Raw genomic sequence first — 115,343 nt, 5'->3', positions numbered from 1 at the left:
AATCAAACCACTCAGTCCCACAACGTCTGCATGCTCACTGATAGCCTTCTTTACAATTTGATCTGCAGGCACCATTACGCCCAAGTCTATGACTTCATAGTTATTGCATCCCATCACCACACCAACAATATTCTTTCCTATATCATGCACATCGCCTTTCACAGTTGCCATAACCACGCACCCTGCTGTAGAGGCGGCGCCAGTCCTCTCTGCTTCGATATAAGGTTGTAGTATGGCCACAGCCTGCTTCATCGTGCGTGCGGTTTTGACAACCTGGGGCAAAAACATCTTCCCATCACCAAAAAGTTTGCCGACGATGTTCATGCCATCCATCAATGGGCCCTCTATAATATCTACAGCGTGTGGAAACTGGTTGAGAGCCTCATTCAGATCCTCCTGCAAATAGTCGCCAATGCCTTTTCTGAGTGCATATACAAGGCGATCATGAAGGGATTCTGTTCTCCATTCGTCAGCGATTGAGGCCTTGGGAGACACACCATTGTTGGCAGCTTTCTGAGCTTCTTTTTCCGCCAAGATATGTTCAGCCAGCTCTGTTAGTTTCTCAGCTGCACCCGAATAACGGTTGAGTATGGCATCCTCAATGATCTTCAAGTCGTTCTCTGGAATGTCCGAATAGGTAATTCTCGTTGACGGATTAACAATGCCAAAGTCCATTCCAGCCTTGATTGCATAATAGAGGAAAACAGCATGCATTGACTCGCGGATATAGTTGTTGCCACGGAAAGAGAAACTCAAATTGCTCACACCGCCACTTACATGCGCCCCTTTAAGATGAGTCCGTATCCATTTCGTAGCACGGATAAACTCTACTGCGTAGCTGTCATGCTCTTCAATGCCAGTGGCGATAGAGAGAATATTCGGGTCAAAGATGATGTCAAGCGGGTTCATGCCAACCTTTTCCGTTAAGAGCCTATATGCTCTCTCCGCGATCTCAATTCTCCGCTCATAAGTCGTAGCCTGCCCCTGTTCGTCGAAGCACATGACGACGACGGCAGAGCCAAAGCGCATAACATCACGTGCATGGGATAGAAACACCTCTTCTCCCTCTTTAAGCGAAATAGAATTGACAATGCATTTGCCTTGCAGACACTTCAAGCCGGCAGTAACCACCTCCCATTTCGACGAGTCTATCATTACTGGCACTCGGGATATGTCCGGCTCCGAAGCAATGAGGTTGAGGAAGTTTACCATCTCCTTACGTGCATCAAGCAGCGCGTCATCCATATTGACATCAATGACAAGTGCTCCGTCCTCAACTTGCTTGCGTGCAATGGAAAGAGCCTCATCGTAGTTTTTCTCTTTAATGAGACGCAGGAACTTTCTGCTCCCCGCGACATTGCAGCGTTCACCCACGTTAACGAATCTCACGTCAGAGTTGATGTCGAGAAGCTCAAGGCCGGAGAGCCATAGCGTTGTAGGTTTGGGCTGAGGCTTGTGTGGCTTCATCCCCTGAGAGAGGAGAAAATACTGATGAATGAAAGTCTCGTCAGTACCGCAACAGCCACCTATGATATTCACCAGACGATCTTCCATCCATTCCCTAATAAGCGGCGACATGCTCTCTGCTGTCTCATCGTATTGTCCCATGGCATTCGGCATGCCGGCATTAGGATAAGCTGAAATGTAGTATGAAGCCTTGCGTGCCAAGTCTTCAAGAAACGGGCGCATCTCGCGTGCACCAAATGAGCAATTGAGACCCACAGAGAAGATGGGATACGAACTGATGCTTCCCAAAAACGCGTCGAGCGTCTGTCCGCTCAGCGTGCGGCCAGCAAGGTCACTCACTGAAATGCTCACCATGATGGGCAGCTCCACGCCTCGTTCACGCATTACCTGCAGGGCGGCATCGATGGCGCACTTAGCATTAAGCGAATCGAAAATAGTCTCTATTAGGATGGCATCCACACCTCCTTCAACAAGTCCGTCGATCTGTTCCGAATAGGCTGCCCACAGCTCATCATAGGTAAGCTCACGAGAAGCGGGATCAGTGACATCGGCCGATAGTGACAATGTTTTGTTCGTAGGTCCTACTGAACCCGCTACGAAGCGTGGCCAGGCCTCCGTAGTAAACGTATCGGTCGCCTGACGCGCAAGGCGTGCGCCTGCTAAAGCCATGTCGCGTGCAGAACCTTCAAGATGATAATCAGCCTGTGAGATGCGTTGTGAAGAAAAAGTATTGGTCTCGATGATGTCGGCACCCGCTTGGAGATAACGGCGGTGAATACCAAGAATGACGTCCGGTCGCGTCAAATTAAGCATATCGTTGTTGCCTTTAGTCTGCCCTTCAATGTCTTTGAATCGTTCGCCGCGGAAGTCGGCCTCAGTCAGTCCAAGCCCTTGGATGACAGTACCTAATGCCCCATCCAGAATCAATACTTTCTCTTTGACAATATCTTGTAGCCTCTTCATCTCTTACAACTTGATAACTTATTACTTGCAAAATTACGCATTTTTCAAGACTTGCTCAACAAAAACGCGAAAAAGATATTTCTCCTTTTTTCCCCTAAGGAGATGTGGGGTGACTGGTTGAACATATATTTGAAAGGTATCAACCAGAGACAGAAATCCTGCTGCTATCGCTTCTGGACAGTCAGAAATCGACAACAGTGATGCCTGAGCCACCAAAACGCACATCCTCATCATGAAAGTTTGTCACCGTTGGCTCTGCGGAGAGATACTGCCTGATGAGTGACCGCAGTATTCCGTTGCCCTTTCCATGTAGGATGCGAACCCGCTGGACGCCCATCAATACTGCATCGTCAATAAAATAGCGCACAGCCTGCAAAGCCTCATCGCCTCGCATACCGCGGATGTCGAGATCCGGATGGAAATCCTTACGATGGTCATCGATGGTTGACTGCGTAACTGCTGACACGTGATATCCCTGCAATCCCTCTTTGATGCTGTCCATCTTGCTTTTGGGCTGGGCCGCATTACTGTCAGGATTGTGGTCAGCTGTCACCAGCTCAAGCCGTGAGAGAGGCACCTTGGTGCGCATGTCGCCAATGAGTACCAATGCGGTCTTACCTGACAACTGCTCCACCGTGCCCTGCGAGCGCAATCCTCTCAGGCGGACGCAGTCGCCTACAATGATTTGTCTCGAAGCAACAGCCGTTTTCAGTGGGGCATTGCGCAAAGCGGAAGCAGCCTTTTCCTCGTCACTCTTTTTTCTCTTCATTCTCTCCTCATGGCGCTGTTTCCGCGCTTTCAGCTGCTCTACCTTCTTCTGGAAGTCATCGTCAGAGATAAAGCCAGAGCTATTCTTTTGCTGGGACGCTCCTTTCCAATTGCCATCACCCACTTCTTGCTTGAAGGCGTCAAGCTCGGCTCTGATCTTTCGTGTCTCCTCCTTAGCTGCTTGTTGCTCACGGATTTCACGAATGGCATTCTCAATGCGCTTGTTGCTCTCACTGAGCAGTTCCTCAGCCTCCTGCTTCGCCTTGGCGAGCACAGTCTTTCGCTCCGCCTCTACATCGGTGATGCTCTTCTCATAATGGTCGATACGCTCCTGTAACTCCTTTTCTTTCTGATGTACTGTCTGCCGTTTTTGCTCCCAGTAGCGTTTATCGCGTACGATATCCTGAAGATATTTGTCGCTCTGAATGTAATCAGAGCCTACAATCTCTGATGCCTCACGAATGACCTGTTCGGGCAATCCTATCTTGCGTGCTATTTCAATGGCGAAGGAACTCCCCGGCCTGCCGATAGCTAATTGGAAAAGCGGGCGCATCTCATGGCGATCATAGAGCATGGCACCGTTGACCACGCCGTCGTGCGAGTCGGCAAAATGCTTGAGATTCTGGTAGTGAGTCGTAATGACGGCCCAGGCCCTACGGCTGCAGAACTGTCTGAGAACGCTCTCGGCAATGGCTCCTCCAATCTGCGGCTCAGTGCCGGTGCCGAACTCATCAATGAGGATGAGCGTTCGGTCAGAGGCCTGCCGCATCATATTTTTCATGTTCAACAGATGAGAGGAATAGGTGGATAGGTCATTCTCCAAGCTCTGCTCGTCGCCGATATCAATCATTATGTCATCAAAGATTCCGCATCGGCTCTTTCCGTCAACGGGGATGCTCAGTCCGCACTGCAGCATATACTGCAGCAGACCGGTTGTCTTAAGGCACACGGACTTACCTCCTGCGTTAGGGCCCGAGATGACAAGGATGTGCTTCTCGGGAGTAAGCATGATGTCGAGCGGCACCATTCCACCTTTGAGGTGAACTTCCAGTAAGGGATGCCTCGCACGGATCCAGTCGATATAAGGTGAGCTTTTCACCGCTGGTTCAAAAGCATCCATGTCTTTGGCCAACCGCGCTTTAGCTTGAATGAAGTCAATCTGCGCCAGAAAATCATAGGAATCGAGCATCTCTCTCACATGTGGTCTGATGCGCTCCGCCATCTTCATGAGAATACGGATGATTTCTTTACGCTCTTCCCCTTCCAACTCACGGATCTTATTGTTTGCCTCCACTACTTCGGTAGGCTCAATATAAACCGTGTGGCCAGTGGCACTTTCATCATGCACGATACCTGATATTTTTCGCTTTAGACCTGGTGCCACGGGGATAACAAGACGACCGTCACGCATGGCCGGTGCTGCGTCTTTGTCTACAATTCCTTCACTCTGAGCGGAATGGAGAATACTGTTGAGAATTCTCGACACCGAGCCCGCTGTGCGTGCCATCTCTTTGCGGATGTCGAGCAGAGCCGGCGAGGCGCTGTCGCGTATATGCCCGAACTTGTCGATGATCTGGTCAATCTGCTGGATGATGATGGGAAATGTAGCGACACCATCGGCAAGGTCATGCAATGCAGGATAATCCCATTTGCGCATCACCACGTCGCTGTCATCGCCTTCCTGATTGGGCAGCTCCTCACCTTGATAGAGAAACCTGACAAGGTCTTCGATGGTCTTGAGCGACCGGCGCAGGTCAAAGAGCTCACTCGCCTCAATCCACGTGTTCTGCAGCCGCACACGTTTAAGGCTCTCACGCACGTCGAAGAAATTGGTTAATGGAAACTCGTCACTCTCCTCTCCTATTCTTCGCATTTCACGAAGCTCTTCCATCCAGACATTCACTTGCTCCGCATCTTGGCTAAATGCCATTGTGGACACAAGGCTCTTACCCAATGTGGACAGGCAAAGAGAGGATAATTTGTCCTTGATTTCGTTGAAACCTATCTTAATCTCGAAGTTGTTGGGGTAAATCATAACGTATTTTCAGCCATTGCGTTTACACCGTAATGGCGATGCGATTCTTATTGAATCGCATCGCCATTACACCGTAGACGCCTTCCCTTTACACTGTAATGGGAAAGGCGTTTCATTTGTGACCGTTTATCATCCTTAGAAGGGCAGGTCATCCGTGTTGTCGCCACCACCTAAAGGATCAGCGGAAGGGGCTGGAGCTGATGCTGGTGCTGCGTTACCAGCAGGGGCGCCACCCAACTGGCTGTCTGGTTGTGCGGGCTGCACGCCCGTATTCACGGCATTGGGATCGATATGGTCACACTGGTAGCAGTTGATGTCGGTAAAATAACGATCCTGCCACGAGCGGGCGTTGATGTCAAGCCAAACATGAACTGTGTCGCCCTGATGAATATTAAACTGCTGAATGCGATCAGCGCCGAACACGCGGAAGACACAGGCGCGCGGATACTGATCCTTTGTCTGGATAACAAATTCCTGAGACTTCCATGCATTGCCTGAACGCTGGGATACGCCTTCTTTTGCAGGATATTCTTTGATGATAACTCCCTCAACTTCTATTCCTTGTAATGCCATTTCAGATGTGTTTTTTATTGTTTTGCATTGTTTAATGTGCGAAATTAGGCAAATTCTTGCTTCTAACAAAGCATTTTCCATTTAAAAAATGAAAAAACAAAAAAAACATGAAGCCATTTCCATGAAATAAGTAAATTATATGTATCTTTGTAAAATGAAAAGAATCAAACGGGTATTGAATTAATAGCCAACAATAATAATAAACTAAAGATACAATGAGATTTACACTTTCCAGTACGGCTCTCAACAGCCGTTTGCAGACCCTTGCTAAGGTCATCAGCAGCAAGAACTCGCTTGCTATCCTCGAAAGCTTTCTCTTTCAGGTTCACGATGGGCAGATGGACGTGACGGCTTCAGACAGCGAAAACGTCATGAAGACTACGCTTGCCCTCGACGAGTGTGATGCCAACGGAGAGTTTGCCATACCCAACCGGACCATTCTCGATGCTGTCAGGGAGTTGCCGGAGCAGCCTCTGACGTTTGAGGTCAACCCAGATACTTTTGAGGTAGCCGTTGAATATCAAAACGGTCGATACAACTTCACGGCGCAAAATGCGGAAGAATATCCACAAAAAGCCCCAATGGATAACGACGCACGCACATTGACGCTCAACTCTAAGGTGCTCTGCGAAAACATCAACCGTACCATCTTCGCCACCGACAACAACGAGATTCGCCCAGTCATGAACGGTATCTATTTTGACTTGCTGCCTGACTGTCTGGCTTTCGTGGCTTCTGACGGCCACAAGCTTGTACGTTGTCGCTATATGGGTGTGAAGAGTGAGGAGCATGCTTCTTTCATTTTGCCGAAGAAACCGGCGACGCTGTTGCGCTCCGTGCTCGACAAAAGCGAGGATGATGTCACCATTAAGTTCAACAGCAATGCCGCTGAATTCTATTTCCCCAATGGTCAGCTGACATGCACCCTCATTGAGGGTGTCTTCCCCAACTACAATGCCGCTATCCCTACAGACAATCCTAACGAGCTGACCATCGACCGTAAGGCTTTGCTCAGTGCGATACGAAGGGTGCTGCCCTTTGCCAGCATGAGCTCACAGCTCATTAGATTCCACATCGACAACGGTGGTCTTCAACTCTCGTCAGAGGATCTTGACTTCGCCACCAGTGCCAAGGAGAGCATTGTGTGCCAATACAATGGCCAGCCTTTAGAGATCGGCTTCCGTGGCGACTTCTTCTCAGAAATTCTCAACAGCATCACTACCGATGAGATCAAAATGTTGTTGGGTGACCCCAGTCGTGCGGGTATCATCCTGCCTACTGAGCAACCCAGCAACGAGGACATCCTAATGCTCATCATGCCATTGCTTTTAGGAGAGTAGACCATGCGACTAAACCTTACGAAGCCATTGGTGGTCTTCGATCTGGAGACCACAGGGCTTGATATGATCAATGACCGTATCATTCAGATTTCTTATGTCAAGGTACGTCCGGGCGACAAGGATGGTGAGGAAGTGCGCAAGAGCCTCTTTATCAACCCGGGAAGACCCATCCCTGCGTTCGTGCAGCAACTCACCGGCATATCGGAGGAAATGGTGAAAGATGCTCCTACCTTCAAGCAGTTGGCCAAGCAGCTGGCCGATGAGTTCACCGGTTGCGATTTCGCGGGCTTTAACAGCGATCGCTTTGATGTGCCCATGCTTGCCGAAGAGTTTCTCAGAGCCGGTGTGGATTTCGATTTCTCCAGATGCCGACTCATTGACGCACAAAACATTTTCCATAAACGGGAGCCACGCAATTTGGCAGCTGCTTACAAGTTCTATACCGGACACAAAATGGAGGACGACTTCCGTGCCCACCGTGCCGATCAAGATGCAGAGGCCACCTACCGTGTGCTTATGGGTGAGCTCGACCGCTACAATCCTGATACTGTGGAGGAACCGTCGCAGGCGTTGCCAAACGATATGGATGCACTGGCCGATGAATCACGCATGACCGATAACGTGGACTTTGCCGGACGAATGGTTTGGGAGAATGTAAAAGACAAGGACGATAAGCCTGTTCTTGATAAAAACGGCAAGCCGCAGCGGCATGAAGTCTTCAACTTTGGCAAGTATCGTGGAAGTGATGTCACCGAAGTACTGCATCGTGACCCCGGTTATTACAGCTGGATGTTAGCCGCTGATTTCCCTCTCAACACCAAGCAGGTACTGACACGTATTCGTTTGCGTGAGGCTAAACTCAACATGAATGCGTAGGACGCTCATGCTGCTGATCGCTGTCGTGACGGCATGCACCGTGCAGGGACAAGAGCTCTCTGCAAAGATCACGATCAACCACAACCAGATCAGTGGCGCGGATGTTGCTGTCTTCGATAATTTGCAGCAAACACTTACACAGTTTGTCAACGACAGGCAGTGGACCAGCCTGCAGTTCAGAAAGAATGAACGCATATCGTGCAGTTTCAATATTACTGTGACCAAATACGACCAGGCTACAGGAATGTTCACTTGCAAAGCGCTCATTCAGGCCAACAGACCGGTCTTCAACGCCTCCTACACAACGACATTATATAATAATACGGACAATGACTTCAACTTCATTTTCCGGCAATTTGACCAATTAGAGTTTAATGAGACCACCGTTGACAACCAGCTTACGGCACTCTTTGCTTACTATGCGTATCTTATCATCGGCATAGATCTCGACAGTTTTTCCCCGATGGGAGGTGGAGACGTACTCGAACGTTGCATGAATTTAGTGAACAACACCCAGAATCTCGAGTTTACAGGATGGAAATCGTTTGACGACGATCGTAATCGATTTGCTGTCATCAACGACTACCTTGATGGGGCCATGCAGCCTTTCCGGCAACTACAATACGATTATTACCGCAAAGGACTTGACCAGATGACCTCCAACGCTGACCGAGGAAGGGCAGAGATTACCAAAGCCATAGCAAACGACTTGAAAAAAAGTCACGATAACAGGCCGCAGAGCATGCTTCCTCAGATTTGGACTGACTATAAGCGCGACGAAATTGCCAATATCTACCAGGGGAAAGGCACTCCCAAAGAGAAAGAGTCAGTATATGATATCCTCTTTTCCATCAATGCCTCTCAGAATAATGCATGGGAGAGAATAAAGCAATGACGAGATGTTAAAACAATTATATATCAAGGATTTCACGCTCATTGATGAGTTGGACATTCCATTCAATCCTGGCTTCTCGGTCATTACGGGTGAGACGGGAGCCGGAAAAAGCATTATCTTAGGCGCATTACAATTGCTTTTAGGGCAGCGCGCCGATACAAAGCAAATTAAAAATGGGCGGAAGAAATGTGTCATCGAAGCTCATTTCGACTTGTCACACTACCCCATGGATGACTTCTTCAAGGATAACGAGATTGATAATGATCCTTCTGATTGCATTCTCCGGCGAGAAGTCAGCATTACTGGGAAGAGCCGCGCTTTCATCAATGATACACCTGTAGCACTGAATACCCTGCGGGAGCTCGGAGACCATCTCATTGACATCCACAGCCAACATCAGAATTTGCTATTGCAGAAGGAGGACTTTCAACTCAGTGTCGTGGATATACTCGCCGGTGATCAGAATCTCATCACCGACTACCGCAAGAGATACAATGAATGGCAGAATGCGAAAAAAGCCTTTACCGACTTTAAGCTGGCCTGTCAGAAAGGCAAAGAGAATGAAGATTTCCTGCGTTTTCAGTTTGCTGAATTGGACAAAGCTAAGCTTACGAATGGCGAAGAGCAGGAACTGGAGCAACGTGCACAGACCATGAGCCACACCGAAGAAATAAAGACGGCACTCTACAATGCCTCCGCAGCGCTTGCTGGAGAGGACAACGGCGGTATGACGCTGACGCGCAGAGCTGCCGAGAACTTGCACGACATTGAAGGAGTTCTCTCCGATGCTAAGGCTATCGCTGAACGTCTTGACTCCACTTATATTGAGCTAAAAGATATTTCACAGGAGATAGATGACCATTTGGAAAATGTAGATTTCGACCCTCAAGAGCTGCTGACCATAAACGAGAGGCTTGACCTTCTCTATTCTTTGGAGCAGAAATTCCATGTCTCTTCAACAGAAGAGCTCATTGTAGAAAGGGATAAAATAAAGGCTGAGCTCGACAATATTGATGGTGGAGAAGAAGAGCTGGAAAGACTTAAGACGGAGAGCGAGAAGGCACATTCAGCTTGCATGGAAGTTGCAAGACGCCTCAGTGAGACTCGAAAAACAGCTGCTGTTAAGGTGGAGGAAGAAATGAAGCAACGCCTCGTGCCTTTAGGCATACCCAAAGTAAGGTTTGCTGTCGATTTTAGACAGGGCGAACTGATGCCCACAGGCATTGACCGCGTCCAGTTCCTGTTTAGTGCCAACAGCAGCACTTCTCTGCAACCGGTTGCTCAAGTGGCCTCAGGTGGTGAGATAGCCCGTGTCATGCTCTCGCTCAAAGCCATGATTAGCGGTGCCGTTAAACTTCCAACCATTATCTTTGATGAGATAGACACCGGTGTCAGTGGACGTGTGGCAGAGAAAATGGCACAGATCATGCGTGAGATGGGCGACCACAATCGACAGGTCATCTCTATTACCCATTTGCCGCAAATTGCTGCTATGGGAACTACACATTATAAAGTCAGCAAGGAAGAAACCGTCGAGGGGACCATCAGCCACATGCACAAACTCTCATCTGATGAACGGATCACGGAAATTGCACAAATGCTCAGTGGAAGCAATATCTCACAGGCTGCCATTGACAACGCAAGAGAATTATTGGAAAATGCAGGCCGTAAATGAATTGATGAACAGAATAAGCGTTTGATAATAAATCATTTAAGATAAAAATGAAAGAAAAGATATTCTCCTTATTATGGTTAATGATTGTTGGTGTACCCCTATTTGCGAGTGCACAGCCGGCAGCCGTAAAGAAAGCCTCTCAAAGTGTATTTACCTTGACAACTTACAATGCTGACGGCACCATACATGCTTCAACTCATGGCGTCTTCACAGGCATGGCAGGCGAAGCTATTGCCATGTGGCATCCTTTCAAGGATGCGGCCCGCGCCGTAATCATCGACGTCAAAGGAAGACAATATTCTGTTGATGCCATGTTGGGTGTCTCGGAGAATTATGATCTCTGCCGATTTCGTATAAAAGATTACAATAACGTGGCATCTCAACTTCCTACTACCGTGGACAATACGCCATCTACTTCCGTCTATCTCATCGGATATGATTTAAAGAAGCCTGAAATCATGAACGTAGTACCGGTAAGAACAGAGAAGTTCATGACCAATTACAATTACTATGTCTTCAAGGATGAAGATGTATCTGGCTCCATGTTAGGCTGCGCCGTGATCAACAATGAAGGAAAACTCATAGGCATCGTACAGCGACCTGAGGAAGGTGGAGAGGCATTCTCAGCTGACGCTCGACTGACAACGACATTCAAGCGCTTCGGACTTTCATTCAACGATCAGACCTTGCGTGCTACGGGTATCCGTACTGCTCTTCCTGACGATGAGAAAGAGGCTTCGCTCATGCTCGTCTTAGCGGCAAGCCTCACTGACAGCATTCGCTATAGTGAATATATAGAAGACTATATCCGGTCTTTCCCAAATTCCACGGACGGGTATAACGCCAAAGCCTTACAATTTGTCAATCATCGTAGATTGGCTGCTGCTGATGAGATGCTGCAAACGGAGGTAAAACGTTCTTCAAATAAAGATGTGGCCTACAGCAATTATGCCGCTTTGGTTTATAATGCTTGTGCCTATCGCATTGATACGACATTCACGAAATGGAATTGGAACAAAGCTTATGAATTGGCAGGAGAAGCCTACAAACTGAATCCGCTTCCAACTTATCGGCACCAACAAGCACAAATATTGTTTGCACAGGCCAAATACCAAGAAGCGCTGAACATGCTGGCGTCCCTGCAGAAGACCGACTTAGGAAAGACCGGCGAGATTTACTATGAGGCAGCACAATGTAAGAGCCATCTTAAGGCACCAAAAACAGAAATCATGGAGCTGCTCGATACTGCTGTGAACGTACAGCCTGGCCCAGCATCGGCTCCCTATGTATATGCAAGAGGTAGACAATACGATGCGGATGGCAATTACCGCAAGGCTTTCTCTGACTATTTGCGCTACGACTCACTGATGAACAACAATGCAACGGCTGATTTTTATTATACGAAATACCAATGCGAGATGAAGATCCGTCAATATCAGCTTGCTCTTAACGATATTGCTCATGCTATTTATCTATCGCGCACAGAACCGCTCTATTATGCGGAACTGGCAAGCCTTCAACTGAGAGTCAATAAATTGGAGGAAGCTGTCAAAACATGTGACTTGGCTTTTAACATCAAAGGCACGGAGACAATGAGCGATCTTTATATTATCAAGGGTATGGCTCTCTGCGAAATGAAAAAGAATGACAAAGGCCTTGAGGCATTGACAAAAGCTAAGGAATTGGGTGACAACCGTGCTGAGAAACTGATCAAAAAGTATAGTAAATGATCAGAATCGATCCTATTGATGTTATTCTATCAGAAGATTTTATCAATGGGAAAGCCAATTGAAATGTCAAGGCAGCCATGGTGACTGCCTTTTTTCAAAAAAAAACAAGCTTACCCTTTGCAGGAATAAAAAAAAGGTTTACCTTTGCACACGCAAACGCCGATATGGCTCAGTTGGTAGAGCAACGCATTCGTAATGCGTGGGTCCCCGGTTCGAGTCCGGGTATCGGCTCTGTGCGGGATTAGCACATCGGTAGTGTACGGGCTTCCCAAGCCTGGGAGGCGGGTTCGATTCCCGTATCCCGCTCTTTCTCTATTCAGACTGTATTTTTATATTTAGTATTATAGTTAAAGATTATTTCCCTGATGAGCTCCTAATTCCTGCAGCGCTTCATTTCTTTTACAGCAACAAATATAGGACTCATATAATATTCACATATATAATATCAAACCAATGAAGAAACAGTTAATGTGTTCAGTGGCCTTGTTGATGGTTGCTTCAAGTGTATGCGCTCAGCAGAAGGCCGGTACATTCTCCATCACGCCGAAGGCAGGTGTCACAGTAAGTAACTTCTCAGGTAAAATGCCAGTTAGTGTCGCCTATGCTGTTGTTCATCAATTATCTGCCGGCGAATCGACTCTTGTTCCTGAATCGGATACTGATTTACCAAAGATAGGCGCTGTGGGATTCAACAAAAGCAAAATCAAGTTTGGATTTACTGTGGGTGCAGAGGCACAGTATCAGTTCTCTGACCTTTTCGGTCTTTCCTTCGGAGCCTTCTACACCCAACAGGGTGCAAGCTACGACACAAAAGGCTTCGTAAATACCACAGATGATAAAGTAAAGATAGCAATTAATGAGGACCTGAAGATTCATCTGAACAGCATTACAGTGCCAATCCTTGCTAATGTATATGTATGGAAAGGCCTCGCTGTAAAAGCTGGCCTGCAACCTGAATTTGCTGTTAGTAAAAAGACAAGTGGTGACGTTTCCATCAGCTATCAGGGTCAGTCGGTGTCAGTATCTGGCAGCGAGGATGCTGGAATCAAGACATTCTCATTGTCTGTTCCTGTTGGTGTAAGCTATGAATACAAGAATGTCGTTGCCGATCTGAGATACAATATCGGAGTAACTGATTTGCGTAAGGATGGCGATGCGGGATCCAACAATAACTTCAGCTCCACCTCCTGTAATCGTACTCTGCTGTTTACCGTTGGCTATAAGTTTGAATTATAACCCTGTTCTTTCCAATAAGTCGGGGTTATCTTTAAGGCTTCCTTGAAAGGGGGAAGCCTAATTCTTTTATACCGTGACTTGCTTCATTTGCCGCCAGCCTGCCTGGTATTGTTCTTATGTGTGCAAAGATACCAATCCTTATTTGTTTCTATATGCGCTCTAAGATATCATTGCTACATCGACTTTACCTATCTTTAGGTATTGTCTCAAATTAAGGGAAGCTATCACGTTGCAGCCGAAATAGTGAAAACATAGATAAATACTCGGATATGACAAAGACGGAGACACCGTTAAAGGAAGTTCCCCAATCCATTGGATATGTGACTAAAGAGTTGGTGCTTGACCAAGGTGCAACAGTGCCAGTATTGTTGACAGGAAACGTGACCACACTTTGGTCAGGGTGTGACCAAGGCGTGGTCATGCAATGACCAAGGCGTGGTCATCGCGTGGCTAAAGGCTGACCATGCAATGACATGCCCACGAAAGTGTCTCCGGTCAGTCATGCACATTTTACAGGAATTGCACGCATATATCAAATTTATTTCGTAATTTTGGGGCATGAGTAAGATTTATCTTGCAAGCAGCTGGCGCAATAAGGATCAGCAAAGAATAGTTCGCATTCTGAGAGATGCAGGGCATGAGGTCTACGACTTTGAACATGCCTCGTATAACGACCACAATATCAATGGCTTTTGTGGAAGCGTCGGCTTTCATTGGAGTCTGGTTGATAAGGACTGGCAGCAATGGGATGTAAAGCAATATCAGAAAGGTTTACAGCATCCTGTGGCTGAGCGTGGCTTTCAACGTGACATAGATGCGTTGAAGTGGGCAGACACCTGTGTACTTCTCCTCCCCTGTGGTCGTTCGGCTCATACAGAGGCAGGATGGATGAAGGGTGCCGGAAAGCGAGTCTTCGTCATGGTGGAGCATCTTGGAGAGCCCGAACTGATGTACCGTCTGTTCGATGGAGTATGCGGTTCGGAAGAAGAGCTGCTTGAGAAATTGAAATAATTATTATATTCAGAGCTTATGGATAAAGACAAGAAACTGTTGAGGTCAACGAAAAACAGATGGATCGCAGGAGTGTGTGGTGGTTTAGCCGACTTCTTCGATCTGAATGCCGACTTGGTGCGGCTGATCTATGTAGTGCTTACCTTCGGCACGGCTTTCTGTGGTGTCATCGTATATATCATCCTGGCAATCGTCGTGCCCAAAGACAACAATGAGTAGCGGATAATGAAAACAAGATAGATAGTATGATAAATTACACCAATATTAAAATATTACATGCGATAGTCCTGTTATTAGCATTAATAGGATTCTCCGCTACAAGTCATGCACAAAAGAAACATTTTGAACATAACCTGTATATAGGCTTAGGTGGAGTGACCTCGACACCTTTTGATGATGGTTCTTACGCTTTCCGGATGGGCTATGGCTTGAATTGTCATGTGTCAGGCCATTGGTCCATTATGCCGGGTATCGGATATCGGGCGCGTTTCCAGATTGGTGACACGGACCCAGGAGTTGATGCGTACGATTGTTCATACATCGATGTCCCCGTTCTCGTACAATATCATCTGATGAACAACCCACGTAAGAGCGGGCTTGTTGTTGAGTTGGGCCCAGTGTTCTCCTTTCTTACCTCTAATGCTACCCATTATAATGATGCAGATCCAGGAGACGCATTGAATGATAAAGATGTTTATAGGCTATTTGACTTGGGACTGCAGCCTGGCGTGTATTATCAGTTGGGCAGACATTGGAGGCTTGGTGTTCAGGGACATATTGGCCTATTGGACGTTATAAAGAAATATTCTTCTGTCAACGAGAGCTATCACAACCACGACCTTTCTATAGTAGCAAACTTCCATTTTTAGACCTATTGATGAATTACTTCTTATATTCCTGCCATTCAATCCATCCACCACGGAGGTTGATGACGTGGTAGCCACTTTTTGCCAACATGGCGGCAGCCTTGAGACTGCGCTTACCCGAACGGCAATAGACAGCAATGTTCTTGCTCTTGGATAAGGTTACCGCCTTACACTCAAAGTCAGGCTTTAGTACATCGATATTGAGGGCATTGTCAATATGACCATTGGCATATTCTTCAGCTGTGCGGACATCTACAAGTACAACGGAGTCCGACCTGATGATTTCTTCAAATTGCGTGGCATCAACAGTCTTGATGCTATCTGACTGTGCGCTGGCGTTGCTTGCAAGACCCAACAAGCCAAGCAGGAGAGCTAAAATTTTCTTCATGTTTTATGCAATACTAAGGAGTCAGGGATAATCGTTGAGCAACCGGAAAGATAGCCGTCCGCATGCCGTAACCCGTCATGATAGTGAATACAGAGTTGGCCTGTGTTCTCCTTTTGTCTACGGCGTAGAGGCACTGCCTTTACGGCGTAAAGGGTTTGTCTTTACGCTTTACGCCGTAAACGTGTGAAGACGGCAAGCAATTTACCAGATGTGGGCACGCTTATTCTTCGGCAAGAAGAGCTTGTCGCCCTTCTTTACGCTAAAGGCCTTGTACCAGGCGTCAATCTGCGGTAGAGCACCGTTGACGCGAGCCATATTGGGAGAGTGGACGTCCACGGTGAGCAGATACTTCACGTATTCGGGTGCCATGTTTGAGGCCCACACGCGGCCCCATGCCAGGAAGAAGCGCTGTTCGGGGGTGAAGCCGTCCTTCACGCCGAGGGGATTCTGCTTCATGGCGTTCTCGAGGGCACGCAGGGCAATGTTCAGGCCGCCGTTGTCGCCGATGTTCTCGCCTAAGGTCTGTTTGCCGTTCACCTTTACGCCAGGCAGCACTTCGAAGGCCGAGAAGTTGTCGGCCAGCACTTTCGTACGTGCATCGAAGTTGCGTTTGTCGGCTGCCGTCCACCAGTTGCGCTGGTTGCCGGTTTTGTCAAACTGCGAGCCCTGGTCGTCGAAGCCGTGGCTCATTTCGTGTCCAATGACGCCGCCTATGGCGCCGTAGTTAGCCGCGTCGTCGGCTGTGGGGTCAAAGAAAGGCGGCTGCAGTATGGCGGCAGGGAAACATATCTCGTTCGTGGTGGGGTTATAGTAGGCGTTGATGGTTTGCGGCGTCATGCCCCACTCCGTCTTGTCCACCCGTTTATTGGCCCGTCGGGCTATGACGTCGTCGGTCTCCCAGCGGGCTATATTCTGCAAGTTGGCATACAGCGAAAGGCTGTCGTTCACCTGGAGGCCGCTATAGTCCTTCCACTTGTCGGGGTAGCCTATCTTGATGATGAAGTTCGACAGCTTGTCCTTGGCCTGAGCCTTGGTCTCGGCACCCATCCATGTGGCCTCGTCAATGCGCTGGCCCAGCGCTGTCTGCAGGTTGTGTACCAGCTCGAGCATACGCTTCTTTGAACTCTCTGGGAAGTATTTCTCTACGTACAGCTTACCGATGGCTTCGCCTAAGGTCCCACTTACCAGGCTTACGGCGCGTTTCCAGCGCGGCCGGTCCTGCTTGGTGCCGCTGAGGACGGAGCTGAATTTGAACGCCTCGGCGCGGAAGTCGTCGCTCAACTGGCTGCTGGCACCGCTGATGACGCGGGCCTCGGCATACGTCTTGAGATCATCGAGAGAGGTTTCTTCCAGAATCTTCTCTACCTCATGAATGGGTTCGGGCTGCCCCACTACCACGTCGTCGAAGGCAGGGAATCCACTCTTGAGGAATACGTTGCCCCAGTCAATGCCCGGATAGTCGGTCACTAACTGCGTGTACGACAGCTTGTGGTAGTTGGCGTCAATGTCGCGCAGCTTCACGCGGTCGTAGCTGACACGGGCTATGCGCGTCTCGATGGCGAGCACGGCCTGCATCTTCTTCTCGGCCGTGGCCTCATCGCTACCCGTCATCATGAAGAGCTTTTTGAGGTAGGCCTTGTAGGCTTCCAACACGTGCTTGTTCTGTGCGTCGTCAGAAAGATAATAGTCGCGGGTGCCGAGACCCAGCCCGCCCTGGCTAAGGCTTACGATATTCCAGTCGGCATTGCGCAAGTCAGCCCCAATGCCTATGCCGAACATCATCGTGTTCTCGCCGTTGCGGTCGAGTGCGGCCGTCACTAACTGATACTCTTTCTTGTTTCTGATGTCCGCAATCTTCTTCAGCGTAGGCTTGATGGGAGTCCAACCCTCACGGTTCAGGCGTGTGCTGTCCATCATCAGGTTATAGAGAGACCCTATCTTCTGTTCGAGCGATCCCTGTTTTTGCGGGCTGCCGGCATACTGCAGGATAATGTTTTGTATGCGCTTCTGGTTGAGCTCGTAGAGATCGGTGAAGGCGCCGTTATCAGAGTGCTCGGCGTCGAGGGGATGGCTTTTGAGCCAGCCTCCTGCGGCAAAGTGGTAGAAGTCGTCGCCCGGCCGCACACTGCGGTCGAGGTTGTTCAAGTCAATGCCTGACGAAAGGGTCTGGGCCATGACGCCTGTGGCGGCAAACACCAGACTAAGAAGAAGTGCTTTTCTCTTCATGTTTGTTTTTATGAGTTATAATAATTAAACGGTTATTTACATATATAGACGCAGTTCTGCCCCATTTTGCTACAGATGTACTCGCATTTTTAAGCTATTTTTTCATTGGTGAATTCAACTAACCCATTTCCCCGACTGAAAAAGCATCACCACAACATTGAAGCTGCCAAAATTCATAATAAATGATGCATTCATCCATTTATTGGTAAGTGTCTGACCTATCTTTATGAGCATCAAGGCCTGCGCGATATCTTCGGTAGTCCCTTGTCTGGTTACAATGGGTTTGTTGAGCGCAAGTCTCTCGAATTCTGGGATATGATGGTCAGTAATGGCAGCATAGATACAGTGAGGGATATTACTTCTTTAGAGGTCTTATCCATGGGGATAAAGTTAGACATCTTAGAAGAATTCGTAAAGAAACACATGTTAATTCACACTAAATCCAGTAGTACCAGAAATATAAATAGGAATAGATATAGGGGAACAGCAGAACATAAAAATTTACGTACGAATATTTGTTAATAATTACAATTTTAACTACCTTCGCTTTATAAAACCATATGAACGATGATAAAAACTACATTATCTCTTTTCTTGCTCGTTATGGCTCTATGCGCCTCAACTACCAGGCAGTCCAATTGCAAAGAGCTTGATCACCAGCTTGACCAAGCAATATCACAATCGAAGGTGTACGTCCAGTATCGGGAAAAGAGAATCTCTTCACTAAAGAAGGAACTAGAGAAAAGTCACAACATAGGAAAACAGTATCAGATAAATCGGAAGCTGTTTAATGAGTATCAGTCTTACATCAACGACTCTGCTATCGTTGCTATGGAGCACTGCATATCCCTGGCGCAGCGAATGCACCGCTCCGACGAGGAGAGTTTGTGCCGATCCATGCTTGCCGTGCAGTGCTCAAAAGTCGGTTTCTATGAGGAAGCACTCCAGGAGCTGAAACGGGTTGACTTGTCTCACCTTACGAAGGAGGGCCGTGAGAAATACCTACTTGCCGCCCAGGATGTGTACCTCGAGATGGCAGCCTACACAAAAGTGAAAAGCCTGCAAGCACCTTTTCAAGAACTTGGCAATGCTTATCGTGATAGTCTGCTTCATGAAGCAGACCCTCATTCCGATGACTATTATCAATACAAAATTATCTCGCTCACCATCAAAAACGACTACACAGAAGCCTTACGGGTGAGCGACGAGTGGCTTAAAAGGGTCTCTCCCAACGACCGCCGCTTCGCTGTCGCTGCTTATTTCAGATATACCGTGTACAAAGTTATTGACGATAAAGAGCAGATGGAATACTGGCTCTTGCGCTCAGCCATCTGCGACATCACGCATGCTGTCATGGACCAAGGTGCTCTATGGACACTTGTCGGAACATTCAGGAACGAGCTCTCCATAGAACGGCAACATCAATACATCAACTATTCATGGGACTGCTCCCGAAAGTTCTCTGCACGCCTGCGCAGTCAGCAGATATCGCCAATCATGGCTATTGTCAACGACAGCTACAGTCATGCCCTGTACCAGCGCAATGAACTTCTTACCGTGCTTGTCATAGCCATCATCATCACCGCCGTCATTTTGCTCTACCTCTTCTATTATGTCCGTCAATCAAACAGACGTATCAGAGGGAAGAATGAGCAGCTAAAGACAGCCTATGAACACCTGAAAGAGGCCAACAAGCTGAAAGAGACCTATATCTGGCATTTCTTCGCACTATGTGGTACCTACATAGAAAAGATGGAAGCCTTCCGACATCAGACCAATAAACTCCTTAGAGACCGCAAGTTCGATGACTTGCATCAGATGCTACGGTCAACGGATGAGAAAGTTGAGAACATCAAAGAGCTATATAAAGACTTCGACAGTACTTTCCTCAGCCTCTTTCCTACATTCATCGACGAGTTTAACCAAGGCCTTTCTCCGGGGCAACAGCAGAATCCTCCCCAAGGAGAACTGAACACTATTCTTCGGGTCTTCGCACTCGTCCGTCTCGGCATTGACGACGGCAGCAAAATTGCCCAGATGCTCAATCTCTCCATCAATACTGTCTACAACTACCGCGCAAGAATAAGGAAACTAAAGAATAAAGGCTGACGTTCGACAAACAATTGGCTGACACGTGACGGACAACTGGCCATCGTTCGACAAAATACGACTGATTATATAAAGAGAAAAGGTTGCATCCTCAATAGATGCAACCTTTAGACATAAGCAGTTATAGAGAATTAGTATGGATTCTGCTCCAACGGATATTCCGATCCAGTGCAAGCATCAATCTCATCTTGTGGAATAGGAAGATACTTTTTGTTTAGCGTCCAGTCGCCACGCTGCGGGATAGCCGTCACCGTGTAACCCGTCTTCTGTGCATTGAGACATTTCCCACCACCAGCCTTCAACACCTCTTCGGCCTTTCCGAAGCGGATCAGGTCATGATAGCGCTTGCCTTCACCGACAAACTCTAAGCGGCGCTCCTTCAGGAGGTTGTCGAGCGTAGCCGTGACATGCTCCACACCGGCACGGTCTCTCACCTCGTTGAGGTACTTATCCGCCTTAGCCTGGTCGCCAAGCCGCAGAGCCAGCTCGCTGGCATTGAGCAGTGTCTCCGCATACCTGTAGACACGCATGTTCTTATTCCATCCCAAGTCGGAAGCCTGTGAGTTGGCATTCTCACCCGGTCGGCCGAGATATTTTTTCAGGAAGAGACCTGTGTTCTGATAACGACCATTATAAGTCACCGTGATGCCTTTCTTTGCCTCGTCTGCAATGTATTTGTCCATACAAAGTATCCCGCCATCACGCCGTTGGTCATTAGGCTCATAAGTATCATAGACTTCCTTGGAAACATCGCAGAAGCCCCAGCCACCGGTGGCGAACTCCTGGGTGCCTCCGTGATAATTGAGACCATCAACACCGATGAGAGATGGCACTACCGTACCACCTGGTGCATTGGCTGAGCCCCAGTCACGTTTAGAGCCTTCGTTATAATAGTTTATCTCAAAGATTGACTCGTCGCACCATTCGTTCTTCGCCTCAAAGATAGAGCCGAAGTTGGACATCAAATGATACTTTCCGCTATTAATGATATCCTCCATATAATCGAGTGCTTTCTGATACCGGTTCTTATCATTCTGATACATTACGAAATCAGCATACATCATCTCAGCAAAAGCCCTTGTAGCATGACCGGCACGTGCATTCGTCTCACGCATAGGTAAGCTGTTATGGTCCAATACACCCTCGAGGTCTTTTACTACAACCTCATAGACTTCATCCGCCTTAAACTGTTTGGATATGTAAGGATACTTGAGGTTGTCGGCATAATAAGGCACATTGCCCCAGAACTTCCATAGGATAAGATAATAGAAAGAACGGATCGTGACGCCTTCATCGATGAATTGCTGTCGCGTGGCCTCATCAAGAGAGGTAGCATTCGTAGCATCCTCTATGAGATGGTTGGCACGGTTCACACCCGAATAGCTCGCTGACCATGCTCCCGAGAAGGTCATGGTAGGACTCTGCTTATACTGCGAGGCGAGGTGTATCTCTGCCTGGTCGGCAACACTGCCTCCTCCAGGATAAAGATCATCGCCCTGGACGTCAGTGACCAGGAAGAGCGGCGCCCAGCCCGCAAAGTAGTCATACCAGGTAGCCGGGGCGTAAGCTGCCGTTGCAGCCTCTTCTATATGGGCCGCTGTGTTATAATAGCCGTCTGTCGGGACGCTGGATGCAGGCTGCGACTCCAGAAAGCTGTCACCACAGGAGCTCAGGCTCAATGCGCCCAGAGCCATACAAGCAGAAAAGAATATTTTTGTTTTCATCTTCAATATCATACTATTAAAATGATACATTAAAACTCCCTTATTAAAATGCTACATTAAGACCTACTGTGATGGTACGCGCCTGTGGATAGTAACCTCGATCGATGCCATTTGATGTGTCAGCAGATATCTCCGGTTCAAAACCATCATAAGGAGTGATGGTCAAGAGATTCTCCGCTGCCACAAAGAGACGTAAGCGAGAGATAAAGAACCTGCGTGTCAGCTGCTCCGGCAACGTATAACCTAACTGGATGTTCTTCAGGCGCAGATAGGTACCGCTGTGGATCCATAAGTCGCTTGCTCTCCAGTTGTCGTTATCATTGGTGAAAGTAAAGCGAGGCATCCTGTTGGAGGTACCCTCTCCGTGCCAACGGCTCATGAACTCCTCAGGGAGATTGACGTAAGGACAGTCGAGGCGTCGCGTAGCCTCAAAGATCTGGTTACCTGTCACGCCCGTCCACAGCATGCTGAAGTCTATATCACACCAGTTGGCTGTGAAGTTAATGCCGTAAGTCCAGTCGGGTGTACCTTTACCAATCTTAGTACGGTCATCGGCATTGATCACGCCATTGTGGTCATAATCCACAAAACGCACATCGCCTGGCTTTGCATTAGGCTGTAGCATTTCTCCCTTATCGTTGACCCAGGCTTTAACCTCTGCCTCATTCTGGAAGATGCCAGCTGTCTTATAACCATAGAAGTAAGGATAGACCTCACCCTCGGAACCACGACTGACATTGCCTACCTGATGAACATTATCAAAGGTCTCATAGCCACTGGCATTACCATATTTGATAAGTTTATTCTTCACATAAGAGGCGTTTCCGCTCAGCGAGAAATTCCAGTCACCGGAATGGAACTTATATCCGAGTTCAAACTCCATGCCCGTGTTCTGCATGTCGCCCACATTGCCGTAAGGTTTGCTTTCACCCAAGTAGCTCGGCACACTCATCTGCTTAATCATGCCGTTAGTCTTTTTCTTGAACCAGTCGACAGTAAACGTGAGAGCACTGCCGAAGAAGCTCAGGTCAAGACCGGCATCATACTGCTCGCTCTCCTCCCATTTGAGATCAGCATTTGCCGTACCGGAGGGTTTACTGCCCGGTGTCACAACCTCTTTACCTCCTGAGCCGAAACCATAGTTGTTACCCATCGAGACATTGGTCGTATAAAGGAAGTCTCCGATATTCTCGTTACCGTTCTTACCCCAGGAGAGACGCAGTTTGGCATTAGCAAGCCAGTCAGGGCGATGTTCCATCCACTTCTCATTTGTGATATTCCAACCTAAAGAGGCAGAAGGGAACGTAGCCCATTTATGCGACGGTCCGAAGCGTGACGAGCCATCACGACGTACGGTCAACTGAAGTATGTAGCGCTCAGCATAGTTGTAGGAGAGACGGCCGAAATAGGAAGCCAACTTGTGGTGAGCATAATTGCTGCCTGTGACATTTCTGTCCACACTCCACTCATTGCCTGTGATGAAGTCGATATTACCAGCAGCATGCGACGGATCCTGTGCCACCAAGCCTCTGCCTTCTCCACTGAGGGAACGGCCACTTGAACAAAGAGCCGACTGTCCGAGGACGACATTGATAGTGTGTTCACCGAAGGTGCGGTCATAGGTCAGCGTATTTTCAAGCTGCCAGGTACGGCTTCTGTCCATTCCTGCATAGGCACTCGTGATGTCATTCTTCATATTTTTGTTGAGATAATACGTCTCATTCCATCCGTCACTGCCCCACCAGGCCAGGTCTACACCGAAAGTCGACTTGAACCAAAGATGGTCCCAGATGTTCATGTCGAAGAAGAAGTTGCCGACAAGCTTATCGGTGTTGTAACGTGTTCCGGGAAGGGACATGAATGCTAAAGGATTGTTGATCTCGTTGAGGGCATCAGACGGGATGTTATACAACCGTCCGCTTTTGTCACGTATGAGCCCGTATTTCTCGTTCTCATTCTTATATTGCTCGAGCAAAGCAGACTCATCAACAGGATAGACCGTCATCGTCGGAGGCAGGAACATAGCGCTGCTCAACGGTGAGCCACCTGTCAGATTCTGTGTGTTCAACGAATGAGAAAGGATACGGCTATACTGTGCATTGACGCCCAATTTGGCATCACTCAGCCAGTTACGCTGTTTCCCCTCATCCCAAAGGGTATAGGTGGTGTTTGACCTCAAGGTCGTACGTTCATAGTTGGAACGGTTGAAGTTGCCTCCCACGATACCTTCCTGATTGACATATCCCAAAGAGAGATAATAGTTGACTCTGTCGGAAGCACCACTGACACTTACCTGGTGCTGTACAATGGGTGCATTGTGATCGAATGTCTCATGAAGCCAGTCGGTTCCTTTACCCAAAGAAGCGACGTTGTCTGGTATCAAGCCAGCCGGCAATCTTGTCCCCACATAATCAGCTGCTTCCTGCATAAGCGTAGCATACTGCTGGGCATCAAGCATCTTGCGCTCGCGCCAAGGATTCTGCCAACCATAGGAAAAATCATAGGTCACACGCGCCTTGCCTTTTTGACCAGTCTTCGTAGTAACCAGCACTACGCCGTTGGCGGCTCGCGTACCATAGACGGCACCAGAGGCTGCATCCTTCAGAACCTCAATACTCTGAATATCACTGGGGTTGAGGTAGTCGATGCCACTGACCGGCATACCGTCAACGATATACAAAGGGTCGGAATTGTTATAGCTTCCTGTACCACGCACGCGAATCTTGCTACCGGCACCAGGCTGACCGGAAGCAATGGTCACTTGCACACCAGAGACAAGACCCTTCAGCGCATTGTCAACACGGACCGGTGCAGTTTCCTTCAGCTGGTCAGCCCCGATAGAAGCAATACTAGCTGTGACAACACTCTTCTTCTGAGTACCATAACCGATAACGACGACATCGTTCAGTGTCTTTGTGTCCTCATGAAGCGTGATACGCATCCCTGGTTTAGCCTTGACTTCCTGCGGCAGGAATCCAACATAGGAGATGACGAGCGTTGTACCGGGCTGAGCCGTGACGCTAAAGTTACCATCAAGGTCAGACACTACTCCCTGCACAGAACCTTTCTGGACAATGGATGCTCCAATAATCGGTTCTCCTTGGTCATCAACGACTATACCTTTCAGATTACCGTTTTGAGCCCACAAAAGCGTGGAACTGCCCAGCATGGCAAGAGACAAGCAAATGGTTTTGAGTTGTTTCATAAATGTTTATATTAATAATAGATATGCATTCGATGCAATCATAAATCTCGACGGCAAAGTTAAAAAACATTATTCTTCAAAAAACAGCATATCAATGAATATATAAAGAGATCAAACAGTAACTTACTGATAATCAGTCTTCATACATATACAAAATATAAACGCTATGTTGACGACTTGGAGTAAGACAATAGACCCGTGAGCATATATTCCTCATTCAAACACTGTTCATTCATACCCAGAATAAAGAAAATGATCCCCGACCTGCTTCAAAGCAAGTCGGCGATCTACGCTTTATGTTTACTGAGTCTTATGTATATGGGATTGTGAAATTGAGCGTAATGAGGACCGTGTAGATAATGGCCTGGAAATAAGATTCCTTATTGTGATGGATGTCATACGGGAATCCTGCAAGGCCTCCATAGCCGTATCGATGTCATCGTTGACAATAGCCGTACGGAAGCGAAGGGTGAAGTTTGTTGACTGCCGGCCATATTTAGGAGCCATAAATATGCTCGTATTGAGCCCTACGCGATTTTTGGGTAGCCAGCCCTTCCACAGAACTTTGCATATGCGCCTGAAAATGACTAAGAAATAGTCATTCGGAATTTGTCATGCCTAAAAAGACTGAGTTGTTATATGGGGTTATATTCGGGATTTTCGGTTTCAACACATTAAAGGAGGGCGGTATATACAAATACCGCCCTGATTTATAGAAACAGGAATAATCAAATTACTTCACGTCCGTAGGCCCTTTTCCAGCCACCATTGGCCATCCTGGATTCTGATAGACCACAGAGGTGCTAAGGTCAGTCTGGTCACCGCTTGCCGTCTGGCGGAATACCGCCTGCGGGATCGGCGAGAGGTAATGGGCGGGAGTGAAGTGGTAGCCGTCGAACACGTTGTTGTTTTTCCGGCTGATCTGGTAAGGACGGATATAGTCGCCGCTGATCTCCTTGCTCGACATGTTACCCTTACCACCGTCGACATCTACCTTGAGATAGCTTTCGCCCTTATCGTTTACCATGGTATTTTCATAAATGGAGCCCCAGAATCGAAGGCCTTCGATTTGATAGCCATTGACCTGATCGCAGGCCCGCCAGCGGCGCAGGTCATCCCAGCGCATACCCTCACCGATGAACTCATCACGGCGTTCGCGGCGGATGTTATAGAGCGTAGCATCAACAAGCTGTCCGTGAGAATAAGCGCCCCAGTCCCATTTGGCTTCCTCTGCCATATTAGTGGCAGCGATGGTCTTGTTGTAGTCCGGATCCACTTTGGCACGGGTACGCAGCGCACGCCAGTACTTGTCAGCAGTGGCATCGATCCTTCCCGTTGACTCATAGCAGGCCTCCATATAGTTGAGCAGCGCCTCCGTCCCACGGAACACGACGCTGCCTGTGTTGCCCTTGTGGTGGAGAGCCTCCATGTCAGGATCGTAGTACTTGCCCTTCTTGATAGCAAAGCCTGTCACTATCTTTGTGTCGGAAGATCCACGCACCATCCAGGTCGGATCGAAGAGAGACTCTTCACCGTCATAGGTGTAGAAGTCTACATCTCCGTCTTTCTTCGTGAACTGCTGGATGCGGGAGTCACGGTCCTGCAACATTGCCCTGATGCCTTCTTTCTCCCAGTCGGGGTTATATCCGGATCCTGTAGCATAGATGGGCAGGCCGTTGCGCATGAGGAAGGAGTTGACAAGACCACGTGTCCATCCTGATCCGCCACCGTTACGGATGAGCTGCATCTGAATGTTGTGGGAGACGTTCTGGTCGAGATTATAGCTGCGCCACATGAGCACCTCGCTATAGCCGTCCATGGTAGGATTGCAGAACATGCCATAGTACGGGTTCAGTTCCTTGAGATTCTTGTCAAAGCCTTCCTTTGTGTCCGTGTTCTGCACGAGATTTCCCATAAGCTTGTCACCCACGATTTTAGCCGATTTCATGCACTCGGTGAGGAAGTAGCTGATTTCTGAGTCGATGTTGAATCCCTGCACATCCTCAGCCTTCCCCGGCCATCCGGATCCTCCCGGCACGAAGGCAGTACCTTTATGGTGCTTGAGCCATGTTCCCTCGTAGAGTGCCACTCGGGAGCGGAGCAGATAAGCGACGTCTTTCGTCACACGGTTCTTACCGCCCGGCCCTACATCCGACAGATAGGTCAGTGCCGTGTCAAGAGTAGCGAGAATATAACGTGCCACCTTGTTGCTGGGCTCACGCTTTGATGCCTCGATAAGCATCTGTCTGTCATCGGGCATGGCTGTCGTGACAATAGGTGCATCACCGATGGTCTTAAGTACCGTGAAGTAGTCGTAGGCGCGAATGACATATGCCTCGCCGATATAGTGACGGATATTGGTCGTGTTGCCGGCTATCTGTCCGCTATTGTATTTTGGCATGACCTGGTCAAAGAAATAATTGATCTGGCGGATGCGTGTGAAGTTCCAAGCACTGCCCCAGTCACCGACATCCTGTCCTACCTGCCAGGTACCGGGTGCCCAGCGTGAGGAAGCGCTCATCGACGCCTGATTGTCAGTGTTATTGTCATCGCCGAAAGTACTAATGCCGTAGCTTCCCGGATCAATGCTTCTGAATGTATACTGATTGATGGTATAGGCTGCAAGGTCGGCCTCTGAAGCGAAATAGGTCTTCGGAGTGATGTCCGACTTTGGTTCCCTGTCAAGGAAATCGTTGCATGAAGCTACCATCAGAGCCACACAGCCAAGCACTATATATTTGAAACTGTTGTTCATAATATTCTTACTTAGATTAACAAGATTGACTAAAGCGTTACACTAAGACCGAAAGCGAAGTTCCTTGTCAAGGGATAGGCCTTCGAGAATCCCCATCCGCTGGCATCGATGATCTCCGGGTCACCGAGCTTGGTGAAGCTTGTGATGGTAAAGAGATTCTCAGCCGAGAAGAACACACGGAGGTTCTGCACATAAAAGCGGCGTGTGATATTTTGCGGAATGGTATAGCCGATGGTGAGGTTCTTCAGGCGGCAGTAGGCTGCGTTTTGAAGATACTTAGTCTGGGTCTGGTTGTTACGGCCGCCGTTCCAGTTGGCGCGCGGATAGTAGCTGTCGAGGTTCTGTCCCAATGGGTCATTCGGATCACTGCGGAAGAAGTCGAGATGCTGCTTGAACCCTGTAGCCTGCCATTTGCCGATGCCGCAGGCACCCCAGAACACGGCATCGCTTGCCCCCGGAGCATAGTCACGCTTAAGCGTACCTTGGAAAAACACCTTCAGGTCGAAACCTTTCCAGGCTGCCGTGAGGTTGAGACCGAAGTTGTAACGCGGTGTTGAGTTTCCGATGATGCGACGGTCACCCGACTTGTCTGCCGTGCCTTCGCCTCCATTCACTTTTCCGTCTCCGTCAAGGTCAGCGTACATGATATCACCGGCAGCCCAGTTGCTGCCTATAGCGCTCTGGTCAGCTTTCTTCAAGTGTTCTGCCATTTCTTCATCGGTCTTGGCAATGCCCACAGTGGTGTAACCCCAAATATCGCCGAGGTAAGCACCCTTATAGTACATGCTGAGCGTCTTGGAGGGATTAGGATACTTGTCGATCTTGACGCGACCATCCGTCATGGTCAGTATCACGCCATAGTTGAAGTCCTTGATGCGGTCGCGCCAGCTTATCTGCAGGTCGAAGCCGCGGGAGGTCATATCGAGATTGTTTACCTTCGGCGCATCCGTACCGAGGATGGCAGGAAGCTCAGGAGCAGGGCCTACCATGTCGTAAGTCTTGCGTGAGAAGAGCTCGAAGCTGCCGGTCAGGCGGTTGTTGAAAGCGCCCCAGTCGACACCATAGTTGATGGTGCGGTTCTTTTCCCAAGTCAGCGTCGAGGAGACAAGCGCCGGCATACTGGAGATATTCTGTTTCTTGCCGCCTACGAGCCATGTTCCGGCCTGGTTGCTGTAACCTACCGTAGAATAGAACGGATACCAACTGTCCGTGTTCTGGTTGCCGAGCTTACCCCAAGAGAAGCGGAACTTGAGGAGGTTGATATATTGCTCAATAGGTTTCCAGAAGTTCTCCCGGGCGATGTTCCAGCCCAGCGAGAAGGACGGTGACCATACCCAGCGGTTGTCCTTGAGGAAGCGGGACGTACCGTCATAGCGCAAGTTGCCCTCAACGAGGTACCTGCCCTGATAGTCATAGTTCAGGCGCCCGAAGACGCCCATCGTAGCCCACTCGTCATACTTCCCGTCAACGGACGGGTTTGTAGCTGTGGTATGTAGTGTGGGGAGATTGGCGATGATGCCGGATTGCTGTCCTTGGATCCAGCGTTGGTGCAGCTCCTCGCTTTGGTAACCGGCCATCACCTTGAAGTGATGGTCGTTGGCGAGTGTGAAGCTGTAGTCCGCATAAATATTCGGATTGAAATAGTTGGTTTTGCGGGCATATTCTTTTACTGCATTGTTTGGATTGTTGAACACGTAAGGCACATTGTTCACGTCATAGCCATAAGTGGTCTGCCAGTCTACATGCTGATTGTAGTTGGTGATGCTGTAGTTAAACTCGGCATTGATGACAAGTCCATTGAGCGGTGTGAGCTGCAGGGAGAGCTGATGGGAGTTCACATCCGTCTGCTCACGTGTGTCACCGCCATTGACGAGGTCGCCCGGGTTGGAGCCTGTCACGACGAAATGGCCGTTGGGATCATAGACAGGGATGATAGGCCAGTAACGGCACATATTATGATAATAGAGGTCATCGAGCATCGTGGGCTGGTTGTAGTCGGTGCGCGCGAAACGCATGTTGTATGTCAGTTTAGCCCAATTAGTAATCTGTGCATCCACCTTTGAGGTGATGGTATAACGGTTGCGTTTGTCTGTGCCGTACTTCAGCAGACCCCTGCGGTTGAGGAAGTTGCCGGAGAAGTAGTAATGCACCCTGTCGGTACCGCCATTGACGCTGACGTTGTGCTCCTGCGAGAAGCCGTTGCCAAAGCAGGTGCGCAGCCAGTCATGGTTGGCGATGGGAAGTAGGTCGTTGGCATCCCATATTTCCCAACGGCCTTGGGCGTTGGCAAACATGGTCCGCATCGTGGGGTCACTCTGTGCTTTCTTAATGTCCGCAAGCTTGTTGTCCGAGAACCAGGTGCCTGAGCCGGCATTGATGCTGGCAGCGTTCATATATAGTGCCCAGTTGTAGGAGTCGAGCTGGTGAGGCATGTTCTCCGGCGAGTTGAAGCGGAAGTTATTGTTGTAGTTCACCGTGGTCTTTCCTGCTTTGCCGCTCTTCGTGGTAACGAGGATCACACCGCCTGCGGCACGCGAACCGTAGATGGACGAGGAGGCCGCATCCTTCAGCACGGAAATGTTGTCGATATCCTGTGGGTTGATGGCGTTGAGGTCACCCTCCATACCGTCGATGAGCACAAGCGGCGCCACGGACGAGCCCGCACCAATGGTCCCCGTACCGCGGATGTTGTACCTCGTGTTCGAGTTGAGTGCTCCGCCTCCACTGCCGATGGAGAAGTTCATGCCAGGGATCATGCCCTGCATGGCATCGATAGCTGAGTTGACAGGTCGGGAGACGAGATTCTTGGCATCGATGGTGGCTACGGCTCCGGTGAGGTTGGCTTTCTTCTGGGTGCCGAAACCAACGACGACAACCTCATTAAGCGATCGCTCGTTGTCCGTCAGGATGACGTTGAGTGCCGAACCGTCCCACACGACATCCCTGTCGTTGTAACCCACGTAACTGATGTGAAGGGCAGATCCCCGCTTGACACCTGTGAGGGAGAAGCGTCCGTCAAGGTCGGTGACGGCTCCGTTGCGTGTACCTTTCACGAAGACGGAGGCACCGATGACAGGCTCGCCATTGCCGTCTTTCACCACACCTGTACACTGTCCATCCTGCTGCGTGATGGCGGTCGCATCCACAGAAGAAGCTGCGGAAACGCTACCCCCCCCCGCTATGGTTGCAAGGATGGCCAGTAATCCCAATTGATAATGACTTTTCATCATAGGTCTTTTTTGTTGATACTGTTATATTATAATAATCCGGTAATACATGGAAACCGCTCTCTCCTGTATTTACCTTGCTCTTCAGTTTGTCAGCTTGCAAAATTACAAAACATTATAGAATAATACAAATGTTTTGTGAATTATCTTAGTCAGTCCGGCTATTTTTTATGATGCAGGGGTACTTTCTTTCATTTTTATTATTTATTTATAGAAAGTTTGATTAATTTTGCGACAGCTATTTCTTTAATACCTAATATAAAAATAATCCTACGCATAAAAGATTTATTGTGCATCCATAGCATTAATCTGTTCAAAGGCAGCGGGGGCTCCTAATGACAATCGCCCTAATGTCATATAACGGACCTGTTGTCAACGACGGCTATGAGGACCAGGCCGCAGAGATGCTAAACGGGCATAGGCCGGTAGGACCCCTGAGAGGCAATAAATACAGTGCTTTCGAAGGAGGGACCCATGTGGTGGAGGAGGCTGTCGATCATACACTTTCCCTGAGGACGCATGAGTGGAAGTATATTCAACCAAGTGATACACCCGTTCCTTTGATGAAAGCGGAGAATATAGAGACGGGGTACTTGCCGACTCCGCAACTCTACAAAATAGGCAATGACATCCATGAGGATGAGAATGTAGCGACATCTTATCCTGACACGCTTTTTAAGTTGCAGTCGCTCCTCAGACAAATCGTAAAAGCTTCCGAGCTTCCTTATTGAAACAATTTTGAAAAAAAATAAGATGGCAAGACACGGGTCTTTACGTTTTTCTTTGTATCTTTGCTGCAACATTCATAACAACGCAGATATACATTCCACAATATACAACCCACTGTAATGGAAAAACGCAATTTCGTCACGATTGCTGATCTTGACAAAGAGCAATTGCTCTATCTCTTGAAAATGGCGGGAGAGTTTGAGCGTCATCCCAACCGCGAGCTACTCAAGGGCAAGGTCGTCGCCACGCTCTTCTTTGAGCCATCCACCCGTACTCAACTGTCGTTCCAGACAGCTGCCAACCGCCTCGGTGCCCGCGTCATAGGATTCTCTGATGCCAAGACCTCGAGCACAACAAAAGGCGAGACACTGAAGGACACCATCCTCATGGTGAGCAACTATGCCGATGTCATTGTCATGCGCCACTTCATTGAGGGCGCCGCCCAGTATGCCTCCGAGGTAGCCCCCGTGCCCATCGTCAATGCCGGCGACGGCGCCCACATGCACCCCTCGCAGTGCTTGCTCGACCTCTACAGCATCTACAAGACGCAAGGCACGCTGGAGAATCTCAACATCTATCTCGTCGGCGACCTCAAGTACGGCCGTACCGTCCACTCCCTCATCATGGCCATGCGCCACTTCAATCCAACCTTCCATTTCATTGCACCAAAGGAGCTGGCCATGCCGGAAGAGTACAAAGAGTATTGTCTGGCTCATGGTATCCGCTATGTGGAGCATTCGGAGTTCACGCAGGAAGAGATTGCCGATGCCGATATTCTTTATATGACCCGTGTACAGAAAGAGCGTTTCTCTGATCTTATGGAGTATGAGCGTGTGAAGAATATCTACATCCTCCACAATGCCATGCTCGGACAGGTGAAGCCTAATATGAAGATCATGCATCCTTTGCCGCGCGTCAATGAGATAGCGTATGATGTGGACGACAACCCGCATGCCTATTACATCCAGCAGGCTAAAAACGGTCTCTTCGCCCGTGAGGCTATCTACTGCTATTGCCTCGGCATCACCCTCGACGACATCAAGAAAGACAAAACTATTATCGGATAAGAAATGGCAAAGAAAGAACTTCAGGTAGCCGCTATTGAGAACGGCACCGTTATCGACCATATACCTGCCGACAAGACCTATCAGGTCGTCAGGCTCCTCCGCTTGGAAGAGATCAGCACGCCCGTCACCATCGGCTACAACCTGCCGTCAAGCAAGCTTGGGCGGAAGGGCATCATAAAAATCGCAGATAAATATTTCACTGATGAGGAGATCAACCGGCTCTCTGTCGTGGCTCCTAACATCGTGCTTAACACTATCCACAACTATGGGGTTGTGGAGAAAAAGCGAGTGGAGACTCCGGAAGAGCTTCGCGGTATCATCAAGTGTAACAATCCGAAATGCATCACCAACAATGAGCCGATGAAGACCTATTTCACGATAGACAAGGTCAAAGGCCTTGTCAGATGTCACTATTGCGACAAAGAGCAGCGGCTTGACAGTGTGACATTGGTGTAACTAACCAATATATTTCCAACATTTTTAACCTCTAAATCTTAGGAAAATGCAGAAAGACAATCAGGTTTTCGACCTCATTGAGCAGGAACATCAACGTCAGCTCAGGGGAATGGAACTCATCGCCAGCGAAAACTTCGTCTCCGACGAAGTCATGGCCGCTATGGGCAGTTATCTGACTAACAAATATGCCGAGGGTCTTCCAGGCAAACGCTATTACGGTGGCTGCCAGGTTGTAGACCAAGTAGAGCAGCTTGCTATCGACCGTGTGAAAAAACTCTTCGGCGCTGAGTTTGCCAACGTACAGCCTCACTCGGGTGCGCAGGCCAACCAAGCGGTGCTCTTAGCCGTACTCAAGCCCGGCGACACATTCATGGGGCTCGATCTCGACCAAGGCGGACACCTCTCACACGGTTCGAGTGTCAATACCTCCGGTATACTCTATCATCATATCGGATACACGCTGAACCGCGAGACGGGACGTGTCGACTATGACGAGATGGAGCGCCTGGCCCTGGAGAACAAGCCGAAACTTATTATCGGCGGCGGCTCGGCCTACAGCCGTGAATGGGACTATGAGCGCATGCGCAAGATCGCTGACAAGGTCGGAGCCCTGCTCATGATCGACATGGCGCACCCCGCCGGACTTATCGCCGCAGGGCTGCTTAATAATCCCGTGAAATATGCACATATCGTTACTACGACGACCCACAAGACGCTGCGCGGCCCACGTGGCGGTGTTATCCTCATGGGCCAAGACTTCGACAACCCCTGGGGGGTAAGAACAAAGAAGGGCGAACTGAAGAAGATGAGCCAACTCATCAACTCCGCTGTCTTCCCCGGCAACCAGGGCGGTCCGCTCGAGCACGTTATCGCCGCCAAGGCCGTAGGATTCAACGAGAACCTCCAGCCGTCATGGATCGACTATGCCAAGCAGGTGAAGACCAACGCTGCCGTACTCGCTCAAGATCTCATCGATAAAGGCTTTGCCATCGTCTCCGGCGGTACCGACAACCACTCCATGCTTCTCGACTTAAGGCCCAAGTATCCTGAGCTCACGGGTAAGGTGGCAGAGAACGCCCTGGTGGCTGCCGACATCACGGTCAACAAGAACAAGGTGCCTTACGATGAGCGCTCCGCCTTCCAAACCTCCGGCATCCGTCTCGGCACAGCTGCCATGACGACGCGTGGAGCCAAGGAAGACATGATGCATCTCGTGGCGGATCTCATCGATGAAGTGTTGGCTGACCCTGAGAACGAACAAGTCATACGTCGTGTCAGGGAAAAAGTAAATGCCACGATGGACAATTACCCTCTCTTCGCTTATTAATCAATAAAATAAATAGGTATTAGAAAATGAACAGAACAGAACTTATTGCAAAAGTGTCCGAGCGTGCGGAGATCTCAAAGAATGATGCTGCTAAATGCCTCAATGCTGTTTTGGGAGCTATAGCCGACAATCTGACTAAGGGTGACAAGGAGCTTGCCTTGCCCGATTTCGGACGTTTCTCTGTAAAACAAGTACCTGAGCGCAAGGGTATCAATCCGCGTACAAAAGAGGAGATTACTATTGAGGCGCACGAAAAAATAGTTTTTAAGGCCTCTGATAATATGGACCTCTACAGTCGCAAGCACTGTTAAGTGATACTGTTGTCGCCATTAGGTGGCTTCAAAAAGTCCGTTTAGGCTCTATCTTTACTCTTTTTTTCAATCGGTGAATCTAATGGGGAAAGGGTGTTGAGAATGCCTAAACGGATTTTTTCGCACTTCTCTGAGGAGTCTTTTCTTTCTTTCAGTTATTTCGGTTATCTAACACCCAGCATGCGATGACTGAGGCAGCTGCGACATTGAGCGAGTCGACGCCACACCTTCAGTGCCCATTACCACAGCGAGGTGTGGCTCGTCCAGAAGACGTTTGTTGTCAAAGGCTATACTATCATGCCGGAGCGTCATGGCCACGGTCTTGAGACCGATCAGCAAAGTAAATAGATAAAGATGTAAAACTCTACACTGAAAAATCGCAATTGCTAAATTAACGTTTTAAGGTTCTTATCTATTCTCTTTTTGCCATCTCTAAGATAGCATTTTATAGTACCGTATGTTAATGCTTTTGAGCTATCCTTATCGGTCTTAACCCGTGCAGGATGCAAGGACAGCTTATCCATGGACTCTTTGCAAAACGAATGAGGAGCATTTCGCTCCAACAATGATCACTGATGATAAAGGAACCTATCTCTATGACTCAGAGTAAAATAGGTTGCTGAATATTTGCCCATCTCTAAGGTTTTTATTAACTTTGCAATAAGATATTAATAAAAGATATCATGCGGTTTGACGACTTTGAATCACAGCCAAGACAGACAGTGTCTCCCACAATACTGTGGGAGTATGATCTTAACTCTCCGGAACGGGACTGGAACAAGATGGCTACGACTGTTGTACAACGGGTCATCCGATATGGACTGACAAGTGACTACTATGCTATTCTTCAAATGTATGGAGGATATAAGGGATGCGGTGAGATACTTAAACACATAACTTCCCTTCCCCAAAAGACCTTATTACAAAATAACGGTAATAAATTATGATGGTATCGCATAAAAAGATTACCTTTGCATATTAATAGAATGGATAAAACCAATTTTTAAATAAACGCATTCATGAAACCTACATTATTATTGTTAGCTGCCGGTATGGGCAGCCGTTATGGTGGCTTGAAACAACTCGACGGATTGGGCCCTAATGGCGAGACCATCATGGATTACAGTATCTATGATGCGATTCAGGCGGGGTTTGGGAAGATAGTCTGGGTCATCCGTAAAGACTTTGAGGAGGACTTCCGTACGAAGATCCTTTCTAAATACGAGGGGCATATTCCCTGTGAGATCGTATTTCAGAGTCTTGACAAAATTCCGGAAGGTTACAGCGTGCCTGATGGCCGCACCAAGCCTTGGGGCACTAATCACGCTGTGATGATGGCTAAAGATGTTATCAAGGAGCCGTTTTGCGTGATCAACTGCGACGATTTCTATAATCGTGACTGCTTTAAGGTCATCGGCAAGTTTCTTTCTGAGCTTCCTGAAGGCAGCAATGGCAAATATGCCATGGTGGGTTTCCGCGTCGCTAATACATTGTCGGATAACGGTACCGTGAGCCGCGGTGTTTGCACGAAAGATGCTGACGACCTGCTTACATCGTGCGTGGAGCGTACGGAGATAGAGCGCAAGACCGACGGTAAGGTAGCTTTCAAGGACGAGAAAGGCGAGTGGGTCAGCATCCCTGACAATACGCCGGTCTCAATGAACGTGTGGGGATTCACTCCTGAGTATTTCGATTACTCGGATAAGCTCTTCAAGGAATTCCTTGACCAACCTGCCACAAAAGCCAATCCCAAAGCTGAATATCTTATTCCTTGGGTTGTGGACAAGCTCATCAGGAGCGGTAAGGCTACCTGTAAGGTGCTCGATACCACTTCGAAGTGGTTCGGTGTGACCTATTCTGCTGACCGTCCGGGAGTGGTAGAGAAAATACAAAAACTCGTTGATGAGAACGTCTATCCAAGCAAATTGTTCTAAACTCTAAAGACTTAACAATAATGGCAAAAACAAATAACAATGGTCGTGCCATCGCCATCGTGGCTTGCATCTTCCTCTATGGAATGATTTCTTTTGTGACCAACCTTGCAGCACCTATCGGTGTGATATGGAAAAGCCAACCCGCTATCGGCGGAAGCAATATGCTTGGCATGATGGGCAACTTCATGAACTTCTTTGCTTATCTGTTCATGGGTATTCCCGCAGGTAACCTGCTTACGAGGATTGGCTACAAGAAAACGGCACTCGTGGGTATCGCCTTAGGCTTCTTTGGCGTGCTTGTACAGTTCCTGTCGGGTAGTTCTACCGGTGTAACGGGCTTCATCATTTATCTTATCGGTGCTTTCGTATCAGGCCTTTCCGTTTGCTTGCTCAATACAGTTGTCAACCCAATGATGAATCAGCTCGGCGGAGGTGGCAATCGTGGTAATCAGCTCAACTTGATTGGTGGTACATTCAATTCGCTCATGGGAACTATGACCCCGATGCTTGTTGGTGCACTCATTGGTACTGTGACTAAGAACACTGCCATGAGTGATGTCAACTTGGTTCTTTACATGGCTATGGGTGTATTCCTTGTGACATTCTTCGTTTTGCTCTTTGTTCCTATCTCAAACCCGAAGACCATGGAGAGTAACGTTACTTTCGAGCATACTCCCTTTGCCTTCCGTCATTTCACTTTTGGTGTAATCGCCATCTTCGTATATGTGGGTGTTGAGACCGGTATTCCTGGTACGCTTAACTTCTATATTTCTGATACGACAGCTAATGGTGCAGGAGTCATGGGGCTTAATCCTATGGTGCAGGCTGCTGCTATCGGTGGCTTTGCCGCTGGCACTTATTGGTTGCTGATGCTCGTGGGACGTCTCGTTTCCAGCTTTATTGCTTCTAAGGTGTCGAGCCGCACTATGATGATTGTCACCAATGGAACTGCCATCATTCTCATTCTCTTGGCTATGTTCTTGCCCAAGACCGTTACCGGCTCACTGCCTGTGTTTACAGGTTCTGGTTTCCAGGTGGTAAAACTTCCACTGAGTGCTATCCTCATTGTTTTCTGTGGTCTTTGCACATCGATTATGTGGTCGAGCATCTTCAACCTTGCTACTGAGGGACTTGGCAAATACACCGAGAAAGCCAGTGGCATCTTTATGATGATGGTGGTTGGCGGTGGTGTGCTGCCTCTTATTCAAAATGCGGTGGCCGACGTTACGCTGAACTATATGCTCTCCTATATTGTGCCTTTGCTGGCCGTGGCTTATATGTTCTGCTATGCGGCTTTTCTTTCAAAGAACGTCAATAAGGATATTCCAGTTTAATCCACTGTTATGACTTGGCACCCTTTGACACGCTGTTGTCATTGTGGTGACATTGATGAGGGCGGCCTTTAGGACCGCTCTCTTTCTATCTTCCCTGAAAGCCAATTTGCGTTAAAATCATTTTGTGACAATAGCTATTCAGATAATTTATCGTAATATTGCACCTATTTAGGATTATACTGCATGCTATAGGTATGGATACTTGTGCCTTGTGCTGACGGTAGGTAATTGACTCCCCACCAGCACATCTGCAGCAGGCAGAAGATGATGATTACCATCAAGAGGGCAGTGCGGGAATTACTGTTTTTCGGCAGTCTGTAATGGATATAGGCAAGGTAAGAGAACCATGTGATGGCTGCCCACGTCTCTTTGGGATCCCAACTCCAGTAGTGTCCCCATGCCTCTTTAGCCCATAATGCTCCCATGAGCATGCCCAACGTGAGGAAGGCATAGCTGATGCGCACCATGTCATCGACCATTAGTAGCTCTTTCCCGGCTTCTGATGCCTTCTCAATATGGTTTCTCTGCCTGAAGAGCAAGTAGAGTGCGACGAGAAATGCCGCACCCATCATAGCATAAGCAAGCATGTAGACGATGATATGTGGGGTGAACCAAGGACTCTGCAAAGCCGGCATGAGGTTCTTACTGTGTGTCTCCGGCCTCAAGATATTGATGATGACAAACACTGTAGCCAGTACGGCGGTGAAAGATAACATCCATTTATACTTCCATTTTGCATAGATACCGACTCCCGCAAAAGGCAGAAGAAGACTGTACCATAGTCTTGTCTCACCCATTGTCCGCATTGGAGGGCGGTCGAGAATACCCCACAGATAGCCGATGTAGCAGCCTAAACAACTGACACCGCCCATGGTGAGGGCGATGGCAAGGATGCCTTTTTCTTTCCACGCAGCAATGGCACCGGCAAACCACATAAGTGCGGAGAGAATGCCTATAAGAGTAAAATAATCCCAGTTCATAATCAATTGTTGTTAGGTATCACCCTTCTCGTTCCCAACATACCGATGGCACCAAGGGCTAATAACAGAATACCGATATAGACAGCAGGAAGCCAGGGATCTTTCACCAGTTCGAAGACACTCAGTGTGCTCCATTTGCCCATCTCTTCATTGTAACTTAGTTGATAAATTTTCCAGCCGTTGATGGTAAGCGGATGATTGACTTCAATAGTGGTCTGAAGGTTCTTTCCGTCCTCAGTATAGACATCCACGAGCGAGGCATATCGCTTGGGTTCACGTCGGCCCATGACGATATTATGACTCTTGTTGAGCTGTAAGCCTTGATACGTGAACTGGTAACTTCCGCAGGTGACCCAACCCTCACGTTTCGTTTTGCCCTTTGTTGCTTCCACAAGTAGCGCACATTGGGATCCCGGCATGCCCGTGGAGAGGTAACCGTCTTTGTTCAGTGTCAGTCCGAGTGAGTCGAGGCGCAAGTGTCGCATCATCTCTACCGGCATGCTATTGCCCATTTTAGCAAGGGCGGAAGGGAAGGCATTGTCGATGCGTTTCTTCACAGAGATTGTCCATCCTTGCAGCGAACCGCTCTTGAACGTGGAGTCGATGAGCAACGTCTCCGGTTGTTTGGCGGGAAGAGGAATGCCGTTAGCATCTATCACCATGAGTTTTGGGGGATATTCGTCAATCGTGAATTTCTCCAATTGCAAGGCTACGGGCAAGTGATGCACGTTGTTCCAGGCATCGAGTGCACGCCATTCAGGCTTGCCCTGTTCACAGTACATCTTCAACCGCTGCATATCTGCACTGCCCAATGTGCCGCAGGTGAGGACTATGAACAGGCCAATATGGCTGAGCGTCGTTGCCCATTGCTTTCTCTTTGGGTGCATGATCTGACGGGTGGCTTCCTGTGCCACGATAGCTGTCATCCATAAATAAGTCAGGATAAACGGCCAGAAACAGAGCATCCTGCTGATTCCTATTGGGTCTTTTACGGTGGTAGTGGGAGAAGCCTGACGCGTCAGGCCCATGATAAGAGTAAGGCACACAACGCAAACAACAGCGGGGACTGCCGCTTGCGGTGTAGTTATGAATCGGAGAAAATACGACTTTTCCCTCAACATGTAGACGGCGATGCTCAGAGCTATAAGGAGTAAGAGAGTGATGATATTTGCGGGCCACATAAAGATATCCCAATTGAGCGGACCTATGCTTAATTGTAGCATGAAGCCTACAAGAAAGAGTCCTGCGTCAATCATGAAACCTTCACGGAAGGTATATGGTTTTTTCCACATGTTAGTATTTACAAGGTGTAGGGTGATGAAAAATGTGTGATGATGGAAGAGATGTATCGTGGAGGGCGATAATAAACTGGCTCCGGATGAGCCGGAGCCAGTAATATACACATGTCATCCTGACAAATTGGAAACATCAAATAGGTTGTGTGATGAACCGTTTATTCTTCCTTGCAGTATCAATCCACTTAGGTACAATTGTGTCAAGGAAGTCTTTTTTCTGTTTCCTGAGTTGTTGCATATTTAGTCCAATGTATTGCGCGGCCTTCTCTCTGGTCGAGATGTCTGGCAGCGGGATGGCTCTTGTCCATCCGTGCATTGCCACGACTTTCTGACACTCCAGTTGCGCGTCCTTGGCATACTCCATGGCATCAGCCAACAACCGCATGCACTCTTGCGGAGCATGGAAGGCGGCGCCGTGCGAAGCCATTGAGTAGTCCCAACGCCATTGGCTCTTGCGGATGTCGTCTAATGCCTTCTGCATCTCAGTATCCTTTGCGCCGTGCTTCCAGGCAAACTGTGCCATGATGTGGGCGTCGGCAAGCTGCACGTCAACTTTCTTGGCGAAGGTGTAGACCTTTTCCTCGCGGTCGTAGACGTTCTGCCTCAGCACGTCAGCAGGCTGGCGGTGGCAGGTCTGACACGTACGGTCGATATGGGCAAGCGGCGACATGATGTGGTGATCGGTGTATTTCACGCCGCCTTCAGAGATATAAGGCATGTGGCAGTCGGCACACGATACGCCGCGCTGTCCGTGAATGCCTTGCAGGAACATCTCGTAACCGGGATGCTGGGCTTTGAGAATCTTTGCCTTGGACAGAGGATGAATGTAGTCGTAGAAACCGATAGAGTCGTAGTATTCCTCGGCTGCTTCGCAGGTGAGACCCTTCTCTTGCGGGAAGTGGAGATAGTTGCCATTCTCTTTTTCAAAGTAATATTCGGTGTGGCACTGTGCACAGACGAGGGAGCGCATCTCCTGGTGAGATGCTTTCTTCACGTCCTTTCCTACGCGTGCCCATGCCTCGTAGAGGGCGGGGCGTGCGGGCTTGAGATCCATGGTGCGTGCATCGTGACAGTCGGAGCAGCCGACAGTGTTCATCACCTCGTCTCCCCAGTCACTCCATTTGGCAGCATAAAACTTATCCGTGCCTTTCTCCCGCATTAGGCGCGGCACGTCCGGACCTTTACATGTCCAGCATGTGCCCGGCTGCATGTCGGTCTGTCCATCGACACCCGGAGCGCCTGTGCGGAGGATCTTCCTCAGGTCCTCAATGCAATGACGGTGTCCCCGCGGGGTGTTGTACTCGCGCGAGAAGGCATAGCCTGCCCAGTTGATGACGATGGCGGGGTTCTCTTCCAGCACATCCACCTCCTTAGACCCGTTGTATTTGCTGACGAAGCTGGTGTCTTCGGTCATCGACCATGTCTCATACTCACGTGGGAAGTCCTCGGCAAACTTCTCGTTTTGTGACACAATGGAATCGGTCATCGGCGTACGGCGGTTGTTGAACACGCTGGCTACCTCGGCGCGCCGCTCAAGGAGTGAGGAGCAGATAAGCCCCAAGACGAACACGAGGACCATTGCTCCGGCGAAGATGATCCAACCTTGCCATTTCTTCAGTTGCTTAGCCATAATATCTTGTATTTCTATTTTCTGTTATCTACAGTGAACTTGTCGCAGCTCTCATCGTGGTTTGTGTCCCAGTGCCTTTTGCAGCCAAGCCGGTACCGGCGAGGGCGGCATAGGCTCCACATATTCAGCATTGGGAGTGGACGAAAGCGAATTTTTCCCGGCATGCGGCACGTTGCGGTGGCAGTCCCAGCAAGCCAGTCCTTCCCCGCGTTTAGCTTCCATATAGTCGATGCGTCCTGTCTTGACGAACTCTTGATTGAGTTGCTTGTGACAGCGGATGCAGTTGTCCATAATGACTTCGTCCGACATAGTCTCGGCTTCAATGGCCTGGTGCTCGCTGCGGGTAACGAAGTAAGCCACATGCTTCATTCCGTCTATCCCTTTGAAAGCGTAGTGCGCAAGCATGTTGCCGTTGGGTACATGACAGTCGTTACAGGTCGCGTCACGGGCATGGGAGGAGTGACTCCATGTGGCGTAATAGGGTGACATGATGTGGCAATTGATGCATGCGGCAGGATCGTCACCTATAATATAGGTGTGCATGCGCAGCAAATACATGAAGAGAGCCACAAGTCCAACGATAACGCCACACAAAGCCACAAGGGTCGTCTTCATGGGGAAAGACAACGAGGAAGTGAAAGTATGCCAATATGTTTTTATCTTATTCCAAAGATTTTTCATAGGTCTGTCGCTCTTAGAGTCATGCACCGGAGTACCGAGCGCGCTTTTAGTTGGTTGCTCTTCTTTTATTTAACAAAGTTATTAAATCCTTTTTAATATCTTGTCAAATAATAAGAAAAAAACAGCCTTAGGGCGTTATTCAGTCCACAAGTGCGTTAATTTTGCGAAAAGCACGGCTATTCACGAGAGAATATTGTAATTTTGTACCCATATTTTGCACATATATGTGGACATCAATAAGGACTAAGTCTCTCATCATATTGCTTTCATGTGCTGTTTTGTTCGTTTGGGCAGGCAGTCGTCCGCTTCTTCCTGTAAAGAAGGGAAAGCCTGTGACAACCGATAGTGCAAAGGCGAAGCAGCAGCGTACAGCCGATGATGCCGGTGTGGATACTCTCTCTATGGACTCCCTTCAGCTTGCCGTCTTCCATCACAACAAGGCCATCGACGATTCCATTCGTGCCGATTCCATCAACCGTGCCAAGAAGAAAGGCATAGATGCTCCTGTTGTTTATTCAGCCGACGACTCCCTGGTTTACGATGCGCAGACCAAGAATGCAAAGCTCTATGGTAACTCCGAGGTGAAGTATGAGAACATGGACTTGAAGAGCGACAAGATTAGAATGAATCTCGATTCGTCGCTTGTTCGTGCCACAGGAACAGCAGACAGCACGCAGAAGGGCGGGTTGAAAGGTCGTCCGGTGTTTGTCATGGGTGCCGACAACTATGATACCGATACCATCACCTTTAATTTCAAGACCAAGAAGGGTATTGTAGAAAATGCCTTTACCAAGCAGGAGGACGGATTTCTGCGCAGCAAGATCTCCAAGCGCACGAGTACAGGCGACGTCTATCTCGCTCATGGCCGCTACACCACATGCGACAAGGAGCATCCTGACTTTTATATCTCTCTGTCTCGCGCTAAGGTCCGTCCTGGAAAGGATGTGGTGTTCGGTCCCGCTTATCTTGTTGTGGCCGATGTGCCGTTGCCTTTTGCCATTCCCTATGGATTCTTTCCGTTCACCAAGAGCTATAGCTCCGGATTCATCATGCCGAGTTATGGCGACGAGCAGAGCCGTGGCTTCTACCTGCGTGATGGCGGCTATTATTTCGCCTTGAGCGATAAGATGGACCTCAAGCTCATTGGTGAGATTTATACGAAAGGCTCTTGGGGCATCACCGCCACGAGCAACTACCGCAAGCGTTATAGGTACAACGGCTCCTTCCTCTTCAGCTATCAGGACACACGTACGGGTGACAAGGGCATGCCTGACTATGCCAAGCAGACCAGTTTCAAGGTGCAGTGGAGCCACCACCAGGATCCGAAGGCCAACCCCTTCAGTTCTCTCGCGGCCAGTGTCAACTTTGCCACGTCGAGCTATGAGCGCAACAACCTGACGAGTATGTACAACCCGCAGTCGCTCACGCAGTCCACCCGCACCTCTTCCGTGAGCTGGAGCACCACCTTCTCCAGTATTGGCATGTTACTGAGCTCCACAGTTAACCTGAGTCAGAACATGCGCGACTCCACCATTGCAATGACCCTTCCCGACCTCAATATCAGTATCTCCCGTTTCTATCCCTTCCGCCGCAAGCATGTCGTGGGTGATGAGCGTTGGTATGAGAAGATTTCCATGAGCTATACGGGGCAGTTCTCCAATTCTATCAACACCAAGGAGAACCGGCTCATGCACTCCAACATCATCAAAGATTGGCGCAATGGCTTTCAGCATAACATTCCGGTCAGTGCCAACTTCACATTATTTAAATACATCAACATCAACCCGTCGTTCAATTTCACCGACCGTATGTACACCAACAAGGTGACGAGATCATGGGACGAAGCAACCCAAAAGGAAGTCTCCGACACCACTTACGGCTTTCATAATGTGTACAACTGGAATCTCTCGCTTTCGGCTTCAACCAAGCTTTATGGCTTCTTCACGCCCAGTCGCAAGATTTTTGGCGACAAGATCCAGGCCATTCGCCATGTCATCACGCCCACGGTGAGCTTCAGCTATGCTCCTGACTTCAGTGCATCGCGCTACGGTTATTACCAGACCTATCAGAAGACTGATGCTGACGGCAACGTGTCGTTGGTTCAGTATTCACCTTATGGGGATGCGCTTTACAGTGTGCCGGGCAAAGGGCGCACGGGGAGTATCTCGTGGAGTTTCGACAATAATCTCGAGATGAAAATCAAGACCGACAAGGATTCCACGGGCTTCAAGAAGATCAGTCTCATCGATCAGCTCGGATGGTCGATGTCTTACAATATGGCGGCCAAAGAGAAGCCGCTCAGCGACCTTACGGTCAACCTGCGTCTGAAATGGTGGAAAAACTACACTTTCAACATGACGGGCGTCTTCGCTTCTTATGCTTATGAGCTCGACGGAAACGGTAAGCCCTACGAAGGCAACCACACTTACTGGGGTATGGGCAAGTTCGGCCGCTTCCAGGGCATGTCGCAGAACATCTCCTACACGCTCACGCCGGAAAAGATCAAGAAGTTTTTCAGCGGCGAAAAAGACAATACGGACAAAGATAATAAGAATAAGAAGAAAGATGACGATGAAGGTATCGACACCGACATCAACAGCAATGTCGACGATACGATGATTGAAGGTCAGCGCGGTGCCTCTAAGGATGATAAGGGCGGCAAGGCTGATACCGACGGCGACGGCTACATGACTTTCTCCATGCCATGGTCGCTCACCTTCGGCTATGGCGTCACGATGAGCGAGAACCGCGATGAGAAGAAGTTCAATTACAAAACCATGCGCTATCCCTATAAGTTCACGCAGACCTTGAATGTAAGTGGAAACTTGCGCATCTCAGATGGATGGAATATCAGCTTCTCCTCCGGTTACGACTTCGACAACCACAAGGTATCAATGACAACAGCTTCGCTGCAACGAGATCTCCACTGCTTCAATATGAGCTGCTCTCTTGTGCTGGCGCCTTACGCAAGCTACAACTTTACTTTCCGTGCCAACGCCTCAACGCTCACCGATGCCCTGAAATACGATAAGCGGTCGGGCTATAGCAATGCCGTTCAATGGTACTAAGGACGATAGATGCTGTGAGTGATGCGTTGGAAATGATGTGAAAGAGAGACTATCTATTATAATAATGAGGAAAAGTACACAGGCAATCCATTTGCCTTACCGCCGCCGCGATGCCTACGATGCATTGAGCATGCCGGTCTACAACGCTGTGGCTTATGAGTTTAGCGACGCGCGGACAATGGCCGACGCCTTTTGTGAGCGCATTGACGCGCCTGACTATTCGCGTTGTGAAAACCCCACGGTGGACAATTTCGAGGACCGCGTGCGCGCCCTGACCGACGCTTACAGTGTCTCGGCACTCAACAGTGGCATGGCGGCCATCAGCAACACTATGCTGGCCCTCACATCGCAGGGCAAAAATGTGGTGTCGTCGACCCATATGTTTGGCAACACCTTTGACCTGCTCAACCGCTCGCTGAGGAAGTTCGGTGTAGGCTTGCATACCACCGACCTCACCGATATAGAACAGGTCAAGGCTGCAGTTGACGACAATACGTGCTGTATCTTCGTGGAGATCATTACCAATCCGCAGATGGAAGTGGCTGACCTTACAGCTCTGGCCTGTGTAGCACACGAGCGGCATATACCGCTTGTAGCTGACACTACGACAATTCCTTTCACCATGTTCTCAGTCCGCAGCTTGGGCGTAGATATTGAAGTGGTCTCCTCCACCAAATACATCAGCGGTGGGGCCACGTCGCTTGGAGGCCTAATCATTGACTACGGCACCGACTATACTAAGGGCTTCACGCAGGCCATCAAGAGCGAGATGCTGTTCAACTTTGGCGCTTACATGACGCCGCAGGTCGCTTTTCTTCAGACCATGGGGCTGGAGACGCTCGATGCCCGCTATCGCGTGCAGTCGGCCAACGCGCTCCAATTAGCCAGGCGGCTGCGTGGATTGAACTCCATTCGCGCCGTCAACTACGTTGGTCTGGAGGATAATCCATTCTATCAGTTGGCCCAGCGCCAGTTTGGTAAGACGGCAGGTGCCATGGTCTGCATCGACCTGGACAATGAGAAGGCATGTTTCCGTTTTCTCGACCGGCTGAAACTTGTGTGTCGTGCCACCAATCTCTTCGACAACCGCACCCTTGCCATTCATCCTTACTCCACCATCTTCGGTAACTTCACTCCTGAGGAGAAGGCCGGTATGGACGTTCTCGACACCACCATCCGCCTGAGTGTCGGTCTGGAAGACGTTGACGACATCTTTGAAGACATCCGCCAGGCTTTGTCTTAAGGATTTATATTTGTATCATGAAATACGACTTCTCTACAGTCATTGAGCGCAAAGGCAGTGGCGATCTCATGCACGAGGCGCTCTTGCCACGGTGGGGGCGCGACGATCTGCAGCCCATGTGGGTTGCCGATATGGATTTTCCGGTCCTGCCCGACATCATCGCGGCCATGCGCAAGCGTCTGGAACATCCCATTCTGGGCTATACTGTTGAGCCCGCTGATTATCGCCCTGCCATCATCGACTGGGTGCGCGCGCATCATCAGTGGGAAATCCGGCCCGAATGGATCAGTTTCATTCCGGGTATCGTCAAGGGTATCGGCATCATCTGTAATCTTTTCTGCAAGCCCGATGAGAAAGTAATCGTCATGCCGCCTGTCTATCATCCTTTCTTCCTTGTGCCGCGGGCCAACCAGCGCGAGGTGGTGTGGAATCCGCTGAAAGTCCGGAAGGAGGCTCTTGACAAGGCGCATACTGAGGCCGGCGACTACTATGAGATGGACTTTGAAGGTCTGAAGCGGGTGTGTGACGACAAGTGCCGTGTGCTCATTCTCTGCAATCCTCATAACCCCGGCGGCATCTGCTGGGACCGTGAGACCCTCGTGCGGCTGGCCGATTTCTGTTACGACCATCACCTGATCGTTGTCAGCGATGAGATTCATTGCGACATGGCGCTCTTCGGCCACAAGCACATTCCCTTCGCCTCCGTGTCGGGGCGGGCTGCCGAAATCAGTATCACCATGCAGGCACCCACCAAGACTTTCAACATTGCCGGTATTGTGTCATCGCATGCTATCGTCCCCAATCCCGACCTTCGTAAGCGCTTCTTTGGCTGGCTGAAGGCCAATGAGCTTGATGAGGCACACATCTTCGCCCACATCGCCACCGTCACCGCTTACCGTAAGGGCGAGGAATGGCGCCGGCAGATGTTGGAGGCGGTGGAGAGCAACGTGTGCTTTGTGGAGGACTTTTGCCGTGAACACATGCCGCAGATCAGGCCCATCCGCCCCGAAGCCAGCTTCTTAGTGTGGCTCAACTGTCGCGATCTTCATCTTGACCATAAGCAGCTGCTCAGCCTCTTCATCGATAAAGCTCACCTTGCTCTCAACGATGGCGAGATGTTCGGCCCTGGTGGCGAGGGCTTCATGCGGCTCAACATCGGTTCGCCCAAGGTATATATCCAGTCGGGTTTGGAGAAGCTTGCTATGGCTTTGCAAACTCACTGATTAACAGTATCTCTATCTTTGCAACGCCTTTACGGCGTAATGGCAATGTGTCATTACACCATAGTCCTTTAATAGCATCATTTGAGTACAGTTATAATAGCAAGTTGATTGTTTTTCACCAAACTTTGTGTTAATAAGGAAATAAATATCAGATATTGCTTGCGTTTTAATAATAATTCTGTAACTTTGTCGAACTATTTGGAAACTGTAGCCAGATAACTTCAAATTCTTCGACATATGAGTCAAATCATTAAGCCTTCGGGCTATCAAACGCTCCTTGACCGACGCCAGACGGAGCAGGGAATCAAACTGATTAAGGAATTTTTCCAGCAGAATCTCTCCACCGAGCTGCGACTAAGCCGTGCTACGGCACCGCTTTTCGTGCTGCAGGGGCTGGGTATCAACGATGACCTTAATGGCGTGGAGCGACCGGTTACCTTCCCCATCAAAGACATGGGAGAGGCCAAGGCAGAGGTGGTCCATTCGTTAGCTAAATGGAAACGGCTTACCCTTGCCAAGTTTGGTGTGGAGCCGGGCTTTGGCATCTACACGGATATGAATGCCATTCGGGCCGACGAAGAGCTTGACAACCTGCATTCGCTTTACGTGGACCAATGGGACTGGGAAGCGGTCATCACACGTGAGGAGCGTACACTTGCCTTCCTTGAAGACGTGGTGCGCCGCATCTATGCTGCGATCCTCCGCACGGAGTTTCTTGCATGTGAGACCTTCCCACAACTCAAGCCTTTCCTGCCCCGCCAAATCCATTTTATCCACTCACAGGACTTGCTTGACATGTATCCCGACCTGACACCCCATGAGCGTGAGGATGCCATCTGCAAGAAATATGGAGCCGTGTTTGTAGAAGGCATTGGAGGAAAACTCTCCGATGGAAAAAAGCACGACGGACGCGCCCCTGATTATGATGACTGGTCGACGGTAGCTGAGAATGGCAAGGTAGGTCTCAATGGTGATATCCTGATTTGGTATCCTGTCCTTGACCGTTCGTTCGAGCTCAGTTCGATGGGTATACGTGTCGACCAGGAGAGCTTGATCCGGCAGTTGGAAATCGAGCATCAGGAGGCAAGAGAGAAGCTTTATTTCCACCAGCAGCTGCTCAGCGGCAAATTGCCTTTGAGCATCGGTGGTGGAATAGGGCAGAGCCGTCTCTGTATGATTATGCTTCATAAGGCGCATATCGGCGAAATCCAGGCCAGTATCTGGCCGGAGGAGATGCGTGAGGAGTGCGCCCGTCTTGGCATGCCGCTCATTTAAATACGGCGGAAACAGCCATTTCCATTATCTTCTCATCGTAAACGCATCGTGCGACAATTGTCGCACGATCGTCAAACAGTTGCCGCACGATCGTCAAACAGTTGCCGCACGATCGTCAAGCAATTGCCGCACGATCTCTTGATGATTTGGTTGGTGGAGATTGAAGCGCATCTTCGTGTGACGGTTGTGCTTTTTAGCTCAACTCCAATCCTAAACTCACGCGCAGTTTTTCTATGGCCGGATTTCTCTTTCTCAGCGCATCAAAGATCTCCAATTTGGTGAGCGCGCGTGCGTTCTCATCCTGTTTTGCGAGTCTTGGGTTGAATTCGATGAGCGTATTGTGCAACCTGATGCGCATGGTAGCCCGAATTTTTTGCCGGATGGCGTTGATCTGGTCCAGCAGGAGCTTGTTATCCACCACGACTTCTATATTTGGATAGTCAGTGATTCTTGGGACAATGTTTTTCAACCGTGCCGCCAACCCAATGAATTTTTGTGGCATACGGTTGCACATGGAGGTCCATTCGCGGATGAGGTCATCGTCAGTGAAGTGGTCTTCCCGCTTGTTGGCTTCCTCTTTTTTTGCCTGTTCTTCATCCACAGTGATAGCTTCCGCAGGGTCTTTCCTCTCGGGTTTCCGCCTGAGGTCGGCAAAAGTCATGCCGATATTCTTCAAGTGGAAGGTGGTGCCGCTTAGCATAGTGGCGCCGGTGGTGATGTTGTGCTCTGGCTTTGAGGGAGTGTCGCTGGGGTCAGTCTTCTTGGGCTCGTCATGGACAGCGGTGTGCGTGGAGAGCCTTCGTGCAGCCCCGGTCACCTGCATAACCGGTTTAGGTTGCACCAAATTGTTTTTCTTAAACAGGGATTTCAATTGCATAGGGCTACGCCCACCGGCGGGCGCGTCTTCATCTTCAGGTTGTGTGATCTGTGCCACACGGATGAGAGTGAGCTCCACCAGTAAGCGCTTGTTGCTGCTTTGGCGGTATTGCACGTCGCATTCGTTGAGGATTTTCAGTGCCTGATAGAGGAAAGTCTGGGGACATTTCGCTGCTTGATCCTTGTATTTTTGCCGTTGGTTTTGGCTCACTTCAAGCAGCGGGAGTGTCTGTTCGTCTTTAGCCATCATCACGTTGCGCACGTGTGAGGCCAGCCCGTTGATGACATTGCTTCCGTCAAAGCCGCGCTGGATGATACTGTCAAGCAGCACCATGATGTCAGCGGCCTTGTTTTCAAGCGAGAGGTCGATGATCTTGAAATAGTTGTCAGCGTCAAGGACGTTGAGATCCTGCAGCACTTTCTCATAAGTGATGTGTCCTTGGCAGAAACTTGCTACCTGGTCGAAGATGGACAACGCGTCGCGCATGCCGCCGTCAGCCTTCTCAGCAATGACGTTGAGTGCCTCCTCCTCGTAGGTGATACCCTCTTTTCCGGCGACCATCTCTAAGTGCCGGATGATTTCCGGCACCGTCATGCGTTCAAAATCGTAGATTTGACAGCGCGAGAGAATGGTGGGTAGAATCTTGTTTTTCTCTGTGGTGGCAAGAATAAAGATGACGTGCGCGGGCGGCTCCTCCAGCGTCTTGAGGAAAGCATTGAAGGCTGCCTGTGAGAGCATGTGCACCTCGTCGATAATGAATACCTTATATCTGCCTGTCTGTGGAGGGATGAGTGTCTGCTCCATGAGCGTCTTGATGTTCTCTACGGAGTTGTTGCTTGCTGCGTCGAGCTCAAAGATGTTCATCGACCTTCCTTCGTTGAAAGCGCGACAGCTCTCACACTCGTTACAGGCCTCACCGTCCTGTGTGGGATTCTCACAATTGATGGCTTTGGCGAAGATGCGTGCGCAGGTGGTCTTGCCTACACCGCGAGGCCCACAAAAAAGATATGCGTGGGCCAGCTTGCCAGACTTCACGGCATTCTTCAGTGTTGTGGTCAGAGCCTCTTGTCCAACCACGGAGGAGAATGTCATCGGGCGATATTTCCTTGCGGAAACAATATAGTTGTCCATATGGATAAACGGATAAATAACGGATGATTACGCCTGCAAACTTACATAAAATCTGTGGATTTTACACCAGTTTGATAAAGAAAAATGAGTTCACACCATAACTTTCAGCAGAAAATCAGTGCGTGTCTCATGTTTCTCATGTTTTTAAAGCGCGGAGAGATGATGCTTCATGAGTATTAATAAATGGATTTTATGCCTTAATTTCAAGGCAAGATACGGAAAATAAGAAAATGATTAAAAGCTTACTACTATTTTTTGTAACTTTGCCGCTCAATTGAAGACGGTAATTTTTTATTTAATTCATACAGATGAAAACAAGTATCGTTTATGGTATGGCATTGGCTATGGGACTGGCTTTCACACCTATAGCGGAAGCCGTAGCCAGTGTGGAGGGGGTCAACATCGTGGCTCCCGCAAAGAAGAGACCGGTGAAGAAAACGGCCAAGAAGGCAACGAAGAGAAAGGCTGTGCTCTCTAAGACAACAGCGTCCACGACAGAAACAGCCACGACGGTAGCGCCAGTGAAGGTTGATTCCTCCAAACGATCCAAGACTTCCACTCCATCGGAAAGCAGCGGTAGTGGTCTCTTAGGCGGCATCATGTCTGCTATAGGCGGGGGCGCCGAGAGCGGGTCGATCCTCTCTGGACTCTCTACAATCTTCGATGCTGCAAAAGGAGCAACGAAGGACCGCATCATTGGCACTTGGACTTATGTAGAGCCGGCTGTGGTGTTCACCAGCAAAAACGTGCTGAATAACATTGGCGGTAAGGTGGCATCACAGGCCATTGAGAAGCAGTTGCAGGCACAGTTCGACAAGGCCGGCATCCGGAAAGGCATGATGAAGATGACGTTTGACAAGGACGGCAAGTTCACGCAATCAATCGGTGCAAAGGCCACTTCGGGCACCTACACTATTCAGAACCACAGCGTGGTGCTCAACTATGAAGGTGACATCAAGCAGATTGTAGGCACTACACAGCTTGACGGCAGCGACCTGCTCATCGTCATGGATGCCTCTAAACTGCTGAAATATGCCAATGCACTCGGCTCATTTACGGGCAATGCTGCCTTGAAATCGCTTGGCAGTATCATCGGCTCTGTTGACGGAATGCAGGTGGGACTCAAGCTCAATAAATAGGGTTTGCTGTCCTGACTGGCAGTATTGATGGTCGGGTGAAAAGCAGATGAGATGGAAAAAGAGGCATCATCAAGCATAAATGACGACGACAATTATTTCCGATGAGCGGCCACAGGTGTTGCTTGTGCAGCCTGTTGACAGCCACGATATGGAGGAGCTGGACAATGAGGTGGGTTATATCCGTGCACATTCTACGGTGCCATTCCGTCTCGTGGCAGTGCATATCAGCCGCTGGAATGAGGAACTCACGCCGTGGGAAGCGCCCCCTGTCTTCGGGAAAGTGCCTTTTGGGTCAGGTGCCATAAACACGCTTGGCGAAATCTTAAAGTTGCTTGAGGAGCAAATGCAGCTGTTGGGATGGCAGGATAACGCTCTGTCGGATTTGTCACGCGTTGTTCTTGGCGGCTATTCACTGGCGGGATTGTTTGCTCTCTGGGCTGGCACTCGTGCTGCTTTTGCCGGCATTGTGGCAGCCTCGCCGTCGGTATGGTATCAAGATTGGCTCAACTATGCTACGCTCCACCCGTCTCTTTCCCCACGCGTCTATCTCAGCTTAGGCGACCGTGAGTATTGCTCCAAGACGGCCATCATGTCGACAGTCAATGACTGCATCCTCCGTCAGCGCGACCTGCTCCGACATCAAGGCACGGACACTATCTTGGAGATGAACCCCGGTAACCACTTTCAGGACAATGGCATCCGTACAGCCAAAGGGTTCGTGTGGAATATGAATCAATAAAAAAAGCGGCCATATGGTCGCTTTTTTTATAAGTGATACTTTTCTGTTACTTAGCAATGCTGAAGCTCAGCTCATCCTTGTCGTCTTGCCTGTCAATGACGATGGTGTCACCCTGTTTGGCTTCTTCGGAGAGAATCATTTCAGAGAGACCGTCCTCGATGTAGGTTTGGATGGCACGTTTCAGCGGGCGGGCGCCGAACTGCACGTCGTAACCCTTCGTGGCCACAAGCTCTTTGGCCTTGTCGGTGAGCGAGATGGTGAAGCCAAGCCCTGCTACACGCTTGTAAAGCCCTTTGAGCTCAATGTCGATGATCTGCTTGATACTGGCGAGATCGAGCTGGTCGAAGGTGATGATCTCGTCGAGGCGGTTAAGGAACTCGGGCGAGAACTGCTTGGCGAGACTCTTCTGAATGATCGAACGCGCATACTGTTTGTCCTTGCTGTCCATATTGGCAGCATTGGTAATACCGCCTGCATTGAATCCTACCCCGCGGCTGAACTCCTTGAGCTGGCGCGTACCGGCGTTGGAAGTCATAATGATGACCGTGTTTCGGAAGTCTACTAATCGTCCGTTACCATCGGTCAGACGTCCCTCATCAAGCACTTGCAGCAAGAGGTTGAAGACGTTGCCGTGGGCTTTCTCTATCTCATCGAGCAGCACGATGGAGTAAGGATGGCGGCGCACTTGTTCGGTAAGCTGTCCGCCTTCTTCGTAGCCGACGTAGCCCGGAGGCGCGCCGATGAGCCGTGAAGTGTTGAAACTCTCAGTGTACTCGCTCATGTCGATGCGGATGAGCGCGTCTTTGGCACCGAACATCTTCTCGGCAAGGCACTTGGCAAGATAGGTCTTGCCCACGCCGGTAGGCCCGAGAAACATGAACGAGCCGATGGGGTGATTGGGGTCTTTCAGCCCCACGCGGTTGCGCTGGATGGCTTTCACCATTTTGTCAATGGCACTGTCCTGTCCGATTACCTCCTGTTTGAGATCGGCGCCCATGTTGCGGAGGCGCTTGCCTTCGGCTTCAGCCATGCGCTGTACGGGTATGCCGGTCATCATCGAGACGACGTCGGCCACCTCCTTTTCAGTCACAGTCTGTCGTGTCTCAGCCTCTCCTTGCTGCCATTTCTGCTGCATGAGGCGGAGCTCTTGCTCCAGTTCGGTCTGGCGGTCACGGTAGTTGGCGGCAAGCTCGAAGTTCTGGTTGCCGACAGATTTCTGCTTCTTCTGCTTGATTTCCTCTATCTCTTTCTCCTTGTCGGTGATTTCCTGTGGCACCTTTGCGTTTTTCAGATGCACACGTGAGCCCACCTCATCAATGACGTCGATGGCCTTGTCGGGCATGAATCGGTCAGTGACGTATCGGTCGGTCAGGCGCACAGCCTCCTTCAGCGCATCTTCTGTGTAGCTCACATGATGATGCTCCTCATAGCGGTCCTTGATGTTTTCAAGAATCTGCAGGGTCTCATCCTTAGTCGTTGGCTCTATCATCACCTTTTGGAAACGTCGCTCCAGAGCTCCATCTTTCTCGATGGAGTTGCGGTATTCGTCCACCGTCGTAGCGCCGATACACTGGATAGTACCGCGTGCCAGAGCGGGTTTCATAATGTTGGCGGCATCCATACTTCCCGGTGCCGATCCTGCGCCGATGATAGTGTGTATCTCATCAATGAAGACGATGATGTTGGGATTGTTCTCCAACTCCTTGAGCAGGGCGCGGATACGCTCTTCAAACTGTCCGCGATACTTGGTGCCTGCCACAATGGCAGTCATGTCAAGGCTCACTACGCGCCGGTTGAAGAGCATGGGAGAGGTCTTGTGTTGTGCAATGAGTTGCGCCAGACCCTCGACAATGGCGCTCTTCCCCACACCGGGCTCGCCGATGAGGATGGGATTGTTCTTCTTGCGGCGTCCGAGAATCTCGATGACGCGCTGAATCTCTTTCTCCCTTCCCACCACAGGATCGAGCTTACCTTCAGCCGCAGCCTTGGTGAGGTCAATGGAGAAGTTGTCGAGTACGGGAGTCTTTCCTCCGCCCATAGGCTGTGTGGCCGTTGCTTGTCGGCGGCTGTTTCCCTGTTTTTCGCTATGGGCATTGCTGTCCTCCTCATAGTCCTCCTCGTCTTCATCGGGCAGGCCGATACCATCTTTGACGGTAGGCTTGCTGAGCATACGGACCGCCGTATCGTAGTCGAGATTGTTCATCTCAAGCACTTCTTTGGCGCCATTGTCCATCTGGTCGTGAAGAATGGCGAGCAACAGGTGTTGCACGTCAACCAATTGCGTATGCTGTATACGGGCTTCAAGCACGGCAAGCCTGAGAATGTTGCTCGCCTGTGAGTTCAGTACAAGCTCATTGGTATTGATGGGTTCGCTGAGCTCATCTTCCCGCACCTTCTCCTCCAGTTCCTCCTTGACACTCTGCATATTGATGCTTAGCTGGCGAAATAGGTCGGTCACAGGTGTGTGTTTCTCCCTGAGGATGCCGAGCAGAAGATGCTCCGGCCCGACGGAACTGCTGGCCAGGCGTGTCGCCTCTTCCCTGCTGAAGGCAAGAATTTCAGATACTTTTGGTGAAAACTGACTGGTCATGAATATTCGTCCTTTCTTTTTTAATAGTCGTTGCAAATTTACACTTTTCTTTTTCATTTAGCAAGGATTATGCCAAAATTTACAGAACCTGTTTCATAGTCTTTGATTTTGAAATGCCTTTACGCCGTAGACGCATCGCCTTTACGCCGTAGACGCATCGCCTTTACAGTGTAGACGCATCGCCTTTACAGTGTAGACGCGCCGGCATCAAGTGAATCTTCTTTTTACCTGTGAATTTTCATTGAAAAACCCGTGAATTGAGAGTTATCCGGTATTTATTCCTTATCTTTGCATCTAAAAAGAGAGCATCAAGGTAAAATGAAAAATTATAGACAGTTGACCAAACGTTCAGGAAGACACCGCTTAGGTGTGTTTCTCAATTTCATTATTTGTTTTCTCATGGTGGCGGTGGCATCCTTTACCAGGGACGGCAAGTTGATGGGACATGAGTTTGGGGCTGACAGCCAGCAGGTTGTGTCCAAGAACGATACCATTAGCCGGCTTGCAGACGGTGAGATTATCATCAACACTGCGGCCATTGGCAAGGACATCACGGGGTTTGGTGGTACGGTCCCCCTGGAGATAACCATTCAGAAAGGCATCGTGAAAGACATCAAGGCTTTGCCCAACAAGGAGACGCCTGAGTTTTTCGGCCGTGCCAAGACCCTCTTCAATCGTTGGAGAGGCAAGACCGTCGCTGAGGCCTCGTCCATGAAGGTGGACGGAGTGTCGGGGGCCACATTCTCTTCACGCGCCATCATTGGTAACATGAGGGCTGGCCTGCAGGTCGCGGCCAAGCAGACTGAAAAGAAGCCATTGTTTGCCGATTTTGACGGTAGCGCGAAGAATCTCTGTGGACTGGCGGTCGCCCTGTTAGCGGCTATCGTGCCCCTGTTTGTCAAGAATCGCCGCTACCGCACGGTTCAACAGGTGCTCAATGTCGCCGTGCTTGGCTTCTGGTGTGGCTCTTTCCTGTCTTGGTCCGCCATTTTAGGCTATATGTCCAACGGCATGAATGTCGTGGCTTTGCTGCTGCCGCTGGTGTTGCTCATTGTGGCTTTTATTTACCCGCTTTTCGGGAAGGTCAATTACTATTGCAATCATGTCTGCCCCTATGGTAGCCTGCAGGAACTTTCGGGCAAGTGTGTGCGCTATAAAATAAAGATGAGTCCAAAGACAGTAAGAGTGCTCAACCGTTTCCGCAAGGTACTTTTCGCGGTGCTGATGCTTTGTCTGTGGACGGGCGTGTGGGCCGACTGGGTCAACTATGAGCCATTCTCGGCATTCATCTTCCAGTCGGCTTCGTGGGTGGTCATTGCCATCGCCGTGGCTTTTGCGGTACTTTCTACAATAGTCATGCGGCCCTATTGCCGTTTTGTCTGTCCTATGGGGTCATTGTTCAAAGTGGAGTCGTAGACTCGAATGGAGATATAAAAATCGAGTAGGAGGAAAACGAAGTAGTTTTCTTCCTACTTTCGTTTTCCGACCTCTCACACCACCGTACATGCGGTCCCGCATACGGCGGTTCCTATTTTGGGGTGCCATTCGAGATACGTCCCCATTAAAGTAGCATACCCTGCTGCACGTAGATTGTTGTTACTTATTGCAGTTGCTAAAATAGGACTATTAGCTATATGCCAATAACCCTTACGAGTATTACCCCATTCGTATGCTTGGTATTTATTAATACCACATCTAATGAGGTTTGCCACTTTTGTCTTGACTTTCTTCCAAGCTTTCCATATACACATGCGTATTCTACGTCTTAACCATTCGTCTGTTTCAAGCAAGAGACGCTTCATATTGGCAAGGTGATAATAGCCAACCCACCCTCTTATGTATTCTTTCAGCTTTTGCTTTCTCTTGGCATATCCCCATCCATTGCTGCGACTTGTCTAGTTCTTTCAACCTTGACTTCATCTTGGCTTTGGATTTTGGGTGCACAGTGAGTTGGCATTTGCCTTTCATCACATAAAAGGAGTAGCCCAGATATTTCACTCCACGTACATACGACACTACGGTCTTTTCCTTGTTGACTCTGAGATATAGAACATTTTCTATAAATCGGGTTATAGACTCCTTCACTCGCATTGCAGCCCTTTTGGACTTACAGAATATCATCGAGTCATCGGCATAGCGTACAAAGGGAAGCCCTCTGCGTTCAAGTTCTTTGTCCAATTCGTTGAGTATGATGTTACTCAACAACGGACTTAGCGGTCCTCCTTGGGGAGTTCCCTCTTCGCTCGCTTCAAACAAGCCTTTGTTCATTACACCACTTCGGAGATATTTGTGTATAAGACTGACCACTCTGCCGTCTTTTATCGTACGGCTGAGAATTTCTATGAGTTTGCTATGGCTCACGGTATCGAAGAAGCGTTCAAGGTCAAGGTCTACTACATATATGTAGCCTTCATTAATTATACTTTGCGCTCCTCGTATTGCGTCATGGCATCCTCTTCTCGGACGGAAGCCGTAGCTCGTCTTGGAAAATTGGTTCTCATAGATGGGGGTCAATACTTGGTTTATGGCTTGTTGCACCAAACGGTCTACTACTGTAGGTATTCCCAACAGGCGCATCTTGCCATTGTCTTTGGGTATTTCTACCCTTTTCACTGGGTTTGGACGGTAAGAGCCGTCCATCAAGGAACGGATGAGCAAGTCCTTATTGGTCAATAGCCATGGGAGCAACTGCTCACACGACATCTTGTCGATACCACCACAGCCTTTGTTTCTCATAACTGCCTTGTAGGCTCGGTTGAGATTTGAAGGGCTAAGGATTTGCTCGAAAAGGTGTTCCTTGTCGAATGGTACTTCCACGATGTTGTCTTCACACATCCACATGTAGGTCTGCACTCCCCCATACCATTCGGTTTCCGACCTATCTCTTTGGGGGCAGCCATTAACTTGGGATAATGTTTTCTGCATTCTTTCCTTCATGAGGTATGTTTCAATTACTATCGCTTGATTGTTAGGTTCAGCCCTTCATGCAACGTTATCGAGTATTGCACTACTATGGCGTCTGCTGACTTCTCACGGCAAGCTTTACTCCACTTCTTTCGTAAAAAAAACTATTTGAAGTGTCCGTGAGACCTCCTCGGATAAGGGCATTGTCTTTCCATCTTATACCCACTTCATTTACACCAACCGTTCCGAATAGCTATAGGGCTTTGATTTGTTTAGCAACCTTACCCACGGTCATATGCCTTGTATGAAGTTTCTGTTCGTTAGGTCAGATGTTTGCCGCCGGCTTCTTTCAGATTCCACCTCACGATGGACGCCCTTGCCTTTGGCTATGTAATTCCCGCTATTAAGGCTTACTCGGGACTTGCACCCGTTAGACAATACTCATGCCGAGCATACTAAAAAAGATCCCCATGTTGAAGTATCGGGATCTTTTATTATTGATGAAGATGAATAAGTGTCGACACTTGGATTCGAACCAAGGACCCCCACCATGTCAAGGTGATACTCTAACCAACTGAGCTATGCCGACGAAAAAGGATGCTTTTTTAAAAGCGACTGCAAAGGTAATGAATCTTGATCACTCGGCAAATGTTTTCTTGATATATTAATATACATTAACAGTGTCTGATCCTCGCCGAATGCTAATTGTTATCAGGATGACTTCCAATACTGGCCATTATTAAAACGTGTCTGTTCTACGATTTCCACTCGACTTAAAAGAGAACAACCGGCTATTCGCCGACATCATGAGATGACGATGACGGCAACACGAATTCACGTGAATGTCCATAAAGTTATTCATACAATTTGTCCATAAAGTTATTCATACAATTCCGATTTAAAGATAATTGAGTTATCTTTGTACGCAGTTGCATGATATTGATAGTTCCGGCCAACTCTGAAAGCTTGATATATGAGGCTGGGTTCCATGTTTTTTATATTTGATTTGTGGTGAATTTAAATATATAACGGAACACAGCCTCCTTTTATTATCTGAGTTTTCAATTAATTTGTAGCGATAACCTTCTAAAATACGTTTTTCTTTGGTCTTCCTCTTTTCCTTCCTACCTTTTTCGACTTGTATCCCGGTTCACACCCGACTGGGATGTCAAGCCCCAAAGCCTTTGCAATCTCTACCTGCTTTCCGACGAAAGGTGTTATCTTAGAGGCATGCCCCTGCCGTTCGATACATCTTATGTTTCTCATCTCGTCAAGCATGTCCAGCGAAGAGGGGAACATGCTGTGAAGGTCTGTTGTCTTCCAGATGTGTCTGATATATGATCCGATGACCAGCCCGACGAACAAGACGAACAGCCTGCCGGTCTTGCCGTCCTCACTCCAATTCCGCTGTCTGTCAGAGCACATCTCCGTCTTCATCTGCTGGAAGTACTTCTCCTGCTCGTCTCTCAATTTGTAGTGGGCCAGAGCTTGTGGGGATGTCAGATCCAGCCCGAGCGTTACAATGGCAACAAACCCTAACAGTCTGAGTGAGTCGTTGTACTTCTTCTCGTTCTTCTCAAAAGATATGACATGTCTTTTCTTGTCCAACTTTACGTCAAACATGCAGAAGTCTTTCTTCAGGGTATCGTCGTCTGGTGCTTCTTCCTTGTCTTCAAGCATCTTCTGAAGACAGCTTCTCTGCCCTTCGACTTTCATGTCTATGTTGATTTGCCCTTCGCTTCTCCACGAGGGATTGAAGAACAGATTCAGGCGCATCTTGCTTGCTGCCTTTTCGGACTTACCCTTTCCATGTACCTTGTAGTCAATGTCGTACTGCTTGTAGTACAGCTTGCTGTCAAGGTCTATCTCCATTCCGTCCGGACGGACATTGAAGTCTCCGAGGCTGTCTATTTTGTCGCTGATAAACTTGTGGCCGGTCTTCATGCACATTATAGCGGGCTGGCCATGAAGGATGTTGTCCTCAAGGATTTGCACTGTCCCATAGCCCCTGTCCGTTATCATTACGTAATTCATGAAACCAGCACAGCGAAGGTCAGACTGGATGACACCCATTGTGCGTGAGTCAGGAATGTTACCGGGAAAAGACCTGTAATAGATGGGCATGTGGTTGCTGAGAGTATAGACTACAACTTCATTCGTCTGCGCCAAAGCAATGCTCTCTTTGTTGTGCCCCCAGCGTATGTCGGCCAGGCTGCTTCCGTAAGCAGACCTGCTTGTGGAGTCAACAGCACAGAGCTCCATCTTTCCAATTTTTTCAGAACGAAGACGTAACAAGGCCTGGCGGTCTTTCTCGGTGATAGATTGCGTAAGACGGGTGATGTCTCCCGGCGACATTTCGCGCGCGGACGGAGTCTTGGTGTATCTCTGCCAGCGAGCGAGTCTGCTGTAAGAATAGCTGGAAATATATGGGAACATGGCAAGTGTCATGATATTATCCACTTTCTCCTTGTTTCCCTCGAACACCTTCTCCAGATCCTCGCGTATCTTGGTCTTCTCCGCAACTCTTTCCATAAGCCACACGTCGCCATACAGACGGTTCTGCGCATCTCCATTGTGGGTAGGCCTCCCCGCTTTCCTCGTGCTTGGCAAAGAGTCCAGTTCGCTCAAATCCCATCCCTGTGGGAATACCAATTGCTTTCGCTCGGCAGGAGGCATGTAAAGATATGCCTTGTCTGGAATGAACTTCAAGCTTTCGGTCACTGTGCCTAAATGAATGCTTTTGTTCATACGCTTACCTGTTGCCTCGTTCGTTACACGTGGGCGTAGTGCTGCATATCTATATCCGTTATTAATGTGAAGCGTCACCTTGTGAGCAGTCTCATCGCTTATGGGTCTTGCCATTGTGCTACATCTTTGATTATCGCTACAAATGTAACAATAATAAATGAAATGGCAAAACATAATAAGTTAAATGTATACTGATTTATAGATAATTAGCTTTTCGACCAGCGTTATCGCTACAAAATAATCGAAAATTCAGATTTATTAGAAAGAAGGCGTATTTCTCAACTTATCAACCCGAAAAGCGGAAGAACCTCTTTTTTTATTCTTCTCCGATTTGAGACTTCTAAGCTCCGATCTGGTTGATCTCAATTTCTCATTCGCTTCAGCTAAGTCGTTATTGGCCTTGTTAAGCTCACGTTTCAGTCTGGCAATCTCCCTATCTTTTTCGCTTTTCCTTGCAGTCATTCCTTTACAGTCATATATTGAATTAATACTATAAAGATACTGAATCTCCGTGAGATAAGCAACAATATAAGGTTAATATATGTTTACTTATTAACAATATATCATAAAGCGTAACACATTATAAATAAGCCCCCTAAAACGGTTATGAAGTTATGCACAAACTTGACACCCTAATATGAAATATAGAACAGGACACTGTTTTTGTTTCTAAATGGAAAATGATGTCCCCCCTATGCTTCAACTAGAAAGCACTTAAGCAATTTTATTATTAGACTTTTCTTTTTCAAGACATTCCCTGCACACACCTTTATAATAGAGTTGTGCTTCATCAATGAGATTTCCATCACGCGTGATCGATCGCTTCTTAAGCTTTGGCGCTTTCTCGTCCATCAGGTCAAGGACCCTGCCACATTCACGACAAAGAAAATGAACGTGAGGATGAATGTCACCATCATAACAGACATGATGATCGTCGATCGTGATCATCTGGGCAGCACGACGCTCTGAGAAGAGTCGCAATGTGTTATAGACTGTTGTTCTGCTCAAGGTCGGCACATCCTTCACCACACCCTGATAGACATCCTCTACCGTAGGATGAGTACGATGTGAAAGTAAATAGGTCATAATAGCAAGTCTCTGAGTAGACGGACGCAAATTACTGTCTACAAGACGTCTATAAGCTGTAATATCCATGTCGTCTTCTATTATTCTTGAAAATTTTCACTACTATCTTTTGATGAAATCAATTTTTATTAGCAGTTTGCTGCAAAGGTATTTAAAAATAATTACAACACAAAATAGAAGTTGGAAAATATACAAGGTGTATATGTTTTTTTTCTGAAAACCATAAAATTCATCCATCATTCCATAAAGCTTTTTAATGAAGAAAGTGCTAACTTTGCAACGTAACTAATAAAGAGATACAAGCATTTATTTTTAATCAATTATTAAATTATACTCAAAATGAAAAGGACATATACAGTCAATGGCATGAAATGCGAGCACTGTAAGACTCATGTGGAAAATGCACTCAACGCACTAAATGGTGTGGCTCAAGCAGTAGCCTCCCTCAGTGAGCACAACGTCACCGTAGATTTTGATGACACACAAGTAACTCCAGCACAGATGAAGGATGCAATCGATGCAGCCGGACACTATGAGATGGAGCTGTAAAAAGGGAAAATTGAATGAAACAAACCATACCTGTCGTTGGCATGGCATGCGCATCATGCTCTGCCAACATTGAGAAGAAGCTCAACTCGCTGCCGGGTATCAGTCACGCGGCAGTGAGCCTTGCTGGTAGGTCCGCATTGGTTGACTTCAACCCAGAGAAGATCTCTTTGGAGACCATGAAAAAGGAAATCAATGGGATTGGATATGATCTTGTCATAGAAAAAGACCGGTCTGTAGAGGAAATACAAAAACGCACCTATACCATCCTTGTCCGCAAGACTATTCTTTCATGGGTACTCTCCATCGTCGGAATGACTGTTAATATGCACTGGATTTCCTTAGGCGGGAGCAATATGTCCAATCAGGCAGGGTTATTGATAGCCCTTGCCAACATGGTTTTCTGTGGCGGGCGTTTCTATCAGACTGCCATACGCCAATTGTGCCATGGCACCGCCAATATGGACACACTTGTAGCTCTGTCGACGGCCATAGCCTTTGTCTTCTCCGTGTGGAATACTTTCTGGGGAGATACCTCCCTTACGTATTTTGACTCCTGTGGCATGATCATCACCTTTGTGCTTACAGGAAGGTTATTGGAAGAAAAAGCGAAAGACAGTACGGCAAAAAGTATACGCCAGCTCATGGGAATGGCTCCCAAAACCGCTCATATCATTGAAGACGGTGAGGTACGCGAGGTACCCATCTCTACCATTGATGTAGGGGACATCCTTGAGGTACGTCCTGGTGAGAAAGTACCTGTCGACGGTGAGGTCATTTCGGCAGAGAGCTTTATGACGGCTGATGCAGCCTATGTAGACGAGAGCATGATCACTGGCGAGCCTACTCCGGCAGAAAAGAAAAAAGGGGCGAAAGTACTAGCCGGCACAATCCCTTCACAAGGCAAGTTCCGCATGCGTGCACGGCAAGTAGGCGAAAATACGGCCCTTGCCCATATCATACGCATGGTACAGGAAGCAGAAGGATCCAAAGCCCCTGTACAACGTATCGTTGACAAAGCTGTCATGGTTTTTGTGCCCACAGTCACTGCATTAGCCTTGATTACCTTGCTGATGTGGCTCTGGCTTGGAGGATTGACTCTCTTACCAAAGGCTATCGTATCAGCAGTGACCGTTTTGGTGATTGCCTGCCCATGCGCAATGGGTCTCGCCACCCCCACCGCCTTGATGGTAGGTATCGGGAAGGCGGCTGAGCAACATATACTGATTAAGGATGCTACCGCTCTTGAGCGCATGCGCAAGGTAAATGTCTTAGTAACGGATAAAACAGGTACTCTGACTATCCCAAACCAAAAAGTGGACTTCACAAAGGCTGATAACCTACCACTTGAAGAGCGTGAGAAGCTGAAACCATATGCTTCCATTGCCATGGAAGAGCTGCAGCAACGGGGGATTGAGGTGTGGATGATGAGTGGTGATAAAGAAGAGGCTGCTAAATACTGGGCTGAAAAAGCAGGCATCAAACATTATCAGTCAAAATGCATACCACAGGACAAAGAGAATATTGTCAGGAAACTGAAAGCGGAAGGTAAAACCGTAGCGATGATTGGCGATGGTATCAATGACACGCAAGCATTGGCACTTGCCGATGTATCCATTGCTATCGGCACAGGCACTGACATAGCTATGGACGTAGCCCAAGTGACCCTGATGACTGATGACTTGCGAGCGCTGCCTTTTAGCTTCTCACTCAGCAAGAAAACTACACACATGATTTGGGAGAACCTCTTCTGGGCATTCATCTACAATATTATTTGTATTCCCTTGGCCGCAGGTGTGCTCTATCTCTTCTACAACAATCCTCCTCTTCAGCTGACCCCCATGTGGGGATCTGCACTGATGGCTTTTTCCAGCGTCAGCGTAGTCCTCAACTCATTGCGTCTCAAGCTCATTAAAAACTAATAAGAAAAGATTATCGCTGATAATCATACCGTCGGAAATAGACATTGTCCCGCTTGGGCATCCAGTCTTTTTCGACGGATATTTGCAACATGAAGTTCTTGTTCGGAGTCCAACGGAGAGCTGCACCAAGACGATCAGCATAAGGATTATAGGCAGGATAGCTGTAGTACCCTAACCCTCCGCTACCATAGCCAACATAAGGATAGGCATAACCATAGCTCCCACTATTTACGAGTGATTTTTGACCATAGACATACGCAGACCACTGATCGTTGAGCTGATAGCCCAACTCACCATAGACGCCCGCAGAAGTAAGATTCATACCACTCCAGTTAAGATGATTCATATATCCGCCAGCAGTAAGCCAACCACGTTTCCCGACAGGAGTAGTATAATCAAGATTGATATTCTGCGAGAAGCCTGCGCCCTTGGGAGCATTTTTCCCAAAACCGGCCATAACACTGAGTTCCACACTTCCATGAAGCTGTCCTTTGGGTTTACCTTCTTCGCTATCACATTTACTTATATCGGTGTTATAATCTGCTGTCTGAGTTTCATCCTCTCTCTGCTTAAACCCTACAGGAGTTTCCATAAAAGGTGAACCTACATTTTGGAATGACATCCCCGTTGTGGGATTCGTTTGTAACAATGCACTGCCAGGGATGAACCTCACCGGAGAAGATGTCCTAAAGATGTGTCGGTCGCTTTGGGCACTGGCATCCATTGACGTCACAAGAAAAGAAAAAATACTATATATTATAATGTGTACCTTCATATCATTAAAACTACTCTTGCTGCAAAATTAGCTATAATGATAATTTTTTCATCATTTTTCTTGCATGTTTTAAATAAAAACTATAATTTTGCCAATGATTTAACAAGAATAAGTCATTCAATAAAAAATAGAAAAGTCGATATTATGAGATTCTTCACAACATATTCCTATTATTACTTTTACTTTACAAGAAATTGTGAAGCGGGAAGTTGCGTGTAGATTTCAACTTAAGACTCAAGAGATACGACACCTCCAAGGAGGTTGCATACAAAGTCCCGCTTCATAAACAATATGGAGTGGGACATTTGTTTTAGCAATACGAACAAAAAACAGACAATAATAAATCAGATGAAAAGAATCGCCATTCAGGGCATACAAGGATCGTTTCATGACATTGCGGCACACGAGTATTTCCACAATGAGCAGGTACAACTCATTTGCTGTGATACCTTCGAGCAAGTTTTTGCCAACGTCCATCAAGATCCTACAGTCATAAGCTTACTTGCCATTGAAAATACCATTGCCGGATCGTTACTTCACAATTATGAGTTGCTCCGCGACAGCGGTACAACCATAGTTGGTGAACATAAACTACACATTACCCACTGCATCTGCTGCCTTCCAGACGATGACTGGACGACGATACATGAGGTACACTCCCATCCTGTAGCACTTATGCAATGCCGTGAATATCTTTCAACCCATGCGGAGCTAAAAATCGTAGAGGCAGAAGACACCGCAGGAAGTGCGAAATACATCCATGAACACCAGTGCCACGGATGGGCGGCTATCTGCCATGCTGAGGCTGCCAAGATGTATGGGTTGAAAATTCTGGAGGATCATATCGAGGACAATAAGCACAACTTCACGAGATTTCTCATCACCACAGACCCACGAAAAGCAGACTACCTACGTCCTCTAAATGATGTCGATAAATCAACCGTTGTCTTCACCCTACCCCATACGGAAGGCTCGCTTTCAAAGGTGCTGACCATCCTCAGTTTCTATGACATCAACCTCACTAAGATCCAGTCACTCCCCGTAATCGGTCATGAGTGGGAATACATGTTCTACGTTGACGTAACTTACACAGACCTCATCCGTTACCGACAGTCGATTGACGCCATTACCCCACTTGTCAAATCCATCAAAATCCTTGGAGAATATAAAGCAGCATAAGATATGAAACCAGCATCAAGAGTTAACGACATTCAAGAATACTATTTTAGCCGCAAACTAAAAGAAGTGGCCCGTCTCAATGCACAAGGACAGGATATCATCTCACTTGCCATTGGCTCACCTGACATGCCACCGTCAAAACAGACGATTGACAAACTATGTGAGGTGGCACACAATCCACATGCCCACGGCTACCAGCCAACAAGCGGGCTGCCGGAATTACGTCAAGCTATGGCCTGTTTTTATGAGCGCACCTATGATGTCCACCTGGATCCTATGACGGAGATACAACCTATCATAGGATCAAAGGAAGGAATCATGTATGTTACGCTCGCCTTCTGTAATCCCGGAGACAAGGTACTCATTCCTGACCCAGGTTATCCTACCTATACTGCCATTAATAAAATATTCGGCACTCAAATCGTCAATTATGATTTAAGAGAGGACAATGGATGGCAACCCGATTTTGAACAATTGGAACGTATGGATCTTAAAGGCGTGAAAGTAATGTGGACCAATTATCCCAACATGCCGACAGGAGGAGACACCCGCATAGAAACATTGGAGAAGCTCGTGGTTTTTGCCAAGAAACACGATATCCTTGTCGTCAATGATAACCCTTACTCTCTCATTCTAAACGAACATCCACTGAGCATTATGCAGATTCCTGATGCTAAGGACTACTGTATTGAGCTCAACTCCATGTCAAAAAGCCATAATATGCCTGGATGGCGCGTGGCAATGATGATAGGAAACAAAGAACACATCTCCTGGATGTTCAAAATACAAAGTAACATTGAAAACGGCTCCTTCAGGGGCATACAGCTTGCAGCCGCTGAAGCTTATAACACCAATACTCCTGAATGGCATCGGGAAAACAATATTGAAAACTATCGTCGGCGCCGTCTGATTGCCGAGGAGATAATGAGAGTGCTTGGATGTACATTTGATCCCTCACAAGTAGGTATGTTCCTTTGGGGAAAGATTCCTGAGAAATACGCCAATGTAGAAGATCTAACGGAAGCTGTCCTCCACGAAGCTCGCGTATTCATCACACCAGGATTCATATTTGGGAACAACGGGAAGCGTTATATTCGTATCAGCCTCTGCACAAAAGATGAGAAGATGAGAGAAGCGCTTGAGAGAATAACAAAAGTAAACTATAACAAGTAATATATAAAAAACACTTAATGATTAATTATATTTTATTATGGAATTGGAACTTGAATCCCTTAACTTGCCGTCAGACAATGGCGGTGACCGCCCTTTAATCATAGCAGGTCCTTGCTCAGCCGAGACAGAAGAGCAAGTTATGACTACCGCCCGGAACCTTGCTACAAAAGGATGCCATATGTTTCGAGCTGGAGTATGGAAGCCACGCACGAAACCAGGAGGCTTCGAAGGAAACGGCGAGAAAGCTCTCCCCTGGCTTCAGGAAGTAAAGAAGGAGACAGGAATGCTCATTGCCACAGAAGTAGCAACACCCGAACATGTAAAGCTTGCTTGCAAGTACGGCGTAGATATCTTATGGGTGGGAGCACGCACCACCGCCAATCCTTTTGCAATACAAGAACTTGCAGACAGCCTCAAAGGCTTCGAAGGCCCTGTGCTCGTGAAAAATCCCGTCAATCCCGACCTTGAACTTTGGATCGGCGCCATGCAGAGAATTAATCAAGCCGGTATAAAAAGACTTGGTGCCATTCACCGTGGGTTCTCAAGCTACGACAAAAAGATTTACCGTAACCTCCCCATGTGGCAGATACCCATAGAGTTGCATCGCCGTGTTCCTAACCTTCCCATTCTTTGTGATCCAAGCCATATCGGCGGCAGGCGAGACCTCATCGCCCCTCTTTGTCAACAGGCAATGGATTTGGGGTTCGACGGACTTATTGTTGAAAGCCACTGCGACCCTGACAGTGCATGGAGTGATGCCAAACAACAAGTGACACCTGATATTCTGGATTACATTCTAAGCCTGCTGGTGGTTAGAAGTGAGCATACCACTACAGAAGGAATTAGGCAGTTACGCTCTCAAATCGATGAGATTGATAATCAACTCATGGACCTCCTTGCGAAGCGTTTCCGCGTATGCCGCGAGATTGGCACATTCAAGAAAGAGCATAACATGACAGTACTTCAGGCAAATCGTTATGGAGAGATTCTTGAGAAACGTGGCGCGCAAGCATCTCTCTGCGGTATGGCTCCTGAATTCGCAGCCCATATGTTTGAACTGATTCATGAAGAGAGTGTTCGACAACAATTACAAATCGTCAATGAATAAAATGATCAAGTAAACTTAACAATATGAGAATCCTGATTATGGGAGCCGGAAAAATGGGCTCCTTCTTTATAGACCTGTTAAGTTTTGATCACGAAGTAGCAGTAGTGGAGCGTGACCCCAAACGAATGCGCTTCACCTATAACTGTCAGCGCTTCACTTCGATGGATGAAGTAAAGGCTTTCGCTCCCGAACTCGTTATCAATGCCGTCACGGTAAAGTTCACAAAACCGGCTTTCGACGAAATTATGCCTTATCTGCCCAAAGATTGCATCATCTCAGACATTGCATCGGTTAAGACAGACTTAAAAGACTACTATGAAAAGAGTGGACACCCCTATGTGTCAACACACCCTATGTTCGGCCCTACTTTTGCCAATCTTAACCAACTTTCAGAAGAGAACGCTATCATTATCAGTGAAGGAGACTATATGGGGCGCATTTTCTTTAAGGATCTCTATCAGCGTCTGGGGCTCCACATCTATGAATATACTTTTGAAGAGCATGACCGTACTGTGGCATACTCGTTGAGTATCCCTTTCGTCTCCACATTCGTCTTTGCCGCCGTCATGAAACACCAGGATGCGCCGGGCACTACCTTCAAACGTCATATGAATATTGCCCGCGGAGTATTGTCTGAAGACAATTATCTACTACAGGAGATTCTTTTCAATCCTTATACGCATGATCAAGTCGCACAAATCCGGACTGAGTTGAAAGAACTCCTTCAAATTATCGACAATAAGGACTCGGTTGCCATGGAAGCATACCTGACAAAAATCAGGAAGCACTTAGCAGAACAAGGTTAATCATAAAATTCATTTTTATTTCCCCTTTCGCAAATTATTGGTTACCTTTGCAGAAAATTAGTTATAAGAGAAAATGTTTGAGAATTTAACAGACCGCCTTGAACGTTCTTTTAAGATACTTAAAGGTGAAGGAAAGATAACAGAACTCAATGTTGCGGCGACCCTAAAAGATGTACGCCGCGCACTTCTGGATGCCGATGTCAACTATAAGGTGGCAAAGGATTTCACGGATACTGTAAAGGAAAAAGCCTTGGGAATGAATGTGCTTACTGCCATCAAACCAGGCCAACTCATGGTGAAGATAGTTCACGATGAACTGGCGAGATTAATGGGAGGTGAGGCTGCTGAGCTCCATCTGAATAGCAGACCGTCTGTCATATTAATGTCGGGTCTGCAGGGATCGGGTAAAACTACCTTTAGCGGTAAGCTCGCTAACTTGCTTAAAAACAAGCAGCACAAAAATCCATTGCTCGTTGCTTGTGACATCTACCGTCCAGCTGCTATTGACCAGTTGAAAGTTGTAGGCGAGGGTGTTAGTGTCTCTGTATATAGTGAACCCGATAATAAGAATGTCAATGAGATTGCAGATCATGCTCTTCAGGAAGCCAAGATGAAAGGGCATGATGTAGTCATCATCGATACCGCCGGCCGATTGGCTGTTGATGAGCAGATGATGAACGAGATCTCTTCACTTAAGAATCATATTCATCCCGATGAGACGCTCTTTGTGGTCGATTCCATGACTGGTCAAGATGCCGTTAATACTGCCAAAGAGTTCAATGACCGCCTCGATTTCGACGGTGTAGTGCTCACCAAACTCGATGGCGACACCAGAGGCGGCGCGGCACTTTCCATCCGTACCGTGGTTACCAAGCCCATCAAGTTCATCGGAACTGGAGAAAAGATGGAAGCCATTGATGTTTTCCATCCCGATCGTATGGCCGACCGTATTCTTGGTATGGGTGACGTAGTTTCTCTCGTGGAGCGTGCACAAGAGCAGTTTGATGAAGAGGAGGCCAAACGATTACAGAAGAAAATACAAAAAAATAAATTCGACTTTAACGACTTTCTCAAACAGATTGAGCAAATCAAAAAAATGGGCAACATCAAAGATCTCGCTTCGATGATTCCCGGAGTAGGCAAAGCTATTAAGAATGTGGACATTGACAATAATGCTTTTAATGGCATTGAGGCTATTATCCGCTCCATGACGCCTCAAGAGCGTACCAATCCTGAAATTCTCAATCAAAGCCGTAAATTGCGTATTGCCAAAGGATCGGGTACAACTATTCAAGAGGTTAACAGACTTATCAAGCAGTTCGACCAAACACGTAAGATGATGAAGATGGTAACTGGCAGCGGTATGAGACAGATGATGCATAATATGCCAACGTTGAAGTAGAGGGCATAAATGACGATAGTAGTTAGAATGTAGTATGAGCTATCAACTGATAAACGGAAAGGCAACTGCAACTGCAATCAAGCAGCAGATAGCCCAAGAGGTGAAAGAGATGATCGATGCCGGTAGAAAACGGCCCCACCTTGCAGCAGTGCTTGTCGGACATGACGGTGGATCCGAGACTTATGTAAAAAATAAAGTCATCGCTTGCGAACAATGTGAATTTCTGTCAACACTTATTCGGTATGAGGACAACGTCAGCGAAAACGAGCTTCTCAGCTGCGTGGGCCGACTTAATAAAGACCACAACATTGATGGCTTTATCGTTCAGCTTCCCCTTCCTAAACATATAGACGAGCAGAAAATCATCATGGCTATTGACTATAAAAAAGACGTTGATGGTTTTCATCCTATCAATGTTGGACGAATGGCCATCGGACTGCCCTGCTTTATCTCTGCTACGCCATTAGGAATCCTCACACTTCTTCAGCATTACCAGATTGAGACCTCCGGCAAAAAATGCGTTATTCTGGGGAGAAGCAATATTGTGGGCAAACCTATGGCACAGCTCATGATGCAAAAACAATACGGAGACGCTACTGTTACCATTTGCCATTCTCATTCCAAGACCTTAAAGCAAGAATGTCGCGAAGCTGATATCATTATTGCAGCCATCGGACAACCAGATTTTGTGACTGCCGACATGGTGAAAGATGGAGCTGCCATCATCGACGTGGGAACAACACGAGTAACAGACGCGACACGTCAGCGCGGGTGGAGACTCAATGGAGATGTGAAGTTTGATGAAGTTGCGCCAAAATGCTCATTTATTACGCCAGTACCTGGTGGTGTTGGACCCATGACCATTTGTTCACTGATGAAAAATACACTCGCTGCGGCAAAACACGAGTTCTACAGGTAATCAACCCATAAAGAAAGATATACTTAATATCCCGTTAGTCTGTTATAGACTGGCGGGATTTTTTTCTTTCGAATTCATCAATTCTAATTTAGCGGACAACAATAATTTCAAAATATATTCCATTAATTACTTGCAAACTGAATAAAAGTATGTATCTTTGCATTTAAAATTATAACATACACATCAATCATGAAGCACCAATTGAGAAGTGCCATATGCACGGAAGGACGCCGGATGGCGGGGGCTCGAGCCCTTTGGGTCGCTGCCGGTATGAAGCATGAACAGTTCGGAAAGCCTATTATAGCAATTGTTAACAGTTTCACTCAATTTGTTCCGGGCCACACTCATTTGCACGGAATAGGGCAAATCGTGAAAAAGGAAATCGAGTCAATGGGATGCTATGCAGCAGAATTCAATACGATAGCGGTTGACGACGGCATTGCAATGGGGCATGACGGAATGCTCTATTCATTACCCTCCCGCGACATCATTGCCGACTCGGTTGAATATATGGTAAATGCGCATAAGGCAGATGCCATGATTTGCATCTCCAATTGCGACAAGGTTACACCTGGTATGCTTATGGCAAGCATGCGCCTGAATATTCCAACCATTTTCTGCTCTGGAGGTCCTATGGAAGCCGGTCGATGGAAAGGAGAAAACGCAGACCTTATCACAGCAATGATAGCCGGAGCCGATAAGACTGTCAGCGATGACGACTTGGAACGAATTGAACAAACCGCTTGTCCTGGCTGTGGCTGCTGTTCAGGGATGTTCACAGCAAACTCCATGAATTCGCTTACAGAGGCCATAGGCCTCGCTCTCCCGGGGAATGGCACCATTCTGGCAACACACAAGAACCGGATCCAGCTATTCAAAGATGCTGCAAGACAGATTGTGAAAAACGCTTTTGCCTATTACAAAGATGGTGACGAAAGCGTATTGCCACGCAACATTGCAACCCGTGAAGCTTTCCTCAATGCAATGACCCTCGATATTGCTATGGGTGGTAGTACCAATACAGTCCTCCACTTAATTGCTGTCGCTCAGGAAGGCGGCGTCGATTTCAAAATGAGTGATATTGATACTTTGAGCCGTAAGGTGCCTTGCATTTGTAAGTTGGCTCCTAACACTCAGAAATACAGTGTCCAGGAATGCAATCGCGCAGGTGGTATCCTTGGCATCTTGAATGAGCTCAATAAGGGTGGACTCATAGATGGATCGGTGAAGAGAGTGGATGGCACTACTCTGGAAGAAGAGATGCGACAATTCGACATCACGGGGAAGTCCATCGACCCCGAGGCATCCCGCATTTACCACAGTGCTCCAGGCCGTCGCTTTTCAACAGAGATGGGGTCTCAAAATGAACAATGGGAAAGTCTTGACACCGATCGGAAGAGCGGTTGTATTCGCGACCTTGAACATGCATACACCAAGGATGGAGGACTGGCTGTGCTGTTTGGAAACATTGCTCATAATGGATGTGTTGTCAAGACGGCCGGAGTTGCATCCGAGCTTTGGCATTTCGAAGGACCGGCTGTTGTGTTCGACTCCCAGGAAGACGCGTGTGACGGTATTCTCGGAGGAAAAGTAAACAGTGGTGACTGCGTTGTCATTACACATGAAGGTCCTAAAGGCGGTCCTGGAATGCAGGAGATGCTCTACCCTACCTCTTATATAAAAAGCCGTCACCTTGGTAAGGAGTGTGCACTGATCACCGATGGGCGTTTCTCAGGCGGTACAAGTGGACTGAGCATTGGACATATCTCACCAGAAGCTGCAGCAGGTGGAAATATCGGTAAGATCAAAGATGGCGATATCATTGTGATTGATATACCCAGCCGCTCCATCAATGTGAAACTGTCGGAAGAAGAACTTGCTGCGCGACCTCAGCAACCGCTGAAGCGTAATAGAGTTGTTAGCAAGGCTTTGCGCGCCTATGCACAAAGTGTCAGTTCTGCTGATAAAGGTGGCGTAAGATTAATAGACTGAAGAAAAGAAAACCATGCAGAAAAGAAATACGAATGAACCCTTAGCACCATGGGCAGGCGTCAAAATCGGAGAAGAGGTCAGCGGAGCAGAGATCCTAATGCGCGCCCTCTACCAAGAAAACGTGAAAACTGTCTTTGGGTATCCAGGAGGTGCTATTATGCCAGTTTATGATGCACTTTATACCTATACCCACAAGAAAGACCCATGGTTTACACACGTGCTGGTAAGACACGAGCAAGGAGCCGCGCATGCCGCTGAAGGCTATGCACGCGTGAGCGGTGAAGTTGGTGTGGCTATCGTAACCTCTGGTCCTGGAGCAACGAACACATTGACAGGAGTTGCCGATGCCATGATGGATTCGATACCTATCGTTGTCATTGCAGGACAAGTCGGAGTGAAGGCTCTTGGTACAGATGCTTTTCAAGAGGTTGACCTTGTGGATATGGCGCAACCTATCACGAAATGGAGTTATCAAATTCGGCGTCCTGAGGATGTGGCATGGGCTGTCAACAGAGCATTTTATATTGCAAAAAGCGGTAGGCCGGGGCCTGTAGTACTTGATTTTCCACGTAATGCACAAGTGGGTAAAGCAAGATGGATGCCTGGGAAAGCCGATGCGGTCCGATCTTACAACCCTTATCCAAAAGTCAATGATGATGCTGTGAAGGTTGCAGCAGAGCTTATCAATCATTCTAAGAAGCCCTTTGCGTTAGTGGGACATGGCGTGGAGATTGGCAAAGCTCAGGAAGAGCTCTTGACCTTTTTGGAAAAAGCAGACATCCCTGCCGCCCGCACGCTGTTGGGACTTTCCGCACTGCCTTCTGATCACCCACTCAATATGGGTATGCTTGGTATGCACGGCAATTATGCTCCTAATATTAAACAACAGGAATGTGATGTACTTATTGCCATCGGCATGCGCTTTTCTGACCGCGTCACAGGCCGTCTCGACAAGTATGCCAAACAGGCTAAAATCATTCATCTCGACATTGACCCCGCGGAGATTGACAAGAATGTAAAAACGGATGTCGCCGTAATTGGTGACTGTAAAGATAGTCTGAGCAAAATTACAGCTTTACTTCGACCAAACGACCATAAGAGATGGATAGACTCCTTTAAGCCTCTCTACGAGGAAGAAAAGCGTGAAGTCATTGATCCCTCAGTCCGCCCGAAGGAAGGTCCCCTGCTCATGGGTGAGGTCATCAATGCCGTAGCCGAGGCAACCCATGGAGAAGCCGTGATGTGCAATGATGTCGGACTTCATCAGATGTTCTCTTGCCGTTATTTCAAGTTTAAGAAAGAGCACAGCGTCGTCAGTAGTGGTGGCTTTGGCACAATGGGCTTTGGTCTGCCGGCTGCTATTGGCGCTACATTCGGTGCGCCAGATCGAACTGTCGTACTTTTCACAGGAGATGGAAGTTTCCAAATGTGCATTGAGGAATTAGGCACCATTATGGAGCAACAAGCACCCGTAAAAATTATTCTTTTGAATAACCATTACTTGGGGAATGTGCGTCAATGGCAGGATCTGATGTATAATCACCGGCGCTCATTCACTTATATGCTCAACCCCCTCTATGAAAAAATAGCGGAAGGCTACGGTATCAATTACGATGTAATCGTCAATCGTGAGGATCTAAAGGAGAAAGTAGAAAGGATGGTCACAACAGAGGGGCCATTCATTCTTGAATGTGCCGTAAAGGAAGAGGAAAATGTCACACCAATGGTGACTCCAGGTAGTTCAGTAGATGAGATGCAGTTGCATCTCGACATTTAAGGTTGAGTGGTTAAATTGCAATAATCAATGGAAAACAACTTTTATACATTATTGGTTTACAGTGAAAACGTTGCAGGTATCTTGAACGAGATCACCAGTGTTTTCACTCGCCGCCAAGTGAATATAGAAAGCTTAAACGTGTCGGCGTCCAGTATTGAAGGCATACATAAGTATACGATTACATGCTGGAGTGACCCCGACCAGATTCTGAAGATCAAAAAACAAATAGAAAAGAAAATCAATGTCATCAAAGCGGATTTCTATACCGATGATGAGATCTTCATCCACGAAGTGGCACTCTATAAAATTTCAACACCTGTGCTTCTCGACAATCCCGAGGTCTCCCGCACCATTCGAAGACATAATGCCCGCATGATGGAGGTTAATCCTACCTATGCAACCGTACTGCTTGCGGGATTAACAGATGATATCGCCGACCTCTACTCAAAGCTCAATAGCTATAATTGTCTATTGCAATATACCCGTTCGGGACGTATTGCCGTTACAAGAAGCTTGGAGGAGCCCATTAACAAATATCTTGAGGAGCATGGAGAATAGCCAATTGCCAAGAGTCGGTCGCTACGATTTTCAGATAGAGCCGTTCCACTGCGATTTTACTAATCGACTCTTCCCCGGTCATCTTGGTAATGGGATGCTCAATGCCGCTGACTATCATAGCACCGAGCGGGGGTATGGAGTGGCAGAGCTGAACGTCAGTCACAAAACGTGGGTACTTTCACGCTTTGCCATCGAAATTCTTGAAATGCCCTTTGCATACGATAAGGTAGCCGTGAAGACATGGGTGGAAGCCGCCAAAAAGTTTTTCACAAGCCGAAACTTTACCGTTACCAGCCCTGATGGTCAAAAGGCCTATGCCTACGGAAAGAGCATCTGGGCAATGATCGACACCAATACACGGCAGCCAACCGATATCCTCTCCATAAAAAACGGAATAATCCTCAACTACATTGAGAGTGAGGAGTCTTGCCCCATTGTCGCACCATCAAGAGTGGTAATAGGCCATGACATGCCATTCGCCAGAAAGGTCGACACCCATTATAATGATGTAGATATTAACGGTCACGTCAATTCTGTGAGATATATAGACCACATACTCGACCTATTCAGCCTCGTTTATTATAGAACCCATCAATTAAGAAGGATTGACATCGCATATATCGCTGAGGCTCATGCGGGTGACCAATTATTACTTTTTAAGAAAGAAGTGGAAGCCGACGAATTTGTTGTAAGAATAGTTCGAGAAGAAGATAAAGAGATAGAGATTGTAAGGTGTAAGGTTAAATTTGTAAAAGATTGAAAGAAAAATTTGCTTGTTAAATACAAAACTATTACCTTTGCACCCGTTAAGAATAATACAACAACAATAATAAGGAATAGAGTTAACACGTTATATTAAAAGTATTTTTGTTATGCCGAAAATGAATTTTGGTGGCGTAGAAGAGAACATCGTCACAAGAGAGGAGTTCACATTAGAGAAAGCTCGTGAGGTATTGAAAAAGGAAACGATTGCAGTCATTGGCTATGGTATTCAGGGGCCGGGCCAGGCTGGCAATCTTCGCGATAACGGATTCAATGTCATTGTTGGTCAGCGCAAAGGCCGTAGCTACGACAAAGCCGTAGCTGATGGCTGGGTTCCTGGCAAGACACTGTTCTCCATCGAAGAGGCTGCAGAGAAAGGCTCCATCATTGCCATGTTGCTTTCTGATGCCGGCCAGATCGCACAGTGGCCAAAGATCAAGCCTTTCCTTACCAAGGGTAAAGCTCTCTATTACAGCCACGGTTTTGCCATCAACTGGAATGACCGTACCGGTGTTGTTCCTCCCAAGGACATCGATGTGATCATGGTAGCACCTAAGGGCTCAGGCACGTCTCTGCGCACGCTGTTCCTGGAGGGTCGTGGCATCAACTCCAGCTATGCAGTGTACCAAGATGCTACAGGCACAGCCAAGGAAAAAACACTGGCTATGGGAGTCGGCATTGGCTCAGGTTACCTGTTTGAGACAACATTCAACAAAGAGGCTACGTCCGATCTCACAGGTGAGCGCGGCTCGCTGATGGGTGCCATTGAGGGCTTGTTTGAAGCTCAATATGATGTGCTTCGTGAACATGGACATTCACCTTCAGAGGCATTCAATGAAACTGTTGAAGAGCTCACACAGAGCCTTGCTCCCTTGTTCGGCGATAAGGGTATGGACTGGATGTATGCCAACTGCTCCACTACGGCTCAGCGTGGCGCTCTCGACTGGCGCCCACGATTCAAGGCAGCTTGTCTACCCGTCATGGAATGGCTTTACGCATCAGTGGAAAGCGGCAACGAGGCTCAGATATCTATCGACAAGAACTCACAGCCTGATTATCGTGAGAAACTGAATGCCGAGCTGAAAGAAATGCATGACATGGAAATGTGGCGTGCCGGCGAAACAGTTCGCAAACTGCGTCCAGAGAATAATTAATTGATCATTTCTATTCTACTTTGAGGTAGAATAGTATTTGAATACAAACTTACCAAAGAAGCCCTTCTTCTACATAATTGGAGGAAGGGCTTCTTATCGTGTTCACCCAGCATGGGTATATTCTAACGGTTATAAGTTCCAAGCTACCCTTATAGTGAGAAGGTTATAGACAAAGGCAAGGGTGTCCGTGGCGACATGGAATCTGAAAGAAGCCGGAAGCAAACACTGGGTCTGACATACAGAAACATGATAAGCACCCGAGGAAGTCTACACTTGTGATCTGACAAGCCTGCAATATCTTTGCAACCATAATTCTAAATCATAGATAGTATGGACAAGTATTACAGGATGTCGAAATCCACTTTTCTGGAAATTCATCGCTGTCAGCAACTAAGTGATTTGACGGTAAAAGACTTCTATGCTCAGGAAGGATTCAGTAAGACCAGTTATTATCATTGGCGCAGTCAGTTTGGCCTGACTGACAGATCAACGGTGAGTGATCCAGTCCCGCCGGAGAAAAGAATGATACCGATAGAGGTAAAGGACACGGAGGAGAAGACTCAGAAGATGACAAACATTACCACTTCTTCTTCCCAGGGGACCTCATACTCTGAAGGCATAACAATGATGTTGCCCGACAATGTGAGCTTCCACTTTAATGGAGACTCATGCAAAATAGCTGTGGGTATCATCAATAAAGTTCTTGATCATGTTCTGCCTTAATGACACGATGCGCTACTATCTTTGTCCTGGCGCGACAGACATGAGAAAAGGGATGAACACTCTTAGTGGTATTGTGGTCAACCAGCGGTCACTAAGATTCGGTGATATATTCATCTTCGTCAATCGGAAAAAAAGATACAGTTAAGCTGCTTTCTGCAGAAGACGGAGGTCTTGTATTGTATATAAAGAAACTGAGCAGGGAAAGATTCAGACTGTCGAAATATAGGCCGGGCATTAAATCCTTCAGTATGGAGTGGCGAGACTCGGTGGTGATGGTCGAAGGCATTATTGAAAATCCTGACAGACGCCAAAGGAGAGTAATCGCGTCTCGCTAATGAAGCTAAACATTCAAGATAGAAGTGCAATTTCTTAATGGGTGTTTGTAAGAGTTGACCTCCGTGTCGGATGCGGACGTTCTTGGCGCGAAGCGACAAGGTTGGCCACATCCGACACGGAGGAATAAAAAACAACCGGCAATGCAAAAAAGACAAAAGGGAGACCGCTGTCTCCCAAGGATTAATTACTTTTGTATTGCCTATGTACAAGCACTTAACCCGTGAGCAAAGGTACGCAATCTACCTGGGAAAACAAAAGAAACAGACCAATAAAGCAATTGCCCGGCTGATAGGGGTCAGTGAATCAACCGTAAGTCGTGAGCTGAAACGCAATGCGACAAAGAACGGCAAGTATGTCTGGGACAAGGCCGATGCCCTTTCCCAAGAACGCATGCACCGTTCTCCGGGCAATCGTTCCGTGAGCCGGTTGCTTCTCTGGCGCGTGCGTGAGCTCATCACCGGAGAGCAATGGTCCCCCAAGCAGATATCCGGCTACCTGGGCAAGGAGGGCGTGAAGATCTCCCACGAAACCATTTACAAGATGATCCGCAACGATACGGGTGGGACACTTGCCGCCAACTGCCGCCATAAGATGAAGTATCACCGCAGTCCCTCTCACAGGCATGTAACCAAGGCGCCGAGTATCAGAAACAGGGTAAGCATACACGAACGTCCGAAGGAGGCAGACGGCAGGAGGTTCGGGGACTGGGAGATGGACCTGATTGTCGACAAGGACGGCAACGCCATCCTCACGATGATAGAACGCAGCACGAACTTCCTCATCATGGAGAAACTCAAGCATGGCAAGAAGGCCATGCCGCTGGCAAAGACCGTATGGAGGCTGCTCATGCCATACAAGGGAGAGCATCTCAAGACCATCACTACGGACAACGGAAGTGAGTTTGCCGAACATGAGTGGATAGCACGGAAGTTGGGACTGGATATCTATTTCACGGACGCATACTCTTCTTGGCAGAAAGGGGCTGTGGAGAACACCAACAAGCTCATCAGACAATATATTCCAAAAGGGACGGATATAAGTATCGTCACAGACAAAAGAATTAAGATGATACAGGCCAAAATCAACAGAAGACCAAGGGAAAAATTGAACTTTTCAACACCAAAGCAGGAGTTTTACAAATATTATGCCTAATATTGCACTTGCTGGTTGACTCTTTACATTGAGGAAGTCTTCCAATACCTGATGGAAAGCTCCATCCTTGCCAAACAGGGGCTTGCCAACCTTGAATTGCTCTCTTGCGGTAGCCAATATCTTTGAGTACTCTTCTTGTGTCATTGTATTAATTCTTTATACGCTATAAACAGAGCGATGACAAATTTATTGTCTTAGTCTTTGACACAGTTCAGATGACATTCTCCTGATTGCTTACTGTCAAGATCAGTCTCTTTGGAGGATAGAAGGTCTCTTCAGCAGAACATATGACGTATCCTTGCCGGAATTTCAGATGTTCAGTTCGTCGTCCTCGATTACAGTACTGATTCAAGATTTCTTCACCTATGCATCTTCTTATCTAGAAAAATAAGAATATCTTGTAAATTCTTCTTTTTATCCGAAGAATATAATATCGCTTTATACTTATCTCCACACCTGATATAGTCGCTGTCTCTCTCAATCTCGGATATTATGTTATTCAGATTATATTTATCTGGAATGGAACAAATCACCATAGGTCTTATCGCAAAGCTGAAGGAGTGAGCAATAGAATCGAATACTATTGTTTTAGCAAGCCTGTTAGCCTCCTCTGCCATCTGCGCAGCATACTCGCCGGCATTATTGTCCACAATATAGACAACTGGATATGCACGCTTTGATAATGTGTTCTCTTCCGGCTTATATACTGTACATCCATCAATGCTTGTTTTAGATGCCCTTGATCCTTTCGACACATCATTTGATTTTATTCCATCTGTTTTTCCGTTAGCTAGGAAAAAAGAAAGGACATTGGGTAGAGCTTTATTCCAACAATCGAAGTCATGTCCACCGCTGTAAACTTGCCATGCTACATCTATGCCTTTCTTATTAAATGCACTTTTCAACTCCATATTGCTATCAATTAGTCTGTCACTATCACCTATAGTAAGCATTATCCTCGTGCGTTCCAAGTCGCACCTAGATTCTGATTTTACAATATCTTCAGGATCGCATTTCCGATAGTAACTAGTGAAACGTTCACTTCCATATTCCCCTATACCACCAAAAATGCGTCCCCACTGATAATCCCATTCGTTCTGAGGCCCCTCTGTAGCATATTCTCTGTCTATTTTAATCGACGCAGACAAGGCTGCACATGCAGAAAAAACATCTGAATGCCGCAAAGCCAGCGTTAAGGCTCCGAATCCTCCCATCGAGAACCCACATATATAATAATGTGTACGATCGCGAATAGCTCGATATCTGGCGTTGATAGTATCAATAAATTCAGATGTAAAAAAATCCTCATAACGTACACTTCCATCATACGAGTTGCAATAGTATGATTGATATCCATCAGGGCTTACAATGATTGCTGGTGATATTTCGCCTTTCATAATCAGTTCATTCATAACACGTGCTACATTACCATACTCCATCCAAGAGGCATGAGTTCCACCGATGCCATGAAGTAAATAAATAACAGGATAGTGAATATTAGAAGAAAAGTATTCTGGCGGCAATATCACAGAGTAACTCACATCATGCCCTAATATTTTACTGTGCACTACAAGATTTTCCAATTCTATAGGTAAGTTATCAGATGCTGCCGTCTTACAGACTCCCAAGTGAAGGTTAAGGCAGATAAGAATAAGCGATAAGAATAATATCCTAGACATCATAAAATAGTTAATTATTGAAAATATCTGAAATATGTGGATAGGACATTGAGAGCAATAGTAGTATGAGGTAAGACGTTGTTTCCCTGACAAACCGATTCCTCCGAAATGACATCCCCACTGTATATTAAATGCATCCTGTTTCATTTCCATACACTCGAAATCTATATTCACTGAAGAACTCAGACCTGCTGCAGAACCAAAGATGCCAGGGTGGCGCATAGATAGAGAAAGAGCTCCCCCCCCCATACTGTAACCGATGATGGCCCTGTTAGCACTCGATTTCTTCGTATGCAAGATTTTATCTATCAAGGGTACCATCTCATAAATGATCATGTCCTCATATAGGTAAGAGCTATCATAGCGATTACTCCAATAGCTGTTTTCGCTGTCCTGTAGAACAACAAAGATCATATAGGGCAAATAACTCCTTTGTGCACTAAATTATCATATATGGTCAAAATGTTGATATCAGTTCTCCACACACGTTTGTTATCACTATAACCATGCAACAAATAAACAATGTCATAAGACTTAGAGATATCAACAGAATAGTCCTCAGGAAGTATGATATCATATGATACCTCCATCTTGAGAAGATTGCTGTACATCTTCTGATCAATGTTAACGCGACTGGCATAGGTAGATCCGTCTTCAACGCGCTCTGAAGATTGGTGTATTCCTTCAGAGCACGTAAACAACAGTGTAAGATTTAATCCTATCAGAATGTATCCTAGTATTCGATTCATTTACTTGGCATATTGTCAGAATCATATACGACAAATCCGCCACATTGTACAGCAAAATGCCGGTCTGGGTTAAGCCACTCTATTTTAAGCTGGTGTTTTCCCCGAGGTATTTCATATTTGTAGAATATATCATACTTTCTGGTGATATAATCAAATGGCATATCGATATCCTCTGTCTTTACGCCATCAATGTACGCTACAAGTTTTGCTACATAGTTGGGATCTCCGCCACTATCTGCTTCCCTGACATTTCCCATTAGTACGCACCCTGTACCCGTAAAGTCAAATGAGCGTATAGGATCAATGCAAAACTTAGTCACCATTTTTTCTACCGGCTTGCATCCCTCAAATGATTGTTCATACTTCACCTGTTTTGGCTCTTGCAACTTAAATATATATTTACTGCCCTTAACTTTTCCACCATTGCTTTTTATGACTTGCCCTAACAAGTCAAGATTTATTCCATAGACTTTGGAAAGAGAGGTGTTGGTATAAGGGAAATCATAGTTCTCGCATAGATCTATACCATGGCTAAACTTATAAGGAATATTCTTCCATCCATAGATAACTCCAAGAATACCTGCAGCCGTCGCCGGATTGCAGTCAGAATCATTTCCGCATCTTGTAGCGATATCCATAGTCCTGAAAAAATCTCCTCCGCCATACAACAGTCCGATAACACAAAATGCAGCATTCATTTTCGCATCAATATTGAAACCATTGAATACGCCCTCTGGGCATCCTTTCTCAAAGGCAAAGCGCTTCTGTACCTCAAGCCAGCAAAGAGTCCAGTCTTCAGGATGCTGTCTCCAATATGTAAGGACAAAACTTATAATATTATGAAATCCGGTATTGGTTGGGATTGTGCGCAGAGCCTCGTGGATTATGGTTGGAATGTCTTGTGAAACAAAAGCAAAAGTGTACATTGCAGCAGTAAAGACACCACCATACCACCCGTCACCATAATTCATGACATGACCTACTGTATCCGCCAGGGCCGCCGCAGTATTAGGCATCCCGGGACAGATCATTCCAATGAAATCAGATTCTATTTGAAAGTCTATGTCATCAGCATGAGGATTATGTTTCCAATTGCCAGACTCAGGAGGCATTACACCGTGAAGCACATTATAGCGCATTGCTTGGTTGGCATGCCATAGCTTATATTTTGCATTGGCAAAATCATGAGCATAATGTGATGCTGGGGCTAATATCCCATCACGCTGCATCACTTGAAGTGCTGTTAGGTCCATGTATACGTCATCATAGAGGCCTGGATCTTCCAAGAAGATATCCTTACAATACTCATCATACCATGGTATCGGTTCCTCGTTAGGTATAATTCCTCCCTTATATCTAAATTCAGTTGGTCCGCCATATGTACATCCTATGGTCTGACCAGTCCAGCCTCCCTTTATCTTATCAAGAAGCATATTCTCATCAAGTGTATAATCCTTGCCATACTGAAGCTGGGCTAGAGATACAATAGAATTCGTCAATAAGAGAATGATAGTTAACACGAAAGATTTCTTCATGGCTGCTTACTTTAAGTTTGAATAAAAACGTGAGTGCTGGGGACTTTGCGAATAGTACTGAATGTCGTTTATACGAATGGTATATTCGGGCTGTGGATTAAGCCAGTGCAGCTCAACAATGTGATGGCCTTCAGCTAATTGATATTTCCATGCTGGTTCCAACCTACGGTTCTGGCCACGCATTGGCATATCGGCAACAACGTCTAATCTTCCATCAATCCACACTTCAACCTTTGCAATATAATCATCATCAGGCTCTGCCATACTGAATACTTCCGAGCCGATGTGTCTCATAGATACTCTTGCTATATAATCTTTATTGATATGGCGTAAACAGCATAGATTGCCCCATATTACAAAGCCATTACCATCAAAGTCGAAGCTGTAGTCTTTATCTACAAAGCAATCTTTTCTTCCCCTGAAGAGCGGATATGTGTCTGTGAAGTTCTGCTCCAAAGGTAGGACGGATGGATCCTTGATAGGAATCTCAACTGAAGTCTTACTCACCTTTCCGCCAATAAGTTTAATAAACTTTGTTGCTAAATCGAAACTCATTTGATACGACTTAGACAAGGACATATCCGTACCTTGAAAAGTTGAATCCTCTATCTCCTTTAATGGATCTAGCCAGAAAGACGGGATTTTATCATATCCATACATTACGCCTAAAATTCCACCGCATGTTGATGGATTACAGTCGGAATCTTGGCCTGCTCTCGCAGCAATATCCAACGTCTCAGTATAGTCACCGTTTCCATAAAGCATAGCCATGGCCACTAATGCGGAATTGAATTTTGCATCAATGTTGAAGCTCAGGAAAACACCCTTGGGACATCCTACATCATGGTTCCACTTGTCTTGTAGCATAAACCAGCATTCTTTCCAGTTGTCAGGATGCTTCTCATGGTATACGATCACATCATTTATACATTGATAGAATTTGCTTTCCTTCGGGATGACAGATAATGCAGTTTTAATGATATTCTCTGGACTATGAAGGTAAAAAGCCGCACTATACATTGCCGACACGAATGCACCTCCATAGAAACCATCTCCGCTATTCATGATATGTCCGACCTTATCCGCCACTTTCAATGCCTCCGTCGGCATAGCCGGCGTCATAAGGCCTATGAAGTCTGACTCAATCTGAAAATCAATGTCATCTGCATGAGGGTTGTTTATCCAATTACCAGAGGCAGGTGGCATAATACCATGGCGTATATTGTATCTTCCCATTTGGTTGGCATGGGCAAGGTGATAGTCCGCAAAAGCAAAACTTTCGGCTAACTCTTTCTGGTCACAATCTATGCCAAGCTCACTAAATGTTTCCACGAACGTACAGTCATTGTAAATGTCATCAAAAAGACCAGGCTTCTTATTCCACCAGTACAGAATGTAATGACGACTCCAAGGTACGGGCTGATAATCCTGTACATAGGAACCGGTAAATTTGAATTCATAAGGTGCGCCAAAAACCACACCTATTGTCTGTCCAGCCCAGCCTCCTTTAATTTTGTTCATCAGCTCAGTCTTCGAGACAGCCAGGTCTTTTGCAAATGTTGGCGCCATCGCGAAGGTGACAGCCAACATTAGTATTGTAAATGATTTTTTAATAAAACTATTCATAAACTCCGAGTTCTGTTATTGAAATAAAAGAGGATACATTCTTTGTGTATTTATTCCAATGGTCCTGAACTTTGTCATCAAAGATAATTCGTATACCTTTAGTGCTGACAGGACTGAACTGGAATACATATTGTGCAAACTGAGGCTGAAAGAATACTATATCGTTTTTTGGCAATGCCGGTGTAGAAGTAAACTTCCCCACATCATGCCAATGATTGTCATCGCCGAGATACTGAATATTCAATGATGAGAACCAACCACCGAATTCTTCCAGGCACCCCATGTTCAATTGCAACATTCCGATTGTATTCTTTTCTCTCCATCCATAACCAAAATAATCTATTTTCGGAAGTCTGCTCTTTTCAGCCAATGAATAGAAAACAGAGCCTTCACCTCTGATTTTCCCGTCATTAATGACATTGATATTATCAGCATAGATGGGCTTGCCAAAAGTAATCCAGCATGAATCTAGGACCTGTTTGTTAAGATGTCTGATATTTGCATATATAGTATCTGCTGTCGAAGCAAAGTTCCTTGGCTTAACAAGAATTGTGAAATCATGCTTTATAGAACTATTTTTCGAGCTGATCATCAAAGTTACAGGAAAGCTGCCTGTCTCCATAGGGGTTCCCTGTAGGCGTCCTTTAGAGAATGTAAGTCCATTGGGGAGTTTCCCACCGACAAGGCTCCAGTCATACATCTCATTGGTCACACATGCAAACGAATAATCGCTTTGTTGTCCCACCTCAAGGACAGGGCTGGGACCTATACAGAATTCCATTGGAGGAGTGAATCTAGCTTTAGGATTGATATAGACGTAGTCCCCTCTTATTTTTCCTCCATTCTTAACTATAACCTTAAGTGCAAGCTCATACGTACGATTTATCATATCTTCGATTGAAGCATCAGGCATATCATAACGAGTTATATTAATGTATCTGTCATTGAACGGCTTAGTCCATCCTTTCAATGGCATAGTCAGATTTTTAGGAAGCCAACTAGCACCGTGGATAACAGCCATAAGTCCTGATATGGTTGCAGCCTGATTGTCACAGTCGAAGCCTAAGGCACATGCAAGATCTAGAGTGCGCTGGAAATCATTGTTGCCATATAGCATCGCTAATACACCCATGATACCATTAAGATCCGCATTCCAAATAGTCTTAGTCATGGGATCCTCATCTACATAGAAATCCTTTGCCATAATTTGGCGCACTTTAACCCAATCATTTGGATATCCGTCGTGCAAGCGGATGGCCTTCATGACTCCAAGCGTAAATCTATCGTCTTTCGGGAGTTCCTTAAGACCTTCCATTATCAACGTTCTAACATCGCTGCAAAAAAAAGCTTTTGCAAACATTGCGCCATAGAGTACAGTAGGACTAACAGCCCAGGAGTCGCTTGTTATACGTGCAGCCCATCTGCTTTTTCCCGCTGCATAGTCTACCATTCCTGGAGCTGTATACCCCCAGATCTCATTGATAAGTTGAGGATCAATCTGATACCAATGTGGATTATACAACTTATTGCCTGTGTATGGCGGTGTAAAGCCGTAATGCATTAGACCTACAGCAGCACGATTTGCCAGCCAAACACGGTCATGCACATGGTACATCCACATATCTTCCATTTGAGCATAAGTAGGTTCAATACCGAATTTTTCCATCGTAAGCAAATAGATGTACTCCATGTCGGTGTCGTCATCAGAGAATGCCCCATTATATTTCTCTAACTTGGCTAAATTCTTTGTATAGCCAAATGGGAATCGTGATTCTGGCGCTGGTTCATCGATATACTTGTTCTCATGTGGCAGACCATATATGTTGCCTACCATCTGCCCCAGCCATGCCCCTGCTATTTTATCGTGAAGTACTGACTTCGAGATTTTCTGTGCAGAGACTGACTGAAGACAAAATATCATCAAGAAAAATGCAATAAATCTTATCATAATTCTAGTACCCTTCGTTTTGCTTGAGATTAGGATTAGCATTTAGGACATCGGCTGGTATGGGCATAAGATTCCTAAAATCCTGTCCTGTCTGATCTGGATGAGCCCATGACTTCTTAAGATATGTACCGAAACGTATCATATCTTCATGACACCATCCCTCCCATGCCAATTCGCGACCACGCTCGTTATAGAGTTCCGTAAGAGTAAGTTCGGAAGAAGTATAGGGGTCCAAGCCTGCACGTTTACGAATTTTCTGGAAATCAGGCATGGATACTGCCTCTTCCACCTTGCCCTGACGCACAAGTGCTTCAACGTACATTAATACTACATCTGCATAACGGAAAATGGCGAAGTCATTATCCTGACTTATCTCGTAATTCGTGATCGAGCCGTCAGTCTGTGGAGCCCATTTGCGGCATCTTGCACCATCGAAGTGTCCCCTACCTCCATTTTTGTTATAATACCTACTCTCATCAAATACAGGATTATAAGCAAAGCCGAGATCCTTGCCATTTATATCATATTGCTCTCCATAAAGCCAGGACTGTGAAAGGCGCTTGTCTTTTGAATCGTATGTCTGGAAGAAATCTGGTTGGCATACAAAACCAGCCCAAGGTCCTGCATGCAGATTGAAAGTAGACTCAGACTCGGCCTCGAGTGTCAGCGTATGGAGATAGAAGGCATTGCTATAGCCCTGTGTGTAAGTACGGTCATAAACTATTGCGAAGATGTTTTCCTTAGAATTCCCATTGATTATATTGAAGTTCGCATCGTAATCATCTTCTATCTTGTAATTCCCTGAATCAATGATATGCTTACAAGCATAAGCGGCTTCATCCCATCTGGCATTGCCAAACCAGGCCTCAGAGTTGAGATACATCTTCGCCAGTAAAGTATAGGCGAAAGCCTGTGTTACACGTCCATAATTCTCAGTACTCGGTTCAGCGTCAAGATTGCTTATGTTATCTTTAATCTCCTTTTCTATTATGTCATAGATCTCCTTGCGTGATTTCTGCTGTGGATATCCGGTCTCTGTATAGTCCTCCGTGAATGGCACATTCCCCCATGTTGCCATTGCCTCATAATAGTAGAAACAACGCAGCACACGCATCTCTGAAAGGATCTTATCCTTCGCCGAGAATTCTACTTTTGAGAGCTCTGTCTCATAAATAATCTCATTGCACGCAGCAATACCATTGAACACCCATTTCCATCCATTCTTGACAAGTTTGTTTGTGGCAGGAATGTTGTTGGTCTGAACTTCCTCATAACGGCCATTACTGTACCATTCACCTCCACTAGCAGGCACCGCACACTCGTCTGACGCCTGGAGTAATAGTGTCCATAAGCTCTGCTCTGTATTATAGCCTTGCAGCTTAGTATATGCTCTGCCGGCATTGGCTATAAGTTCCTTCTCGTTTTTAAAGAAGTGATCTATATCAACATTAGAATAGATATTTTCATCTAAGTTAGTGCAGCCACAGATAACTAAGCAGGCTACAGTAACAAACAAATAAAGCCGTCTCATATTACACAGATTTTAGAAAATAATATTAACACCAAATGTAAAATCAGTAGTCCGAGGATAGTAGCTAGTCCCCTCTATGCCAGGTTCAAGACCACTAAGAGCAACCTCAGGATCAACTCCGGAATACCCCGTGATACAGAACACATTCTGGACTGTAAAGGATAATTTTATCCGCTTGATGAAGTCACGGTTGATTATAAAATTATAGCCCAGAGATATATTATCCATCTTTAAGTATGATGCATCCTCCACATATTTGGATGAATACTTATACTTTGTAGAGGTGAAGTTTGTATGATCAAGCCACTTCTCCGAAATATTCTTTAATCCTATAGAGCCTAAGTTCTCATATTGCAATGCATAGCTGTTCAGTACATCACCACCTATAGAGACACGGAGAGCAAAGCTTAGGTCCCATTTTTTATACGAAAGAGTATTGCTCCATCCCATCTGAACATCAGGATAGGCGTTGCCTATCTTAACCCACTGATCTTCTGGCACGCTTCCATCGTCACCTTGACCTTCAAGCACATCGTTGCCATCCTCATTTGTACCTATCCATTTTGGACCATAGAAAGTTCCTAAACTTTGCCCCTCTATCAGGCGCTGTGTGTATGCTGCCGCTGCATGAGACCAGCCTACACGGTAGGTGCCATTTTTAAATTCATCATTGGTAAACTTATTCAGTTTATTCTTATTATGTGATAACGTAAATGTTGTGTCCCACATGAAATCCTTTGACTTCACAGGGATTGCTCCCAGTGTGAGTTCAATACCACTATTGCTAATCTCTCCCACATTTGTAAAAAGCTCGTCATAGACATACGGAGGAGTAGGAACCGTATAGTTGTAGAGCAGATTTGTCGTACGGCGATGATAATAGTCTATCGTTGCCGTAATCCGTCCTGAAAGCACAGATAAATCTATACCTATATTAAATTCCTTCTTTTTTTCCCACTGAAGATTTGGATTGGCGTTACTGATAGGCTGATAAGTATTTGTCCACCGCCCATTATAGTAGAACTTACCAGCTGTTCCCATCAACAGTAATGACTTGTAATTATTAAAGTCCTGATTACCTGTAACACCATATCCTATACGAAGCTTTAAATCATCGACCCACTTGATGTCCTTCATAAAGGCTTCTCTACTAATTCTCCAACCTGCACTAACGGCGGGGAACCATCCCCATTTCTGGTTATTACCAAAACGGCTGGAACCATCCCTTCTCAGACTTAAGGATAATAGATACCTCTGATCGAAATTGTACATCACCCGACCAAAAAATCCTATATACTTATTAGACTCCTTATATGAATAGAGACTCGCTTTACCGTCTTGCAAAGCTGTACCTGAGCCTATACCATTAGTTCCCAGATCATCGAAATCAAAGCCCTGGTTCACTGATCTATGTGTTGTGTTATATGATCTTTCATACGTATATCCTAAAAGAGCCTGAAGCGAATGCTTGCCAAAATCATGAATATAGTTCAGCGTTGATTCATACTGCCTATCAGTATAATGATAGTCTTCTATAGTAGCCTGTCCATCAGTGCCTATCAGAGACGGATAATAGTGGCTAAAATATATCCTGCTCTCCATGGACACCTTGTTAAGTGCGATAAAATTATCCCATTTCAAACCAGGTACAGGCTTTATATTGAGCGTAAGCCTGACATTTCCGCCATAATTATCATCTTTGACATTCGCATTCCTTTCATTTATCATTGCCACTGGATTATAATATTCCATGGCTACTGTTCTACTATAACCACCGGCTTCAGTATTTGATGGATCATAGATAGGTTCCGTAGGATTATGTATGAAAGCCTGTTCAAACGCAGATGTAAGCGACGGGGTATAGCCTCGGTGCACTATAGATAAATTATAGTCGATATCCAACCACCCATCAAAAAGATTCTGGCGTATATTGGTATTGGCCATCATCTTTTCCATAGTATTCTTTTTCTGTAAACCATCACTATGTTCATAATTGAGCGAAGTATGATGGGAAAAAGTCTGTGAACCGCCACTTATACCAATAGTATGCTTATGACTAAAAGGCGTGCGCGTAATCTCATCAAACCAATCCGTAGAAGAACCATGAATATAGCTGCTTAGTTCAGGTCTATATGTGTTTATTACTTCCTTAAATCCTGAAGTGGAGAGTGGCTTGGCTCTGTGTGAAACAGAAGACACTGTCAGTTGACCATCATAAGTAACCTCTGTTTTCCCAGCACGAGCTCTTTTTGTGGTGATTATGATCACGCCATTAGTACCCCTGGTTCCATATATAGCAGCAGCACTACCGTCCTTGAGTACATCTACAGACTCAACATCATTGAAATTTATATTATTGATATCTGCACCTACGACACCATCTATTATAATTAACGGCCCTTGCCCAGCGGAAAGCGTATTCGTTCCACGCAACAGTACCTCATATTTCGCAGCAGGGTCAGCTCCATTCGGGTTTAGGATTGATAGTCCTGCGACCTTACCTTGTAACAGACCCATAGCATTGGTAAACGTTCCGACATTCATATCCGACTTACTGATACTGGCAACTGATCCCGTGATTCCCTTTTTTGTAGCTGTACCATAACCGATAACAACAACCTCATCCAGATTCTCGTTGTCAGGCTCCATCGTGACTTGCATTTTGGTCCCACTAGCAGCGACTTCCTTGGTCTTATGGCCTACATAGCTGAAGACTATTGTCTGCCCTTTTGATGCATTGATAGAGAAACTACCAGATAGATCTGTGACTGTGCCATAATTTGCTGGTCCTCCCTTTATGGTGACAGTGACACCAATTAATGGGTCACCATTTTCATCATTGACATTTCCAATGATATTCTGTGCCATGACATGCCCGGATGTCATACTCATGATTAAAAATATCAGCATGGCCATCAACGACACAGAGTGATGATGCTTGTGATTGAAATAAGACTTTTCCATAGTGTATCTTTAGGTTTGTTAGTAATGTTATTTTCAATTACCACCTGACGAGACTATTAGTCCAAGGCCGATGATAAACAGTATAAACATAATAGTCAACAAGTAATGTGCAGTCTTGCTAGTACCCTTAAATTCTTTCCACACGAAAACACCCCATAATGCAGCAATCATAGGTGCGCCTTGCCCAAGTGCATAAGAGATCGCTGCACCAGCCTTACCTGCGGCAATGTAGTTAAAAAGAGTTCCTATACCCCAGATAACTCCCCCCAGCATGCCAACAAGATGCGTTACCGAGGTCCCTTTAAAATACTCTTTATAGCTGACAGGAGCACCTTCAATCGGATGTTTCATTAGAAGGGTATTAAAGATGAAGTTACTTAAAAGTACACCTATTGAAAATATGAAGAAAGCTGTATAAGGAGTGGCTTTACCAGATGCCGGATACTCGAAATTATCCAAATCCATAGCTGCAGCCACGAACCTATAGAATAAGGACATAAGAATGCCTGAGACTATAGCAAGTAATATGCCCTTACGACTTCTGCTCTTGTCTATAGCGGAATCACCATTCTTCTTAGCCGAAGCTAACCCATTAAAAATCAAAGCTACAACTATAAAAGCAACACCTATGAATAGGAAGAAAGGATCTCCTTTAGGTGATCCAAAATAATTTATAAATACTCCAAGAACTAAAGCAAGTCCCACACCAACAGGAAATGCTACAGACATACCGGCAATACTTGTAGATGCAGACAATAATATATTAGAGCCATTGAAAATCACGCCTCCAATAAGTATAGATATTACCGATGCCGTTGACAACTGTTGCAAATCAGGAATGAAGCTACGGCCAGCGCTACCTATGCTACCCAATGTAAGCCCCATTATTATAGCAAATAGTACCATTCCTATTACATAGTCCCAGTAGAAAAGCTCATAGCGCCATGATTTGGCCGCCAGCTTTTGTGAGTTCCCCCATGAACCCCAGCATAACATAGTGATGAAACAGAGCACTATGGCCAATGAATAACTCAATACAATAAACATAGTCTTTGATTATTAAGATTGTAAAACTTTCTACTTTGCCGAAATATCAAGTTTGATATCTTCAAGATGCGGCATGGAGACCTGAGCCCCACGACGTGTGACTGTAACTGCGGAGGCCTGATTGGCAAACCTTAAAGCTTGTGGCATCTTGCTGCCGGATAATAGTGCTGCGCAAAGGGCTCCGCAAAATGTATCACCTGCTGCAGTAGTATCTACTGCTTTTACCTTGTATGCAGGAATATTGGTCAATTCTCCATCTATCAACGATAGGACACCGTGCGAACCTATCGTTATAACTACATCCTTAATACCCAATTCTTTGATCTTGTCTATCGCCTGACGTGTCGTAACATCATCGGTGATGTCTACACCTGATATCGTGGAAGCCTCTGTCTTATTAGGAATCAGCATATCTACATTTTCCAATAATTCAGTCGGTAATGGCTTCGTTGGTGCAGGCGCAGGATTCAAAATTACATAACAACCATATTCCTTGGCTATCTTAGATGCTGTCAGTATAGTATCTATTGGAGTCTCGAGTTGCATGAGCACAATGGCTGCTGCCTCAAACGCTTTATGAGACAGCTCTATTTCTGTAGGAGATAGCTCAAAATTGGCCCCCGGATTGACAATAATTGTATTTTCTCCACCAACTACTGTAGTGATTAGAGCTACTCCAGAAGATGCTTTTGTAGATCTATAGATGAAAGAAGTATCTATACCTTCTTCTTTTAAGTGCGAAAGTGTAGAGTTACCGAAATCATCATCGCCGACTTTTCCAATGAAAATAGTCTTGGCACCAAGTCTTGCTGCCGCAACGGCCTGATTAGCTCCTTTACCACCAAAGTTTGACATAAAGTCATGACCTATAATGGTTTCGCCAGGTAATGGGAAGCGAGAAGCAGATATGACCATATCAATATTCGTACTTCCAACTACGACTAAGTTTCCATGTTTCAGTTTATGCTTTTCCATAGTCAATTTTATTAGGTTTTCAACTGCAAATTTAGTTTTTAGTTCAAACAGTAACTTAAAAACGAAAGGGAAAAGTTATACTTCTAATTTTTTTTCTCTAATTTCGCAGAAAATTTCTTGCTTCTATGACGAAAATATCGCTTTCTGAAATGTCAAAAATGTTAGGATTCTCTAAAACTACAATCAGTAGAGTCCTTAATGGAAAAGCTGAAGAATACAGGATAAGCCTTGAAACTCAAGAACTTATCAACTTGGCTTATGCATTAATCAATGAGGATGTAAAAAATACACGCAATGATGCACAACAATTGCGCAACAATGTGGATATAAATATAGGGCTTGTCGTTCCTTTCATAAGTAACCCTTTTTTTGCCAATTTAGCTGAAGCAATTATATCAGAGGCTCAAGAAAACGGTCTCTCAGTGACGACTTTCGATTCTCAAGAGAATCCATCAATGGAACAAAGAATAATGAAAGAAGTACTAAGCCGGAATCTAAGTGGCTTAATAATAGTACCTGTTACTTCGAGGCCAGTAGAAATCGAGATGCTTCAGAAACATATGCCTCTCATTCTTGTTGATAGATATTTTAAACAATCAAAAATTCCTTATATTGCTTGCAATAATTATGAGGGAGGGTATATAGCAATGATGCATTTACTTAAAGCAAATCACAGAAATATACTTTGTATAGAAGGTCCGCAAACTTCTATTACAACCAAAGAACGAGAGAGAGGAGCAAAAGCCGCAGTTAGGGACTTCGGAAAAGACTGTACCTTATATCTTCGCGGAGGAGAATTCTCTGTTAGAAATGGATATCTCCAGACGCGTCTGAGTAAAACCTTAAATCCAAGACCTTCTGCCATATTTTCTATGAGCAGCACTATTTTGCTTGGTTGTATTAAGGCAATTAGAGAAATGGGACTTTCTATTCCACATGATTTTTCACTAATCACGTATGACAACCACGTATACTTTGATTATTTAAACCCTCCTATAAGTAGAATTGCACAACCCCTATACGAAATCGGTAGAACTGCCGTTAAAATAATGAAAGATTGTATCGTAAACAACAAGCCTATAAAATCACAAATTCTTCTGTCTCCAAAAGTAATTCTACGAGAATCTATAAAGGAGATTTGATTTGTAAATTACCTAACTTTCACAAATGAATATACTTTTTCATGATAGCCCAATTTTAGGTTAACCTTTATCTCTTGAAATACCACGCGGCGATTCTTGGCGCAGTCCTCACAGCCTGCCTGCTTGTTTCCTGCGGCAGGAAGCCTGCCAATGTCAACAGCCAGTGAGCAGCACACCACCAGCGACAGCATTGCCTAACTACACGAACAGGGGCAACACCCTGTGCAACGACAGCCAGTTTGAGGAGGCCCTGCGCACCCACAGTGAGGGACTGCGGCAGGGGCGACACACTGGAATGGGCGCAGGCACTGAACGACATCGGTACGGACTATCGCCGCATGGGCTTACAGGAGATGTCAAACTACGCATTTCCACGATGTTGCCAAGTCGTGATAATGACATGACCACGGCTTGGTCATCCTGTGACCACGGCGTGGTCATCCCGTGACTACGGCGGTTTGTGTCAGCCTATCCGAAGTTGTCATACATAATGCTCTCAGGCTCCACGCCAAGACTGTCAAGATAATCGGTGACGGTCTTGATGAGCATAGGTGGCCCGCAGAGGTAGTACTCGCAGTCCTCGGGTGCGTCGTGGTCCTTGAGATAAGTGTCACGCACGCAGTTGACGGCGAATCCGGCATAGTATTTCACGCCAGCGGCATCAGCCTTTGGGTCCGGACGGTCAAGAGAGAGGTGCATATGGAAATTGGGAAATTCCTTTTCCAGCTCCCAGAAGTCCTCCATGAAGAAGGCCTCGGACAGAGAACGGGCGCCATAGAAGAAATGCATCTCACGATCACGGCAATTCAAAGTCTTGGTCATATGCATGATCTGCGAGCGCAACGGGGCCATACCTGCGCCTCCGCCAATCCAAATCATCTCGCGCTTGCTGTCAAACCTTGGATGGAAATCGCCGTAAGGTCCGCTCATGCGGACCTTGTCACCCGGCTTCAGCGAGAAGATATAGCTCGATCCAACGCCCGTAGGCACGTCCTGAAAGCCTACCTGCGGCCGCGGCTTGAACGGTGTGGTGGCGATACGCACCGTCAGCATGATGATATCGCCCTCTGCAGGATAGTTGGCCATGGAATAAGCACGGATAGTGGGTTCTGGGTTGTGAGCCTTCAAAGAGAAGATATTGAACTTCTGCCAGGCGCCGATATACTCGTCACCAATGAGCGACTTATCGAAATCCTTGTCATAGTCAATGGTATCGTAAGCCGGAATAGCGATCTGCGCATAAGAGCCAGGGATGAAATCCATGTGCTCACCCGGCGGCAGTGCTACCTTGAACTCCTTGATGAAGCTCGATACATTACTGTTTGAAATGACCGTGCACTCCCATTCTTTAACATTGAGGATGGCGTCGGATACCTTTACGCTCAGGTCTCCATGCACCTTGGTTTGGCATCCGAGTCGCCAATGGTCCTTGATCTCCTTACGCGAGAAGTGCCCCTTCTCCGTGTCAAGGATCTCGCCACCACCTTCCAACACCTGCAGACGACACTGTCCGCAGCTGCCTTTTCCGCCGCATGCAGAAGAAAGGTGAATACCATTGTCATTGAGTGTAGAAAGCAATGAACCGCCTTGTTCCACCTCAATCTTCTTGTCACCATTAATGGTAATGGAGACCTTTCCGCTCGGACTGAGATATTTCTTAGCGATAAGCAGCATCACCACCAAGACAAGGATGGTAATGAGAAACACCGCTATGCTTACGCCGATAAATTGTCCCATATTCTAATTAATCTCTTTAATCTGTTATCTTTATTCTTTCTTCATTCGTATTCATTAGCGAACCGTCTTCCCTCAGCAAGCGTCAAAATTGCAGTCCACTGAAGCACATCATAGCCATTGCCATGAGACCGACGGTAATAAAGGCAATACCCATGCCCTGCAGCGGCTTGGGAATGTCACAGTAAGCCATTTTCTCACGAATGGCTCCGAACATGACAATAGCCAGCGTCCAACCCAGTCCGCTTCCGAGGGCGTAGGCCACGCTGTCACCGAAGTTAGTGATAGCCTGTGCATTGTCAATGGGCAGTTTGATGCGCTGCTGCATAAAGAGCGAGGCTCCCATAATGGCACAGTTCACCGCGATGAGGGGTAGGAAAATGCCCAGTGCCGCATAGAGCGACGGCGAGAACTTCTCAACGGCCATCTCCACGAGCTGCGTGATGCCAGCGATAATCGCAATGAAGAGGATAAAGCTCAGGTAACTCAGGTCAACTCCTTTGACAAGACAGTCGGGACCCAATACGTACACCTGCAGAAGATAGTTGATAGGCTCGGTGATGACAAGCACGAAAGTCACGGCAAGTCCCAGGCCAAGCGAGGTCTTTACGTTTTTGCTCACTGCCAGGTATGAGCACATACCGAGGAAGTAAGCAAAGATCATGTTGTCTACAAAGACCGACCGGAAGAGTAATGATATAGCGTGTTCCATTTCTTATTACTTCTTTTCGTCTTTAACAAAGAATGCACGGTTGATCCAGATGATGCAGCCGATGATGATCAGAGCGGCGCACGACATCGTCATCATGCCGTTGTTGATATAGCCGTGTGCATAAGCGCCCTGCGGGATGAGCTGGTAGCCGAGGAGTGATCCTCTGCCAAAGAACTCACGGAAAGCGCCTACGATAATGAGAATGGCCGCATAGCCCAAGCCATTGCCGATGCCGTCGAGGAAAGAAGGCCATGGCTTATTCATCATGGCAAAGGCCTCAAGACGGCCCATGAGAATACAGTTGGTGATGATCAGTCCAACATACACGCTCAGCTGAACGCTTACATCGTAGGCAAAAGCCCCAAGAATCTGGTTGACAACAGTCACCAGAGCCGCCACCACAACAAGCTGTACGATGATGCGGATGCGCATGGGGATGGTCTTGCGGATGAGCGAGATGATGACATTAGAAAATGCTGTAATGACAGTCACTGCAAGCCCCATGACGATGGCCGGCTTAAGCTGTGATGTTACAGCAAGGGAGCTGCATATGCCCAGCACCTGCACCATGATAGGGTTGTTCAAGTGCAATGGCTCAATAAAGGCTGCCTTATCTTGTTTTGAAAATAAACTCATAATTGTTGTTTTTATATCAAGCCTAATACGCTTATCATGTCTATTATGCCCAATATGCCTATTATGCCTAAAAAGAATTACTTGCTGTTAAGGAACTTCAGAAACTTTCCAAGCCCGTTGTGCAGCATGTTGGCCACACCGTTAGAGGTCAAGGTCGCGCCGGTGACAGCGTCTACTTGGGTAGAAGGATCTGTAACTTTCTTCTGCACAGAGAGCGCGATACTGTTGCGGTCATTGCCGTTGAAGAGCTTCTTGCCTTGGAATTTCTCCTGCCATTTCTGGTTATCCTTGATCTCTGCGCCAAGTCCTGCTGTCTCACTCTCATGGTTAAAATAGGCGCCGTAAACAGTAGACTTGTCGTCGTTGACCGACACATAGCCGCTGATACCACCCCACAGGCCTGTACCCGTCATGGAGAAGACGTATTTTGTTTTACCGTCGACGTTGCAGATGAACATCTCACTGCCATCAATTGTCTTCTCTTCTTTCACCACATTATTATATTTAGCTTCCGCCGCTCTGTCGTCAAGTCCGCGGATGTTAAGGCTGTAGAGAATCTGTTTTTTCTTTGCGAGAGCCTCGTTCGCCGTTTGCATGGGTTTCAATGCCTGATAGACAAAGGCAAGAAGGAAAGCCACAATCACGACGATGACAGCCGAATAGATAATGGTATATGAATTGCTGTTCGTTTTCATGTCTTTATGCTTTTATTCAGAAACCTTGCTGCGTTTGGCCCGCCTGGAGATATTACACTCCACGACACAATAGTCGATGAGGGGGGCAATCATATTGCCGAAGAAGATGGCAAGCATCATGCCTTCGGGATAGCCCTGGTTTTTTACGCGAACAGTAATGGCCATGACGCCCACAAGGAAGCCGTAGATCCACTTGCCTGTCTCCGTGCGCGCTGAGGTTACAGGGTCCGTAGCCATGAAGACAGCACCGAAGCAAAAACCGCCAAGGATGAGATGCTCCCACCAATCAATAGGCGTGGCGCCCGTTGCATGAAAGATGGCACCCATCAGAGAGCCGCCGACAAAGACGCTGAGCATAACCTTCCAGCTGGCAATGCCAGTCCAAAGCAGGATAACGGCACCAATAGCGATGGCGATAACCGATGTTTCACCAATAGATCCAGGCATCAGTCCCGTGATCATATTGCAGACGTTGGTATCAATGGGTGTTCCCTGCGCCAGGTGTGCAAGAGGAGTAGCCATCGTGAAAGAATCTGGAAGGGTGTTGCCTAAGCCAAAGATACTGTGGTCGGCCACCCACACAGCGTCGCCCGTCATCTTCGTAGGATAAGAGAAGAAGAGGAACATACGCGCGCCAATAGCAACATTGAAGATGTTCATTCCCGTGCCTCCAAATATCTCCTTGCAGAAGATAACCGCAAAGGCACACGCCAGTGCAAGGATCCACAACGGAGTGGTAACAGGGATGATGAGCGGAATAATGATGCCCGAAACGAGATAGCCTTCCTGGATCTCCTCGCCTTTCCACTGTGCCCAGGCAAACTCAATGCCCAGTCCTACTATATAGCTCACGAGGATTTTTGGCAACACGGCGAGGAAGCCAAAACCAAAGATTTCCCAAAACGATGCCGTAGCCAATGTGCCGGCCGCAAGATAGTTCTGGTAGCCCACATTGTACATACCGAAAAGCAAAGCAGGCAACAGGGCAATAACCACAAAGCTCATAATGCGCTTCGAATCGATGGCATCGTGGATGGACACACCAACCGTCGAGGTGGTATTAGGCACGAAAAGGAACGACTCAAAGCCTTCAAACACACTCCTGAAAACATGCAGCTTGCCGCCGTCCTCAAACTTAGGCCGTATCTTATCGAAATAATTCTTGATTGTGTTCATTCCAAATATTTGATTAATATTGGATTTTTATTTAATGTTGAAAGAATGTTGATGCTATCCGTTCAGTCTGCTAAGCGTTTTCTTTTCTTAGAATGTCGAGGCCTTCACGCACTATTTTCTGCAAAGGGAGCTTTGAACTGTCCACAAACTCTGCAAGGGCAAAGTCTTCCGGAGCCACTTCATAGATGCCAAGTTGCTCTTGCTTGTCGATGTCACCGGCAATGATGGCCTTGATGAGATATTCCGCATAGAGGTCCATGGGCAGCACACGGTCGTACTCACCGCTCATAATCATGTGGCGCTCGCCGCCTTTAATGCGCGCGTCAAGGTCGTAAACCTTTTTCTTTCCAAATATCCAGGAGAAGTAACTATGGCTGACAGAGAACTGTCTGGTGCGCGGAAGAATCCACCCCAGCGTCTCATCGGCGTCGTCTCCCTCAGGTATCACCGTCACCTCAGAGGTGTGAGCGCCGAGGAATCCGTCCAGACTATCGTGCGAACCGGTCAGCGGATTGCCGTTGATGATACGCAAATGGCCGTCTTCTTTGAGCCTTCCTGAAAGAATGTCTCTCAGAGGCGCGCCCACCTTGACGTCAGTATAGGAAGGAGCCTTCACCCGGCTACCTGCCACGGCTATGGTGCGCGTCAGGTCTACATGTCCCGTAAGGAAGAGCCGACCTATAAAGATCACGGCAGAAGGGTCAACAGTCCACACGGTTTTATTCTTGCTCATCGGGCTGACATGGTTAATCTGCACACTAACATTTCCTGCTGGACAAGGACCGTCAAACACATTGAGATCCACTCCCTCTACACTTGTCAGCGCTGCCGCCGTTTGTTGCGCACCGGTGCCTAAATGCACAGGAGCGACACGTGCCAAGGCCATCAAGCCGGTGGCGAAAGCCTCTTCGTTGCCTTGAAGCTCTACTTCAAAATCGCACGACAACGGCATATCGCGCAACGCTGAAACAAAGATGCCGTCAGGTTGTGTCTGTGGATTGGCCACCACAGCATATGGCAACTGATTGATGTAGCCGAAGATTCCGGCCTCCAATAACTTTGCTTTCACGGCGTTGCCGTCAAGATCCTCAGGATTGGCCTTACCATAATCGCGTACCTGCTGTGTAGTATCAGCCTCGACAGTGACCATAAGCACCTTGCGGCGCGCGCCTCTCACCACAGCCTTCACGGTGCCGCTCACGGGTGAAGCAAAGCCCAACTCCGGACATTGCTTACTCACAAACAGAGGCTCACCGGCGAGGACGTGGGCGCCTTCCTTCACAGCCAACTTCGGAGTGATGCCTGGGAAGGATGACGGGGACAACCCATAGACAGATGATGGCGGCGTCACCACCCTCTCTCTCAAGGCTTTCCCTGCCAGATTAATGTCTAAGCCTTTACGCAACTTAATTACATTTGCCATAGAACAGATTAAAAAAAAGAATTGTGTACTGCGTGCAAATTTAATCATTTTTTGTATCATATAACAGAAATCGTTGCCCTTTTTCTTTTCCGAGGCTGTTTTTTTCCCTAATTTTGCAGTGAGGAAGCGAAATGTCTCCTTTGTAATCATATTCTGAAACATACTTGAAGAAGGTTAGGCGAATCATCAATCTCCTCGTCTGGCTGACGGTAGGACTCTATCTTGCCGTCATAGTCATGGTGCATGTCCCTGTCGTACAATCGGCATTGGGCCCCGCTGTGGCGTCCGCCATCTCCAGGAAACTCGGTACGCCCGTGTCGGTGGGTCGCGTGGATGTGGGTTTTCTCAACCGTATCATCATCGACGATGTGGCCATGCTCGACCACAGAGGCAAGCACATGCTTTGGGCTTCGAGGCTGTCGGCCAAGTTCAGTTACACCGACTTGATGCGGGGAAGGGTCACCATCACTTCCGCACAGATCTTCACACCCAAGTTCAACCTCTATCAGGAAGATGCGTCGACAAAACCCAATTTCCAGTTTGTACTCGACTCGCTTGCGTCCAAAGACACCACGCATCAGTCGAGGCTCAACCTCGCTATCAACAGTCTCATCGTCCGGCACGGACAGGTAACGTGGAACCGCTGGGACAAACCGCGCCTGAAAACCTTCGACAACAACCATCTGAAACTGTCTAACGTCAGTTCACATATTATTTTCGATATCGTCAACAGCAACACTTATCACCTGCTTCTCAAGAGGTTATCACTCCATGAGGCATCAGGCATCGACATTCGCTCGCTCTCTTTCAAGGCCGCTGTGAGCAAGACGTCATTTGCCCTTGACGATTTTCAGCTCTCGCTACCCCATTCGGAGATTCTTATTCCCCACATCAAAGCCTCCTTCGACAAAAGCCTGCGCGCCTTTGATGCCACTATAGCCTTGTCGCAGGTCAATCCTTACGATTTTCGGGCTCTTGCTCCCTCACTTGCCGTTGTCAACCGTCCCCTGTTGATCAGACTGTCGGCTCATGGCAAGAATCAACACATCTTCGTCAACCATCTCGACATCTCCATGCCCCGATTCACGGGCTATCGCGATTTCAACCGTCCTTCCGACCTGCGCCTCTCCGCTGTTGTCAGGCTCACGTTGGGCAAACCTGTGGCCTGGCGGGCTGTAGTAAGACAGTTTCATGCCAACGCCAACGTAGTGAAATACTTTGCCGGAAAGGTCCCCGACGTGGTGATCCGACTGGGCGACATTGCCTTTCATGGATCAGCCACAGGACATGGCCACAACCTGAAAGCTAAAGGCAAGCTCCACACAGGGGCCGGCGACGCCAACCTTGATGTATGGAAGTCGGGCAACGACCTTGGCGGGCACCTCATCACAGAAGCCCTCAACTTAGAGAGAGTGCTGAACAATCCCCACTTCGGCATGCTTGCAGCCGATATCAACGGTACCGGAAATCTTGAACAAAAACACTTTACGGCCCAAGGCAATCTTGGGCGATTCGACTACAACCACTATACTTACCGCAACATCAACCTCAATGGTTCCTATGCCGACGGCATGGCTAACGGACGTGTCAGCATCGACGATCCCAATATCAGTCTGTCGGCAGAAGGCAGCGCACAGTTTGTGGGGAAAGAGAAGGGCGTCAAGCTAAAAGCCTCTGTCAGCCATTTTCTCCCTTCCGCTCTAAGACTGCTTGAGGGCCGGTTGGCCAACGCAACTTATAGCGGAACGGTGGATGCCGATTTCCGAGGGCATGACATCAACACGGCTGACGGCTATCTTCGTGTCGGCAACTTTTCAATGCGACAAGGCGACAACACTTATTCACTTGATACCCTGAAGCTTCATGCCGGGCACTCACCGCGCGGGCACTATCTGTTTCTTCAAAGTAGTTTCGGCGAGGCAGCAGTCTACGGGCGGTTCGACTACGCCGCCCTTCCGCAGGCAATAGAGAATGTAATTGTGAAAAAGCTGCCGGGCATCACCAATCTCGCACCCTTCAAATACCGCCCCATCCATGCGGGTGAGGTGAGCTTTGCCGCCAGTCTTTCCGACAGCCGATGGGCCCGTCCCGTCCTCGATCTGCCTCTCGATATCCTTGATACCGTCACCGTGCGCGCTACTTTCGGCAGGAACGGCAGTTCGCTCGACGCTGATCTCTCTGCGCCCAACTTGCTGTGGGGCAACCGACATCTGAAGAATATCCGGACCAAAGTGCGCACCATGGATGGCACACTCACCCTCGACGGAGGCGTCACCAACATGCACTCCGAGACCCTTGGTACCGACATTGGACTCAACGTCAAGGCAGGCTTCGACCGTATCAAGGCAAGCATTTCTCTCGACAATCACGCCGCGAGTCAGCGACTGCGGGGCACTGTGAGTACTTCCATTGCCTTTCGCAAGAATCTCGCGGGCAAGACGCTCGCACTGCTCAACTTCGACCAATCACAATTTCATATAGGCGACACCCTCTTCACGATACACCCCTCAACCATCCTGTATAGCAAGCGCCACCTCGAAGTACACGACTTCGCCATCAGCAGTGGCTCACAGCGCATCCTCGTCTCCGGAACCGGCACCGCCAGCGATCGCGACTCGCTCACCGCAAAGCTCACAAACGTCAACGTGAGCTATCTGATGAATCTCATCAACTTCCATTCTGTCGACTTCAGTGGGGCGACATCGGGCACGGCAAGTGTAAGAAGGCTCTTTACCAGCCCTGATGTCGGCGGTGCCTTACGTGTTGACGGCTTCCGCATGATCGACGGACGACTCGGCACACTCTTCGCCAATGTGGGCTGGAGACTTAGCGAAGGACGGATCAACATCAACGGAGTGGCACGCGACACCCTTCGTGAAGCAGGACGGGACATTCCCGCCCGCACCGTCGTCAGCGGTTATGTATCGACCAAACGCAACTACATTGACCTCGGCATACAGCTCAATAATTCGCGCGCCGAGTTTCTCAACACACTCTGCTCCAATTTCCTGAGCCAGACAAACCTCCGCGGAAACGGCAACCTCAGGCTATGGGGAGACCTGAAAAAACTTAATCTCACCGGCGACATCATCGCCGACGGAGCAATGACTATTAAGCCCACAGGCGTGCGATACTACGTCAATGGAGGAAAAGTGCATTTCATAGAAAACGATATACAGCTCCCCGGTGACACCATCCGCGATGAATACGGCCACACCGGAGTCGTGACAGGTGACATCCACCATCAGCATATCACCCACATGACAGCCGACATCTCCGCCCGTGCCACCAACCTGCTCGCCTACAACACCAATGGCTCTGACGGCAGGAGCTTCTATGGCAAGGTCTTCGGTACGGGCAACGTGACCATAAAGAGCCGGCCAGGGACACTCGAGGTCAATGTCAATGTCACGCCTAACAAAAGGTCAGAAGTGGTCTACGACATTACGAGTACCACAGCTCCCGACACGCAGGACTTCATCCACTGGCATGACCGCAATGCCACGGCACCCTACCAGGACACCACAGCCGTGCAGAAGCCAGACGAAGATCCCGACATTCCCACCGACATTCACCTGAACTTCCTCATCAATGCTAACCCAAGAGCCACCCTACGCATCATCACCGACAAGGCTTCAGGCGACTATATCACACTCAATGGCAATGGAACCCTGCGCGCTACCTATTTCAACAAGGGTGGAGTCGACATCTTCGGCACTTACACCGTGGAGCGGGGCGTCTACCGCCTCACCGTCCAAAATGTCATCAAGAAAGCGTTCGACTTCACCCAGGGCGGCACCATCACCTTCGGCGGCGACCCTTATGCCGCTCTGCTCAAATTGCGAGCCCAGTACACGATCCCCTCAGTGAGCCTCGCCGACCTGCAGATGAGCCGTGGATTCTCGGCAAACAACGTGAGAGTGAACTGCATCATGAACATCACCGGAACTCCGGAAGAGCCTCATGTAACCTTCGATCTCGACTTCCCGACCATGAGCGCAGATACCAAGCAGATGATTTACAGCATCATCAACAGCGAAGAGGAGATGAACCAACAGGTGCTTTATCTGCTTGCCGTCGGACGCTTCTATTCACGCGGAACCAACAACGCCGAAGCGCAAGGAACCAATCAGACTTCGCTCGCCATGCAAAGTATCCTCAGCGGTACACTCACCCAACAAATCAACAATGTGTTAGGCAGCGTCAACAAAAACAGCAACTGGAATTTCGGTGCCAATATCTCCACAGGCGATGAAGGATTCAACAACGCGGAGTATGAGGGACTGCTCAGCGGCAACCTGTTCAACAACCGCCTCATCTTCAACGGCCAATTCGGCTATCGAGACAATGCCAACGCCACCACCTCGTTCATCGGAGACTTTGACTTGCGCTACAAAATCCTGTCCAACGGCAATTTCAGCGTGCGGGTTTACAATCAGACCAACGACCGCTATTTCACGCGCAACTCACTCAACACCCAGGGTGTAGGCTTCATTCTCAAGAAAGACTTCGGAAGTCTACGCGAATTATTCTCATTCGGAAACAGGAAGAAGAAGAATAAAACGAAAAAGGCTGATAAATAGCGACTTACCTCTCTCAGCATTCCACAGCACTCTGCACCCGATGCGTTTACAGTGTAATGGCAATGCGTCTACACTGTAATGGCAACGCGTCTACACTGTAATGGCAACGCGTCTACACTGTAATGGCAACGCGTCTACAGTGTAGAGGCAACGCGTCTCAGCCACACCCTGTGAAAGCCACCATTTGGCATGCCATGACCACGCTACAGCCAGGGAATGAAACAGGAGAAGCTTAACATCAGAATTACGACTGTAAGATGGATAAAATCTTAAATATAATTAATTTCTTAACGCTTTTTTGCCCATCCGGAATAATATAGCGATAATTGCACCAAAATACAGGAGAACATTGTAAATTATTTGTAAACATTTTATTGCAGTATGAGATTTGTTTCCTTTCTGGGGCTTGCTTCAGCATCGGTCGTGACGATCGCGGCTTACGGCGGGACCTCGGACACCACACCTTTGCGCAACCTTCTTACAGACAGCCTCTACCTCAACGAAGTCGTAGTGACCGGACAGGGCGGTGCACTCCAGCGCCGTCGCCTTTCGTCAGAAGTGGCCAAGGTTTCAGCCAAGGATCTGAAAGCCCTCCCGTCCGACCGCCTCGACCACCTGCTTCAGGACGCACTTCCCAACATTCAGATTTCCATCAATAGCGGACAGCCAGGAACCACTTCGCAGATACGCGCGCGAGGGCTGTCGTCGGCTTATTCCAACTCCACGCCGGTCATCTATGTCGACGGCGTACGCGTGGACAACCTCAACACCGGTGCGTCCGTAGGCTTCCGAAAAAGCGGTTATTCGCCGGAGCCCTACGGCCTGAGCGACCTGCCCATGGGTGAGACAGCGGCTTCCGGATCACTGGGAGACATCCCCCTGGAAAACATCGACCACATCGAATACCTCACAGGAGGCGCCGCCACCACGCTCTACGGTTCAGATGCCGCCAACGGAGTAATACTCATCACCACCAAGAAGGGAGGCGACGGCACGTTTCATGCGTCTGCGGCTATGGAGCTCGGACTCACCGCAGCCGACACCCAGTGGTACTTTTTCCATCGCACCAAAGACCTACTCCATCAGACCGGCGTCTATCAGAAATACAGGTTTTCAATGAATGGAGGCAACGACCGTTTCGGATATTCGTTGGGCGCATCCATGCAGCACGATGACGGCATGATGATTCACAATGGCAATGAGAACAAGAAATACGACCTACGCTTTGGGTCACACGCCCGCATCAACTCCATTCTCTCCTACGACAACTCTTTCGGTTTCGTCGCTACCGACTTCACCCGCCGCCGCAACGGCAACCAAGGACTGTACACTCCGCTGTGGACCACAGAGTGTTCGGCGGCAGCTGACCTCGTCTACACCGACGCTGAGGGCAATCGCCACAACTACATAGCCGACCTCGATGCCATGGACGATACCCAATACCGGTCGCTCAAGGACTTCATCAGTGAGGCCGAGCGCTTGCAGGACAACAAGGAAAGCATCAAACGCTTCCAGATGTCACACACACTCACCCTGCGTCCGTTGAGCGGACTGACGATAAAAGGCATCTTCGGCCTTGATTACCGCAACGACGATTTCAAGGAAATCATCACCAACGCCTGGCTCATCGCTACACAGGTGAAGCCCAAGGGCACCACCGACGCCGGACGCGTGAACAACACTTCGCGCGCTACCTTTGGCCTCACCGCTGACGCCAGTGCCGAGTATCGCTACCGCTTCGCCGACATTGTGAGCAACATCGCGACAGCGGGATTCCAGTTCTTCTCCACCGACGACCATCAGGTGCTCTATGCAGGGCGTGGCGTACGCGACGGCGCGCGCGTCATGAGTGGTGCCGCGGTGGTCAATGCCGATGAGCGCAAGAGCCGTGTGAGCAGCTACGGGGTCTACCTGCAGGACAATATCGGATTCTTCGACAAGTACTATCTTGATCTGGGGCTGCGCATGGACTACAACTCAGCCTTTGGTGACAATGTGGGCTGGCAGGCTTATCCCAAGGTGGGACTGTCTTACATGCTCTCCGATGAGCCTTTCATGAAGCAGTTCCACGACCGCGGACTCGTCAGTAACATGCGTCTGCGCGCCAACTACGGCGTGGCAGGCACCTATCCCCCTGCCTATAGCTTCGAGACCACCGTCGACGAGGTGACCTTCAACGGCGCGCAAGCCGCCGTTTTCGGCCAGCAGGGCAACCCCAACCTGGGACCCGAACGCAAGCATTCGTATGAGGCGGGCTTCGATGCCTCGCTCTTTCACGACATCGTCAGCCTTTCATTCACCTATTATTACAACTTGACGAAAGACGCACTCTTCAGTGTTCCCACCCTCCCCTCCTCAGGAAGACAGTCGTGGTACCTTGCCAACGTGGGACGTATCAGCAATCGTGGCATGGAGATGACAGTCGGACTCAAGCCCGTAGATAACCGCCAATGGACTGTTGACGTCAAGGCCTCGCTTAACACCAACCGCAATCGTGTGGTCTCTACGGGTGGCCTGCCTACCTTCCAGATAGGTGGATTCTCGCCACGCACCATTATGACGGCAGTTACCGAGGGCAGACCCGTGGGCTATCTCTACGGTGCCAAGGCAGTAATCAACAACGACGGCACGCTGAAAGCAGTGGAACAAGGTGCCGACCTCGGCTCCACCATCCCGTCTATCTTCGGCAATCTCAGGGCAAGCCTACGTTACCTCGGGTGGACACTGACAGCCAACGGAGACTGGCAGCACGGCAGCTACATGCATGAGTGGAATAGACAGTTCCGATTCCGCAAGGGACTGGCTGACAAGAACGTACCTGATGCGGCACTCGGCAAGCAGACACACGCGCAGACGTGGCTCAACTTCACCAGTTGTTTCGTAGAGCGTGCCGATTTCTTCAAGGTACGCGACATCCGCCTCGACTATACCTTTCACCCTCGTGTACGGAGCGTGAAGAGTATCAGCGTGGCCATGAATGTCTATAATCCGTTCTCTTTCACCGCGGCACAGGACGACCCAGAGGCTGTACTCAGCAGTGCACGCTCCCAAGGCGCAGTGGCTGCGGGAGGTATCAACTATGCTACCTTCTCCGCGCCACGACAGTATATCCTCACGCTCAGCGCAACATTCTGATCGCCCCCAGTGCTTAATAGGCCCATCACAATATCCCCATTACCATGAAAAAAATGATTATTCTCTGCCTCGCCCCCCTACTTTTCGCCTCCTGCGATCTGCTGCAAGGCGACGGCAATGCCGACCCCAATGTCGACGAGAGCAAATATCTTCACTCCGACAATGCCATGCAGGCATGGGTCAATGGCACGGAGATGCAGCTCTCACAAGCTGTGGGAAGTTATGTGCAGCTGCTGGAACTTGTCTCTGATGACTACTATAACCAGTATTCACGCTCAAGCAATGTCTTCGACCAACCCATGCTTCTCAGCACTGACGACGACGTGAAGGACCTCCAGCGCTGGGCAGCAACGCTTAGGGAGTCAGCTGACTACGGACTCCTTACCGTGGCTAAGCACGACACGAAACTCTCTCATGAACAGAAGTTCACACTGGACTGGATCCGCGCCTACTCGTTCATCCTCGGTGGAGAGACCTTCACGGGACTGCCTATGCAGAACGGTGGCGACGTCAAGCCCTGGCGTGAGCTATTAGAAGAGGCGCGGAAAGAACTTGCTGCCACCCTTGAGGAAGCACCTGTCGACAGTGACCGCGCGTTCGTAGAGACGCTTCTCGCCCGAGCCTGCTACCGTCTCGGCGACCGCGATGAGGCGATGAGCCATGCCCGAGCCGCACTCAGTGCCAGCCCAGACTTCGTGAAATTCGTCAATTACGACGGAGCCAACAACGTCAACAACATCGCACAGGAAGCCCTATGGGACAACTGGTTCCAGCCTTTACCACGTCTCGACTTCCTCGATCCGAAATATTTCAAGACCTCTTCCACCGAGGAACGGCCCGTCTGCATTGCGAAAGCGGAGGAGAACTATCTGATTCTTGCCGAAGCTGAGGCGGCCGGCGGCAACGATGAGGCTGCCAGGACCTGGCTGCGGCAGTTGCTCCGGCTCGTCAACAGCCGGCCCACCATGCGCATCATTGATGCCAATTGCGAGATGTATAACAGTAAATCCAAGCCTTACCCCATGTCTGCCGATTACAAGGTGCGCGCCTCGGCGACAGACCCTTATCGTAGTGGCCTTGTCCAGACACGCTCCAACACCACCTATGTCAACGTGCCCATTGTCTCAGGCACATCGGTAGACAAGGCGATGGTGGATGCCGCGAAAGGCGACAACCTTCTCGAACTCATCTATCTCTTGCGGCAGGAAGTCTTCATGGCGGAAGGGCGACGTGTCGCCGACCTCGGTATCCGGTTGCCTCTCTGTGACACCGAGGCAGCCCATGCGCCCTCGGCGGAGGCCTTCACCGAGGCAGTTATTCCACCATTCATCCCCAAAAACGGCGAAATGGATAACTTCGATCTCGACGCTGACAGCCATACCGTCACCATACACTATAACATGAACCACGTCATTGTGGAAAACAAACACTCCGACTATGTCGTGCCATTCGTCAAATAATTGTTAGATTCGCAAATAATGTCATCATGACAAAAGTAAAAACATGCTTTTTCCTTGCCGCCATCGCCTTGTTCTCCGCCTGCCAACAGACGGAAGACGAGAAGGCGGCGCCGCTGATGAGCAAGATCGATTCGCTCTATCATGCAGGCGATTATCAGGCTACACTCAATGCCATCACACGGTTGCGCGCCAACCATCCCAAGGCCATCAAGAGCCGTGAGAAGGCACTCATTATCTGGCAGGACGCCTCACTGAAGATGACCCAAAACGACATTGGGCGGACCGACTCAGCCCTACAGGCCACCATCAGGCAGTTGGGACAAGAGCACGACCTCTACAAGAGAAACATGCTGCGTGTGAAACGTGACTCGCTGCAAGTACGCTACGATGCCCTCTGTGGCACAGTACGCGTCATCCACAAGCGGCAACAGCAAGACTGACGGCTGCAAGGGTGCAAGCATAAAAAAAGAGCCTTTTCTGCCATACACTCTTAAAAAATTAGTAACTTTGCAGATGTTATGACAGAAAAGGCTATGGCAGAACATAATACAGACCAGCAATTCAAGAGTGTCATGGCTGAATGCCGTGACATCTTCGCCAAGAAGCTGCACGACTATGGGGCTTCGTGGCGCATTCTCAGACCCACTTCGCTCACCGATCAGCTCTTCATCAAGGCCCGTCGCATACGTGACATCGAGACAACAGGCTCGGCATTGGTCAACGAAGGCATCCGTCCTGAGTTTCTGGCACTGGTCAATTACGGCATCATTGGACTTATACAGCTCTCCCATCCCGCTGTCATCAATCCCGATATGAATACCGCAGAAGCTCTCGCCTTGTACGACAGTCTCGCACAGGAGGCCTTCACACTCATGCAAAAAAAGAACCACGACTATGGCGAAGCGTGGCGCGACATGCGTGTGAGCAGCTATACCGACTTCATTCTCACGAAGATAGCGCGAATCAAGGAACTGGAAGACCTACACGGTAAAGCCGTGGCATCTGAGGGTATAGACGCTAATCTGCTTGACATTATCAACTACTCCGTCTTCGGAGCCATCCGTTTGTTGAAGTAATGGCATATCTCAGCTCACAGAAATCAGGCAGTAAAGCCAAGGAAGCGGCCTTGACAGTCGCAGTCAATGTATGCCGTTTCCTTTTGGGTGCAACCTTTGTACTCTCAGGGTTTGTGAAGGCTGTGGATCCCATCGGCACACAATACAAAATCCAGGACTATCTCTCCGCCGTGGGTCTCGCACAGTATTTCCCCGACATTGTAACGCTGCTTTCCGCCATCGCGCTTTCCGCGCTGGAGTTTTGCCTTGGTGTCTTCACACTCTTCGCCATCCGACGGCACCTGATCTCAAAGCTTATCGTGGCATACATGGCCGTGATGACGTTTATCACGATATGGACAGCACTGTACAATCCCGTAAAAGACTGCGGCTGCTTCGGTGATGCCATCCACTTGACCAATGTGGAGACTCTGCTGAAAAATATTCTACTCCTCGCTGCCTCCTGCGTTGTGGCATGGCAACCGCTAAGGATGTATCGCTTCCTCTCACGCTCCAACCAGTGGATCGCCATCAATTACTCCATCCTTTTCATTCTTCTGCTCAGCGGGCACTGCCTCTATCACCTGCCTCTCATTGACTTCCGCCCCTATCATATCGGCATGAACATCAAGAAAGGTATGGAGATTCCGAAGGGTGCACCGCATCCTGAGTTTGAAACAACCTTTGTTTTGCAGAAGAATGGCGTCAGAAAGACGTTCACACTCGACAACTATCCCGACTCCTCATGGCAGTTTGTTGATTCCAAGACGGTACAGACAAAGGCCGGATTCGTGCCACCCATCCATGACTTCTCCATTGAGAAACCCGACGGCGACGACATCACCGACAGCGTTCTCAATGCGCGCGGATATGTGTTCCTGCTCATCTCTCCGCACTTAGAGCAAGCCGACGACTCCAATTTCGGCGACATCGACCAGCTCTACGAGTATTGTCAGGAGCAGAAAATACCGTTCTACTGTCTCACAGCCTCCGGAGAAAAGGACATCCGACACTGGGAAGACATCACCGGAGCAGAGTATCCTTTTGCCTTCACCGATGAGACCACCCTTAAAACCATCATTCGGAGCAATCCTGGACTACTCTTATTGAAAGACGGTACCATTATCCGGAAGTGGAGTCACAACGACTTGCCGTCAAGTGCCAGCCTCAATGCACCACTCTCCAAGCTTGACATCGGCGCCATGCCGAAGAAAAGCCTCGGGAAGACCATCATGCAGGTCGTGCTATGGTTCTTCATTCCACTCCTGCTCCTTGTCTTTGCGGACAGGACGTGGGCATGGACCCAATATGTGAAAAGGAAAGTCAGAGAGCGTGGCGACAAGCTGAGAGAGGAAGAAAAGAAACTGGAAAACAACAAATTCTTTACCTCTTTCAAGAAGCAAAAAAATGAATAGACACTGAACAACAGGTCATACACTTTATTAATTGTTATTCTATTATGAGAAAAAAAATTGTTGCAGGCAACTGGAAAATGAACGAGAACCTGCAGGAGGGCGTTGCCCTGGCAAAGGAAATCAATGAGACACTGAAGGCTGACAAGCCCAATTGCGGCGTGATTATTTGCACACCATTCATCCATTTGGCAAGTGTGGCTCAGGTACTCGACCGGAACGTAGTTGAGCTCGGCGCTGAGAACTGTGCTGACAAGGAGAAAGGCGCCTATACAGGTGAGGTATCAGCTGCCATGGTGAAGTCAACAGGAGCCCAGTACGTCATTCTTGGTCACTCAGAGCGTCGTCAGTACTACCACGAGACACCTGAAATTCTGAAAGAAAAGGTACAGCTTGCCTTGGCTAACGGCCTGAAGGTCATATTCTGCTGCGGTGAGACCCTCGATGAGCGTGAGGCAAACAAACAGAATGAGGTCGTTAAGGCTGAGCTTGACGGCAGTGTCTTCAACCTCTCCGCAGAGGAGTGGAAGAATATTGTGCTCGCTTACGAGCCAATTTGGGCCATCGGCACTGGCAAGACCGCTACTTCTGATCAGGCCGAAGAGATGTTGGCTTATATCCGCACTATCGTTGCTGACAAGTATGGTAAAGAGGCAGCAGAGGACACGACCATCCTCTACGGTGGCTCTTGCAAGCCCAGCAACGCTGCCGAGCTCTTTGCTAAGCCCAACATCGACGGTGGACTCATCGGCGGCGCTTCCCTGAAGGCCGCTGACTTCAAGGGCATCATAGACGCCTGGAAGAAGTAACGGGAATCTGTAAGAAATGATCTCGGGGAGGCTTTTCATTTGAGCCGCCCCGTCATCTGAATAAAAGGGGCGGCTGTTAAAGCCGCCCTGATAACACCCCAACACATTCAATCAATCAGTCATAAAAATGAAAAGAATTGTCATTCTCCTTTTATCACTCATGGGAGTCGCCCTTACATCATCTGCACAGACATTCA

84 protein-coding genes, 3 tRNA genes and 3 pseudogenes (2 of these 90 running past the window's edge) are annotated in these 115,343 nt (G+C 47.8%); 54 read left to right on the top strand and 36 right to left on the bottom strand.

Going from position 1 to position 115,343, the window contains the following annotated elements:
* From metH to PREMU_RS13520, 3 genes are all read right to left on the bottom strand, one after another.
* Nucleotides 1-2,430: the 5' portion of a methionine synthase gene (gene metH, locus PREMU_RS13530; protein ID WP_007576155.1), read on the bottom strand. The gene continues 333 nt to the left of window position 1, outside the view; only the first 2,430 of its 2,763 coding nucleotides appear in the window; the start codon lies at nt 2,428-2,430; its stop codon lies beyond the left edge, outside the window.
* A 181-nt stretch (nt 2,431-2,611) separates the two neighbouring features.
* Nucleotides 2,612-5,233 carry an endonuclease MutS2 gene (locus tag PREMU_RS13525; RefSeq protein ID WP_007576153.1) on the bottom strand — a complete coding sequence of 874 codons (2,622 nt, stop codon included), beginning with the start codon at nt 5,231-5,233 and terminating at the stop codon, nt 2,612-2,614.
* Between the two features lie 135 nt (nt 5,234-5,368).
* A complete protein-coding gene (locus tag PREMU_RS13520) occupies nt 5,369-5,806 on the bottom strand; it encodes a DUF3127 domain-containing protein (protein WP_007576151.1) in 438 nt (145 codons plus the stop codon).
* Between the two features lie 215 nt (nt 5,807-6,021).
* Here PREMU_RS13520 and dnaN point away from each other — a divergent pair, with 215 nt between their 5' ends.
* From dnaN to PREMU_RS13465, 12 genes are all read left to right on the top strand, one after another.
* Complete coding sequence (gene dnaN / locus PREMU_RS13515) at nt 6,022-7,146, top strand: DNA polymerase III subunit beta (protein WP_007576149.1); 1,125 nt, start codon at nt 6,022-6,024, stop codon at nt 7,144-7,146.
* A 3-nt stretch (nt 7,147-7,149) separates the two neighbouring features.
* Complete coding sequence (locus PREMU_RS13510) at nt 7,150-8,022, top strand: 3'-5' exonuclease (RefSeq protein ID WP_007576147.1); 873 nt, start codon at nt 7,150-7,152, stop codon at nt 8,020-8,022.
* Nucleotides 8,015-8,917, top strand: coding sequence for a type IX secretion system protein PorD (gene porD, locus PREMU_RS13505; protein ID WP_007576145.1), 903 nt, complete (start codon nt 8,015-8,017; stop codon nt 8,915-8,917). Before PREMU_RS13510 ends, porD begins: the two co-directional genes overlap by 8 nt.
* Before the next feature lie 4 nt (nt 8,918-8,921).
* The gene (gene recN, locus PREMU_RS13500; RefSeq protein WP_007576144.1) at nt 8,922-10,592 is read left to right on the top strand and encodes a DNA repair protein RecN; all 1,671 of its coding nucleotides are present in this window, start codon (nt 8,922-8,924) and stop codon (nt 10,590-10,592) included.
* A gap of 47 nt (nt 10,593-10,639) precedes the next feature.
* A complete protein-coding gene (locus PREMU_RS13495) occupies nt 10,640-12,322 on the top strand; it encodes a tetratricopeptide repeat protein (RefSeq protein ID WP_007576142.1) in 1,683 nt (560 codons plus the stop codon).
* 158 nt (nt 12,323-12,480) lie between these two features.
* A tRNA-Thr gene (locus PREMU_RS13490) sits at nt 12,481-12,553 on the top strand.
* A gap of 4 nt (nt 12,554-12,557) precedes the next feature.
* A tRNA-Gly gene (locus PREMU_RS13485) sits at nt 12,558-12,628 on the top strand.
* 147 nt (nt 12,629-12,775) lie between these two features.
* On the top strand, nt 12,776-13,558 hold the full coding sequence (locus tag PREMU_RS13480; RefSeq protein WP_007576140.1) for a porin family protein: 783 nt from the start codon (nt 12,776-12,778) through the stop codon (nt 13,556-13,558).
* 269 nt (nt 13,559-13,827) lie between these two features.
* On the top strand, nt 13,828-13,986 hold the full coding sequence (locus PREMU_RS15180; RefSeq protein WP_156804031.1) for a hypothetical protein: 159 nt from the start codon (nt 13,828-13,830) through the stop codon (nt 13,984-13,986).
* A 130-nt stretch (nt 13,987-14,116) separates the two neighbouring features.
* A complete protein-coding gene (locus PREMU_RS13475; protein ID WP_007576138.1) occupies nt 14,117-14,569 on the top strand; it encodes a hypothetical protein in 453 nt (150 codons plus the stop codon).
* Nucleotides 14,570-14,587: 18 nt separating this feature from the next.
* Nucleotides 14,588-14,788, top strand: a complete 201-nt coding sequence (locus PREMU_RS13470; protein WP_007576136.1) for a PspC domain-containing protein — start codon at nt 14,588-14,590, stop codon at nt 14,786-14,788.
* A 26-nt stretch (nt 14,789-14,814) separates the two neighbouring features.
* The gene (locus PREMU_RS13465; RefSeq protein WP_007576134.1) at nt 14,815-15,438 is read left to right on the top strand and encodes a porin family protein; all 624 of its coding nucleotides are present in this window, start codon (nt 14,815-14,817) and stop codon (nt 15,436-15,438) included.
* 13 nt (nt 15,439-15,451) lie between these two features.
* On the opposite strand, the gene PREMU_RS13460 is transcribed toward PREMU_RS13465, so the two are convergent.
* The 3 genes from PREMU_RS13460 to PREMU_RS16030 all read right to left on the bottom strand — a co-directional run bounded on the left by PREMU_RS13460 (nt 15,452) and on the right by PREMU_RS16030 (nt 18,248).
* Nucleotides 15,452-15,823, bottom strand: coding sequence for a rhodanese-like domain-containing protein (locus PREMU_RS13460; RefSeq protein WP_007576132.1), 372 nt, complete (start codon nt 15,821-15,823; stop codon nt 15,452-15,454).
* Nucleotides 15,824-16,024: 201 nt separating this feature from the next.
* The gene (locus tag PREMU_RS13455; protein WP_007576130.1) at nt 16,025-18,049 is read right to left on the bottom strand and encodes a M13 family metallopeptidase; all 2,025 of its coding nucleotides are present in this window, start codon (nt 18,047-18,049) and stop codon (nt 16,025-16,027) included.
* Between the two features lie 118 nt (nt 18,050-18,167).
* A complete protein-coding gene (locus PREMU_RS16030) occupies nt 18,168-18,248 on the bottom strand; it encodes a DUF6578 domain-containing protein (RefSeq protein WP_373313179.1) in 81 nt (26 codons plus the stop codon).
* A gap of 368 nt (nt 18,249-18,616) precedes the next feature.
* On the opposite strand from PREMU_RS16030, the gene PREMU_RS13450 reads away from it, so the two are divergent.
* Complete coding sequence (locus tag PREMU_RS13450) at nt 18,617-20,158, top strand: DUF6377 domain-containing protein (protein ID WP_007576129.1); 1,542 nt, start codon at nt 18,617-18,619, stop codon at nt 20,156-20,158.
* A 131-nt stretch (nt 20,159-20,289) separates the two neighbouring features.
* Here PREMU_RS13450 and PREMU_RS13445 read toward each other — a convergent pair whose 3' ends face one another.
* The 4 genes from PREMU_RS13445 to PREMU_RS13430 form a co-directional block, all read right to left on the bottom strand.
* The gene (locus PREMU_RS13445; protein WP_156804030.1) at nt 20,290-21,882 is read right to left on the bottom strand and encodes a RagB/SusD family nutrient uptake outer membrane protein; all 1,593 of its coding nucleotides are present in this window, start codon (nt 21,880-21,882) and stop codon (nt 20,290-20,292) included.
* A gap of 43 nt (nt 21,883-21,925) precedes the next feature.
* The gene (locus PREMU_RS13440; protein WP_007576125.1) at nt 21,926-25,087 is read right to left on the bottom strand and encodes a SusC/RagA family TonB-linked outer membrane protein; all 3,162 of its coding nucleotides are present in this window, start codon (nt 25,085-25,087) and stop codon (nt 21,926-21,928) included.
* Nucleotides 25,088-25,820: 733 nt separating this feature from the next.
* Nucleotides 25,821-27,842, bottom strand: coding sequence for a RagB/SusD family nutrient uptake outer membrane protein (locus PREMU_RS13435; protein ID WP_007576124.1), 2,022 nt, complete (start codon nt 27,840-27,842; stop codon nt 25,821-25,823).
* Between the two features lie 29 nt (nt 27,843-27,871).
* Nucleotides 27,872-31,072, bottom strand: a complete 3,201-nt coding sequence (locus PREMU_RS13430) for a SusC/RagA family TonB-linked outer membrane protein (RefSeq protein ID WP_007576123.1) — start codon at nt 31,070-31,072, stop codon at nt 27,872-27,874.
* A gap of 347 nt (nt 31,073-31,419) precedes the next feature.
* Here PREMU_RS13430 and PREMU_RS13425 point away from each other — a divergent pair, with 347 nt between their 5' ends.
* From PREMU_RS13425 to PREMU_RS13405, 5 genes are all read left to right on the top strand, one after another.
* Entirely contained in the window at nt 31,420-31,800 is a 381-nt protein-coding gene (locus tag PREMU_RS13425; RefSeq protein ID WP_223918654.1) for a sulfatase family protein, read from the top strand.
* A 117-nt stretch (nt 31,801-31,917) separates the two neighbouring features.
* On the top strand, nt 31,918-32,865 hold the full coding sequence (pyrB, locus tag PREMU_RS13420) for an aspartate carbamoyltransferase (RefSeq protein WP_007576122.1): 948 nt from the start codon (nt 31,918-31,920) through the stop codon (nt 32,863-32,865).
* A 3-nt stretch (nt 32,866-32,868) separates the two neighbouring features.
* Complete coding sequence (gene pyrI, locus PREMU_RS13415; RefSeq protein WP_007576121.1) at nt 32,869-33,321, top strand: aspartate carbamoyltransferase regulatory subunit; 453 nt, start codon at nt 32,869-32,871, stop codon at nt 33,319-33,321.
* Between the two features lie 46 nt (nt 33,322-33,367).
* On the top strand, nt 33,368-34,648 hold the full coding sequence (gene glyA, locus PREMU_RS13410) for a serine hydroxymethyltransferase (protein ID WP_007576120.1): 1,281 nt from the start codon (nt 33,368-33,370) through the stop codon (nt 34,646-34,648).
* Nucleotides 34,649-34,674: 26 nt separating this feature from the next.
* Entirely contained in the window at nt 34,675-34,959 is a 285-nt protein-coding gene (locus PREMU_RS13405; RefSeq protein ID WP_007576119.1) for an HU family DNA-binding protein, read from the top strand.
* A gap of 151 nt (nt 34,960-35,110) precedes the next feature.
* Here PREMU_RS13405 and PREMU_RS15810 read toward each other — a convergent pair.
* Nucleotides 35,111-35,292 (bottom strand): annotated as a pseudogene (locus PREMU_RS15810) (TrmH family RNA methyltransferase); the annotation flags it as partial.
* 350 nt (nt 35,293-35,642) lie between these two features.
* On the opposite strand from PREMU_RS15810, the gene PREMU_RS16025 reads away from it, so the two are divergent.
* From PREMU_RS16025 to PREMU_RS13390, 3 genes are all read left to right on the top strand, one after another.
* Nucleotides 35,643-35,906, top strand: coding sequence for a DUF6922 domain-containing protein (locus PREMU_RS16025; RefSeq protein ID WP_007576118.1), 264 nt, complete (start codon nt 35,643-35,645; stop codon nt 35,904-35,906).
* 72 nt (nt 35,907-35,978) lie between these two features.
* On the top strand, nt 35,979-36,893 hold the full coding sequence (locus PREMU_RS13395) for a glycosyltransferase family protein (protein WP_007576117.1): 915 nt from the start codon (nt 35,979-35,981) through the stop codon (nt 36,891-36,893).
* 20 nt (nt 36,894-36,913) lie between these two features.
* On the top strand, nt 36,914-38,227 hold the full coding sequence (locus PREMU_RS13390) for an MFS transporter (RefSeq protein WP_007576115.1): 1,314 nt from the start codon (nt 36,914-36,916) through the stop codon (nt 38,225-38,227).
* A gap of 164 nt (nt 38,228-38,391) precedes the next feature.
* Here the strand turns inward: PREMU_RS13390 and ccsA are convergent, their stop codons facing one another.
* From ccsA to nrfH, 4 genes are all read right to left on the bottom strand, one after another.
* Complete coding sequence (ccsA, locus tag PREMU_RS13385) at nt 38,392-39,207, bottom strand: cytochrome c biogenesis protein CcsA (protein WP_007576114.1); 816 nt, start codon at nt 39,205-39,207, stop codon at nt 38,392-38,394.
* Between the two features lie 2 nt (nt 39,208-39,209).
* A complete protein-coding gene (locus PREMU_RS13380; RefSeq protein ID WP_007576112.1) occupies nt 39,210-40,499 on the bottom strand; it encodes a cytochrome c biogenesis ResB family protein in 1,290 nt (429 codons plus the stop codon).
* A 136-nt stretch (nt 40,500-40,635) separates the two neighbouring features.
* Entirely contained in the window at nt 40,636-42,132 is a 1,497-nt protein-coding gene (gene nrfA / locus PREMU_RS13375; protein ID WP_007576110.1) for an ammonia-forming cytochrome c nitrite reductase, read from the bottom strand.
* A gap of 51 nt (nt 42,133-42,183) precedes the next feature.
* A complete protein-coding gene (gene nrfH, locus PREMU_RS13370) occupies nt 42,184-42,813 on the bottom strand; it encodes a cytochrome c nitrite reductase small subunit (RefSeq protein WP_007576108.1) in 630 nt (209 codons plus the stop codon).
* Nucleotides 42,814-43,037: 224 nt separating this feature from the next.
* Between nrfH and PREMU_RS13365 the strand changes: the two genes are divergently transcribed.
* From PREMU_RS13365 to asnA, 4 genes are all read left to right on the top strand, one after another.
* Nucleotides 43,038-45,881 (top strand): putative LPS assembly protein LptD, encoded by a 2,844-nt coding sequence (locus PREMU_RS13365; RefSeq protein ID WP_007576106.1) that lies wholly within the window; start codon nt 43,038-43,040, stop codon nt 45,879-45,881.
* Between the two features lie 64 nt (nt 45,882-45,945).
* On the top strand, nt 45,946-47,124 hold the full coding sequence (locus PREMU_RS13360; protein ID WP_007576104.1) for a trans-sulfuration enzyme family protein: 1,179 nt from the start codon (nt 45,946-45,948) through the stop codon (nt 47,122-47,124).
* A gap of 17 nt (nt 47,125-47,141) precedes the next feature.
* Complete coding sequence (locus PREMU_RS13355; RefSeq protein ID WP_007576103.1) at nt 47,142-48,347, top strand: MalY/PatB family protein; 1,206 nt, start codon at nt 47,142-47,144, stop codon at nt 48,345-48,347.
* Nucleotides 48,348-48,584: 237 nt separating this feature from the next.
* Entirely contained in the window at nt 48,585-49,622 is a 1,038-nt protein-coding gene (asnA, locus tag PREMU_RS13350) for an aspartate--ammonia ligase (RefSeq protein WP_007576101.1), read from the top strand.
* 193 nt (nt 49,623-49,815) lie between these two features.
* Here asnA and PREMU_RS13345 read toward each other — a convergent pair whose 3' ends face one another.
* Nucleotides 49,816-51,630, bottom strand: a complete 1,815-nt coding sequence (locus tag PREMU_RS13345) for a DNA polymerase III subunit gamma/tau (protein WP_007576099.1) — start codon at nt 51,628-51,630, stop codon at nt 49,816-49,818.
* A gap of 308 nt (nt 51,631-51,938) precedes the next feature.
* Between PREMU_RS13345 and PREMU_RS13340 the strand changes: the two genes are divergently transcribed.
* Together PREMU_RS13340 and PREMU_RS13335 are read left to right on the top strand one after the other, a co-directional pair.
* On the top strand, nt 51,939-52,769 hold the full coding sequence (locus PREMU_RS13340) for a lipocalin-like domain-containing protein (RefSeq protein ID WP_050796444.1): 831 nt from the start codon (nt 51,939-51,941) through the stop codon (nt 52,767-52,769).
* Nucleotides 52,770-52,848: 79 nt separating this feature from the next.
* Nucleotides 52,849-53,508, top strand: a complete 660-nt coding sequence (locus tag PREMU_RS13335; protein WP_007576092.1) for an alpha/beta hydrolase — start codon at nt 52,849-52,851, stop codon at nt 53,506-53,508.
* A 46-nt stretch (nt 53,509-53,554) separates the two neighbouring features.
* Here PREMU_RS13335 and PREMU_RS13330 read toward each other — a convergent pair whose 3' ends face one another.
* Complete coding sequence (locus tag PREMU_RS13330) at nt 53,555-56,098, bottom strand: ATP-dependent Clp protease ATP-binding subunit (RefSeq protein ID WP_007576090.1); 2,544 nt, start codon at nt 56,096-56,098, stop codon at nt 53,555-53,557.
* Nucleotides 56,099-56,416: 318 nt separating this feature from the next.
* Between PREMU_RS13330 and PREMU_RS13325 the strand changes: the two genes are divergently transcribed.
* Nucleotides 56,417-57,514, top strand: a complete 1,098-nt coding sequence (locus tag PREMU_RS13325; protein ID WP_007576088.1) for an FMN-binding protein — start codon at nt 56,417-56,419, stop codon at nt 57,512-57,514.
* 74 nt (nt 57,515-57,588) lie between these two features.
* Here the strand turns inward: PREMU_RS13325 and ltrA are convergent.
* From ltrA to PREMU_RS13300, 4 genes and pseudogenes are all read right to left on the bottom strand, one after another.
* Nucleotides 57,589-59,035 (bottom strand): annotated as a pseudogene (gene ltrA, locus PREMU_RS13320) (group II intron reverse transcriptase/maturase).
* Nucleotides 59,036-59,517: 482 nt separating this feature from the next.
* Nucleotides 59,518-59,591, bottom strand: a tRNA-Val gene (locus PREMU_RS13315).
* A 497-nt stretch (nt 59,592-60,088) separates the two neighbouring features.
* Nucleotides 60,089-61,864, bottom strand: coding sequence for an IS1634 family transposase (locus PREMU_RS13310; protein WP_007576087.1), 1,776 nt, complete (start codon nt 61,862-61,864; stop codon nt 60,089-60,091).
* Between the two features lie 600 nt (nt 61,865-62,464).
* Complete coding sequence (locus PREMU_RS13300) at nt 62,465-62,905, bottom strand: Fur family transcriptional regulator (RefSeq protein WP_007576083.1); 441 nt, start codon at nt 62,903-62,905, stop codon at nt 62,465-62,467.
* Nucleotides 62,906-63,175: 270 nt separating this feature from the next.
* On the opposite strand from PREMU_RS13300, the gene PREMU_RS13295 reads away from it, so the two are divergent.
* Together PREMU_RS13295 and PREMU_RS13290 are read left to right on the top strand one after the other, a co-directional pair.
* On the top strand, nt 63,176-63,385 hold the full coding sequence (locus PREMU_RS13295) for a cation transporter (protein ID WP_007576080.1): 210 nt from the start codon (nt 63,176-63,178) through the stop codon (nt 63,383-63,385).
* Nucleotides 63,386-63,399: 14 nt separating this feature from the next.
* Nucleotides 63,400-65,304, top strand: coding sequence for a heavy metal translocating P-type ATPase (locus PREMU_RS13290; protein ID WP_007576078.1), 1,905 nt, complete (start codon nt 63,400-63,402; stop codon nt 65,302-65,304).
* Between the two features lie 10 nt (nt 65,305-65,314).
* On the opposite strand, the gene PREMU_RS13285 is transcribed toward PREMU_RS13290, so the two are convergent.
* On the bottom strand, nt 65,315-65,896 hold the full coding sequence (locus tag PREMU_RS13285) for a hypothetical protein (protein ID WP_156804028.1): 582 nt from the start codon (nt 65,894-65,896) through the stop codon (nt 65,315-65,317).
* 531 nt (nt 65,897-66,427) lie between these two features.
* Here PREMU_RS13285 and PREMU_RS13280 point away from each other — a divergent pair.
* The 15 genes from PREMU_RS13280 (at nt 66,428) to PREMU_RS13220 (ending at nt 81,120) form a co-directional block, all read left to right on the top strand.
* Entirely contained in the window at nt 66,428-67,258 is an 831-nt protein-coding gene (locus PREMU_RS13280) for a prephenate dehydratase (RefSeq protein WP_007576074.1), read from the top strand.
* Between the two features lie 3 nt (nt 67,259-67,261).
* Nucleotides 67,262-68,431: a pyridoxal phosphate-dependent aminotransferase gene (locus PREMU_RS13275; protein ID WP_007576072.1), complete on the top strand. Its 1,170-nt coding sequence runs from the start codon at nt 67,262-67,264 to the stop codon at nt 68,429-68,431.
* Between the two features lie 37 nt (nt 68,432-68,468).
* The gene (locus PREMU_RS13270) at nt 68,469-69,539 is read left to right on the top strand and encodes a bifunctional 3-deoxy-7-phosphoheptulonate synthase/chorismate mutase type II (protein ID WP_007576069.1); all 1,071 of its coding nucleotides are present in this window, start codon (nt 68,469-68,471) and stop codon (nt 69,537-69,539) included.
* Between the two features lie 23 nt (nt 69,540-69,562).
* Entirely contained in the window at nt 69,563-70,345 is a 783-nt protein-coding gene (locus PREMU_RS13265; RefSeq protein WP_007576068.1) for a prephenate dehydrogenase, read from the top strand.
* A 73-nt stretch (nt 70,346-70,418) separates the two neighbouring features.
* Nucleotides 70,419-71,747 (top strand): signal recognition particle protein, encoded by a 1,329-nt coding sequence (ffh, locus tag PREMU_RS13260; RefSeq protein ID WP_007576067.1) that lies wholly within the window; start codon nt 70,419-70,421, stop codon nt 71,745-71,747.
* Between the two features lie 34 nt (nt 71,748-71,781).
* The gene (folD, locus tag PREMU_RS13255) at nt 71,782-72,666 is read left to right on the top strand and encodes a bifunctional methylenetetrahydrofolate dehydrogenase/methenyltetrahydrofolate cyclohydrolase FolD (protein ID WP_007576066.1); all 885 of its coding nucleotides are present in this window, start codon (nt 71,782-71,784) and stop codon (nt 72,664-72,666) included.
* A 189-nt stretch (nt 72,667-72,855) separates the two neighbouring features.
* A complete protein-coding gene (gene ilvD / locus PREMU_RS13250) occupies nt 72,856-74,658 on the top strand; it encodes a dihydroxy-acid dehydratase (protein WP_007576065.1) in 1,803 nt (600 codons plus the stop codon).
* 13 nt (nt 74,659-74,671) lie between these two features.
* Entirely contained in the window at nt 74,672-76,435 is a 1,764-nt protein-coding gene (gene ilvB, locus PREMU_RS13245) for a biosynthetic-type acetolactate synthase large subunit (protein ID WP_007576064.1), read from the top strand.
* A gap of 27 nt (nt 76,436-76,462) precedes the next feature.
* Complete coding sequence (gene ilvN / locus PREMU_RS13240) at nt 76,463-76,993, top strand: acetolactate synthase small subunit (protein WP_007576063.1); 531 nt, start codon at nt 76,463-76,465, stop codon at nt 76,991-76,993.
* Nucleotides 76,983-77,753 (top strand): acyl-[acyl-carrier-protein] thioesterase, encoded by a 771-nt coding sequence (locus PREMU_RS13235; protein ID WP_007576062.1) that lies wholly within the window; start codon nt 76,983-76,985, stop codon nt 77,751-77,753. Before ilvN ends, PREMU_RS13235 begins: the two co-directional genes overlap by 11 nt.
* Nucleotides 77,754-77,865: 112 nt before the next feature.
* Nucleotides 77,866-78,909, top strand: coding sequence for a ketol-acid reductoisomerase (gene ilvC / locus PREMU_RS13230; protein ID WP_007576061.1), 1,044 nt, complete (start codon nt 77,866-77,868; stop codon nt 78,907-78,909).
* A gap of 330 nt (nt 78,910-79,239) precedes the next feature.
* Nucleotides 79,240-79,632, top strand: a complete 393-nt coding sequence (locus tag PREMU_RS13225) for a hypothetical protein (protein ID WP_007576060.1) — start codon at nt 79,240-79,242, stop codon at nt 79,630-79,632.
* On the top strand, nt 79,619-79,777 hold the full coding sequence (gene tnpB / locus PREMU_RS15900) for an IS66 family insertion sequence element accessory protein TnpB (protein WP_336433292.1): 159 nt from the start codon (nt 79,619-79,621) through the stop codon (nt 79,775-79,777). Before PREMU_RS13225 ends, tnpB (PREMU_RS15900) begins: the two co-directional genes overlap by 14 nt.
* Nucleotides 79,734-79,967 carry an IS66 family insertion sequence element accessory protein TnpB gene (gene tnpB / locus PREMU_RS14725; RefSeq protein ID WP_244863889.1) on the top strand — a complete coding sequence of 78 codons (234 nt, stop codon included), beginning with the start codon at nt 79,734-79,736 and terminating at the stop codon, nt 79,965-79,967. The genes tnpB (PREMU_RS15900) and tnpB (PREMU_RS14725) overlap by 44 nt, the downstream gene beginning before the upstream one ends.
* A 202-nt stretch (nt 79,968-80,169) precedes the next feature.
* The gene (locus PREMU_RS13220) at nt 80,170-81,120 is read left to right on the top strand and encodes an IS30 family transposase (protein WP_040558477.1); all 951 of its coding nucleotides are present in this window, start codon (nt 80,170-80,172) and stop codon (nt 81,118-81,120) included.
* A gap of 359 nt (nt 81,121-81,479) precedes the next feature.
* Here the strand turns inward: PREMU_RS13220 and PREMU_RS14310 are convergent, their stop codons facing one another.
* The 8 genes from PREMU_RS14310 to rbsK form a co-directional block, all read right to left on the bottom strand.
* On the bottom strand, nt 81,480-83,213 hold the full coding sequence (locus PREMU_RS14310) for an alpha/beta fold hydrolase (RefSeq protein ID WP_007576058.1): 1,734 nt from the start codon (nt 83,211-83,213) through the stop codon (nt 81,480-81,482).
* Nucleotides 83,214-83,544: 331 nt separating this feature from the next.
* The gene (locus PREMU_RS13205; RefSeq protein ID WP_007576055.1) at nt 83,545-85,083 is read right to left on the bottom strand and encodes an ADP-ribosylglycohydrolase family protein; all 1,539 of its coding nucleotides are present in this window, start codon (nt 85,081-85,083) and stop codon (nt 83,545-83,547) included.
* A 6-nt stretch (nt 85,084-85,089) separates the two neighbouring features.
* Complete coding sequence (locus tag PREMU_RS13200; protein ID WP_223918606.1) at nt 85,090-86,709, bottom strand: ADP-ribosylglycohydrolase family protein; 1,620 nt, start codon at nt 86,707-86,709, stop codon at nt 85,090-85,092.
* Nucleotides 86,702-88,657, bottom strand: coding sequence for an ADP-ribosylglycohydrolase family protein (locus tag PREMU_RS13195; RefSeq protein WP_007576052.1), 1,956 nt, complete (start codon nt 88,655-88,657; stop codon nt 86,702-86,704). The genes PREMU_RS13200 and PREMU_RS13195 overlap by 8 nt, the downstream gene beginning before the upstream one ends.
* Nucleotides 88,658-88,661: 4 nt before the next feature.
* Entirely contained in the window at nt 88,662-90,188 is a 1,527-nt protein-coding gene (locus tag PREMU_RS13190; protein ID WP_007576049.1) for a RagB/SusD family nutrient uptake outer membrane protein, read from the bottom strand.
* Between the two features lie 12 nt (nt 90,189-90,200).
* Nucleotides 90,201-93,152, bottom strand: a complete 2,952-nt coding sequence (locus PREMU_RS13185; RefSeq protein ID WP_007576047.1) for a SusC/RagA family TonB-linked outer membrane protein — start codon at nt 93,150-93,152, stop codon at nt 90,201-90,203.
* A gap of 33 nt (nt 93,153-93,185) precedes the next feature.
* Nucleotides 93,186-94,199: a GRP family sugar transporter gene (locus PREMU_RS13180; RefSeq protein WP_007576045.1), complete on the bottom strand. Its 1,014-nt coding sequence runs from the start codon at nt 94,197-94,199 to the stop codon at nt 93,186-93,188.
* 30 nt (nt 94,200-94,229) lie between these two features.
* Nucleotides 94,230-95,174: a ribokinase gene (gene rbsK, locus PREMU_RS13175; protein WP_007576043.1), complete on the bottom strand. Its 945-nt coding sequence runs from the start codon at nt 95,172-95,174 to the stop codon at nt 94,230-94,232.
* Between the two features lie 125 nt (nt 95,175-95,299).
* On the opposite strand from rbsK, the gene PREMU_RS13170 reads away from it, so the two are divergent.
* Together PREMU_RS13170 and PREMU_RS15175 are read left to right on the top strand one after the other, a co-directional pair.
* On the top strand, nt 95,300-96,316 hold the full coding sequence (locus PREMU_RS13170) for a LacI family DNA-binding transcriptional regulator (protein ID WP_007576041.1): 1,017 nt from the start codon (nt 95,300-95,302) through the stop codon (nt 96,314-96,316).
* Between the two features lie 163 nt (nt 96,317-96,479).
* Entirely contained in the window at nt 96,480-96,764 is a 285-nt protein-coding gene (locus PREMU_RS15175) for a hypothetical protein (RefSeq protein WP_156804027.1), read from the top strand.
* A 20-nt stretch (nt 96,765-96,784) separates the two neighbouring features.
* Here PREMU_RS15175 and nqrF read toward each other — a convergent pair whose 3' ends face one another.
* The 6 genes from nqrF to PREMU_RS13140 form a co-directional block, all read right to left on the bottom strand.
* Entirely contained in the window at nt 96,785-98,053 is a 1,269-nt protein-coding gene (nqrF, locus tag PREMU_RS13165; RefSeq protein WP_007576039.1) for an NADH:ubiquinone reductase (Na(+)-transporting) subunit F, read from the bottom strand.
* Between the two features lie 82 nt (nt 98,054-98,135).
* On the bottom strand, nt 98,136-98,762 hold the full coding sequence (nqrE, locus tag PREMU_RS13160) for an NADH:ubiquinone reductase (Na(+)-transporting) subunit E (protein ID WP_007576036.1): 627 nt from the start codon (nt 98,760-98,762) through the stop codon (nt 98,136-98,138).
* A gap of 6 nt (nt 98,763-98,768) precedes the next feature.
* Nucleotides 98,769-99,398 carry an NADH:ubiquinone reductase (Na(+)-transporting) subunit D gene (locus PREMU_RS13155; RefSeq protein WP_007576034.1) on the bottom strand — a complete coding sequence of 210 codons (630 nt, stop codon included), beginning with the start codon at nt 99,396-99,398 and terminating at the stop codon, nt 98,769-98,771.
* 77 nt (nt 99,399-99,475) lie between these two features.
* Nucleotides 99,476-100,093: an FMN-binding protein gene (locus tag PREMU_RS13150; RefSeq protein WP_007576032.1), complete on the bottom strand. Its 618-nt coding sequence runs from the start codon at nt 100,091-100,093 to the stop codon at nt 99,476-99,478.
* Nucleotides 100,094-100,105: 12 nt separating this feature from the next.
* Nucleotides 100,106-101,269: an NADH:ubiquinone reductase (Na(+)-transporting) subunit B gene (locus PREMU_RS13145; RefSeq protein WP_007576030.1), complete on the bottom strand. Its 1,164-nt coding sequence runs from the start codon at nt 101,267-101,269 to the stop codon at nt 100,106-100,108.
* A 70-nt stretch (nt 101,270-101,339) separates the two neighbouring features.
* Nucleotides 101,340-102,692, bottom strand: coding sequence for a Na(+)-translocating NADH-quinone reductase subunit A (locus tag PREMU_RS13140; protein ID WP_007576028.1), 1,353 nt, complete (start codon nt 102,690-102,692; stop codon nt 101,340-101,342).
* Nucleotides 102,693-102,856: 164 nt separating this feature from the next.
* Here PREMU_RS13140 and PREMU_RS13135 point away from each other — a divergent pair, with 164 nt between their 5' ends.
* From PREMU_RS13135 to PREMU_RS13100, 7 genes and pseudogenes are all read left to right on the top strand, one after another.
* The gene (locus tag PREMU_RS13135) at nt 102,857-107,275 is read left to right on the top strand and encodes a translocation/assembly module TamB domain-containing protein (protein ID WP_007576026.1); all 4,419 of its coding nucleotides are present in this window, start codon (nt 102,857-102,859) and stop codon (nt 107,273-107,275) included.
* A gap of 381 nt (nt 107,276-107,656) precedes the next feature.
* On the top strand, nt 107,657-110,410 hold the full coding sequence (locus PREMU_RS13130; protein ID WP_007576024.1) for a TonB-dependent receptor domain-containing protein: 2,754 nt from the start codon (nt 107,657-107,659) through the stop codon (nt 110,408-110,410).
* A 44-nt stretch (nt 110,411-110,454) separates the two neighbouring features.
* Nucleotides 110,455-111,870: a RagB/SusD family nutrient uptake outer membrane protein gene (locus tag PREMU_RS13125; protein ID WP_040558476.1), complete on the top strand. Its 1,416-nt coding sequence runs from the start codon at nt 110,455-110,457 to the stop codon at nt 111,868-111,870.
* Between the two features lie 26 nt (nt 111,871-111,896).
* Complete coding sequence (locus tag PREMU_RS13120; RefSeq protein WP_007576020.1) at nt 111,897-112,310, top strand: hypothetical protein; 414 nt, start codon at nt 111,897-111,899, stop codon at nt 112,308-112,310.
* 93 nt (nt 112,311-112,403) lie between these two features.
* On the top strand, nt 112,404-112,946 hold the full coding sequence (locus PREMU_RS13115) for a DUF1599 domain-containing protein (protein WP_040559095.1): 543 nt from the start codon (nt 112,404-112,406) through the stop codon (nt 112,944-112,946).
* A pseudogene (locus tag PREMU_RS15800) lies at nt 112,946-115,146 on the top strand (BT_3928 family protein). Before PREMU_RS13115 ends, PREMU_RS15800 begins: the two are co-directional and overlap by 1 nt.
* A 127-nt stretch (nt 115,147-115,273) precedes the next feature.
* Nucleotides 115,274-115,343 carry the 5' end (the start) of an SPOR domain-containing protein gene (locus PREMU_RS13100; protein WP_007576014.1) on the top strand. 725 nt of this gene lie beyond the right edge of the window, so the window shows 70 of its 795 coding nt (coding positions 1-70); it begins with the start codon at nt 115,274-115,276; its stop codon lies beyond the right edge, outside the window.

Source organism: Hallella multisaccharivorax DSM 17128 (assembly GCF_000218235.1).
In the GTDB taxonomy this organism is placed as follows: domain Bacteria; phylum Bacteroidota; class Bacteroidia; order Bacteroidales; family Bacteroidaceae; genus Prevotella; species Prevotella multisaccharivorax.
The sequence above is the reverse complement of the archived record's forward strand: the minus strand, read 5'-3'. Positions and strand labels throughout refer to the sequence as shown.

Bases quoted from the DNA above. Each gene is read 5' to 3' on its own strand.
- PREMU_RS13290 (WP_007576078.1), top strand. From the start codon at position 63,400: ATGAAACAAACCATACCTGTCGTTGGCATGGCATGCGCATCATGCTCT.
- PREMU_RS13180 (WP_007576045.1), bottom strand. From the start codon at position 94,199: ATGTTTATTGTATTGAGTTATTCATTGGCCATAGTGCTCTGTTTCATC.
- PREMU_RS13380 (WP_007576112.1), bottom strand. From the start codon at position 40,499: ATGTGGAAAAAACCATATACCTTCCGTGAAGGTTTCATGATTGACGCA.
- folD (WP_007576066.1), top strand. From the start codon at position 71,782: ATGAGCTATCAACTGATAAACGGAAAGGCAACTGCAACTGCAATCAAG.
- porD (WP_007576145.1), top strand. From the start codon at position 8,015: ATGCGTAGGACGCTCATGCTGCTGATCGCTGTCGTGACGGCATGCACC.
- PREMU_RS13405 (WP_007576119.1), top strand. From the start codon at position 34,675: ATGAACAGAACAGAACTTATTGCAAAAGTGTCCGAGCGTGCGGAGATC.
- PREMU_RS13195 (WP_007576052.1), bottom strand. From the start codon at position 88,657: ATGATAAGATTTATTGCATTTTTCTTGATGATATTTTGTCTTCAGTCA.
- glyA (WP_007576120.1), top strand. From the start codon at position 33,368: ATGCAGAAAGACAATCAGGTTTTCGACCTCATTGAGCAGGAACATCAA.
- PREMU_RS13475 (WP_007576138.1), top strand. From the start codon at position 14,117: ATGAGTAAGATTTATCTTGCAAGCAGCTGGCGCAATAAGGATCAGCAA.
- PREMU_RS13295 (WP_007576080.1), top strand. From the start codon at position 63,176: ATGAAAAGGACATATACAGTCAATGGCATGAAATGCGAGCACTGTAAG.
- PREMU_RS13130 (WP_007576024.1), top strand. From the start codon at position 107,657: ATGAGATTTGTTTCCTTTCTGGGGCTTGCTTCAGCATCGGTCGTGACG.
- PREMU_RS13310 (WP_007576087.1), bottom strand. From the start codon at position 61,864: ATGGCAAGACCCATAAGCGATGAGACTGCTCACAAGGTGACGCTTCAC.
- asnA (WP_007576101.1), top strand. From the start codon at position 48,585: ATGAGTCAAATCATTAAGCCTTCGGGCTATCAAACGCTCCTTGACCGA.
- pyrB (WP_007576122.1), top strand. From the start codon at position 31,918: ATGGAAAAACGCAATTTCGTCACGATTGCTGATCTTGACAAAGAGCAA.
- PREMU_RS13235 (WP_007576062.1), top strand. From the start codon at position 76,983: ATGGAGAATAGCCAATTGCCAAGAGTCGGTCGCTACGATTTTCAGATA.
- PREMU_RS13450 (WP_007576129.1), top strand. From the start codon at position 18,617: ATGATAAAAACTACATTATCTCTTTTCTTGCTCGTTATGGCTCTATGC.
- PREMU_RS15180 (WP_156804031.1), top strand. From the start codon at position 13,828: ATGACAAAGACGGAGACACCGTTAAAGGAAGTTCCCCAATCCATTGGA.
- PREMU_RS13335 (WP_007576092.1), top strand. From the start codon at position 52,849: ATGACGACGACAATTATTTCCGATGAGCGGCCACAGGTGTTGCTTGTG.
- PREMU_RS13205 (WP_007576055.1), bottom strand. From the start codon at position 85,083: ATGAAGAAATCTTTCGTGTTAACTATCATTCTCTTATTGACGAATTCT.
- ilvN (WP_007576063.1), top strand. From the start codon at position 76,463: ATGGAAAACAACTTTTATACATTATTGGTTTACAGTGAAAACGTTGCA.
- dnaN (WP_007576149.1), top strand. From the start codon at position 6,022: ATGAGATTTACACTTTCCAGTACGGCTCTCAACAGCCGTTTGCAGACC.
- rbsK (WP_007576043.1), bottom strand. From the start codon at position 95,174: ATGGAAAAGCATAAACTGAAACATGGAAACTTAGTCGTAGTTGGAAGT.
- PREMU_RS13265 (WP_007576068.1), top strand. From the start codon at position 69,563: ATGAGAATCCTGATTATGGGAGCCGGAAAAATGGGCTCCTTCTTTATA.
- PREMU_RS13115 (WP_040559095.1), top strand. From the start codon at position 112,404: ATGGCAGAACATAATACAGACCAGCAATTCAAGAGTGTCATGGCTGAA.
- PREMU_RS13270 (WP_007576069.1), top strand. From the start codon at position 68,469: ATGGAATTGGAACTTGAATCCCTTAACTTGCCGTCAGACAATGGCGGT.
- PREMU_RS13365 (WP_007576106.1), top strand. From the start codon at position 43,038: ATGTGGACATCAATAAGGACTAAGTCTCTCATCATATTGCTTTCATGT.
- PREMU_RS13395 (WP_007576117.1), top strand. From the start codon at position 35,979: ATGAAACCTACATTATTATTGTTAGCTGCCGGTATGGGCAGCCGTTAT.
- nqrE (WP_007576036.1), bottom strand. From the start codon at position 98,762: ATGGAACACGCTATATCATTACTCTTCCGGTCGGTCTTTGTAGACAAC.
- PREMU_RS13190 (WP_007576049.1), bottom strand. From the start codon at position 90,188: ATGAGACGGCTTTATTTGTTTGTTACTGTAGCCTGCTTAGTTATCTGT.
- PREMU_RS13345 (WP_007576099.1), bottom strand. From the start codon at position 51,630: ATGGACAACTATATTGTTTCCGCAAGGAAATATCGCCCGATGACATTC.
- PREMU_RS13455 (WP_007576130.1), bottom strand. From the start codon at position 18,049: ATGAAGAGAAAAGCACTTCTTCTTAGTCTGGTGTTTGCCGCCACAGGC.
- PREMU_RS13460 (WP_007576132.1), bottom strand. From the start codon at position 15,823: ATGAAGAAAATTTTAGCTCTCCTGCTTGGCTTGTTGGGTCTTGCAAGC.
- PREMU_RS13145 (WP_007576030.1), bottom strand. From the start codon at position 101,269: ATGAACACAATCAAGAATTATTTCGATAAGATACGGCCTAAGTTTGAG.
- PREMU_RS13525 (WP_007576153.1), bottom strand. From the start codon at position 5,233: ATGATTTACCCCAACAACTTCGAGATTAAGATAGGTTTCAACGAAATC.
- PREMU_RS13435 (WP_007576124.1), bottom strand. From the start codon at position 27,842: ATGAACAACAGTTTCAAATATATAGTGCTTGGCTGTGTGGCTCTGATG.
- recN (WP_007576144.1), top strand. From the start codon at position 8,922: ATGTTAAAACAATTATATATCAAGGATTTCACGCTCATTGATGAGTTG.
- ilvC (WP_007576061.1), top strand. From the start codon at position 77,866: ATGCCGAAAATGAATTTTGGTGGCGTAGAAGAGAACATCGTCACAAGA.
- PREMU_RS13470 (WP_007576136.1), top strand. From the start codon at position 14,588: ATGGATAAAGACAAGAAACTGTTGAGGTCAACGAAAAACAGATGGATC.
- PREMU_RS13200 (WP_223918606.1), bottom strand. From the start codon at position 86,709: ATGAATAGTTTTATTAAAAAATCATTTACAATACTAATGTTGGCTGTC.
- PREMU_RS13440 (WP_007576125.1), bottom strand. From the start codon at position 25,087: ATGAAACAACTCAAAACCATTTGCTTGTCTCTTGCCATGCTGGGCAGT.
- PREMU_RS13155 (WP_007576034.1), bottom strand. From the start codon at position 99,398: ATGAGTTTATTTTCAAAACAAGATAAGGCAGCCTTTATTGAGCCATTG.
- PREMU_RS13355 (WP_007576103.1), top strand. From the start codon at position 47,142: ATGAAATACGACTTCTCTACAGTCATTGAGCGCAAAGGCAGTGGCGAT.
- PREMU_RS13495 (WP_007576142.1), top strand. From the start codon at position 10,640: ATGAAAGAAAAGATATTCTCCTTATTATGGTTAATGATTGTTGGTGTA.
- ffh (WP_007576067.1), top strand. From the start codon at position 70,419: ATGTTTGAGAATTTAACAGACCGCCTTGAACGTTCTTTTAAGATACTT.
- PREMU_RS13480 (WP_007576140.1), top strand. From the start codon at position 12,776: ATGAAGAAACAGTTAATGTGTTCAGTGGCCTTGTTGATGGTTGCTTCA.
- PREMU_RS13150 (WP_007576032.1), bottom strand. From the start codon at position 100,093: ATGAAAACGAACAGCAATTCATATACCATTATCTATTCGGCTGTCATC.
- PREMU_RS13465 (WP_007576134.1), top strand. From the start codon at position 14,815: ATGATAAATTACACCAATATTAAAATATTACATGCGATAGTCCTGTTA.
- PREMU_RS13510 (WP_007576147.1), top strand. From the start codon at position 7,150: ATGCGACTAAACCTTACGAAGCCATTGGTGGTCTTCGATCTGGAGACC.
- PREMU_RS13330 (WP_007576090.1), bottom strand. From the start codon at position 56,098: ATGACCAGTCAGTTTTCACCAAAAGTATCTGAAATTCTTGCCTTCAGC.
- nrfH (WP_007576108.1), bottom strand. From the start codon at position 42,813: ATGAAAAATCTTTGGAATAAGATAAAAACATATTGGCATACTTTCACT.
- PREMU_RS13390 (WP_007576115.1), top strand. From the start codon at position 36,914: ATGGCAAAAACAAATAACAATGGTCGTGCCATCGCCATCGTGGCTTGC.
- PREMU_RS13325 (WP_007576088.1), top strand. From the start codon at position 56,417: ATGAAAAATTATAGACAGTTGACCAAACGTTCAGGAAGACACCGCTTA.
- PREMU_RS13300 (WP_007576083.1), bottom strand. From the start codon at position 62,905: ATGGATATTACAGCTTATAGACGTCTTGTAGACAGTAATTTGCGTCCG.
- ilvB (WP_007576064.1), top strand. From the start codon at position 74,672: ATGCAGAAAAGAAATACGAATGAACCCTTAGCACCATGGGCAGGCGTC.
- tnpB (WP_336433292.1), top strand. From the start codon at position 79,619: ATGTTCTGCCTTAATGACACGATGCGCTACTATCTTTGTCCTGGCGCG.
- PREMU_RS13285 (WP_156804028.1), bottom strand. From the start codon at position 65,896: ATGGAAACTCCTGTAGGGTTTAAGCAGAGAGAGGATGAAACTCAGACA.
- PREMU_RS13360 (WP_007576104.1), top strand. From the start codon at position 45,946: ATGAGGAAAAGTACACAGGCAATCCATTTGCCTTACCGCCGCCGCGAT.
- PREMU_RS13225 (WP_007576060.1), top strand. From the start codon at position 79,240: ATGGACAAGTATTACAGGATGTCGAAATCCACTTTTCTGGAAATTCAT.
- nqrF (WP_007576039.1), bottom strand. From the start codon at position 98,053: ATGGGACAATTTATCGGCGTAAGCATAGCGGTGTTTCTCATTACCATC.
- PREMU_RS16025 (WP_007576118.1), top strand. From the start codon at position 35,643: ATGCGGTTTGACGACTTTGAATCACAGCCAAGACAGACAGTGTCTCCC.
- PREMU_RS13185 (WP_007576047.1), bottom strand. From the start codon at position 93,152: ATGGAAAAGTCTTATTTCAATCACAAGCATCATCACTCTGTGTCGTTG.
- PREMU_RS16030 (WP_373313179.1), bottom strand. From the start codon at position 18,248: ATGGATGAATGCATCATTTATTATGAATTTTGGCAGCTTCAATGTTGT.
- PREMU_RS13280 (WP_007576074.1), top strand. From the start codon at position 66,428: ATGAAAAGAATCGCCATTCAGGGCATACAAGGATCGTTTCATGACATT.
- pyrI (WP_007576121.1), top strand. From the start codon at position 32,869: ATGGCAAAGAAAGAACTTCAGGTAGCCGCTATTGAGAACGGCACCGTT.
- PREMU_RS13275 (WP_007576072.1), top strand. From the start codon at position 67,262: ATGAAACCAGCATCAAGAGTTAACGACATTCAAGAATACTATTTTAGC.
- ccsA (WP_007576114.1), bottom strand. From the start codon at position 39,207: ATGAACTGGGATTATTTTACTCTTATAGGCATTCTCTCCGCACTTATG.
- PREMU_RS13125 (WP_040558476.1), top strand. From the start codon at position 110,455: ATGAAAAAAATGATTATTCTCTGCCTCGCCCCCCTACTTTTCGCCTCC.
- ilvD (WP_007576065.1), top strand. From the start codon at position 72,856: ATGAAGCACCAATTGAGAAGTGCCATATGCACGGAAGGACGCCGGATG.
- PREMU_RS13520 (WP_007576151.1), bottom strand. From the start codon at position 5,806: ATGGCATTACAAGGAATAGAAGTTGAGGGAGTTATCATCAAAGAATAT.
- PREMU_RS13425 (WP_223918654.1), top strand. From the start codon at position 31,420: ATGTCATATAACGGACCTGTTGTCAACGACGGCTATGAGGACCAGGCC.
- PREMU_RS13220 (WP_040558477.1), top strand. From the start codon at position 80,170: ATGTACAAGCACTTAACCCGTGAGCAAAGGTACGCAATCTACCTGGGA.
- nrfA (WP_007576110.1), bottom strand. From the start codon at position 42,132: ATGGCTAAGCAACTGAAGAAATGGCAAGGTTGGATCATCTTCGCCGGA.
- PREMU_RS13340 (WP_050796444.1), top strand. From the start codon at position 51,939: ATGAAAACAAGTATCGTTTATGGTATGGCATTGGCTATGGGACTGGCT.
- PREMU_RS14310 (WP_007576058.1), bottom strand. From the start codon at position 83,213: ATGATCTTTGTTGTTCTACAGGACAGCGAAAACAGCTATTGGAGTAAT.
- PREMU_RS13170 (WP_007576041.1), top strand. From the start codon at position 95,300: ATGACGAAAATATCGCTTTCTGAAATGTCAAAAATGTTAGGATTCTCT.
- PREMU_RS13120 (WP_007576020.1), top strand. From the start codon at position 111,897: ATGACAAAAGTAAAAACATGCTTTTTCCTTGCCGCCATCGCCTTGTTC.
- PREMU_RS13445 (WP_156804030.1), bottom strand. From the start codon at position 21,882: ATGAAAACAAAAATATTCTTTTCTGCTTGTATGGCTCTGGGCGCATTG.
- PREMU_RS13140 (WP_007576028.1), bottom strand. From the start codon at position 102,692: ATGGCAAATGTAATTAAGTTGCGTAAAGGCTTAGACATTAATCTGGCA.
- PREMU_RS13430 (WP_007576123.1), bottom strand. From the start codon at position 31,072: ATGATGAAAAGTCATTATCAATTGGGATTACTGGCCATCCTTGCAACC.